Genomic DNA, 113,603 nt, shown 5'->3' with positions numbered 1-113,603 from the left:
ATGACCTGGACAGGGCATGTTCCGAAGGCGGCGGGTTCGACTGGTGGCGGCTGTTTCTGGGGGCCGAGGGGACGCTGGGGCCGATCACGCGGATCCGGGTCAAACTGCGGCGGATCGAGCCGGAAAAGCGGCTGATCGTGGCAGGTTTTGCCACCTTCCGCGATGCGCTGGCTGCGGCGACGCCCCTTCTGGCCGATGATCCGACGGCCATCGAGGTGATGGATGAATGGGTGCAGCGCATCGCGCAAGAGGCGGGGATTCTGGCCGGCCTGCCCCCCGCGCTGCGCCCAGAGGGGCCGGTGGCCTATGTGTTCGTAGAGTTCAACGGCCATGATGCCGCCGGGATCGACGCGCGCGTTGCCACCTGTCTGGACCGGCTGCGCGCCCTGCCGGGGCAGGTCGCGCTGTATCAGGCGCGGGATCTGGCCGAGATCCGGCGGCTCTGGGCGATCCGGTCGGCGGGGGTGGGGCTGCTGGCCAAGGTGGACGGGCCCAGCCGCCCCGTCGCCTTTGTCGAGGATTGCGTGGTGCCGCCGGAAAACCTGCCCGCCTTTGTCGATGACTTTCTGGACGTGCTGCGTGACAACGGGTTGGGCTTTGGCATTTACGGCCATGTCGATGTGGGTTGTCTGCATATCCGCCCGGCGCTGAACATCGACTCGGCCACCGACCGGGCGCGGCTGGTGGCGGTGTCGGATGCGGTTTTTGCCCTGACCCGCAAGCATGGCGGGATCTTCTGGGGCGAACATGGCAAGGGGATGCGCGGCGCCTATCTGCCCGAGTGGATCGGCCCCGCCGCCTATGCCGCGCTGCAAGGGGTCAAGGCTGCCTTCGACCCGGCAGAGCGGTTCAACCCCGGCAAGCTGGTCACGCTGCGCCGGGACCGGATGGGCATAGCGACCACGCCGTTCCGCCCCTTCAACGCGCCTGACGGGGATGCGCTGGACAAGGCGTTCCGCTGTAACGGCAATGCGCAATGTCTCAGCTATCAGGCGGCCACGCCGATGTGCCCGTCGTTCAAGGCGACCGGCGACCTGCGCCAATCGCCCAAGGGCCGGGCCGATGCCTTGCGGGCCTGGAAATCGGGTGGCGCGGTGGCGGAGGCCGATCTGCTGGCCGTGCTGGACAGTTGCCTTGGCTGCAAGGCCTGCGCCAGCACCTGTCCGGTGCAGGTGGACATTCCCTCGATGCGGACCGCATTCTATCAAAGCCATTACAGCCGCCATACCCGCCCGCTGCCGGATCGCCTGACGCTGTTGGCAGAGCGCCACAGCGGGGTGGCACTGCGGGTGGCGGGGCTGGCGCGGCCGCTGTGGCCCCTGCTGCGGCCCATGGCGGAACGGCTGTTGGGCGCGGTCGATCTGCCCGAGAGGCTGGCCCGGCCGGTGCCCCGACACGACAGGATCGCGCTGGCCGATCTGGGCAAGCCCTTGCCCGCCGGCACGGTGCTGCTGTGGCAGGACTGGTTCACAGCGCTGTTCGACGGCCAGGTGGCGCTGGATGCCGTGGCGGGATTGCGCGCGCTTGGCTATCGTCCCCTGGTCGTCGGGATGCACCCGGCAGGCAAGGCGGCGCAGTCACTTGGGGCGCAGGGGGCCTTTGATGCGATGGCGGCGCGGCTGGTGGCGGCGTTGACCCGCGCGGCGGCCAGTCAGGTGCCGATGATCGGGCTGGATCCGGCCTTTGTGATGCACCTGCGCCAGGATTACCCCAAGGCCGGATACGCCCCGCCCGCCCTGATGTTGCCGCAGGAATTTCTGTCCGCCGAACTTGCGGCGGGCAGGCGGTTTCCCTCGGTGGTGCAAGGGGATGGCCCGCAACCGCGGATCCTGTCGCATTGTACCGAGACCACCGCCCTGCCCGAGGCGGGGGCGCAATGGGCGCAGGTCTTTGCCGCGATCGGGCTGAAGGCGGTGCCCGAAGCGACGGGCTGCTGCGGCATGGCGGGGCTCTTTGGCCATCAGGCGCGGCATCAACCCGTCTCGCGCCGGTTGTTCGACATGTCCTGGCGACCCCATGTCGAAGCGGCCGCGCCCGTCGTCGCCACCGGCTTTTCCTGCCGGTGCCAGGCGGAACGGCTGTCCGGCCGGGCGCTGCGCCATCCCCTGGCCCTTGTGGCAGAGGCATTGGGCAACGCCCCTGCCGCCTAGGCCCTGTCGTCAGGTGCGGGTGCATCCGTCGCGGGGGCCAGAACCAGCTCTGCCCCCGCCTGGGCCAAGGCCCGCGCAATGCCGGGCGGTGGCGGCGCATCGGTGACAAGCCGGGTGATCTGCGCCAGGCTGGCGACCGGAAACACCGCCGGTTTCAGCATCTTGGTCCGGTCGGCAAGCACGGTCAGCCTGCGCGCGCGGGCGATCATGGCGATGGCCACCTCGGCCTCGCGTTCGTCGAAATCCAGAACCCCGCTTTCCTGCACACTGCCTACGGTCAGCACGACATGATCCGCCCGGTATCCGCCGATCTGTTGAAGCGTCATGCGGCCGACCAGTTCCATCATTTCGGGCAAAAGCTCTCCGCCCAGCAGGTGGATGCGGTGGCGGTCCGGGTCTTCGCCAAGGATGCGCGCGACCTCCAGCGAATTGGTGATCACGGTCAGATCGCGCCGGGCCGCCAGTGCATGGGCAAAGGCAATGGTCGTGGTGCCCGCGTCGATGAACAGCGATGCGCCGTCCTCGAACAGGGCAGCGGCGGCCTGGGTCAGCGCCTGCTTGCCCGCGCGGTTGTGCAGCAGGCGGGTGCCAAAGGCGTCTTCGCCAGGCGCATCGGCGGGGGCAGGGCAGATCAGTCGCGCCCCGCCATGAAAGCGGCGCAAGCGATTGGCATCCTCCAGATCGACCAGATCCCGCCGGATGGTGGCTTCGGATGTGCCCATGGCGCGGGCCAGAGAGTCCACTGTCTGACGGCCATGATCACGCAGCAGGCGCAAAATCTGTTCCCGGCGATGGTTCGGTTGCATGGGTATCCTGTCTGGACATGACATCGGGGCAGGGTCTGTCAGGGCGGTGGGAAACTCAACCCCCCTGGCCGGTCTTCGGGTGGATCACACCGCGCGCGGGCCGTGCCAGGCGCGGGCCCGTGGGACCGCCTGCGCGAACCGCGCGCGCCAGTCGCTGGCCTGGCCGTCCAGCGGATCGTGCATCGTCTGTTCGGCGGCGCTATCGGGCAGCCGCCAGTCCAGCGCATGGGCGCAAAGCTGCGCGGTGCCCAGGGCCGACACCTCGTCCATCCGGCGGGTGGCCACCTGTCCTCCGGTGGTACTGGCCAGAAACCGGCAGAAATACGGGCTGCGCGACAATCCCCCGTCAATGGCGATGGGATGGGACAGCGCGCCATGACGCCCCAGAAGATCGGTGATATCAGCCGTCAGCAGGGCGACGCCTTCCAGAAGCGCCTGACAGATGTCGCGCCGGGTTGTCGTCGGCCCCATGCCGATCAGCAGCGGGGCGGCCTCGCGGTCCCAATGCGGCGCGGCAAGGCCGGAAAAGGCGGGAACAAACACCAGCCCCCGGCTGATCGCGGGGAGCGCGTCGAATGCGGCGAAATCCTCCAGCCCCGAGGCCAGACCGGCCTGCACCGCCCATTCGACCGCCGATCCCGCGTCATAGACCCCGCCGTCCAGTGCAAAGACCGGACCATCGCCCAGATCCCAGCCAATGGTCGGCAACAGACCGGGCGGCGGATCGGGCCGCCGCCCGGTGACAGCCAGCGCAAAGGCGCCGGTGCCAAAGGTGATCTTGGCCTGTCCGGGAACCCGGCAGCCATGGCCGAACAGCGCCGCCTGCTGGTCGGTGATGCTGGCCAGGACGGGCACGCCGCCGCAGCGCCCGAACGGGCCGACCGTCGGGCGGATGGGCGGCAGGCATTCCGGCGGCACCCCGAACAGCGCGCATAGCTCGTCGTCCCAGATCTGGCGCCCCAGATCCATCAGCCCTGTGCGCGAGGCGGTGCTGGGATCGGTGGCGCAATGGCCGGTCAAGTGGCGCAGAAAGAACGCATCCGTGGTGCCAAGCCGCAGGTGCCCGGCCGCGTGGGCGGCCCGGATCTCCGGCATCTGCATCAGCCAGCCCAGCTTGCTGGCCGAAAAATAGGACTCCAGCGGCAACCCGCTGCGGGACTGCACCCAATCCCCATGGCCCGCCTGGCGGAGTGCCGCGACCTGCGCGTCGGTCCGGCTGTCCTGCCAGACGATCACCGGGGACAGCGGCGCGCCGGTCCGGGCATCCCAGGCCAGACAGCTTTCGCCCTGATTGCAAAGCCCTATGGCGGCCAGCGGCCCGGCGCTGTCGATCAATGCGCGCAGGTTGGCCAACAGCTCGGACGGGTCATGCTCGACCCAGCCGGGATGCGGGTGGTGCTGGCGGTGGCGTGCCGCTCCAAGGATCCGCGCTGTTCCGTCACGTGCCAGCAGCAGCCCGCGGGTGGAGGTGGTGCCCTGATCAAGCGCCAGAATGGGGGTCATCGCGTGGCCTGTTCGGTGATCGAAAGGATGGCCGTTTCCCCGGAGGGAAGCGTGGGGATCCGGGCCGGGGCGATCAGGATCCGCCGTTCGGGCCAGCCGGTCAGGCGGCGCGACCACAGCTCTGCCCCCGTCGCATCGCGCAGCACCAGCCGCCCATGAACGTGCCGGGTGACGCGCAGCTGCAACTGGGGGTGGGCTGCATGTCTGGCGCCCGGTATCACATTCTGGGGCAGGCACAGACGCAGGGGCCCGGTTGTGGCAATGCGCAGGCCGGTGTCGGCAGGGGGCAGGTCGCCCGCCAGATCCCGCAGAATCGCGCGGGCGGTGCGCTGGCCTTCGGCCCAGGCCCAGCCTGCCGTCTCCACGCCGCGCAGCACATTGCCTGCCGCATAGATCCCCGGTTGCGAGCAGCGCCCGAAGCTGTCGATCTCTGGTCCCTGGCTTGCAGGGTCGATGCGCAGCCCGGCCATGCGCGCCAGGCTGGAGTCGGGGGTGAAGGCGCCGGTCAGCAGCAGCCCGTCGCAGTCGATCCGTTGGACGGAGCCATTGGCATGGCGCAGGGCGACGGCCTGCACTTGATCACGCCCGTGAATGTCGATGATCCGGGTGTTGAGGTGGCACGGCACACCCATCAGGCGCGGCAACAGGCCAACAGGCCAGCGCGCAACCGGATGCGCCCCGGCCTCGATCAACGCCAGGGGCCGGATGCCAAGATGGCGCAGCGTCAGCAGGGCCGAGGCCGCGACAAGTTCGCTGCCCAGCACCACGGGGCGCTGAAACGGCACAAGTCCGCCCGAACCGGCGCCCGGCCCATAGGCCAGACCTTGCAGCGCGCCGGTGGTCAGGATCCCGCGCATGGGCCGTTCGCCGGGAAGGAGCCGTGCCGCGCGGCTGGCCTCGCGCAGGCCGGTGGCGAGCAAAAGCCGACGGTAGGCCATGCACCGCACTCCGTCCGGCGTGGCAACGTGGACCCCTGCGGCAGTGATCTGCACGGCGGAATGATTGGCAAGGATCCTGGCGCCCGCGCGTTCCGCGGTTGCCACAAGGCGCGCGGCATAGGCCCGCCCGCCCATGATGCGATGAAACTCGCGCATCCCAAAGGGCGAGTGCCCGCAAAGCCGGGGCATACCCCCGGCCACCGTCGCGCGGTCCAGAACCACGACCGACAGGCCCGCCGCAGCGGCGGTTGCTGCCGCGCCCAGGCCCGCAGGCCCTGCGCCGATGATCAGCAGATCGACGGGGGGCAGGCTATCCATTCCGGCGTTCCCTTGGCAGGGCCAGCGGCGGTGTCAGATGCCCCGCTGTCAGTTCGGCAAGCCGCGCATGGCAACCAAAGCCCTGACACCGGCCCATGGCACAGCGCGTCCGCCGCCGCAGGCCGCCAAAATCGCCGGGGGGCAGGTCTGCATGCAGCGCAGCCTCGATTTCGCGCCGTGTCACCAGTTCGCAATGGCACACGATCTCGCCATAGCCGGGGTGTTGCCAGTCGCGGGGCAGATGCTCGGCCAGATTGGGCATCATGGGCGGGGGCTGCGGCGGCGGGGCGGTGTCGGGCAGGGCGCACAGGTCGAACACATGGGCCGCTATCCCCAGCGCCGCCGTCAACCCGGTGGACCGGATGCCGCCCACAGTGATGAAACCGCGCCCCGGTTCGGCGTGGATGCGGTAATGCTTGGCGTCCGATGCGGGGCGCAACCCGGCATAGACCGCCGTGACAGGCATGTTCTTCAGCGCCGGGATCATGGTTTCGGCGCGCTGCATCAGGGCGGTCAGCGCCTCAGGGTCCACCGTGGCGCGGTCGCGATCCGGCTGATCCTCGGCGGTGGGGCCGACCAGCAGATTGCCAAAGATGGTCCGGGTCAGCACCACGCCCTTGGTTCGGTCGTCGGGGACCGGCAGGACGATGGCACCCAGCAGCGCCGCCGCCGCCTTGTCATAGATGACGAACTGCCCTTTGCGCGGCCTGATGGTGAAATGCGACCGGCCCAGAAACAGTGCCTCTATGTGGTCGCCATGGGTGCCGGCGCAGTTGATCACCAGCCGCGCACCGAACCGGCCGCGCGTGGTGTCGATCAGCCACGCCGCACCGTCAAAGCTGGCGGCCTGCACCGTGGCGCCAAAGCACAGCGTGGCGCCGTGGCGCAGGGCCTCGGTCGCATAGGCCAGGGGGGCCGACCAGGGGTCGATCACTGCCTCGCCAGGGATCAGCAGGCCGGCGTGCACGCTGGCGGCAAGCCGGGGTTCGCGGGCCAGCACCTCGGCGCGGGTCAGCGCGCGGGCATCCGCAACGCCGTTCCGGTGCGCCTGTGCCAGGATGTCGGGCAGGCGGGCCGCCTCGGTCTCGGACCAGGCAAGGACCAGGGCGGTGGTGTCCAGCAGTGGCAGGTTCATCGCATGGCGGATCGTCAGATATTCCTGATAGCCCGCCTGCATGCAGCGCAGCTCCAGACTGTCTGGTGGCGCGTCAAATCCGGTGTGCAGGATTGCGCTGTTGGCCTTGCTGGCGCCCGACAGGATGTCGGCCCCCCGTTCCAGCAGCAGCACCCGCGCCCCGGCACGGGCAAAGCGCCGCGCCATGGCACAGCCCACGACCCCGGCACCGATGATGGCGACATCGTGGACCATGGGGCGGCAACTCCTTGGCGTGGCGCGTCACGTCAGGGTGCGCGCGGTCCGGTGGCGAGTCAATGCGCATATGATCATTGGCGTGAGCATATGCGCAAAATCAGTCAGCCCGCCGCAGGTTTTTCTGGTGCGCGGTCGGGCCAGAACCGGATGCCGGGGCGGGCAGGGCCACCGGCCAGTGCCGCCACCGTGCCATCGGCCCGCCAGCAGGCGGCCCCTTCCATCTGGCCGTCGGGGCGAAACGCGATGGCGTTCATGCCCCCGCCGATATGGGGCATCACCCGCACCTCGTGGCCCATCGCCTCCAGCGCGGATTGTTGGGCGGCATGACCCTGTTCGACCTCGACCTCGGCGCCTTGCGTCCAGATGCGCGGGGCCTCGACCGCCGCCTGCAAGGGCATCCGGTGGTCGATCAGGTTGACGATGGCTTGCAGCGCCGACGGAAAGATCCGTAATCCCCCCGGCAGGCCAAGCGCATAGACCGGCTTGCCATCGCGCAGGATGATCATGGGCGCCATCGAAGTGGGCACCCGCTTGCCCGGCACGACCGACAGCGCCTTGCCGGGATGCGGATCAAAGTTCGACATGTAGTTGTTCGGAAGGATCCCGGTGCCGGGCACGACGTAGCGCGCGCCGAACAGGCCGTTGATGGTATGCGTCGCGCTGACGATATTGCCGTCGCGGTCGGCGATGGTGATATGCGTGGTGTCCTGGCTTTCGCGTCCCGGTGCGGGCGTGGCCGGCCCCCCCGCCCCCGCGCGGATTTGCGCGCGGCAGGCGGCGGCATGGGCGGCGGACATCAGCCGGTCCACCGGAACATCGACAAAGGCCGGATCCCCCGAATATGCCCGCCGGTCGGCAAAGGCGATGCGAATGGTCTCGGCCAGCAGATGCAGCGCGGCAGGCGTGCCAAATCCCAGCCCTGCAATGTCATAGGCCGCCAGCATGTTCAGCATCTGCGGAATATGCACCCCCGACGAGGCAGGCGGTGGCGGTCCCACGATATCGTGCCCGCGATACTGCCCGACCAACGGGGCGCGTTCCACCGGGGCATAGCGGCGCAGATCCTCCAGCGTGATCCAGCCCGATCCCTCGCCAGCCGCCATGCTGGCGACCAGGGCCGCGCCCAGCTCGCCCCCATGCAGGGCTGCCGCGCCCTGTTGCTGGATCAGCCGCAGGCTTTCGGCATAGTCCGCCATCACCAGACGGGCGCCGGTGGCGACATGGGTGTCGCCGGGAAAGAACAGCGCACGGGCGGCAGGATCGGCCATCAGGTCGGCGGCATTCTCGGCAATCGCGCCGGACAGATAGGGCGTGACCTGAAACCCCCGCGCGGCATAGCGGATGGCGGGTTCCACCACATCGGCAAACGGCAGCCTGCCGAACCGCGCGTGCATCGCGCACCATCCGGCCAGGTTGCCCGGCACCGCCACCGAGGACGGCCCCACCAGATTGCGTCGCTCGGCGGCGTCCATATAGGTCGGGCCGCTGTCGGCCACCGGGGTGTAGATGGCGGGGTGCATGTCGGCCCCGGCCTGCGCCAGCGCGTCGAACACCACCGAGGTGCCGTCGGCCATCCGCAGATGCGACAGCCCGCCCCCCGCAATGCCCACCATCATCGGTTCCACCACCGTCAGCGCCAGCAGCGCCGCCACCGCCGCATCCACCGCATTGCCGCCTGCGGCCAGCATCTCGGCTCCCGCCGCAGTGCCCAGGGGATGGTTCGTCACCACCATGCCCCCCGATCCGGTGGCAGAGGTCTTTTCACAGGCAAAGGGCAGATCGGTCATGTCAGGGCTTTCGCGGGCAGGGACAGGTCAGACGGGCCGGATGGCCCGCCTGCGGATGGTGAAGCGTTCAGGCCAGCTTCGCCAGCACCTTTTCGGTGGCGCCCGACAGATCGCCCAGCTTGACACCATCCGTGCGCACGCTGGCCTCGCGACCCTTGCCGCGGTTCTGGGTGGCGATCGCCTTTTCCGCCTCGGCCTTTACCTCGTCGGGCGGCAGGACCACCACACCGCTTTCATCGGCCAGCACGGCCCAACCCGGCATCACGACGGTATTGCCACAGCTGACCGGCACGTTGATCGCCCCGCCGATGTCGTAAAGCCGCGTGGTGATGGGCGAAATGCCCCGGCACCACATGGGGAAGTCCGATGCCTCGATCTCTTCCAGATCGGTGCAGGGGCCATCGACCACGGCGCCGACGGCGCCCGCCGCCTTGGCGCCCACGGTCACGCCACCGCCCCAGCAGGCATAGCGGTCGTCATGCAGCCGGTCGACAATGACGAAATCGCCAGGGCGCAGAAGGCTAAGCAGATGGTGCAGCAGCGTGGAATCCGGCCCCGGAATGGCGATGGTGACGGCCGTGCCCACCACCCGACGGCGCGGGATCAGCGGTTGGATCTGACGGTGCAGAAAGCCGAACTGCCGCCAGTGACCCAGCGTTGCGGTTTCCACCTGCGCCAGCAGATCCAGCTCGTCTTGCGGGATCTGGGCAGGCATCGGATTGATCTTGTAGCTCATGGTCTGTTCCGTTCTGGGATGGGAAAAGGGGGTCAGCGGCTGAACGCCTTGGCAAAGCCGACGCTGCGTTCGACGATCAGCACGATGATCAGCGATATGGAAATCAGCAGAACCGCCAGCACGGCGACCAGCGGATCGGTGCGCTCATCGACATAGCGGAAGATCTCGACCGGCAGGGTAGAGAGGCGCGGGCCGACGATGAACAGCGAGATGACGATCTCGTCAAAGGACAGGATCGCGGCAATGGCGGTCGAGGCGACGATGCCGGGCACCAGTTGCGGCAGCGTCACCTGAACGAAAGTGCGCAAGGGCGTGGCGCCCAGCGTCATCGCGGCATATTCCGCGTCGCGGCCAAGGTTGGACAGCGTGGTTTGCAGGATGCGCACGGTGAAGGGCAGGGTGATCACCAGATGCGCCAGCACCAGCCCATGATAGCTGGCCACCAGCTTGGCGGGGGCAAAGATCATCAGGATGCCCAGACCCAGCACGATGGTCGGCAGGATCAGCGGGGCCAGGATGACGTTGCGCAGGAACTCGCGGCCCGGAAATTCCAGCCGCACCAGCGCATAGGCCGCAGGCAGGCCGAACAGCAGGCTGAGGCCTGCCACGATCACGGCGATGATCGCACTGTTCTGCAACCCGTTCATGAACCGGGCATTGCCCAGCACCTTGCCATACCACTCAAGGCTCCAGCCCGAGGGCGGGAACGACAGATAGCTGTCGGCGCTGAAGGAAATGGCGATGATGATCGCCATCGGGGTGAATATGATGATGAACAGCGCGAACACATAGGCGCGGCCCAGGATCATCAGCAATCGTGTCAGCATGGGAACCTCCTACCGGGCCTTGGTGATGCGCCAGACCAGCACGCCGGTCACAACAAGCGCGGTCAGGAACAGCGACAGCATCAGAAAGGCGAGCGCGGCGGCCGTCGGCCAGTCCAGCGTCATCAGCGCGAGGTCATATACCTCTGTCGCCAACAGGAACACGCGCCCGCCACCCAGCAGCTTGGGGGTGATGAAGGACGACACCGACAGGACGAAACCGATGGTCAGTGCCGCCACGATGGCAGGGGCGCTGAGCGGCAGGGTGATTTTCCAGAACACCGCCGGGGGCGTGGCGCCCAGCGACATCGCCGCCTCGTCCAGCCGCCGGTCCAGCCGGCCAAGCCCTGCCAGGATCGTCAGGAACATATAGGGCATGATGCTTTCGGACAGGCCGATCACGACCCCGGTGTAATTGTTCACGATGCGCAGTGGCCGGTCGATCAGGCCCGACGACATCAGCAGGAAATTCAGGATCCCGCCATCGCCCAGCGTCACCATCCAGCCGAACGACCGCACGACGGTAGAGATCAGCAGCGGCGATGCGGCCAGAACCGTCAGCACCACACGCCAGCGCGATTCCATGCGCGACAGATACAGCGCCATCGGATAGGCCATGCACAAGGCGATCAGCGATGTGGTCAGCGAAAGCTGCACCGTGCGGCCCAGCAGTTGCAGATAATAGGTATCCTGCAAGATCGTCGCATAGGTCGCAAAACTGAACGCAGGTTCGATGGCGCCAAAGTTCGACTTGTTCAGCGACATGCGGAACAGCCAGGCCAGCGGCGCCACGAAGGACAGCGACAGGATCAGCAGAACCGGCGACAGCAACAGCCAGGGCGTCAGCCGGTTTCCGGTGCCGGGGATGGGTTTGATCGTCATGCCGCGAACACCCGCATCGTCTCGGGCCGCCAGGTCAAGCCGACCTCGGCGCCGGGAACCGCCAGCGCATCGCCGGCCCCGCCCGGACGCAGTTCCACCGTGACGGTCTGACCGTCGGGCAGGGCCAGGGCCACCTCGATGATGTTCCCGACAAAGACGCGGCGCTGCACGGTTCCGGCCAGATGACCCGCCGCAGCCTCGCCAAGGGTGATCGCATGGGGGCGGATCGCGGCGACCACGGTGCTGCCGGGCTGGGGTGACACACCCGTGGTTCGGCCGGGCAGGCGACGCCCGTTGCAGACCAGCGCCCCTGTATCATCGACGCTACAGGCCAGTTCGTTCGCACGTCCGATGAAATTGGCGACAAAGCGGCTGGCGGGCTGGTCGTAGATTTCAGTCGGTGTGCCGATCTGTTCCAACTCGCCGACATTCATCACCGCAATCCGGTCGCACATGGTCAGCGCCTCGTGCTGATCATGGGTGACGAACAGCGTGGTGATGCCGGTACGGGTCTGGATATCGCGGATCTCGAAACGCATCTCGTCGCGCAGCCGCGCGTCGAGGTTGGACAGCGGTTCGTCCAGCAACAGGATCTCGGGCTCCACCACGATGGCGCGGGCAATCGCCACGCGCTGTTGCTGCCCCCCGGACAGGGCCGATGGCACACGGTCAGCCATCTGGTCCAGCCGCACGACACGCAGCGCCTCGGCCACGCGGTCGCGGATTTCGGCGCGGGGCACGCGGCGCTGTTTCAGGCCAAAGGCCACGTTCTGCGCCACGGTCATATGCGGAAACAGGGCATAGGACTGGAACACCAGACCCAGATTGCGTTCCCACGGCGGGCGCGCGACGATATCCTGCCCCCCGATCAGGATGCGGCCCGAGGTCGGCGCCATCAGCCCGGCGATCATCCGCAGCGTGGTGGATTTTCCGCAGCCCGATGGGCCGAGCAGGCCCAGAAACTCGCCCTTGCGGATCCCGAAGGACAGCCGGTCCACCGCAGGTCGGGCGCCGCCGTAGTCGAAGGTCAGATCCTCGATGCGGATATGGTGGGCCGCCGCGTCCATGGACGCGGCGGGGACCGGGGCGTTTGCAGCCAGACCCATGGGTTCAGTTGCCTGCCGAAATGATCTGGCGGCGCCAGATCTGCGTCCATTCATTGGTGACGGTCGCGGCCCAGGCCCAATCGACCGGCAGCATCTTGTCGAGATCTCCGGTGATGGTCCGGGCCTTGGCCTCGTCGCTGACCACGGCCTTGGCATTGACCGGGGCGTAGAACATCGCCTCGGTAAAGGCAGCCTGCGCCTCGGCCGACAGGACGTAGTTGATAAAGGCCAGCGCGGCGGCCTCGTTCTTGGCGCCCTTCACCAGGTTGATGGTGTTGATTTGCAGAATGCTGCCTTCGGACGGCACCATCACGCCCAGCTTGCCGCCGGATTCGATGGCATAGGTTTGCGACCGGGCGTTCCAGCCGGTGGCCAGATCCACGGTACCGTTCAGCACCAGCGTGTAGGAATCCGGCTTGGGCTCAAAGGTCTGGACCGATGGCGCCAGTTCGGCCAGCTTGGCCGTGGATTGTGCGATGGACTTCGTATAATCCTCGCCCAGCCAGGCCGAAGTGATGATGGACATGCCGGTTCCCAGGATCGACGGCATCGCGCTGACGGCGGTGCGGCCCGCATAGGCCGGATCCCAGAACGCGCCGATCGAGGTGGGAGGGGTTTTGACGTTTTCGGTGTTGTAGGTCACGACGAGGTTGTCAAAGGTAACAGCCGTGCCATAGCCCTCTGCCACAATCGCCTCGGGCAGCAGATCTGCGATGTTGGGCACGGTTTCCACCGTGATCGGGGCCAGCAATCCTTCGGTATTGCCGATCAGCGATGTGGAGACGTCGAACAGCACGACATCTGCCTGCGGATCGGCCGCCTGCGACCGCAATGCGCCGAGGATCTGCGACGAACCGGGCTGCGAGAAGAAGTTCACCTTGACGTTCGGATAGGCCTTCTGGAACGGCTCGATCACGGCAGCGGTGTATTTTTCCTGGAACATTCCGGCATAGGCCATGAACGTGATCTCGCCCGATACGTCGGTCGATTGGGCCAGCGCCGGACCGGCAAGCAGGGTCGAGGCAAAAAGGGCAGTCAGCAGGCGGGATGTCATGCGTAGGGCTCCTGTCGGATGGATGGACATGTTTGTTCGGCCGCGCGTGGCGGATTGGCGGGGATACTTGCGTATCCCGCGGGAGGTCGAAGGGCCGGGTTCAGGCGAGTCCGGTGAACGGGCCACCACGTTTCGCCGGGGGAATGGGGCGCCTTCCGGCGCACCAAGTCCAATCGAATTTCTTTGGCTCGGCTATCGAAGAAATTTGTCCGGACCGGCGGGCCGCACGGCCCGTGCCGTGTTGTGTCAGTACCCGCGTTCGACGTCGGCCAGATCGGGCACGGTTCCGGTTTCCTCGAAGATGCGGATGTTGCGCGCGATGATCTTGCTGCCCGTCGGCGCGTCGATCATCGAGGCGACATGCGGTGTGACAGTGATCCGCGAATGCGCCCAGAACGGATGTTCCGAGGGCAGGGGCTCGACATGGAACACATCCAGCGTCGCATGGGAGATCTGCCCGGATTCGAGCGCCAGCAGAAGATCGCCGTCAACCAGATGCGGTCCGCGTGCGGCGTTGATGATGCTGGCCCCACGCTTGAGGCGGTTGAAGACATTGGCATCCATGATGCCGCGCGTGCTGTCGGTCAGCGGCAACAGGCAGACGAGGATTTCGGTGCCTTCAAGGAATTCGCCAAAGCCGTCGCTGCCGGAATAGGTGGTCACGCCGGGCACATCCTTGGGCGACCGCGACCAGCCCACGGTCTGGAACCCGATGGTGGACAAGAGTTGCGCGGCAGCGGCGCCCAGATTGCCCAGCCCCATCACGCCGACGCGCCGTTCGGTCGCCGGGGGCACGATGATCGCCTCCCATTTCGACTGCGCCTGACTGGCTTGCAGATCGGGCAGGCGGCGGTGGTGGCGCAGCACATGCAGCGCGACATATTCCTTCATGCGCTGGGTCAGGTCGGTGCCCACGGTGCGGATGATCGGCACATGGCGCGGAACTTCGTGATCGTCGAGCACATGGTCGATCCCGGCGCCGATCGAGACAATGGCCTTGAGGTTGGGGAACTTTGCCATCTGTCCGGTGGCGGGGCGCCAGACGACCGCGTAAGTCACCTTTGCCGGATCCGTGACCTTGTCAAAGGGGGTGATCTCCCAGTCGGGCATCAGATCTCCCAGCATCTTGCACCACCATTCCGTCTTGTCGGCAGCGGGCAGCGAAACGGCGATTGTCATAGAGCGTCCTTGCAATGGTTCGGTGTTCCGGGTGTTTGGCGCGTGCCCAGGCCAGTGGCATCGCCGCCAGTTCCAAGGCATTTCACGGGAACTCTGCGCCGGGGTCAAAGCAAAAAAACTGGTGCGCGCCATAGATAGGTTTTATGGTCGCGCCAATGCGGCGGCGTGGGGCGATAAAGTGAACTTCAAGCAGCTCGAAGCCTTTTACTGGTTGTCCAAACTGCACAGTTTTCAGCGGGTTGCCGACCATATCGGCCTGACACAACCCGCAGTCTCTGCCCGGATCTCGGGGCTGGAGGACAGTTTCGGTGTGCCTTTGATTGATCGGAACGAGGCACTCTTTACCCTGACCGAACAAGGGCAGGAAGTTGCCGAATTCGCCGAGACCTTTCTGAACTTGTCCGAACAGCTTGCCACCCGGATGAAGCATGGACAAAAGCGCCGGCTGTCCATCGGCATGGTGGGCATGGTGACGACAACCTGGGGGCGCACCTTGCGCCGCAAGATCCAGACCGAGCGGCCGGGCGAGTTGGTGGATTTCGTGTCGGGCGGGAATGTGGAGCTGAACCCGCAGATCCGGTCCGGGGCGCTGGATCTGGCCTTTGTGACTGGCGAGGCAGGTTTGCCGCAGGTCGCCAACAGCTTTTCGGTGCATTACAGCGTGGGCTGGGTGGCACGGCCCGATGTGGTGGGCAATATCACCCGCCCGCTGACGCCCGACGAGATCCGGGAATTTCCGCTGGTGCTGTATCCGCGCGGGTCGCCATTGTACCGCCCGGTTGCGGAACTGATCGAGGAAACCCGGCGGCGCCCGAATGCCCGCCATACCGGCAACTCGCTGGGCATGATCTGCGACATGGTCCGCGCGGGCTATGGCGTATCGGCGGTGCCGCTGGTCGCGTTGGAGCGGGAATTGGCGACCGGCCTGCTGGTCGAGGTGCCTGCAACCGTCAAGCTGGCCCCGATGGATGTGCGCTGCGTGCACATCAACAAGGCCCGTCGTGTCCAGGCCGAGGCGATCCTGGCGCTGGCGCGGACAGCGGCCATCGAATGGTGCGCCGCGCATCCGCGCTACATGACATTTTCCGACGGTTGACCGGCGGGCCCTGCGGAGGTGCAGGGCCCGCAGATCCGCCTAGTGCGGAAAGCCCTTGGAGACGTGATCACGGATGAACCCCGCGCCGATTGCCGTTAGCCGTTCGACCAGCGCCTTGCCGGTTTCTGCCGACGAATGGATCGGATCGCCGCCCCAGACCCCATCGGGCGACGCCTCCAGCGCCTCGGTCGGCGCTTGCAGCTTGGCACCGGCATATTTCACCACCGCGTAGCCTGCCGCCTCCAGCCCCATGACCATCTGGTTCTTTGGCGGTGCGCGGCGCAGATCCAGCCGCAGGATCTCGGGGTAATAGTGCAGACCCACCGAGGTCAGCGGGTCGCCGCCATGGCCCGAAACGGCAGCGGCCTTTTCCGGCCCCAGGATGTCCTTGAGCAGTTCATAGCTGATCTGCCACAGGTACATCGAGGCAACGAACATCCCGTTCTGGCGCCGCCATTTCTGGCTGACCTCGTTGATGGCGCCGACATTCCCGCCATGGCCGTTGATCACCAGAAGTTTGGTCAGCCCATGGCGCGACAGACAGCGGAACATGTCATCCAGCACCGCCACCAGCGTGGATTGCGACACGGCGATGCCGCCATGGGTGGACCCGAAATAATCCTCGCCGCCAAAGGGGATGACAGGCGCGACAAAGGTCGGCACACCCTCGGCACGCGCGGCGCGGGCGATGTCCAGTGCCACGCGCTCGGCGGCCAGATAGTCACCCATCGGCGCATGGGTGCCCTGATCCTCCAACGAACCCATGGGCAGCAGGATCACCGCATCCTCGTTGAGGAACTGGCGCGATTCCTCGCTGGTCAGTTCGGCGATCTTCAGTTTTTCGGTCAGCATTGCAGTCAGTCCTTACAAGATGTCGTCACGGATGCAGGCCGTCATGCGCCCCTCGCCGGCCGGACGCAGGTCGGGCACGGCGGTGGCGCAGGCTGGCAAGGCATAGGGGCAGCGGCTGCGGAACACGCAGCCCGATGGCGGGTTGAGAGGCGAGGGGATCTCGCCGGTCAGGCGGATACGGTCGGGTGCCTTGTGCAGGCTCGGCTCTGCCGAGACGAGCGCAGCGGTATAGGGGTGGCGCGGGGCAAAATGCACCTGATCGGCGGGCCCCACCTCCATCACCCGGCCCAGATACAGCACCATCACCCGGTCCGAGATGAACCGCACGACGGACAGGTCATGGCTGATGAACAGCAGCGATACTCCGGTTTTCGCCCGCAGATCGGCCAGCAGGTTCAGCACCTGCGCCTGGATAGAGACATCCAGCGCCGACACCGCCTCGTCCGCCACGATGAACCGGGGCTCCACCGCCAGCGCGCGGGCAATGCCGATCCGCTGGCGTTGGCCGCCGGAAAACTCATGCGGGCGGCGGTCTAGGAATGCGGGGTTCAGCCCCACCATCTGCATCAGTGCCACCAGCCGCGGTTGACGTGCGGCGCCACGGTGCAGGCCATGGGTGTCCAGCGCCTCGGTCAGGGTGGCGCGGATGGTCTTGCGCGGGTCGAGGCTGGCGTAGGGATCCTGAAAGATGATCTGCATGTCCTTGCGCAGGCGGCGCAAATCCTCGGTCGGCAGTCCGGCCAGTTCGCGCCCGTCAAAGCGCATCGCCTGCGACTGCGAGTCGACCAGCCGCAGCACCGCCTTGCCGATGGTGCTTTTGCCTGATCCGCTTTCGCCCACCAGACCCAGCACCTCGCCGGGATACAGGTCAAAGCTGACATCGCGCAGCACCTGCATCATCTGGCGCCCGAACAGGCCGCGCTTGCCGGCAGGATAGTGCTTGTTCAGGCCGCGCACCTCCAGCAGGGGGCGGGTTGGGGTCATGTCGGTCATGCGGCCACCTCCTGGCCTTCGGGTGCGCGGATGCAGCGCACCGCACGTTCGCCGGGCCGCGGCTCCAGGTGAGGGCGGATCGTGGCACAAGCCTCGATGGCAATCGGGCAGCGGTCGCGGAAGGCACAGCCCGAGGGGCGCGCATTGGGCAAGGGCGGCGTGCCGCTGATGGCCTGCAACCTGTCGCCCCGCGCCGAATGCAGGGCCTCGTGCGAGGATGGCATCGATTCCAGCAGCGCCCGCGTATAGGGATGCAGCGGCGCGCGCAGCACCAGATCGGTCGGCCCCTCTTCGACCACCTGGCCGGAATACATCACCGCCACGCGGTCGGCGATGTCGGCGACGATGCCCAGATTGTGGCTGATGAACAGCAGGCTGAGGCCGTCGGCATAATCCCGGCGCAGGTCGCGCAGCAGTTCGATGATTTCCGCCTGGATCGTCACATCCAGCGCCGTTGTCGGCTCGTCCGCGATCAACAGGCGCGGTTCGCAGGACAAGGCCATGGCGATCATGACGCGCTGCCGCATTCCTCCTGACATTTCATGCGGATAGCCGTCGAACCGCCGCGCCGCCTCGTTGATGCCGACACGTTCCAGCAATGTGATCGCCAGCTTGCGCGCGGCCTCTGCCGACATGGGGCGATGCGCCTGGATCGCCTCGACCATCTGGGTGCCGACCTTGTGGACGGGGTTGAGCGATGTCATCGGCTCTTGAAAGATCATCGCCACATCATGGCCGCGGACCTGTTCCAGCTCGCGCGCGGTCAGTGTGGCAAGATCGACCATCTCGCCGCTTTTGCGCCGCAGCCGCAACTGCCCCGAGGATTGGCGGATCCCGCCAGGCAGCAGCCCCATCAGCGCCAACGAGGACAGGGATTTGCCCGACCCGCTTTCGCCCACCAGCGCCGTGCATTCATTGGCCCGCAGCCGCAGCGACACATCCTCGATCAGGGTGACGGGCGCACCGGGCAGGGCCAGATCCAGCCGCAGATCCCGGATTTCGGCCACGGTTTCGGGCGCATCGGCAACGGGGGTGTGTCCGGCGACTGCCGAGGCGATCGGGCGCGATACCGTATCCTTGCCGTCGCCTGCCCCGCCCTTGGGGTCCAGCGTGTCGCGCAGGCGGTCGCAAAAGAAGTTGATGGCATAGATCGTCAGCGTCAGCGCGATACAGGGGATCAGAATGCCCAGCGGATCCTGTTCCATGAACTGGCGGGCGCCGCGGATCATCTGGCCCCAGCTTGGGGCAGGCGGCACCACGCCCAGGCCCAGGAACGACAGGCCGCTTTCGATGGTGATCGCCGCCGCTGCCGTCAGCGAATACTGCACCGATACCGGCCCGGCGATATTGGGCAGGATGGTCCGCAACAGGATCCGCCGCGATGGCGTGCCAAGGGCGCGCGACGCCTCGACAAAATCCAGCGACGAGACGCGCAGCGCCTCGGAAAAGGCGATGCGGGCAAAGCTGGGGAAATACAGCACCGACAGCACCGCCACCAGAGTCACCGCACCGGGCCCGAACAGCGTGACCACCAGCAGAGCCAGCAGGATAGGCGGAAAGCACAGCACGATGTCGGCCATGCGCGTGGTGACAAACTGGAACGGGCCGCGAAAATAGGCGCCGATCAGGCCGAACAACGTGCCGACGATACAGGCGATGCTGGTGGCCACAAAGGCCACCGTCAGCGAAATCTGCCCGCCATACAGCACCCGCGCCAGCCGGTCGCGGCCGAATTCGTCCTGGCCAAGCGGATGCGCCCAACTGGGCGGCGACAACCGCTCGCGCACGGAAATGCGGATCGGGTTGGCATCGGTGATCAGCGGCGCGGCAAAGGGAATGATGATCAGTGCGGCCAGCAGCACACTGGGCACGATCATGCGGCGCGGAAAGGCCGCCGCAAGCCGGCGCCAGCCGGGGCGTTGGGCTTGGGGTGTCATTGCTGGCGGATCCGGGGGTCAAGGAGGGAATAGAGGATCTCGATCGCCAGGTTGATGGCGATAAAGATCGCGGCAACGGTCAGGATCACGGCACGCACCGACGGATAGTCGCGCTGTTCGACCGCCGAGACCAGAAACCCGCTGAGGCCCGGCCAGTTGTAGACAAATTCGACCAGAACCGTGGACCCCAGCAGGATCCCCAGTTGCAGGCCAACCACCGTGATCACCGGCCCCAGGGCATTGCGCAGGATGTGGCGGCGCACGACCAGACGGCGGCGCAACCCCTTGGCGGTCGCGGTGCGCACCCAGTCGTGGCCCCGCATTTCCAGGACGCTGGCGCGGGTCATGCGAAAGATGATGGTGGACAGATGCAGCCCCACCGTCAGCGCAGGCAAGACCAGCATCCGCAGATGCTGTACCGGATCCTGGGCAAAGGGCACATATCCCCCGGCGGGCAGCACGCGCAGGATCTGGGCAAAGAGATAGATGAACAGCGTTCCCACCACAAACCCCGGAACCGAGGTCAGCAGCGCATTCGCCGCCGATGCCACCACATCGAACCGCCCGCCAGCGTGCAGACCGGCATAGGTGCCCGCGGGGATCGCCACGGCCAGCGCGAACAGCGCGCCTGCAACGATCAGTTCCAGCGTGCGCGGCAGGCGCAGGCCGATGTTCTCCGCAATCGACGATCCGTCGATCAGCGAGGTTCCGAAATCGAACCGCAGGCTGGAGGTCAGGAAGTCGACATATTGCTGCCAGACCGGCTGATCCAGCCCCATGCGTTCGCGCACGGCGGCGATCTGTTCCTCGGTTCCGCTGCCGCCACCCGTGGCCAGAAGCAAGGCCGCCGGATCGCCGGGCACGATCACAAGAAGGGAAAAGATGATCGTGCCCACCACCAGCAACATGCCGGCAGCCGCAACCAATCTGCGAAACAGGAACGCCGCCATGCCCGATCCTCAGCCCAGCGTGGTTTCGTCGAGCGAATAGGTCGACGCGCCGTTCAGAAAGCCGGGGAACGAGGCAAAGCCCTGTATCCGGTTCGACATGGCATAGGCCTGCACCCGCCAGTTCAGCGGCACCTGCGGCACCTCCTCGAAATAGACGGTGTTCAGTTCCTGATAGATCGCCGTGCGCTTGTCCGGGTCGGTTTCGGCGCGGCCCTGATCCAGCAGGCTGTCGATCCGGTCACTCTTGAACCCGAAGGATTGCAGATAGGACGGGTTTGCCGAATGCAGCAGCGATGCGATGGAATCGGGGTCGTTGTAATAGCCCGAGGTGCCATGCACGCACAGGTCATAGCGCCCTTCGGTGCCCGCCGTCACGCGCGTCGCCCAGTCGGGCAGATCCAGCGTGGCGTTGATGCCGATCATTGCCAGATAGGCTTGCACCACCGAGGCGGTATCCTGGTGCATCCCGTAGGTGGCGGTTGCCAGCAAACGGCAATCGAAGCCGTTGGGATAGCCGGCCTCGGCCAGCAACGCCTTGGCGCGGTCCGGGTCATAGCTCCATTCGTGTTCGGGATCCGACAGATCGAAGGGCGACCCCTGCGGATTGGGAAAGCTGAACAGCGGCTCGCCCCGCCCGGCAAAGGCCGCATCGACGATGTCCTGCCGTTCGATGGCAAAGCCGACGGCACGGCGCACGCGCGGATCGGCGAACGGCCCTTGGGTCACGTTGAACAGCAAGAACATGTAGGGGCCAAGCGAGGCCGCCATCTTCAGCTTGTCCGACGCATCGACCGTGTCGAACTGCGACCAGGGCAGGTATTCGATGATGTCCACATCGCCCGCCTCCAGCGCCGCATAGCGCAGGTTTTCATCGGCATAGACAATAAAGCGGATCCCTTCGACCTTGGGCGTCCCGGCTTCGACGAAATCGTCGTTGCGCTCCAGTTCGATATAGACGCCGCGCTCCTGGGATTTCATCTTGAACGGGCCGCAACCGATGTAGTCTTCGCCCTGGCTCCCAGACCAGATGATCGGGCAGTTGAAGTTGGCGAACAGATCCAGCATCACCGCGCTGGGGCTGGACAGCGTGACGCGCAGGGTCAGGTCGTCGATCACCTCGATCCCGTTGATCATCGACAGATCGCGGCGCAGGAACGAGGACGAGCCGGGTTCGAGGATCTTTTCCAGCGACCATTTCACATCCCCGGATGTCACCTGTTCGCCATTGTGGAACCGCGCGCCGGGCTTGAGCTTGAACACGATGCTGGTGTCGCTTTCCCAGTCCCAGCTTTCGGCCAGTTCGGGCACCAGTTCCGAGGCGTTGTTATAGCCGGTCAGCCCGCGGTTCAGCATCAGCTTGACGGTGTTCGCCGCCGCGCCGGTGTTGTCCCATGGCTTGATGCTGGGCGGAAAGGTTGACAGGCCAAAGCGCAGCACGGTCGGGCCGGATTGCGCACGCAGCGCGCCGGGCATGGCCATGACGGTAAGGCCCGCGCCGAACCCCATCAGCACGGTGCGGCGGGTCGGTCCTGTGGTCAGAGAATGTCTTGTCATCGGGATCCCTTGTTGGCTGGCGTGAAGGGGCTGTTCGTCGCCTCTTGCTATTGCGCGGATCACACCAACGAGGGGGGGCAGTGTCCAATCGAAAATTCTTGCGCTGGCCATAAAGGGAATTGCACGCCGAAAACGCGCGGGCGGTGATCATATGAGAAGCAATGTGACTGAATGAACGAACCGGGGCGCATCGTACCCCGCGCAAGGCGGGGGACGCGCGCCACGATCGGCCCGTCCGCCCGAATGGGCCGACGACGCGGCGATCTGGAAAATCTCAGGAAGAATGCCTGGCGCGATCCGGGGGGCGTTGCAGGTGCCGCCTTGGCCCGCAGCGCCAGGGGCGTCGAAAATATCCTTGGGGCGCAAGGATATGAGCCGGGGGCCAGTCATGGCCCCCGGCGCGTGTGTTAGTCGGCACGGCCCTTGGCAAGGCTCGCGGGTGTGACCGTCTTGCGCTGCCACAGGAACAGGATCAGCGCCACCGACAGGCCGACAAGATCGGTGATCCAGCCGACAGAGATCATCGACATTGCGGCGCCGATCAGCACGATCCGCAGCACCATCGCCACCGGGCCGAAGAAATAGCCGATCACCCCGGCAGACAGCAGGAACATGCCCAGCAGCGCCGAAACCGTGGCATGGATGATGTCCAGCGCCTCGCCCTGCATCAGCAGTTCGTGCGAGCTGAAGAACATGAAGGGCACGATGAAGGCCGCGAGACCAAGCCGGAACGCCTCGACCGAGGTTTTCATCGGATCCGAGCCCGACAGCGCCGCCCCCGCATAGGCCGCAAGTGCGACGGGTGGGGTGATGGCGGACATGACCGCGTAGTAGAACACGAAGAAATGCGCCACCAGCACCGGCACGCCCAACGAGATCAGGCCGGGTGCCACAACCGCTGCGGCCACCGCATAGGCGGCTGTGGTCGGCATTCCCATGCCCAGCACGATGGAAATGCACATTGCAAAGAACATGGCCAGATACTGGTTCTGATCGGCGATCGTCAGCAGCAGGGTCGAGAACCGCGCACCGACGCCGGTCAGGGCGATGACCCCCACGATGACACCGGCCGCCGCACAGACCGCGACCATCTGGATCGACATTCTGGCGCCCAGTTCCAGCGCGCGGAAGATCTGTCTGGGGCCCATCTTGTGGGGCGTCAGCCAACTGACCATCGCCGCCGCGGCCATGCCCATTGCGCCGGCACGGATCACCGAATACCCGGCAAACAGGGTATAGATCAGGATGATGATCGGCAGGAACAGGTAGATCTGCTTGACCAGCACATCAAAGCGCGGCAGCTCCGACCGGGGCAGGCCCTTCATGTTCAGCTTCAGCGCCTGAAGATCGACCATGAAATACACCGATACGAAGTACAGCAGCGCCGGAATGATCGCCGCGACCACGATGTCGGTGTAGGGAATGCCCGTGACCTCGGCCATGATAAAGGCGCCTGCGCCCATGATCGGCGGCAGGATCTGCCCGCCCGACGAGGCCGTGGCCTCGATAGCGGCAGAGCTTTTCGGCGAATAGCCCACGCGCTTCATCAGGGGAATGGTCAGCGATCCGGTAGAGACGACGTTCCCGGCCGATGTGCCATTGATCATGCCCATCAGGCCGCTGGCAAAGACCGCCACCTTGGCCGGGCCACCCCGTGCCTGACCGGCACAGGCAAAGGCGAAGTTGACGAAATAATCCCCCACCCGCGACGCCTGAAGAAAGGCGGCAAAGACGATGAACAGGATGATATAGGTCGAACTCACCGCGATCGGGTCGCCCAGAACCCCCTGATCGGTAAAGATATAGGTGAAGAACCGTGTCGCCGTATAGCCGCGGTGGTTCAGAAAGCCCGGCAGCCATGGCCCGAGAAAGCTGTAGGCGATGAACACGCCGACGATGATCACCAGCGCCAGGCCCGTCAGGCGCCGGGTCAGCTCCAGAATAAGCATGACGCCGGTGACGGCCGCCCACAGGTCGCCGGGCTGCGCCATTGCCGTGCCTGCCCGCATCCGCAGGCCGCCGACCACGAACAGGATATATCCCAGCACCGCCACCGAGGCGAAACACAGCAGCAGGTCGGCAGGGTAGATCCGGCCCCGATCCCGCGAGGAAAACAGCCAGCCCGCGATGATCGCAGCCGCCGTCCCGCCCGCCAGCGGCAGGCCATAGGTGCGAAAGCCAAAGGCCGGGGGCATGGCAACACCAGCCAGCCACCATGACAGCCAGGCGTAGGCAACGATCACAAAGCCGTAACCGATACCCAGCGCCGCCACGGCCAACAGGGCAAGTTCAAGCGGGCCGTGACGGGTCGCCCCGTCCTGCGCCGTCTTGTCCTGCGTCAGGGCGGAGTAGGTCAGAAACCCGATCACCAGCCCGCCGCAGACATGGAACATGCGGTAGGCCCAGGTTTCCAGCGGATAGAGGACCATCACGGTCAGATGGAAAATGGTGTAGGCGGCGCACAGAACCGCAATCAGCATACCGATCCGGGCGCCGGGGTCGCGCTGGTTCGGGGCCATCGGCTCTTCATCGACGCCTTGCGCGATGACGGGCCCGGTTCCTGCCGCAGGTGCAGCATCAGCAGACATGGATGTTCTCCGTGAGATCGCGCCGCGCAAGGCTTTTCGGGGGCGGCTGCTCCGATCAGGATAGAAAAGGGCCGGGGGCCATCACAGACCCCCGGCCGACAAGCGATCAGCCGCGCAGTTCGGCGGGGATCTGGATGCCTTTTTCGTCGAAATACTTCACCGCACCGGGATGGAACGGCAGGAAGCCGTTCTTGTCGGCATTCTCGGGGATCGTCTCGGCCGCCGTCGCGTGGATTTGCAGCATGGCGGGGTTGTTTTCCATCACCAGCTTGGTGATTTCATAGGCTAGGGACTCCGGCATGTCGGCGTGGGTGATGGCAAAGTTCCACATCGCAACGGTGCCATGCCCTTCGGGGAAGCCCTGATACAGCCCGCCCGGAACCTCGAAGGCCGAAACCTCGGGCATCGCTTCCAGAATCTTGGCGCGCTGTTCTTCGGTAAAGCCGAAGATGTTCACCGGGTTTTCCGCCGCAATCTGGGCGAAAGCCGAAATCGGCACGCCTGCGGCAAAGGCGAAGGCGTCGATCAGCCCATCCTTGACCTGCCCGGTCGCATCATTGGCGCCCGAATAGCTGATCCGGGCCTCGACGCCCAGAACGTTGAAGAACCGGGGCCAGTAGGTGGCAGCGGTGCCGCCGGCGGGGCCGACCGAGACGCGCTTGCCCGCCATGCCGGTCACATCCTCGATCCCCGAAGACTTCAGCGACACTGCCTCGAACGGGGTCTGGTACATCGGGAACAGCGCGCGCAGCGAGGCATGTTCAACGCCGGGTGCCAGTTCGCTCTTGCCCGTCCATGCCTCGTAGGCCGGACCCATGGTCACCAGACCGATCTGGTGATCGCCGGTTTCCACCAGGGTCGCATTCTGAACCGGGCCGCCCGTCACCTCGGCAGATGCGTTGAGGCTCAGCGACTGGGTGATCAGGCCGGCGAGGCCGGTCCCGTAGATGAAGTAGGTGCCACCCTGGCTTGCCGTGCCGATGGTCAGGCTGGAGGGCCAGCCCGCGCGGTCTTGCGCATAGGCGGGCGACAGGCTGAACAAGGCCGCGGCGGTTGCGGCGGCGGTCAGGAAACGCATGAAATCCTCCCCGATTTCCCGAGGGCCGCGCGGATCCCGGACCTGCGCGGCCAGTTGAAGCTGATCCAGCTAGGGGCTGCCATGCCATCTGTGCAACGCCGTCATGCAATCTGTGCGGCGGAAAAGCCCCCTTCTGCCCAAGGAATGGGTGGATATCGTAACATCGGCATTCCTGGGTGGGTGATTTTCCCCCCATACACAGCGGAAACCCGCCTGAAAATCGTGCATCCGATGCTAGGGCCCGGCTTGCCTGTGCCCGAACCGGGAACGGGCTTTGCATATCGACGGGAGGCGCCGGGGGAATCACGCGCCAGCAGCAGACCGGCGGGACTGTTCCGTCGCCGCCCCCAGCCGGGTTGGCCGGGGTGTCGGCCTTGGCCGGCAGCGATCCGGTGATGGCCACGCCGTCGAGGCACGGCCTTGCGATGATCACACATCCATGAAAACGGTTTCGCCATCACCTTGCAGGCGGATGTCGAAGCGATACTGGCCGGGGGCGACTCGGCGGGCCAGCAGGGTTGCCCGACGATCCACCTGTTCGATCAGGTTCATGACCGGATCGGCGCTGTTGTCCTCGTCCTCGAAATACATGCGGGTGTTCAGCCCGACGTTGATACCCCGTGCCACGATCCAGACGTTGACCTGCGGCGCCATCATCCGGCCGTTGCGGCCCATGACGGGACCGGGCTTTACCGTGTCAAAGCGCCAGAGGCCGGTTTCGAAATCGGTGATGATGCGGCCCCAGCCACGAAAGCCCGGCGCCACCTGCGCATGACGCGGATCCTCGGGATGTGGATAGATGCCCTGGGGATCGGCGTGCCAGACCTCCAGCAACACATCCTTGACCGGGGCGCCGGTGCCATCCAGGACCAGCCCCTCGACCGAGATGCGGTTGCCCGGCACATCGGGGGCGGCGATGACCTGCCCCAGTTCCTGCCGGTAAATCTCGAACCCGGCCGCGCCCGGCGCCAACCCGATATGCACATAGGGACCAGCGGTCTGCGACGGCGATTCCTTGAGGTAGTTCAGCGGCTGCGGCATGGCTCAGACCCCTATCCGTCGCATAGTCGCGCCGGAAAGCCGGCGGTCACTTTTCCCGATCATGCTCAGTTCCCCTCCATCCGGTTCTCGAACAGCGTCGAGCGGCGGCCACGCAGCACGATGTCGAACTTGTAGGCCAGGCAATCCAGCGGAATGGCTGCTTTTATGTCCAACGGCGCGATCAACTGGTCGATGGCGCGCGGATCGGGGATCGTCTTGACGATCGGGCATTGCGCGATCAGCGGGTCGCCTTCGAAATACATCTGGGTGATCAGGCGCTGGGAAAAGGCACTGCCGAACACCGACACATGGATATGCGCGGGGCGCCAGTTGTTCACCCAATTGCGCCATGGGTAGGCGCCCGGCTTGATGGTGCGGAAATAGTAATATCCGTCCTGATCCGTCAGCGTGCGCCCGCAGCCGCCGAAATTCGGGTCCAGCGCGCCAAGGTAGGCATCCTTCTTGTGCCGATAGCGCCCCGAGGCATTGGCCTGCCAGATTTCCACCAGCGTTTGCGGCACCGGGCGGGCGTTTTCGTCCAGCACCCGGCCATGCACGATGATCCGCTCCCCCACCGGGTCGCCGGTCTTGGCCCAGTTGCGGATCAGGTCGTTGTCGATCGGGTCGATATCCGTGTGGCCAAAGGTCGGGCCGGTGATTTCCGACATCGACCCCTGCAAGGACAGCATCGCCAGACGGGGGCTGCGCGAGACAGAGGTCTTGTAGTCGGGCGCAAGGGCCGGTGGGTGCCAGGTGCGGTCCCGCTGAAAGAATTCGGCTGGCTTCACGGCTGTTCCTCCTGTGCCATGGCGGCGAATGTGTCCTTGGCGATTTTGATCGCATGGTTGGCGCGGGGCACGCCGGCGTAGATCGCCACATGCAGCAGCGCCTCCAGCACATCGCTTTCGCTGGCGCCGGTGTTGCGGGTGGCGCGGATGTGCATGGCCAGTTCGTGATCGTTCCCCAACCCCGCAAGCAGCGCGATGGTCAGCATCGACCGTTCGCGCAACGAGATGGTGTCGCGCGACCAGACATGGGCCCAGGCGGCATCGGTGATCATGTGCTGAAAGGGGGCGTCAAAGGCGGTCTTGGCGGCCTCGGCCCGGTTCACATGGGCATCGCCCAGCACGCGGCGGCGGGTTTTCATGCCCTGGTCGGTCAGGTCGGTCATCGGACATATGCCTTCGGAAAGGGGGCCACAGGTGCGGTCCGGGTGGCAGGAGGTTCGGCGCAGGACGAATGCCCCCGCCCGTCATGGTGGATCGGGCGCACCACGGGGCGCCACGACCGCAGATCGGCGCCCAGAACCGCCGGGCCATTCACCCTTGTCTGGAGATTGCCGGACGGGCGGCTCTGGTCATGCATGATGTCTCCTCCTGTCCACAACCTACCCGCAACACGCGCGGCGTGAGAATACAAAGATCGCCAAACGTCCTGCGGATATGCGTATGCCCGCCGCCGCACTCAGGCCACGTCGCAGACGGACTGTGCCGAACGTTGCGCCGCCTGAAAAGGCGCCAAACGCCACCGCCCGTGCCTGATCCAAGCGCGGTATCAGAATCTTCGGCAATATGTCATAAATTTGAATCATGGAATGGATACCCAAAGGCTAAACACTCCAACCGAGGGCGACCCATGAAACATATGTTGCTGTCCGTCGCGGTGGTCTTTGCCGCCTCTGCTGTTCATGCCGAATTCAAGCTGGACGATCGTTACACCGACGCCGATGGTGATCTGGTGGCCGACATTCCGACCGACAAAGCGCAGTTGGTGGACCCCGCCCAACTGATTTTTGCCTATACCCCTGTCGAGGATCCAGCGGTCTATGCCGAAGCCTGGTCGGATTTCCTTGCCCATATGGAGACCGTGACCGGCAAGCCGGTCCAGTTCTTCCCGGTGCAATCCAACGCCGCCCAGATCGAGGCGATGCGCGCGGGCCGTCTGCATGTGGCGGGTTTCAACACCGGGTCAAACCCGCTGGCCATCGCCTGCGCGGGGTTCCGTCCCTTTGCCATGATGGCCAAGGAGGACGGATCCTTCGGCTATGAGATGGAGTTCATCACCTATCCCGGCTCTGGCATCGAAAAGGTCGAGGACATCAAGGGCCGCACCATGGCCTTTACCGCCGAAACCTCGAATTCGGGCTTCAAGGCGCCCTCCGCGCTGCTTGCTGCAAGCTACAACATGAAGGCGGGCGAGGATTTCACCCCGGCCTTTTCGGGCGCGCACGACAACTCTATCCTTGGCGTTGCCAACAAGGATTATGACGCCGCCGCCATTGCCAATTCGGTCAAGGCCCGGATGCTCGACCGCAACGTCGTGCGCGAGGATCAACTGGTCACGATCTACAAGTCGCAGACCTTTCCGACCACCGGCTATGGCACGGCGCACAATCTGACGCCGGAATTGCAGGACAAGATCCGCGAGGCGTTCTTCAGCTTTGACTGGGAAGGCTCGTCGCTCAAGGCCGAGTTCGAGAAATCCGGCGAAGCGCAGTTCATTCCGATCACCTTCAAGGAATACTGGTCCGTGGTGCGCGAAATCGACGCTGCGATGGGCGTGCAATACACCTGCAACTGAGTTCGGCACCAACCCTTGTCAGGCGGGGATCCCCCCGCCTGACCTGTTGAAAGGCCCGTCATGCTGCGCATCCAGTCCCTGACCAAGACCTACAAGACCGGCGACAAGGCCCTGGTGGATGTGTCCTTCGACCTGCCCAAGGGGCAGGTCGTCGGGCTGATCGGACCGTCCGGGGCGGGCAAGTCCACCCTGATCCGTTGCATCAACCGTCTGGTGGAACCCACATCCGGCAAGGTCTTGCTGAACGATCTGGACGTGACCAGCCTGGGCACCGGCGAGTTGCGCCGCGCGCGGCGACGGATCGGGATGATCTTTCAGGAATATGCGCTGGTCGAACGGCTGACGGTGATGGAAAACGTGCTGTCCGGGCGGCTGGGCTATGTGCCGTTCTGGCGCTCTTTCACGCGCCGCTTTCCGCCTGCCGATATTGCCCGTGCGTTCCGCCTGCTGGACCGCGTGGGCCTGTCGGCCCATGTGGACAAGCGCGCCGATGCCCTGTCGGGCGGCCAGCGTCAGCGTGTCGGGATCGCCCGCGCGCTGGAACAGGAACCCGAACTTCTGCTGATCGACGAACCGACCGCCAGCCTTGATCCGAAAACCAGCCGCCAGATCATGCGGTTGATCGTCGAGATCTGCCGCGAGGATGGCCTGCCCGCCATCATCAATATCCATGACGTCGTTCTGGCCCAGCAATTTGCCGACCGCATCATCGGGTTGCAGGCGGGCCGCGTGGTGTTCGACGGCGCCCCCGCCGACCTGACCGAAGAAGCGCTGACCCGCATCTATGGCGCCGAGGACTGGACCGCCATGCGCAAGGGCGCCGCCGAAGATGCCGAGGCCGAAACCGAGGCGCGCGCGCACTCCGAAAAGCTGCTGGGCGCGCTATGACCGCCTATCCGACACGATGGACCCGCCCGCCGCAGTTGGTGAAATCGCGTTGGTGGCGGATCATTCTGGCCATCGGCGCGATTGTTTATCTGGTGCTTGCCGTCGGCTCTGTCGATGTGAACTGGACCCGTATCGCCGATGGATGGGAGCGAGGGATGCGGTTCGTGGGCGGGTTCTTGCAACCCGATTTCACCACGCGCTGGAAAGATATCTCCACCGGATTGCTGGAAAGCCTGACGATGACCTTCACCTCCACGGTGGTGGGCATCCTGATTTCGGTCCCGATCGGTGTGGGGGCCGCCCGCAATGTCGCGCCGCGCTGGATCTACGCCATTTGCCGCAGCATCATCGCCGCGTCCCGCGCCTTGCAGGAAATCATCGTGGCGATCTTTTTCGTTGCGCTGTTCGGGTTCGGCGCCTTTGCCGGCTTCCTGACGCTGACCTTTGCCACCATCGGCTTTATCGCCAAGCTGCTTGCCGAGGATATCGAGGATATCGACGAGTCGCAGGCCGAGGCGATCCGCGCCACGGGGGCAAGCTGGCTGCAACTGATCCACTATGCGGTTCAGCCGCAGGTCATGCCGCGGCTGATCGGGTTGAGCCTGTATCGCTTCGACATCAATTTCCGCGAATCGGCCGTCATTGGAATCGTGGGCGCCGGGGGCATCGGCGGCACGCTGAACACGGCGCTGAACCGCTATGAATATGACAGCGCGGGGGCGATCCTGCTGATCATCATCGCCATCGTGATGGTGGCCGAATATGCCTCGGGCCATCTGCGGAGGCTGTTGAAATGAGCGATGCGCAGATCTGGCGGCACCGCACGCCAAAAACGCAGCTTGCGCTGTGGGTGTTCTGGATCCTGCTTGTGGCGCTGTTCGTCTGGTGCTGGAACACGATGACGGCGCGGACCATGTGGTTGTTCGTCTATGACGCGCCCAATGCGGCGGCTGACCTGATCGGCCGCGCGCTGCCGCCGCGCTGGTCCTATATGGAAAAGCTCTGGGTGCCCCTGTGGGACACCATCAACATTGCCACGCTGGGAACGCTGCTTGGCATCGTGCTGGCGGTGCCGCTGGCCTTCATGGCCGCGCACAACACCACACCGTCGCGCCTGGTCCTGCGGCCCTTCGCGCTGTTCTGCATCGTGGCATCGCGGTCGATCAACTCGTTGATCTGGGCGCTGTTGCTGGTGTCGATCCTGGGGCCGGGGTTGCTTGCGGGCATCCTGGCCATCGCTTTCCGTTCGGTCGGGTTCATTGGCAAGCTGCTGTACGAGGCGATCGAGGAAACCGACCAGACCCAGATCGAGGCGATCACCGCCACGGGGGCCAGCCGGGCACAGATCCTGAACTACGGCATTGTCCCCCAGGTCCTGCCAAGCTTTTACGGAATCAGCGTGTTCCGCTGGGACATCAACATCCGCGAAAGTGCGATTCTTGGCCTGGTCGGCGCGGGTGGCATCGGGGCGCAGTTGCAGGCCAGCCTGAACGTGCTGGCCTGGCCGCAGGTGATGCTGATCATTCTGGTGATCCTTGCGACGGTCGTCGTATCGGAATGGGTTTCGGCCAAGGTGCGCCACGCGATCATCTGAGACCCGCCGCATGGCGTGGAAAACCGCAAGTTTGGGGTGCTGGCTCCTGTCGGCACGAACAGGCGGCGTTCGCGGCCACTTTTGCTGTGACTTGACATGCAGGTAAATACCTGCATATTTGAACAACGCAGCGGGTTGATCGACATGGACGATGACAAGGTGTTCAAGGCCCTGGGCGACCGGACCCGCCGCAGATTGCTTGATCTGCTATGCGCACGTAACGGCCAGACCCTGAGCCAGCTTTGCGAAGACCTGGCGATGACCCGGCAATCCGCGACGCAGCATCTGGAAATTCTGGAGGCGGCGAATCTGGTGACCACTGTCCGGCGCGGACGGGAAAAGCTGCATTTCATCAACCCCGTGCCCTTGCACGAGGTTTACGCGAGATGGGTGCACAAATTCGAACAGCGGCACCTCAGCTTGCTGCACGACCTGAAGACGGAACTCGAGGGAGAGTGAACATGACCGCTGAGAGGACGAGCCTTGTCTATGTGACCTATATCCGCGCGACACCGGAAAAGGTGTTCGACGCCATCACAAGACCCGAAATATCAAGACGCTACTGGGGGCATGAAAATGTGTCCGACTGGAAACCGGGGTCGAAATGGGCGCATGTCCGCGCCAACGAGTCGCGCGAGGTGAACCTTGTGGGCAAGGTGATCGAAGTGTCGCCCCCGAACCGTCTTGTCGTCAGCTGGACAAACGCCTCGCAGGAAGCCGATCCCGAAAGCTACAGCCGGGTGACGTTCGACGTGGTGGAATACGACGACATGGTCCGGCTGACCGTGACCCACGACGACCTGATCGCGGGCAGTGGCATGGCAACAGGCGTCAGCAAGGGATGGCCCATCGTCCTGTCCAGCCTGAAGTCCTTGATGGAGACGGGGCAAGGCATCGACATCTTTGCCAAGCCGAAGTCGGCCTGACCCGCGCGGCACCTGGCCGCCAGCGCTCCCCTGCGGCGGACTGTCCAGCGCAGCCGCAGGTCAGTCCGCCCCGACAAAGCGGGCAAGCTTGCCCAGCGTTTGCAACCCCAACTCGGCAGCGCCAAAGCCCCTGGCCGTCTGGAATTCTGCCATCGTGCTGAACACCATGCCCAGGGTGACGGTTGTCGATCCATCGGTGTCGTCGAACGTGGCCCAGGCATCGGCGTGCCTGGCGCCGTTCTCGCCGGCAAGAAGCGTATAGGAAATGCGGCGCTCGGGCTGGACTTCGACATATTTGTGATGGTTCGGGTATACGGTGCCATCCGGCCCGATCATGTCGAACAGCCACTCGCCCCCTGTGCGCAGGTCGATCCGGTCGGTCCGGCACCTGAACCCGTCCGGCCCCCACCATGCAGGCAGGGTCTGCGGGTTCACCCACGCGCCCCAGACCACCGCCCTTGGGGCGCGGATCACGCGCGTCAATACCATGGTGCGTGCCGCTACCTCCGCCAGATTTTGCAGCCCGGCGCCATACCCCTGTTCATAGCCCGCCACCATATTCGTGGCCAGCGACGACACTTGCACGGTCAACACGATGCGGCTGCCGTCGCCATCCTCGCGGATGTCGGCGGTGACAAGCGCGGCACAGTCCGTCTGCCCGTCGCTGGACACCAGTTCGTAGTTCACGCTGCGCGCGTTCGGCTGAAGATGCAGCCAGCCGACCTCTACCCGGACATCCGGGTGCCCGGCGGCCTTGCAGATCGACAGTTCGCGTCCGCCTTCTCGGGTGTCGGCCTCCAGGAATTGCACGGTCACATCCGGCGCGGGCGGCGCCCAGATGGCGCGGGCGGCCGGGGCGGTCCATGCCTGCCACAGGGTTGCGACGGGGGCCGCAACCCGCCGTTCGAAGGTCAGCGTTGCAAACCGCTCCGTCATCTCATCAGCCCCGCGGCATAGGTTTCCAACTGCGTCACCACCGTGCCCCAGCCATCGAAAAAGCCCATGTCCTCGTGCGCCTTGCGCGTTTCGGCGGTTCGGTGGCGGGCTATCGCGGTGTAGGTCGTCCCGCCATCGGGGGTGTCGGACAACAGCAGGATCGCGGTCATGAACGGATCGGCGGCGGGTTTCCAACCTTCGGTATAGGTATCTGTGAACACGAGCTTTTCACCTGGCACCACTTCCAGATAGACGCCCTTGTTGTCCATTGTCGTGCCATCCACCTCGAAACTGGTGTTGAACCGCCCGCCAGCGCGCAGGTCGATCTCGACGGCGGTCACCTTGTGCGGTGCGGGGACAAAGAAATGCGGAATATGCTGGGGCATGGTCCAGCATTCCCAGATCAACTGGCGCGGAACGGCCAGCGTGCGGGTAAAGCTCAGATCGGTGGTCGGATCCAGTTCCAGGTTCATCGCTCGCGGTCCTTCATCAGTTGCAACACATAGTCATCCAGCCGGTCCAGCCGGGCCTCCCAGATGGCGCGCTGGTCATCCAGCCATGTCCGCATCGGACCCAACGCCTGCGGGACAATGGCGCATGTCCGCACCCGCCCATCCTTGGAGGTCGTGATCAGACCGGCCTCCTCCAGCACCGAAAGATGGCGCATCACCGTTGGCAACCGCAGGCCCGTAGGGCTGGCCAGTTCTGTCACGGGCGCAGGGCCTGCCGCCAGACGCGACAGGATCGCGCGACGGGTCGGGTCCGCCAGCGCATGGAACAGCAGGGACAGGTCGGGTTCATGCTTAGCCATATGTCTAACCTTTACCTTCCTGACGTTCGTGTCAAGAAACACTTCGCCACTTGACTAAGTTTTCCGGCCAGCGGGCAGCTCCGGCCCGACGATGGATGCCAAGGTTGGCGTCGGCGCGTCAGGCGGTGCGGGTCAGATAGGCCAGGACGACGTCGGTCGCATGGGCCTTGCGATCATGCAGGAAACCGTCAGAGCCAAGATCAACGTCAAACGTGGCCTGCAAGGTATGTCGGTTGGAAATGTGAATGAAACTGAGCGAAAGGATCGTAAGATACAGGTGCAACGCAGGCGGGCGGTGCGTGAAATCCCCCGAAGCATGACCCCGCACCAGAAGCGTTTCGATACTGTCCAGAAATGGGCGGGCGGTGGAAAAGATGGTCTCTTTGACCTGGGCAGCGGCACGACCAAGGTTGAGATTTTCGTTGAGGATCATCTTGGGAAAACTGGGATTGCGCAGCATGTAGTCAAAGGTGAAATGCGTCAGCGCGATGATCCCGTCGCGCGGCGGCAGATCCCAAAAGCTGGTCTCGCGTTCGCTGCGGCGCAATTCTTCGTAAACCCGTGTCAAAGCAGCCAGATACAGCCCGTCCTTGTTCTCGAAATAATGATACAACATGCGGATGTTGCACCCCGCGGCCTGGACGATGCGCGTCGTGTTCGCACCCGCATAGCCCTGCGCGCAGAACTCCTCGATCGCGGCCGCAAGGATCTGTTCGCGCGTGACCTGGCTGTTCCGGGTCTGCCGTGCCGCTGGTTTCCGCGCTGCCCCGGTGTGTGCTGACATGCCCTGCTCCTTCTTGCTGCGGCAATCTAGTCACATCCCGATGCGGGCCACAAGTAAGTAAGCGTTGACATACTTATCGCATCGTGCTTTTTCGACTCCAGAACGGTCGGAACAGGGCCGGGACCGCAAGACAGGGAGCGAACATGACGATGATGGCTGGATTCCGCGGCCTGATGGCGGCTGCGCTGATGGTCGGGGCAAGCCCCGCGGCGCTGCTGGCACAGCAGATGACCGACACGCGCATTTCGGTGGCGATCACCGAGACGATCGCAGGTTACAACCCCTATGGCGATGCCGTGGTGCTGGTGGGCAGCATCTGGTGCCAGGTCTATGGCTGCCTGATGCGCTATGATTTCGAGACGGGGCGCCCGATCCCCTATCTGGCCGAAAGTGTCGAGCCAGAGACCGACCTGACCTGGATCGTCAAGCTGCGCCCCGACTGGACGCGCCACAACGGCGACCCGGTGCTGGCCGAAGACGTGGTGCATTCCATCGACCGGGTAAAGAACGACCCGGCTTCGGCGCAGGGCTTCATCGTGCAACCCATCCAGGCGGTCGAGGCGGTCGATGACCTGACCGTGCGGATCACCACGAACGAACCCATCGCCACGCTGCGCGACAACCTGACGCTGATCCATATCACCTCGAAGAAGCAATTCGACGAACTGGGCGAGCAAAGCTATCGCAAACCTGTCGGCGCCGGGCCCTACCGACTGGCCGATCTGTCCATCGGCAGCCACATGGTGCTGGAACGGGTGGACGATCACCCGATGATCTCGCCCACCAACCCCAAGCAGATGGTGTTCCGCATCATGGCCGAACCCGAGGCGCGCGTGACCGCGCTGGCCAATGGCGAGGTGCAGATTGCCCAAGGCATCCCGCCGCAACTGGTCGAGCGGGTCGAACGGTTGCCGAATGCCCATGCGGTCTTTGCCAATTCGGTCGAGATGATGTTCCTGGCGATGAACCCCTCGACCGCCCCCTGGGATGTGCCCGAGGCGCGGCAGGCCGTGGCCCATGCCATCAACCGCGAGGCCATCGTGCGTGTGTTGCTGGGCGGGCGGGCGGCCCTGCTGAACGGGCCGGTTGGCCCCGGCCAGTTCGGCTATGACCCCGATTTCCGCACGCCCTATGACTACGACCCAGCCAAGGCCCGTGCGCTGCTGGAAAGCAAGGGGCTGCTGGGGGTCGAGGTTGACTTCTTCACCCCCGTCGGCCGCTATACGCTGGACCGCCAGATTGCCGAGGCCATGGTGCCCATGCTGGAGGAGGCCGGTTTCAAGGTGCGGTTGCAGACGCCGGAATGGGCCTCGCTGTGGTCGAACGTGCAGGCTGGCGGCGTGCCGTTCTATTACATGGGTCGCGGCCAGATGCTCGATCCGTCGCGGGCGCTGCGACAGTATTTCGAAACCGGCGGCTCGCCCCGGCTGGACTATTCGAACCCCCGGCTGGATGCGCTGCTGCGGGCCGAGCGGGGCGAGTTCGACACCGAAAAACGCTATGACCTGATGCGCCAGGCGATTGCCGAGGTGACGCAGGATGCCCCAGCCGCCTTCCTGTGGCTGCATCAGATGGCCTGGGGCGTGGCAGAGGGCGTGGACTATACCCCGCGCCAGGCCGACCGGGTGGATGGCTGGGATATCCACATCCGCTGATCCGTCGCCGGGGGCAGTGCGCCCCCGGCCTTGACCCCCTCCAACCCGACAGGTCTGCCGATGCTGGGCTATACGGTCAGGCGCCTTTTCGGCGTCATCCCGGTTCTGTTTCTGGTCTCATTGCTGGTCTTTGCGCTGATGCAGGCGGCGCCGGGCGATCCGGTCTCGATGCTGATATCCGACGAGGCCAGCGCCGAGGACCGCGCCCGCGCCGCCGAGGCCTGGGGGCTGGATCAGCCTGCGCCGGTGCAATACCTCAACTTTGTGCGCAATGCCCTGGGCGGCGATTTCGGCACTTCGTTCCGCTACCGCGAGCCGGTGATGGCGCTGGTGCTGGACCGGCTGCCGGCCACGCTGGAACTGGCGCTGTATGCAACGCTTCTCGCGGTGCTGGTGGGTATTCCGCTGGGCGTGCTGTCGGCGGCGCGGCCCAACTCGGTGCTGGATTCGGTGGGGTCGGTCGTCGGGTTCTTTGGCATCTCCATGCCGAACTTCTGGCTGGGGATCCTGATGATCCTGATATTCTCGGGCTACATGAACCTGCTGCCGTCCAGCGGGCGGGAACCCTGGGGCATGGGACTGGACCGCATCACCGGCTTTCTGACGCTGGATGCCGTGCTGCAAGGGCGCTGGGATGCGCTGGGGCAGGCGCTGCGGCATCTGGCCATGCCCGCGATCGTGCTGGGCACCTCGATGACCGGCATCATCATGCAGGTCACCCGCGCCTCGATGCTGGAAAACCTGGGCGAGGATTACATCATGACCGCCCGCGCCAAGGGCCTGTCGGGGCGCACCGTGCTGTGGCGCCACGCCTTTCGCAATGCGCTGGTGTCGGTCATCACCATCACCGGGCTGGAGTTCGGCGCCCTGATCAGCGGGGCAATCATTGTCGAGACGGTGTTCTCCTGGCCCGGTATCGGCCTGCTGCTGATCCAGGGCATCACGTTTCGCGACTTTCCGCTGATCGTCGGGCTGGTGCTGATCTACACCACCCTGTTCGTCCTGATGAACCTGCTGATCGACCTCGCCTATTCGCTGGTCGATCCCCGGATACGGATGCGCTGAGCCATGGCCACTCTTGCCCTTGCCCCCCCTTCGGCCCGTGCGCGGTTCGGATTCCTGCTGACGCCCAAGGCGCTGTTCGGCCTGACGGTGCTGAGCGTTCTGGTCATCTGCGGGCTGTTCGCGCCGCTGCTGGCGCCGTTTGACCCGGCCAAGCAGGATCTGATGCGTGCGATGATCGCGCCGCAACCGGGTGGGCCGCATCTGCTGGGCACCGATCATGTCGGGCGTGATCTGCTGTCGCGGCTGATCTACGGGGCGCGGGTGTCCTTGCTGATCGCGGTGGCGGTGGTGCTGTTTTCAGGCGCGTTCGGTGTGGCGCTGGGGGTGGTCTCGGGCTATTTCGGCGGGCGCACCGACAGTGTGATCCAGAAGTTCCTCGAAGTGTTCTGGGCCTTTCCGCCGCTGTTGCTGGCCATCGCCATCGTTGCCTTTCTGGGGCAGGGCCTGGGCATCGTGATCCTGGCGCTGGCCTCGCAACGCTGGATCCCCTATTGCCGCATGTCGCGGGCCGAGGCGATGGCCCTGCGTGACCGCGAATTCGTGGTGGCGGCCCGGTCGCTGGGGGCGGGGCACCTGCGGGTGCTGTGGCACCATATCCTGCCCAATATCCTGCCCTCGACCCTTGTGGTCGGCACCTTTGCCATGGCCACGGCCATCATTTCCGAGGCGGCGCTGTCCTTTTTGGGCCTTGGCGTGCCGCCGACCATTCCCACCTGGGGCGGGATGCTGGCCGATGCGCGGTCCTACATCAGCACATCGTGGTGGATGGCGCTGTTCCCCGGCCTGTGCATCTTTGTCACGCTGCTGGGCATCAACCTGCTGGGCGACGTGCTGCGCGCCCGGTTCGATCCGAAAATCCGCAACCTGTGAAAGGACGTCCCATGCTGGAACGCCGCAACATTACCTCGGCCGATGGCGCGCGCAAGGCGCAGATCGTGGCCAGCGATGACCTGATCTTTCTGTCGGGCATCCACCCCGACACGCTGGACGGCGACATAAAGGCCCAGATGAAAAGTGCCCTGAAAAACGTCGATGCCGCCCTGGCCGAGATGGGCGAGGGTCAGGGGTCGATCTTCATGATCCATATCTGGCTCAAGGACATGCGCTATTTCAGCGCGATGAACGCCGCCTGGAACGACTGGGCCGATGCCGAAAATCCACCCGCCCGCACCTGCGTTTCGGGCGAGCTGTATCGCCCCGACCTGCTGGTGGAACTGGTCGTCACCGCCTGCCGTACCAAGGGGGGCACGGCATGATCCGCAAACTGGGCCGGATCAGCGGGCCGAAATCCCCGTCCATCCATCTGGCGGCGGGATGCGCCAGCATGGTCTCAAGCTGCATGACCGCCAATGACAAGGCCGGGAACCTTGCCGAACAGACGCTGGAGATCCTGAACCGGATCGAGGCGCATGTGGTCGAGCTGGGCTCGTCACGGGACAAGCTGATGATGGTGCAGGTCTGGCTGGCTGACATCCGCGACTATGACGCGTTCTGCACCGTCTGGAACGACTGGTGCCCCGCCGACCATCCCCCCGCGCTGTCGGTGGTCGAGGCTGCCGCCTCGCGCCGCGACTCGCTGGTGGAAATCCGCGCCTACGCGGCGCCCTGACCCGCCATGCCCCGCGACCTTTCCTTGCCAGAGGCCCAAGTGATGACCGAACCCCTGCTGGACATCGACGGGCTGACCGTCAGCTTTCCCGGCGCGCCCCGGCCCGTGGTGCGCGACTTTTCCCTGCGCATCGCGCGGGGGCAGGTGGTGGCGCTGGTGGGCGAAAGCGGGTCGGGCAAATCCGTCACCGTCAAGGCCATCCTGCGGCTGATCGAGTTTCAGGGGGGCCGGATCACCGCCGGGCAGGGGTGGCTGCATGATGGCAAGGGCGGGCGGATCGACCTGTTCGCCTGTTCCGAGCCACAGATGCAGAAGATCCGGGGCAACCGGATTGCCATGATCTTTCAGGAACCGATGACCTCGCTGAACCCGGTGCTGACCGTAGGCTTCCAGTTGCGGGAGGCAGTGCTGCGCCATCAGGACGTGTCGCGCGCCGAAGCGGACCGGATTTGTCTGGAGGCGCTGCAACAGGTACGCCTGTCAGAGCCCGAGCGGCGCCTGACGCAATATCCGCACGAGCTGTCGGGCGGGATGCGCCAGCGGGTGATGATCGCGATGGCGCTGGCCTGCAAGCCCGATCTGCTGATCGCCGATGAACCGACAACGGCGCTGGATGTGACGGTGCAGGCCGAAATCCTGGCCTTGTTGCGCACGATTCAGGCCGAAACCGGCATGGCGGTGCTGATCATTACCCATGATATGGGTGTGGTGGCCGAGATCGCCGCCCATGTGCAGGTGATGCTGCATGGCGATACGATCGAGCATGGCCCGGTGCAGCAGGTGTTCGATCAGCCGCAACAGCCCTACACGCGCAGCTTGCTCGACGCCGCGCCCAAACTGGGCAGCGCCCCACCCCCGCCGCCCCGCCCGCCGGTGGCCATCCCGGCGCTGGAGGTGTGCAACCTTGTGCTGCGCTATCCGGTGCGGCGCGGTCTGTTCGGCACGCACCGCGCCAATGTCCATGCGGTCGAAGATGTCAGCTTTGCCGTGGCGCCGGGCGAGACACTGGCGCTGGTGGGCGAAAGCGGCTGTGGCAAATCCAGCCTTGCGCGCACCATCCTGCGCCTGCAAACCCCGCAATCGGGCGAGATCCGGCTGAATGGGCAGAACATCCTGGGCTTTGACCACACCCGGATGAAAGCCGCCCGGCGCGGCATCCAGATGGTGTTTCAAGACCCCTATGCCAGCCTCAACCCGCGCAAGCGGGTGGCCGAGATCATCGCCGAACCCTTGCAGATCCATGGTGCGGGCAGCGCGGCCGAAATCCGCGAGCGTGTCGCGGCGCTGATCGCCCGCGTCGGCCTGCCGCCAGAGGCGGCGGGGCGGTTCCCACATGAATTTTCCGGCGGCCAGCGGCAGCGCATCTGCATTGCGCGGGCGGTCGCGCTGAACCCCTCGGTCATCATTGCGGACGAACCAGTCTCGGCCCTGGATGTGTCGATCCAGGCGTCGATCCTGGACCTGATCGAGGAAATTCAGGCCGAATTCAACGTGGCGATCCTGTTCATCAGCCATGACATGGCCGTGGTGGAAAAGGTCGCCGACCGGGTTGCGGTGATGTATCAGGGGGAGTTGATCGAGATCGGTCCGCGCGACGCGGTGCTGCGCACGCCCGCCCACGCCTATACCCGCCAGTTGCTGGAGGCCGTGCCGGTGCCGCACCCCAGCCTGCGCCGCGACCGGATGCCCGCCCCGCGCCAGATTGTCAGCCCTATCCATCCCGTCGATGCGCCGCCGCGTGGCTTTGTGATGGAAGAGGTGGGGCCGGGCCATTTCCTGCGTCGCGACAAGGACAGCTGACATGCACGCGCCCGCACTTTCCCGCACTGCCGCACCGGCGGTGGTGGCCCTTGGTCTGTTGTCGCTGATCTGGGGCTACAACTTCGTGGTGATGAAAGAGGTTCTGGCCTATGCCGATCCGCTGGATTTCACTGCGGCGCGCACCTTGCTGGGGGCGCTGGCGCTGTTCGCCTATGCGGCCATCACCCGCCGGGCCATGCCGTTGCCGCCATGGCGGGTGATGCTGCCCGTGGGGCTGTTGCAGACCGCGCTGTTCAGTCTGTTGATCCAATGGGCGCTGGTCGGTGCCGATGCCGGGCGCACGGTGGTCGTTGTCTATTCCATGCCGTTCTGGCTGGCGGGCCTTGCCGCGCTGCTGCTGGGCGAGGCGCTGGGGCGGGCGCGGCTGGTGGCGATGGCCGTTGCGGGGGCCGGGCTGACGATGATCCTGCGGCCATGGGAACCGGGGGCGATTTCGGCCAGCGGGCTGACGCTGGCGCTGCTGGCCGGATTCGTCTGGGCATTGGCGGCGGTGATCCTGCGCCGCGCGCCGCGCGCGCCGGGCCAGACGCTGCTGTCGCTGACCGCCTGGCAACTGCTGTTGGGGGCGGCGGTGTTGTGCGTGGCCGCGATGCTGCGCCCCTCGGCCCCGCCCCGGCCAGAGCCCTATCTTGCATGGGCGCTGTTCTATGGCTCTGTCCTGGCCACGGGCATGGCCTGGGCATTGTGGCTGTACATCCTCGATCATCTGACGGCGGCGGGGGCAGGGTTTTCCACACTGTTGGTCCCTGTCGTGGGGCTGCTGGCCAGTTGGGTGCAACTGGGCGAACGGCCTGACCAGTTTGCAACATTTGGCATCGGGCTGATCCTGGCGGGGTTGCTGGCCTTTGGCCTGGTCGGCTGGCATCGCAGCCGATAGCGACGCGCCACATCGCCTTTGTCAGAACAGGTCGATCTGCCCCGCGATGGTGCCAAGGTCGTCAACTCCGTCAAACCGGATGACCTCTCCTCCATCAAAGACCAGCGCGGCCATGCCGCCACGGGTGGCCGAGAACCGGGCGATGATCTCGTCAACCGTCAGCGTATCGGCCCAGAGCGTGCTCGACAGCCGCAGCCTGTCATTGTCGGCCACGGAAAAGTCGGTGATCAGATCCCTGCCATCCCCGGCCGCAAAGACAAAACGATCCGCCCCGGCCCCGCCTGTCAGCCGGTCCTGTCCCGCCCCGCCCGTCAGCCGGTCATTGCCATTGCCGCCGAACAGCCGGTCGCTGCCGTTGCCGCCAAGCAAGGTGTCGTTCCCGGCCCGCCCGAACAGCCGGTCGGCATCGTTGCGCCCATCCAGCCGGTTGTCGCGCGCGCTGCCGTCCACATGATCCGCACCCATCGCGCCGATGATATGTTCAATTCCGGCGAAGCTGCTTGTGGTGTCAACCTGCTGTGTGCCGACCCGGATCTCGAACCGTTCGGCATCGGCGGTGCCGGGCGCAGGCAGGATCCGATCCAGATCCGCCTGGCTGGCAGCGAACAGCGGTTCGGTCCGCACGACAGTCTCGGGGGTCAGCGACTGGCCATTCCAGACCCTTGCCTCGTGGGTGCCGGTATCGCGCCAGACCGGCGCTTCGGTCGTGATCGAAAGCTCCGCCTGCTCGGTGCGCATGTCGATCACGCTGCTGGCCGCAAGGGCGCCCAGCGACAGGGTATCGTCGCGCCCCGATCCACCCCGGATCGAGGCATTTCCGGTGCCCATGAGGATCAGATCGTTGCCCGACCCCCCATAGGCCGAATCCGCGCCTCCGCCCAGGACAAGCACATCATCGCCACCACGCCCCGCCAGCAGATCGTTGCCGCCGCCAGAGACGAGCATGTTCGCCTTGCCATCCCCGGAAATCTGATCGTTCAGGGCGCCGCCGATCACATTCTCTATGCCGCGCAGCACATTGGTGCCCTGCGCCCCGGTGGCGACACCCAGCCGCAGATCCGCTACAATACCCCCGAAGTTCCTTGCCACGATCGCCCCGCGCGCATCGTCGGGGGCCGCGTTGGCGAAACTGACGGTATCCACCCCCTTGCCGCCGGACAACGTGTCGTTTCCACCCCCGCCGTGCAACAGGTCATCGCCCTTGCCGCCTTCGAGGCTGTCGTTCCCGTCGCCGCCGAACAGTTCGTCATTGCCGCCATTCCCGCGCAATATGTCATTGCCGCCACGCCCGATCAGCCGCTCGCCGATCTTGCTGCCCTGCATGTCATCAATGGCCAGCGCATCGCCGATCACCTGTTCGAACCCGCGGATATCGGCGACAATCCCGTTGATGTCGCCCGGCGTCGCAAGCGTGCCGCGGCGCAGGTCAAGAAAAACCACCGGAGCAAGGCTGGTCCTGGAATGTGCGATTTCCAGACTGTCAAAGCCGCGCCCGCCGCTGACCTCGCCCTTCATCCGGCGGATCTGAACGTAGTCGTCGCCCGCGCCGCCATCGACGATATGCCCCGCACCACTTGCGTTGACATACATCTGGTCATCGCCCAGCCCGCCATAGAGCTGACCGTCCAGGATCAACTCCAGAAAGTCATCGCCCGCGCCACCAAACAGCGTGGCCGAGGACGAGCCGTCATTCGACGCCAGACGCCGCAATACATCGTTTCCAGCGCCACCATGAACGGTCAGGCGTTCACGCCCCATCAGCAGAACCTGATCGGCCTGATCGCCAAGATGGAGCTCCTCGATGCCCGTCATGTTGCCCGAGAACAACCGGCTGACGCCGCTCGCGCCCGGATCGGCGAGATTGACGAGATCCCGCGCCTCCTGGGCATCATAGGCTTCGATCCGTGTGCCAAGCGATCCTTGCAGCCGGACGAACCACCGGGCGTCAATCGCGCGGGTGTCGAGCACGTCATACCCATTCCCGCCATCAAAGCTCATGGTGCCGCTTGATCGGGCGGCCTCTGGTGGCAGGGTGGCATGAAGCGTATCGTCGCCGGTGCCGCCCGCCGTCAACGAGGCGCCGCGCGAATACAGCACATCGTCGCCGCCGCCGCCGTCGATGATCAACTGCGATCCCGCGCCCGGTGTGGCACCCAGCAATGTGTCGCCGCTGTCCGACCCGATGAACATCTCGAATCCCTCCGAGCGGTCCTGTGCCAGAACGGTAAGGCCATCGGCGGCATAGCGTGTGATCACGCCGGTGGCCGCATTGATGCGCAAAGAATCCGTCTGATGCAGCGGGCCCAGAACCCAGCCATTCAGCGGGCGCAGGTCATAGTTGGTCAGTTCGGTCGTATAGGCCAGCCGGTCGAACCCATCACCGCCATGAAACCGCTGCCCCCGCGCCGCGCTGACCGAACCGCCGACGATCACCGCATCATTGCCATCGCCGCCAAACACCGTGTCGGTGCCCGGTCCCGTCACGATGGTATCGTTGCCCGACCCGGCAAAGATCAGGTCATCCCCATCACGTCCGTCGATCCAGTCGCGCCCGCCGCTGGCGATGATCACGTTGTTTTCGGCGCTGCCCAGAAGATCGCTGTCGCGGGTGTCGTCCAGCGTGATGTTCTGGATACCATCCAGCGTGTCGCGGCCATAGCCGTCCCAGGCCCAGCCCGCCGTCAGTTCGACCTGAACGCGCGGATTGCCCGAGCGGTTGTCCTCGGGCAGGTACCAGGTGTTGGTGCCACCGCCGCCATAAACCAGATCCGCGCCATCGCCGCTGGCGATCACATCATTGCCGTCGCCGCCCAGAATGGTATCCGCCAGAGGCGAGCCAAAGATGTTGTCATCCCCGGCCAGCCCGCGGATCTCGACCGCCGTCGCCCTGGCGTAAATCTGGTCGTCGTCGTCGGTGCCCAGCACGATCGGGCCGTTGGGCAAGATGAAATTCGCGCCCAACTCTGACCGCGCGACGGTGATGTCGTTGAAGACAAAGAACTCGAACTCATGTGCCGTTTCACTGCGACCGCTGGAATGGCGCCATGTGACCGCGCCATCCACCACGGGAACCGCGACCGTGAACTCGAACAGGTCCCCCAGCATGACCAGCCGGTCGGTGCCCGCACCACCGAAAAGCGTATCATGCCCGGCGCCCGCGACCATGATATCATCGCCGCTGCCGCCATAGGCCAGATCGTCGCCGCCGCGCGGATCAAGGATGTCGTTCACCCCGTCACGGCCCAGAAGCGTATCGTTGCCATTGGTGCCGATACGCAGGTTGCCCGAGGCCATGCCCCCCAGATCGGGGATCAGGTCATCGGTCAGGTCGCGCAGCAGGTCGTCCACGCCCGTGGTCCAGCCGTCGATGTCCAGAAAACCCTCGATCCGGTCAAAGGCCGCGTCGATACCCGCCGCAAGACCATTGAGGACGGTCGAACTTGGCAGGAACGAGGTCAGTTTCCTGGCTGCCGCATCCAGGATTTTCGTGATCCCAAGCGAATCCAGCAACCAGTCCACCACCGGGCCGACCGTGAACTTGTAGACGAGCCCCGCCGCATCCAGCAGCCGCTCCACCGGCTTGAGAGCCTTGTAGATCGCGTTCAGCGGCGTTGCCAACGGCGCCAGAGTCGCGTTGATCTTGCCAAACAGCGATCCCACCGACACGAGCCCGTTGAACAGGGACGAGGTGAAGTTGTCGCGCAGGTCGTCCAGCGCGCCCTGCAAGGTCTCGTAGGTGCCGTTCACCTCGTTCAGCAGCACGTTCAACGGGGCCGCGACGCCATCCGCAGCCGTACGGAACGGATCCGCCGCCGGTCCGACCAGATCCAGCCCGAAGATCACGGTCCCGACCGTATCTTCATACTCGCCAACCTTCAGCTCGGTCAGCAACACGTCAAGCTGATAGTCCTGAAGCTTGTCCTCGGCCGCTTCGAGTTTTTCGATATAGCCCGACGCCTGGACCTTCTGGTCGATCTCGCGCGCCTTGTTGCGGATTTGTGCAGAGACGCTCTCGACGCTGCTCATCGCCTTGTCGAGCGCCTTGGCAAAGACCTTGAGCGGCCCGACCTTGTCAGCGATTTTCAGGCTGAACCGGGCCGATTTGATCGAGGCAAGAAACTGCGTCGCCTGGTCTTCGATCTGACCGGGCAGTTCCAGCGCCTGACGCGCCGTGGCAACGGCATCTTCGGCATTCGACAGCTCGTTGCGCAGATCGCCCAGGTTGTCACGGGTCCGCCCCAGTTGCAGGTGGAACAGGTCCAGGTCGTCGCCGGGGGCCTCGACCCCACCGGGCGGCGCGGCGCCACCATGATCCGGCGTGCCGGGGGGCGGCATCTGGAAAAGGGCCCCCGCCGGGGTTGCGGAGATTGCGGGGGCGGCGGCGGGCAAGCGCAGATCCGGCGCCGATGTCACCACGCCGTCGGCGGATGGCCCGGACGGGTCGGGGCGGGGCCGTGGGGCGGCGGGGCGGGTTTCGGGGGACAGCGCCAGCAGGTCATCCCAGCCGGTATCCAGCCCGACAGCGGTTTTCCAGCGATCCACCAGCGGTTGTTCGGTGGACAGGGGATCCGGGGGCAGGGGGGCCAGAGACCGCGTCATGACACATCCTCACTTTCCGCAACAGGTCGGGTTCGGCCACGACGGATGCCAGGCGCGGGGCCCTGCGGCTGCAAGGCCAAGGCTCCCTGCCCGGACTGACGTAGCGTAAACCAAGGTATCGTGGCGCTGCGTCCGGCGGTATCAGGTGATCAACCCATTTTGGTGCCGGGGGGACGACGGGGCGAAATGGCAACCGCGATGGAACAACCCGACCGCCGACCGGACAGCAACCGCAGATCCAGCCCATGCTGGCGCACCAGATCATGCACGATCGCCAGGCCAAGCCCGGCCCCTTCGGCCCCTGGCTGATCCAGCCGGGCCAAAGGGGCCAGCAGTCCGGCAAAGTCGGTCGGGGACAGGCCCGGCCCGGTGTCGTGCACCTCCAGCCACAGGCGCCCGGCCCGACGGCGGACGCCAACCAGCACCTTGCCGCCGGGCGTGTATTTGATTGCATTCGACACAAGGTTTCCCGCAATCCGCATGAACGCCAGCGGCGGTAGGTCCACCTGCGCGCTACAGCGGACGTGGCGCAGATCCAGCCTCTTGGCCCGCGCCGCAGCGCCGAACATCTCGGCCACCGCACCCAGGACCAGATCGGCGGAATAGGGCTCTGTCGTGCCCGGATCGTCGGGCTGTGGCGGGTCGGGCGCGTCAAGCTCTGAAAACCGCGCCAGTTCCGTACTGACCAACCCTTCCAGATAGTCGAAGGTGCCGTCAAAATCCTCGCGGACGGAACCGCCCCCGCGGCCATGCAGCAGCCGCTGCACATTCAGCCGCAGCGCGCCAAGCGGGCCGCGCAGGTCGTGAACGGTATCGGCAATCCGCCGCTGGCTTGACTGTGCGAGGGCAACCGCCAGCGCATACCGCTCTTCCAGATCGGCAAGGCGACGGCTGAGATCCAGATTGCGGCGCGTTTCGGAAAACGACGATTCAAGCGCCTGCTGACGCGCCCGCTTCATCTGGTTGAACCTGTCCAGAATCGCCAACCCCATGAAGGCGGCATCGGCCAGCAGCACCACACGCATGGAATCGAACTGCACCTCCTCGGAGATCTCCAGGCCCAGCCAGTGCCGCCCTGTCATGATCGCGCTCGACAGAACCGCGCCGCCCCAGGCCAGAATGTAGAACCGCACCTCGCTGAACCGACTGCGCGCAGCCACCAGCCCCGCCAGGGTGAACAGCAGCGTGCTGAGCAGGGCCAGCAATACCAGCGCCTTCTTGACAGGTTGCGCGTCGATCACGGCGGTGGAGGCCACCAGACCAAGGGTCAGCGCCATCAACGCCAGCAGCACCTTGTCGATGATCGGGTGATGCACGGCGGTTTGCAGGAACTGGCGTGCGAAATTGGCCCCGAAGACGATGATGCCAGCACCGACCAGCACCGACGCATAGGCATTGAACACCGGAAACTCTGGCCAGAGATATTGGAACGCATTGCCATCGGCGTGCATCAGGAACAACAATCCGCTGAGCGCATAACCGGAATAGGCCGCGAAAATGCCCCTCCGGGTGATCGCGCAGGCCAGTGCCGCCGAAATCACCAGAAACAGCATCATCCCGTAGTAGATGAAGTTCTTGGCGGTCTTGCGCGCCGCCAGATGTTCAAAGCTCTGTTCGGTATGCAGCGCGAACGACAGTTCGGACGAACCCCCAGAGGTGTAGCGCAGGATCAGCGTGCCACTGTCCCCCGGTGCCAGATGGAACGGGACGACCACTTCGGGATAGGAAACCTGCCGTGCCGCAAAGGGTGTCGTCCGGTTGTGATGTTCCAGCAACACGGGCGGTTGATCCTGACGCAGCAGCCAGATGTCGAAGTCGGGAAAGAAATTCTCGCGCAGATGCAGCCGCCAATCCGCCTGGACGTCGGTCGAATTCTGCAACGCGATCCGAAGCCACAAGGCATCACGGGTATACCCGAAATCGGCGCTCTGCCCCTCGACCGGCGTGAAGGGCAGCGCCAGCGCCTGGTCCAGCCCCAAGGCCCCCGAGGGATCCCGCAGATAGCTGACATGGCCCGCGAACACCCGATCCGCCGCAACGGGACCGTCAAGGTCCAGCACCTGCCCCGCCGCGCGATCAACCGTGCTTGACAGACTTGCCAGGGCGCAGAGTACAAATGCAACCAGCAACGCCTTGCGCATGGCAGGGTGTTCCATTCCAAAGAGGGCGCAGATGCCCCGGATCCGCGTTCTGCTTGCCGAGGATCATGCCTTCACCTTGTCGGGCATGCAACGATCACTGGCGGACGACCCGCGTTTCGCGGTGGTGGCGACCGCCGTGTCGGGCTTGGCGGCAATCGCGCTGGGGCGTATGCACGAACCCGATGTTGCGCTGATCGACCACGGGCTGCCGGGTGCCAATGGCCTGGAGGTCTTTATCGAACTGCGCCGCTGGGCGCCCCGCACACGTTGCCTGATCGTGACCGGCAATGCCAACCCTGCGACACTGGCACAGTTGCATCAGGCGGGGCTTCCCGGCCTGATGACCAAATCCACCGCCCTGGCAGAGGTTCTGGCAGCAATCACTCGCGTCGCGGCCGGACAGATCGTCCGATCTGCGGATGTACTGGCCGCCATCGCACCGCTGGCAGATCATGGCCACGATCTTTCGCTGCGCGAACGCGAGGTGCTGGCCGGCATTGCCGAAGGGCTGACCAACGCGGGCATTGCAACGAAACTGTCGATCAGCCCCAAGACGGTCGAAAGCCACCGGGCCTCGTTGATGCGCAAGCTGGATGTGAATTCGACCGCATCGCTTGTCGTGCGCGCCGTGCGCCTTGGGCTGCTGGATCTGTGACCCGGCAGGAACATGGGGCCGCCCGCGGCTTGCGCCATGCCACCGATCCGGCAGGTGCCGGCCAGGGACCAGGGGCCGACACGCGCCCCTGATCCCTGACGACCTTCAGAAGAACCCGAGCTTGTTGGGGTTGTAGCTGACCAACATGTTCTTGGTCTGCTGATAATGGTCCAGCATCATCTTGTGGGTTTCGCGCCCGATGCCCGATTGCTTGTAGCCGCCAAAGGCCGCATGGGCCGGGTAGGCGTGATAGTTGTTGACCCAGACCCGGCCCGCCTCGATCGCACGGCCAAAGCGGTAGGCGCGGGTGCCGTCGCGCGTCCAGACACCGGCGCCAAGGCCGTACATCGTGTCATTGGCAATCGCCAGCGCCTCGGCCTCGTCCTTGAAGGTGGTCACGGATACCACGGGGCCAAAGATTTCCTCCTGGAACACGCGCATCTTGTTGTGGCCCTTGAGAATGGTCGGCTGGATGTAATAGCCGCCCGAAATATCCCCGTTGAACCGTGCCGCATCGCCCCCGACCAGCACTTCGGCGCCTTCTTCCACGCCGATGGTGAAATAGGACATGATCTTGTCGAATTGCTGCTTGCTGGCCTGCGCGCCGACCATGGTGGCCATCTCGCGCGGGTCGCCTTGCCGGATCGCTTTCACGCGCGCAATGCAGCGGGCGATGAACTCTTCGTAGATGTCTTCCTGGATCAGCGCGCGGGACGGGCAGGTGCAGACCTCGCCCTGATTGAAGGCGAACAGCACAAACCCCTCGACCGCCTTGTCCAGAAAGGCATCGTCCTGCGCCATCACGTCGGAAAAGAAGATGTTGGGCGACTTGCCCCCCAGTTCCAGCGTGACGGGGATCAGGTTGACGGTCGCCGCCTCCATGATCTTGCGCCCCGTCGCGGTGGATCCGGTAAAGGCGATCTTGGCGATCCGGTTCGAGCGCGCCAGCGCATCGCCTGCCTCGGCCCCCAGACCGTTGACGATGTTCAGCACACCCGGCGGCAGCAGATCGGCGATCAGCTCTGCCAGCACCAGAATGGCGGCCGGGGTCTGTTCGGCAGGCTTCATCACGATGCAGTTGCCCGCCGCCAGCGCCGGGGCCAGTTTCCACGCCGCCATCAGGATCGAGAAGTTCCACGGGATGATCTGGCCCACCACCCCCAGCGGTTCGTGAAAGTGATAGGCCACGGTATCGTGGTCGATCTCGCTCATGGTGCCTTCCTGGCTGCGCAGGACCCCGGCGAAATAGCGGAAATGGTCGATCGACAGCGGGATGTCGGCATTCACCGTTTCACGGATCGGCTTGCCGTTGTCCCAGGTTTCGGCGGTGGCCAGCGTTTCAAGATTGGCCTCCATGACATCCGCGATCTTGAGCAGCAGGTTCGAGCGGTGCGCCGCACTGGTCTTGCCCCAGGCCTCTTTGGCGGCATGGGCGGCATCAAGCGCGGCGTCGATGTCCTCGGGGCCAGAGCGCGCAACCTCGCAAACCACCTCGCCGGTGATCGGGGTGATGTTGTCCATGTAGCGGCCGGCGACGGGGGGCACGAATTTGCCGCCGATGAAATTGTCATAGCGCGCCTTGAAGGGCGAACCGACAAGGTGGGATTTGTGGGTCATCTCGTTCATGGGTGGTTCCTCCGGGTTCGGGCCGCCTCCTCGCGGCCTTGTCCGGATGATCGGCGGCCCGCGCCTGCGGGTCAGCCCTGCCTGCGGGATTGGGCGCCCCGACCTGTCGCAGGATTGCGACAGGTGCGCCCAGGAATCTGCGGTCAGCGGCGGTCGAGCTTGCGGTGCAGGGTCGCGCGGCTAAGGCCAAGCGCCCGCGCAGCGGCCGAGATGTTGCCCCCGGTGCGGGCCAGCGCACGGGCAATCACGCCACGTTCCGCATCGTCGAATCCATCCGGGACCGCCTGTCCCAACACATCGGCCAGCGGGCGGGGGCTGTGGTGCAGATCGCCTGACAGATCCAGATGCAGCCGCGCCGCCCGCGTCGCCCCGATCACCAGATCATCGGCATCCACCGCCAGCACCGCCCCAATCCCGCGTTCGGTCCCCGGCACCAGCACCAGCCAGGCCGTGGGAAAGGTCTGGCTGAACAGATCCGCCTCGACCCGGCGGGCGGCTTCGGTCACGGTGGCACCGATCAGGCCGCCGATGGCCTCTGTCAGATCGGGGCGGGCGGTCGAGACGTCGATCACCGCCAGCAGGTCGCCTTCGGGGCCAAAGACCGGCGCCGAGGAACAGCTCAGCCCGATGTTGCGGGCCAGAAAGTGCTGGTCGCGGTGGATGGTGACGGCGCGGCCTTCGGCCAGGCAGGTGCCGATGCCATTGGTTCCGGCCTGTGCCTCGGACCAGGCGGTGCCGGTCCACAGACCCGCCGCCGCGAAATCGCCGTCATCCCGGCTGTTGCCGCGCCGGTCCAGCGCCACGCCATCGGCATCGGCCAGCACGATGCAGGCGCCCAGGCCCCCGACGGTCTGGAACAGCCGGTCCAGATGCGGCGCCGCCGTGGGCAAAAGCGCGCCCATCCGTTCGCGGGCCAGCGCCAGTTCCGCCGCCGTCATGCGCTGGTCCACCCCCGACGAGGCCGCCGGGTCCAACCGATAGAGCGTGGCCGACCGTGCCCAGGATGCCGCCAGGGAGGAACGTGCCGCCAACCCCGAACGGATGGCGGTTTCGATGCGCGTGACATGCTGGCGGGCGGTTGTGTGCATAGGCGGCCCCATCCGGGGGCCACCGTCTGGCGGGGGCGCCCGTCGCGTTCGGTTGGTCATCGACGTGCCCCGCCCCCCAAGGGCAGGCGTAGGGCAGAGGATGACGGCAACCGCGCCAGCGATCAAGCGCCTTGATGGGGCCGGGGCGGTCAGGCGCCCCCGCCGCCGCCCGGCGCAGGCTTGCCCGCCTCGGCCACCAGGGCCGCCAGCCGGAAAAAGCCATGCACCATCTTGGAAAACGGCATCAACAGGAACAGCACCATGACCGTGGCCAGATGAATGGCCAGCAGCGGCCCCACCAGCCCCGATCCCGTTGCCGCATAAAGCGCAAGCCCCGTCAGCGCGACCGCACCCAGCAACAGGACAAAGGCCATCTCGCCCCCCCAGACCCGCGCGGCGCCAAGCGCCGGATCGGCGCGCAGCTTCAGCCAGGCCAGACCTGCGGCGCCTGCCACCATCATCACGCCCCCCGGCACACCCAGCAGCTTGGGCAGCGACCACAGCGGATAGGGGGCCTCCCAGCCAAGGGCATAGTGCATCACTGTCCCGCTGGCCGTGGCACCGAAGCACAGCAGAAAGCCATACATCATCAACTGGTGGAACACCCGGCGGCGGTTGCTGAAACGGTCGCCCTGTTCGAAATTGCAGCCCTCGCCATGGCCGCCCGACAGGTTCTTCATCCGCGCCGCACTGTCGAAGGCCCGCAGCAGATGGGCCAGCCGCACCCGACCCCCGCCCACCTCGCGCCAGTAATCCCGCACCGACAGCGCGATCAGCGCCAGGGGCAGCACAAAGGCGGGGACAAAGATGGCCACCAGCGTGTTATGCGCCAGATGCGCATAGAACCCCGCCCCCGAGTCAGGGCGCAGTGCCGTCAGCGCCCAGAAGAACCAGGCCAGCGCCACCACCAGCAGCCCCGCCATGGCCACCCCGTGGCTCTGGAACGCCCGCGCAACTGCCTGTGGACGCGCCAGCCGTTCCCAACTGTCCACCCGCACCTCGGCCAGCGCGGCGGGGATGTTCAGCGCGAATTCATGCGGCGCGGTATATTGGCAGGCATAATAGCAGCCGCGGCAGTTGTGGCACAGGTTGGCCAGTTGCGTCAGATCGCCATCGGCAAAGGCCTTTTGCCGGGTCATCGCGGGAAAGACCGCACAGAACCCCTCGCAATAGCGGCAGGCGTTGCAGATCTCGATCTGGCGGCGGGCCTCGTCCATCGGGTCAAGCGCGGCAAGATCGAACGATTTCAGCTCATGCGACATGGGCGGCGGCCTCCTTGCCTGCGATGCGTCCAAAGACAGTGCCGATGGTCATGCCGAACCCGGCCAGATAGCCCTGACCCAGGATGGAGCCTGCCATGATCTCGCCCGCCGCCCAGAGGTTGCGGATGGGGCCTTCGGCGGAATGAACCTGCGCGCGGGCATCGACCTTCAGCCCCAGATAGGTGAAGGTCACGCCGGGGCGCAGTTGGTAGCTATAATAGGGCGGGGTATCCAGCGGCCGGGCCCAGTTGGTCTTGGGGATGGCCAGCCCTTCGGTGGCCAGCCCGTCAAGTTCGGTCGGATGAAAGCGGCCAGGCCGGCAAGCGGCGTTGAAGCTGGCGACAGTGGCCGCCACGCGGGCCGGATCCAGCCCCATGCGGACCGCCAGATCCTCGATCGTATCGGCCTTGATCGGCGGAAAGACCGACGGCATGAACAGGTCGATCGACTTGGCGTCGATCAGCGCATAGCCGACCTGATCGGGCTGCGCCGCGACCAGACGGCCCCAGATCGCATAGCGTTTCGGCCAGGTATCCTCGCCCTCGTTGTAGAACCGTTCGCCCTCGCGGTTCAGCACCACTGAAAAGGGCACACAATCCAGCCGGGTGACGATGCCGCCATCGTATTTCGGCGCGCGCCCGTCGATGGCCACGGCATGGCACTGCGTCGGGTCGCCGACAGAGGCCGCGCCCTGATCCAGCATGTCGCGCAAGACAACGCCCCGGTTGTAGGGCGTGCCCCGGATCAGGAAGTTGCGCGCGGCGGGCCCCCAGGCGCGGGCCAGCCAGTCGATATCGGCCTGAAACCCGCCCGAGGCCAGAACAAATGCGCGCGCCGCCACCGTCACGGGGCGCCCGGCAATCTCTGCCTCCAGATGGGTGATGCGGTCGCCCTCGCGGTGCACATGGGTGACTTGCGCCTCATAGGCGATGTGAACGCCCAGATCGGTGGCGGTGTTGTAATAGGCATTCACCAGCGCCTTGCCGCCCCCCAGAAAGAAGGCATTGGTCCGCCCCAGGCTGAGCGTGCCCGACAGCGACGGCTGGAACCGCACGCCATGCGCCTGCATCCAGGGCAGGCACTCCTCGGATGACCGGATGGCCAGCCGGGCCAGCCCCTCATCGGTCTTGCCCTTGGTCACCAGCATCAGGTCGTGGAAATATTCCTCTTCCTCATAGCTGTCGATCAGCGGCGCCATCGGGCCATGGTGCATACAGCGAAAGTTGCGGGTATGGCGGCTGTTGCCGCCGCGATAGGCGACCGGCGCCCCTTCCAGGATCAGCACGCTGGCGCCCGCTTCGGCAGCGGTGATCGCGGCGCACAGGGCGGCATTGCCGCCGCCCACGACGGCCAGATCAAAGACCTCGGGCCAATTTTTCATACACCATCCTCCATCGGCAGTTCACGGCCCCGCATTCCGCGGATGCGGGCGGACAAGGCGGCCTCGACATGGGCGCGCATGGCGATTTCGGCGGCCAGCCCGTCGCGGGCCTGCAAGGCGGCCAGAACGGCGGCATGTTCGCCTACCGCTGTCTGTGCGCGGCCCGGATCGGACAGCGTGGTCGGGCCAAGGATCAGCAAGGTCTTTTGCAGCGCGCTCATGGCCTTGATCAGAAAGCGGTTGCGCGCGGCCTCGATCAGCGTGCGATGGAACACCCGGTTCAGCTCGCGCGCCTGAGGCCCTGCGGGGGCCTGCCCCAGTTCGGTATTCAGCGCCGCCAGCTCTGCCAGCTCGATGTCCGAGGCCGCCCGCGCGGCCAGCCGTGCCGCCGTGCCCTCCAGCACGATGCGCATCTCGTAGAGTTCGACCACTTCGGCATGATCGAGGCTGCGGATGGTCGCGCCCTGCCGGGGCAGGTGAACGACCAGCCCGTCTGCCTCCAACTGCCGGATCGCTTCGCGCACGGGGGTGCGGCTGATGCCCAGGCGTTCGGCCAGGTCCGTTTCACGCAACCGCGCACCGGGCGCCAGCGCCCCGCTGCGGATATCCTCCAGCAGGCGGCGATAGGCGCCTTGCCCCTGCGGGCCTTCGATTTCGTCAGCCATGAAACGACTCGCTTGCAGTTTCTGTGTTCAGATGTATACAGTTGGATACAATTTAGCGCAAGGACCAGATCGTGCCCCTTTTGCCCGCCCCCCGCAGCCTTGTGCCTGATCAGATGTCGCGCCGGATGGCCACGCTGGCCCTTGCGCTGCTGGGGGCGGGGGTGTTCCACCTGCTGGGCCTGCCGCTGCCCTTCCTGTTCGGTCCGATGGCGGCCTGCCTGATCGCCGCGCTGGCCGGAGCGCCGCTGAAGGGGATGGGCACCATCTCCACCCTTGCGCGCACCATTCTTGGCGTGGCGGTCGGCGCCTCGATCACGCCCGAGGTGGTGGGGCGCATTCCGCAGATGGCGGGCAGCGTTGCGCTGGTGCCGGTCTATGTGGTGATCATCGGGTTGGTGGGCGTGCCGTTCTTTCGCCGTCTGGGCTATGATCCGGTCACGGCCTGGTATGCCGCCATGCCAGGCGGATTGCAGGACATGGTGCTGTTCGGCAAAGAGGCGGGGGGCGATGCGCGGGCGCTGGCGCTGATCCATGCGACGCGGGTGCTGATCATCGTGACGCTGGCACCGATCATCCTGACCGGGCTCTATGGCTCCAGCCTGACAGGTGCGCTGGGGGCGCCGGTGCGCGATCTGCCCGTGATCGAACTGGCGCTGATGGCAGGGGCGGCGGTAATCGGCTGGAAGGTGGCAGAGCGGATCGGCCTGTTCGGCGCCTCGATCCTGGGGCCAATGATCCTGACGGCGGCGCTGTCGCTGGGCGGGCTGATCCACAGCCGCCCCCCGGCCGAGGCGATCCTGCTGGCGCAGTTGTTCATCGGCCTGGGCATCGGGGTGCAATATGTCGGCGTCACCTTGCGCGAATTGCGCAGCTTCATCCTGTCGGGACTGGCCTTCGTGGCGGTTCTGGCGGTGCTGGCCGCAATCTTTACCGAGATCGTGACCTTGACCGGGCTGGCCCAGCCGGTCGAGGGGTTCCTGGCCTTTGCCCCTGGCGGTCAGGCGGAAATGACGGTGCTGGCGCTGGTTGCGGGGGCGGATCTGGGGTTTGTGATCCTGCATCACCTGACCCGGATCGTGGTGGTCATTCTGGGCGCGCCGGTGGCGGCGCGCCTGCTGGGCATCAAGCGCCCGGAGGGGTGACAAGGTGGATCGGCCGACCAGCGGCAAAGGCCGTCACCTGATCAAAGATATCCGCGAATTGCAGATCAATCTCGTCTTCGGTGACAAAGCCCAGATGCGGGGTGGCGATGACGCGGGGGTGGGACAGCAGCGGATCGGCGCTGTCGGTCAGCGGCTCCGCGTCGAACACATCCAGCGCGGCATGGCCGGGCCGCCCGGCCCTGAGCGCCGCCAGCAAGGCCCCCGGCGCGATCAGCCCGGCGCGGGCGGTGTTGACCAGCAGGGCGCGCGGCTGCATCTGTGCCAGATCCTCGGGCGTGATGATCCCCGCAGTTTCAGGTGTCAGGCGCAGGTGCAGGGTCACGATGTCGGATTGCGCGAAAAACGCGGCGCGGCTGTCGGGCACCGTGCCACCTTGGGCCACAGCGCGGGCACGTCCGGCGGCGGAACCCCACCACAGCACCCGCGCCCCGAACGCCTCTGCATAGCCCGCGACCAGCCGTCCGATGCGTCCATGGCCATAGATGCCGATGGTCTTGCCGCGCAGCGTGCGTCCCACGCCTGTCTGCCAGTGCCCGGCGCGCAGGCTGGCCATCTGGCCCGGCAGATCGCGCAAGGCCGCCAGGATCAGCGCCCAGGTCAGTTCGGCAGCGGCGTGGTTCGGCGCCTCGGCGGGTTTGCGCGAGGCAAAGGCCACACCGCGCGCGGCGCAGGCGGCCACATCCACATGCGGCCAGGCCCCGCGCCCGGACACCAGCCGCAAATCGGGCAAGGCGGCCAGCAGATCGGCGGTGATGCGGGTGCGTTCGCGGAACAGGCAGATCGCCTCGGCCCCGTGCAGGCGGCGGGCGAGGTCCGGCCCTTCGGCATGATCAGTCCAGACCGTCACCTCATGCCCCGCCAGCCGCCCGAAGCAGGGCAGATGGCGCAGCGTGTCGGACCAGTCGTCCAGGATGTGAACCCTCATCTTCCGTCCCAGACGGTGGCGGGCACCATGACCGAGCCCTTGGCCAGCAGCCGCGCGGTGCGCAGCAGCCCTGCGGATTTCAGCACAAAGCCATCGGGGCCGTTCTCGTAATCGACCGTCACGTCGATGGCCCCACCCGGATGTTCCAACACCACCAGCGCGGGCGTGCCTTCGGGCAGCGTGGCCAGCCCCTCGGCCACGGTTCCCGGTGTCAGCGCGCAAGAGGCCAGGCATTGCGCGCCCGTCACCGCCATGGTCGGATGGCAATTCCAGGGCATGAAATATCGCGCCGTCAGCGTGCCGCCCTGGCGCGGCGGGGCCAGCAATGCGAATTTCGGCGTCACCGATTTCGACACGTCGCCCATGCCCATGCGGCGCCCGGCCTCTTGCCGGATCGGTTCCATCCGGGCGTAGAAGTCGCGGTTTGCGTCCAGTTCGTCGGCGGTTTCATAGCCTGTCAGACCAAAATCGGCAGCGCGGGCGATGGCGATGGGCATGGCCACATCCATGCAGGTGATCTCGATCCCGTCGATCACATCGCGCAGCCTGCCCGTTGGCAACAGCGCCCCGGTGGCCGATCCGACCACATCCATGAAGTTCAGATAGATCGGCGCCGCCGTGCCGGGCACGCCGTCGATGGCCGCGGTGCCCTCATAGTCCACCTGCCCGCCTGGGGTGCGCACCACCGCCTCGACCCTGGCGCCGGTATTGACCGAATGCACCCGGATGCGCGTGACATCGCCTTGCGGCGCGATCAGGCCCATTTCCACTGCGGCCGGTCCCACCCCCGACAGGATGTTGCCGCAGGTGGGTTTGAAATCGACCAGCCCGTCCTCGACGCTGACCTGCGCAAAGAAATAGTCGATGTCGCTGTCATTGCTGTCAGAGCGCGACAGCATCGCCACCTTGGTGGTCACTGCCGCCCCGCCGCCGATGCCGTCGATGTTCAGCTTGTGCCCTGAGCCGATGGCGGCGATCAGCACACGGGCCAGCGTGTCCCGGTCTTGCGGCAGATCCTCGCGCCGGAAATACGGCCCGCGCGAGGTGCCGCCACGAAAGAAGTGAAAGGGAATGGCGGTCTGGGCCATCGTCGTCTCCTGCGGTGCAAGACAAAGCCCGCGTCCGGGGGGACGCGGGCGAAAAGGCGGTCAGCGGAAGGGCCAGGGCAGGTCGAACATGTCCTGTGCAAACCCGGCGGGAAAGTTCAGCGACAGGGCGTTGGCCAGCACCAGGATCACGCCTGCCGCGCCTGCGGTCATCAGCAGGGTGGCCAGCGGGCTGGCCTTGGCGCGCACCACCAGGAACAGCGGAAAGAACACCAGCAGCGCGGCATAGAACCCGATCAGCGCGGTCAGCCCGACCAGACCGGCAACCCAGCCAAGACCGCCCCACAGGGTGCCGATGCCCGGCTGGCCGACATGTTCGCCCGTCAGCTCGGCGTCAAAGTGCGAATGATGCCCCGTCTTGCCCCGGATCAGCTGCGGCACCAGAATGGCCAGCATCCCCAGCCCGATCACCGACACCGACAGCGGAAAGACCTGTGCAAGAAAATCGTGCTGCACCGCATCCAGCAGCGCGACCAGCAGCACCCCGGCCATGGCAACGGCAAAGGCGATCTGCGGCAGATGCGCGCGAAAGCTGGGCACGTCAGGGGCATCATCGGCATTCGGCACGACATGGCCATGTTCATCCACCCGGTTGCGCAGGCCGAACCAGATCGAGGCCAGGGTCATCAGCCCGATGGCGATCACGCCGGGGCGGGTCACGAACGACCAGCCGTTGAACTGAAGCGCCTGATAGAAATAGGTCTCGGCCTGCGGGGCCAGAACATAGCCGATCAGCAGCGCCGGGCGCGGCCAGCCAAAGCGCTTCATCAGCACGCCCAGCACGCCCAGCCCCAGCAGCGCGACCAGATCGGCCAGCGACCGCGTGGCCTGAAAGGCGGCAAAGCAGATCAGCACGATCATGAAGGGCGCCAGCCGCTGGAACGGGATCTGGGTCAGCCGCGAAATCGGGATGGCCAGCGCCAGACAGATGCCCGCGCCCATCACATTGGCCAGCGCCAGCGACCAGACGACGGAATAGGTGATGTTCAGATCCGCCCCGACCATCGACGGCCCCGGCTGGATGCCCAGCAGCACCATGCCGCCCAGAAACACCGCCATTGCGCCCGACCCCGGAATGCCGAACAGCATGGTGGGCAGCAGCGCCCCGCCCTGCATGGCGTTGTTGGAGCTTTCCGGGGCGATCACGCCGCGGATGTCACCCTTGCCGAACTGCGGATCCTTCTTGGTGGTCTGGACGGCATGGCCATAGGCGATCCAGTCCACGACCGACCCGCCAAGGCCGGGAATCGCCCCGATGATGCAGCCCATGCCCGCGCAGCGCATCGACAGCCAGACATTTGCCCACCAGTCGCGCACCCCCTGGAACCAGCCCGACCCCAATGCATGGCCCGAGGCAATGGCCGAGTTGCGGCGCAACAGATCGGCGATTTCGGGAATGGCAAAGAAGCCAAGGCCGACAATCACCAGCGGAATGCCGTCATACAGATAGTCAAAGCCAAAGATCATGCGGAACTCGCCGGTCGCGGGCGCCCCGCCGATGGATCCGATGATCAGCCCGATACAGCAGGCGGCCAGCCCCTTGGCCAGACTGCGTCCTGCCAGCACCGCCACCATCGACAGGCCGAACAGCGCCAGCATGAACAGTTCTGCCGAGCCGAAGGACAGGATCAGCGGTCGCGCGATGACCACAAAGCCGGTCAGGATGATGGCCCCGAAGATCCCGCCGGCCATGGACGAGATGAAGGCCGCCGACAGCGCCCGTGCCGCCTGTCCCTGCCGCGCCAGCGGAAAGCCGTCCAGCACCGTGGCCTGGCTTGCGGATGACCCCGGAATGCCCATCAGCACCGACGAGAACGTGTCCGAGGTGGGGATCACCGCGACAAGGCCGATCAGCATGGCCAGCGCCGCCGTCTCCTCCATGCCGTACAGGAACGGGATCAGCAGCGACAATCCGGCGATGCCGCCCAGACCGGGGATCACCCCGATGACCAGCCCGACCGACACGCCGATAAGCATGTAGAACAGATGCTGGAAGGTCAGCAGCGCCCCAAGCGCAGCAAAAAGGGTATCGACCACGGCAGCGGCTCCCGTGTTTGTCGCATGTGGCGCGACGGTTCAGATTTTCATGCGAAAGGTGGGGGGCAGGCGTTCTGTGGCGACCGCCTGCCCGGCGTGACGATCAGTTCTCGCCCAGCTTGACCCCGTATTCGGACCCCAGCATGTCCGCCACCTGGCGGCGCAGCTCGGGTGCGATGGTGGTGCCACGTTCGAACAGCGCCTGGGCCAGCGGGCCGGTGACCTGTTCGTAGGTGCCCAGCACCGCCTCGGCATTGGCCTGATAGTCCGGGTCGGATTTCATGTCCTCGAAGGCCTTCTGATAGGCCGCGACGATCTCGTCCGATGTGCCCTTGGGCAGGAAGGTCATTTTCTGCGCCGGGAACCCTGCGGTAAAGAAGGCGGAATAGGCGTCATAGTCCGGGCCAGTCGGCGCCGCGCCGGTCAGCGTCTCGTAGGCTTCGACGAACGACGGCAGGTCGGGGAAGGTCGGGTCACGCACAACCTCGCCGGCCTCGTTCAGCACACCCCAGCTGAACAGCGGGATCGCCTGCCCGGCATCGACCAGCGGCTTGACGCTCTTGATGTAGGCCGACGAGGTTTGATAGTCGATGTTGACCTCGCCCCGCTCAAAGGCCAGCCGCCCGTCGCCACGCCCTTGAAGCCGAAGACGTGCTGCACCTTGAAATCCATCAGCCGGAAGCCCAGCAGCGGCACCAGATCCAGCGAGGTTGCGCCCTGGCTGGCGTAGACGAGTTCCTTGCCCTTGAGCATGGCAATATCGTCCGGTCCCTTCAGGCCCAGCTTTGGCGTGGTATAGACCACCCCGCCAGTCGGACCCGCCATGGCGATCCTCCAGTCCTTGTATTCATAGCGCACGCGCGGATCGCCCAGCAGATAGGGAAACTGCGTCGAGCCCGAGGTGCCAAGGATCATCAGCCCGTCAGGCTTGGCCCGCGCCGCGAACAGGTTGGTGCCCTTGGTCGAACCGCCGCCGGGTTCGTTCACCACCACCACGACGGGATTGCCCGGCAGGTATTTGCTCAGCAGCGGCGCGTTGAACCGCGCCCAGGTGTCCGAGCCACCCCCGGCCGAGAACGGGATGATCCATTCGATCGTCTTGCCCGCAAAGCTGACTTCGGCCGCGGCCGGTCCGGCCAGCCCCAGTGCCAGCGCCCCGGCTGCCAGTCCCAGCGCGCCGCGGCGCGTGAGCGTTGTATTGGTCGTCATGTCGTCCTCCCCTTCATGCCAAACACGCCGTCTCCCTCTACGCGAAGGGCGACTGGCGCCACGCCGGGCTTGATTTCTCCTCCGAAGCCCGGCTTGATCAGCGACACTATGGACTGTTCCTGTCGGGAAGCTGTCCGTCACGGGAATTTTGCACCAATGCGGGTCATCCTTGTCGAGGACAATCACAACCTGGCCAAAGGCATCGAAAATGCCCTGAAGGATCAGGGCCATGCCGTGGACCATCTGGATGATGGCGCCGACGCCGATGTCTTTCTGACCACCGCCACCACCGATGTTGCCATCCTGGATGTGAATCTGCCCCGTCTGTCGGGAATCGAGATCACGCGCCGGATGCGCGCGCGGGGCGATACGACGCCGGTACTGATCCTGACCGCGCGCGGCAAGACCTCCGAGCGGGTCGAGGGGCTGGACGCCGGGGCAGATGATTATCTGGTCAAGCCCTTCGAGATGGAAGAACTGTTCGCGCGGCTGCGGGCGCTGACGCGGCGGCGCCCCGAGGTGGCCCCGTTGCGCGAAACCATCGGGCGGCTGGTCTATGACCGCGAACAGCGCGCCGTTCAACTGGACGGGCGCGACCTGGACCTGCCGCGCCGCGAACTGGCGCTGTTCGAGCTGTTGCTGGCGCATCGCGGGCGACTGATCGAAAAGGACCGGATCGCCGATGCGCTGTATGGCACCGGCGCGGATGTCGAAGGCAACGCCGTGGAACTGCTGATATCCCGCCTGCGCCGCAAGATCGACGGGTCGGACGTGGCGATCCGCACCGCACGCGGCCTGGGCTACATGCTGGACGGCGGTTGATGCCCCGCCGCCGGAGACTGCCCCGCCTGTCACTGCGCGGGCGGCTGTTCGCGCTGCTGATCCTGCCGCTGGTCATAGTGGCCGTTGCCGCCTCTTTTGCGCGGTATCATGCCGCAAACCGCCTGTCACAGGAGTTGTATGACAATACACTTCTGGTCGTCGCCCTGACGATCTCGCGCGATGTGGTGATTTCCGAAGGCGACATGCTGACCGAACAGTTGCTGGAAGATCTGACCAGCGCCCTGGGCGATCCGGTCTATTACCGCATCACCGGGCCGGGCGGCAGCTTTGTCACCGGATATTCCGATCCGCCCGCCTTGCCGGACGGTGCCAGTCTGGCGGGCGGCGAGCCGTTCTTTTTCGACAGCGTCTCGTTGGGGCGCCCCGTCCGGGCCGTGGCGCTGCGCGAGTTCATCAGCGAGCCGCAATTCGGCGGCTGGGTGGTCGTCGAGGTCTGGCAGAATGTCGGTCAAAGGATTGCCCTGTCGCGCGAACTGGTGATCCAGTCCATGCTGTTGCTGGGGTCGGTGCTGCTGACCGCCGTGCTGATCCTGTGGTTCGGCATCCAGCTTGGCCTGAAACCCCTGCTGGATCTGCGCGAGGCCATCGGCCAGCGCAGTGCCGATGACCTGCGCCCGATCCGCCGCTGGGTTCCCCCCGAGCTGCGCCCGCTGGTGCAGACGACAAATTCCCTGTTCGACCGCCTGACACAGGCATTTGCGCTGCGCGACGGCTTCATCTCGGATGCCGCACATCAGATGCGCAATCCAGTGGCCGCGATCCAGAGCCAGGCCGAAGCCGCGATCAGCGCGCCAAACGAACAGGCCCTGCGTGCCCGCGTCGCCGACCTTGCCGAAAGTGCGCGGGCGACAAGCCGCCTCACCTCGCAGCTTCTGTCACTCGAACGGGTGCGCGGCCGCAGCCTCAAGGTGCTGGTCCAGCAGGTCGATCTGGTGGCGCTGGTCCGGAACCGGGTGCGCGCCTTTGCCGAAGCGCAGTTGCGACGCGGGGTTGACGTGGCCTTTTCGGTCATCGGCACGCCAAGACCTGTCGAATGCGACCCGGTCCTGATCGAAGAGCTTGTGGCGAACCTGCTGGACAATGCGGCAAAATATGCGCTGCATCCGGGCGGTCATCTGGATGTGTCTATCACGCTGGACCCGCAGTCGGTCAGCCTTCGGTTCCGCGACGACGGGCCGGGCGTTCCACCCGATCAGTGCGAGCGGATCTTTGACCGCTTTCACCGCCTCGACGAGGACCAGTCCCGAGGCTGCGGCCTGGGCCTGGCCATCGTGACGGATGTGGCCAAGGCCCATGGTGGAACGGCGCGGTGCTATTCCGACGGGGCGGGGCTGGTCTTTGAAGTGACCTTTGCGCGCTGAGGCGGACCGGATCGCCCAGCCGCGGCGCTCAGGGCCCGGCGCAATATACGCTGCGCGCGATCCGCCGTTCGCCGACCTGAACGCCATAGGCGCGAAAGCCCAGGTCATCCCACATCAGGATGCGGTAGCAGGGCGGACCCTCGGTCCACCACGGCGTCGGATCATCCGGTGCCGTGACAAAGCGGTGCGCGCAGGACTGCCCGGCGCTATAGGCAAAACCCTCGGGGCTGGTCCCCGCCAGCGGGACATGGATATGGCCAAAGACCACATGCACCACACCCGGCGCATGGGTGCGCAGCGGGCCGGTGACGGCCGCCATGTCATGCAGGCGGATGGCGTCGAAATGCGCCAGACCATCGGGCACCGGCGGATGGTGAATGAATACCACGACCGGCCCGGCGCCATGCAGCGCGGTTTCCAGCCAGCCCTGACGTGCGGCGCAATACCGTCCGCCGATGGTGTCGGGGTGGTGGCTGTCCAGAAACAGCAGCCGGCCACGGGGCGTATCCAGCCAGGATTGCACAAAGCCGCTGTCATCGGCCGGATGCTCGGGAAACGCCGCGCGAAAGGCGGGGCGCGCATCGTGATTGCCCAGCAGCAGCCGCACGGGGCAGGGCAGCGGCGCTAGGATCTCGCGCAGCAGCGCATAGGCGGCGGGTTCGCCATCGTTGCACAGGTCGCCGGTAACGGTGACCAGATCGGCATCGGCGTGATGGGCAAGAATGTCCTCTACCACCCGCGCCAGTTGAACGGCCGGGTCGATGCCGTGCAGCGTTGCGCGGGGGGGCAGCAGATGGGTATCGGTGATTTGCAGGATCTTCATGGCGGGTTCCTGAAAAGGCATGGGGCGGGGGCACATGGCCCCCGCCCGTCCGGCGCCGGGGCCGGGGTTATTTCATCAGCGCATTGGTCTGTTCGACCATCTGCCTGAGCCCTTCCTCGGGCGTGATCTCGCCGCGCATCACCGTGCCGATGATGTCGCGCTGGGTCCGCCAGATGCGCACCGAATCCCCGCCCGGATAGCCCGCCCAGGGACGCGACCGATCAGCCTGGCGCGCGGCGGTCGCCACGTTGGGGTTTTCCTTGTAGTAGGGGGCCAGGAACTCTTCGCCCGTTGCGCGGATGTTGGTGGGCAAATAGCCGGTGATACGCACCACGATGTTCTGCGCCTCGGGGCCGGTGACGAATTTGGCATATTCCCAGGCTGCCTTCTGCCGCGCCTCGTCCTGGGTCAGCAGCACGATGGCATTGCCGCCGGTCGGCACGCCGCCCGCATCCGCATTGTCCAGCGGGAAGGTGGTGGTTTGCAGCGGGAAGCGGTCGCCCACCAGCCCCTGAATGGTCTGCACATGGGCCGGGGTCGAGAAGATGAAGCCGGTCAGCCCTGCGCCGAACTGCTGGCGCGATTGGTCCCAGTCCAGCATCGCCTGCCCGCCCTCGGTCACGAAGCGGCGGAAATAGGTCAGGGCGTTCAGGCCGATGTCATTGTCAAAGGCCACCTTGCCGGTCGCGGGATCGGTCAGATCGCCGCCCTGTTGATAGACCATCGCCTGCCACAGCCAGTCATCCGGCCAGCCGCCGATGTCATAGGCCATTCCGGCCGCCTCGGGCACGGCCGCCTTGATCCGGGCGGCCAGTTCGATCAGTTCGTTCCAGGTGGTGGGCATGTTGTCGGGATCGCCGCCGCCTTTGCGCACCAGATCGGGGTTGACGTACATGATCGGCGACGAGGCATTGACCGGCAGGCCGTATTGCACCCCGCCGATCACCCCCAGCGCCGCCATCTGGGGCGTGAAGTTGGCGTCCAGAAACGCCTGCCCGCCCTCGGCCTCGATAAAGGGCTTGAGGTCGGTGATCTGTCCGCGCCTGGACAGCGTCCCGGTCAGTTCGGACAACAGGTGATAGCCGGAAAAGAACACATCCGGCGCATCGCCCGTCACCGCGGCGCGCAACACCTGCTGGTGGCCGGCATTGTAGTCAGGGGCAGGCGCCAGAAAGTTGATCTTGATATCGGGGTGGCGCTTCTGGAATTCCTCGGCGATCGGCTGGTGAAAGCGGGTGAAACCCGGCAGATTGTAAAGCACGTTCAACGTGACCTCGGCGGCGGCCACGCCCGGCAGGGCAAGGCCAAGCGCCAGGGTTCCGGCAGCAAGATGGGTGGCAAACGACATTGGGGACTCCGTTCTGTCGGGTTGAGAGGGGGAACCGGGCATCATTTCACCCCGGTCATGGTGATGCCCGCGATGAACTGGCGGCGGGCGAACAGAAAACACAGAACCATGGGCGCCGTGATCATCGCGGCCCCGGCCATCAGCGCGCCGTAGTCCGCGCCCGATTCCGCATCGGCAAAGAACAGCACCCCAAGCGGTGGCGGCGCATAGGCGATGTCGGTCACGACGATCAGCGGCCAGTACAGGTCGTTCCAATGCGCAACGATGGAGAACACCGAAAACGCCGCCAGCGCCGGCAACGAGCCGCGCAGCACCAGGCCCCAGCAGATTTCCATCCAGGAAAACCCGTCAAGCCGCGCCGCCTCGATGATCTCGTCGGGATAGGACCGGAAGGATTGCCGGAACAGGAAGATCGCAAAAACCGACAAGAAGAACGGCGCCATCAGCGCGAAATAGGTGTTCAGCAACCTGGCCGAGGCCAGCCCGACATACAGCGGCAGTGCCAACGCCTGCATCGGCACGCACAGCGCGGCGATCACCAGCGTCAGGAACAGCCGCTGGCCCGGAAACCGCAGCTTGGCCAGGGCAAAGGCGGCCGGAACGGCGGTGGCCACCTGCACCACCAGAATGCCCAGACAGACGATGGCCCCGTTCAGCATCAGCCGCGCCATCGGCACGGCACTCGCCGCCTTGGCGTAGTTCTCGGCCGCGTGGAAATCCTGTGGCACCGGCCAGAGCGAGATGTTGAAAATCTCTGCCGGGGGCCGGATCGAGGTCAGGACCATCCAATAGAACGGCAGCAGCGCAAAGATGGCCCCCAGACCAAGCAGCAGCAGGGGCAGAAGGCGACGGAACACCGGCATCAGTAGTGCACCTTTCGATCCAGATGCAGGGTCTGCCCGATGGACAGCACCAGAACGATGGCCAGAAACAGCAGCGTCAGCGCGGCGGCATAGCCCGTTTCGGCATATTCGAACCCTTCGAGATAGATCGCATACAGCAGCACCTCGGACCCTGACCGTCCCTTGGTCAGGACCGCGACCGTCTCGAACACCTTGAAGGCGGAAATCGAGGTGGTGACGGCCACGAACATCGTGGTCGGCCCCAGCAATGGCCAGGTCACGGTCAGAAACCGATCCAGCGGGCTGCGTGCGCCATCCAGCCGCGCGGCCTCGTACAGATCCTTTGGCACGCCGGTCAGCCCTGCCAGGAACAGCACCATGTTGAAGCCCAGCACCTGCCAGACCCCGATCATCGCCATCGTCGGAATGATCAGCGCCGGATCGGCCAGGAATGACACCGGCTCGAACCCGAACCAGCGGATGGCGGCATTCACCGGCCCCAGCGACGGGTGCAGGACGAATTGCCACACGGTGGCCATGGCCACCAGTGTGGCGGTGACGGGCAGGAAATAGGCGATCTCCCATATTCCGCGCGACCGGGTGCGGGAATGCACAAGCAGCGCAATACCAAGCGCCAGCCCCACCCCCAGCGGTATCACGATGGCCGCATACAGCACCGTATTGCGCAGCGCCCGCAGGAACACCGGATCGCCAAAGGCACGGCGGAAATTCGCTGTCCCGGTGAACTCGGTCGAGAGGGCACCCAGCCGATAGTCGGTCAGGCTGAAGCCGGTCAGCGCGACGAGCGGCAGAATATAGATCGCCAGCAACAGAAGAACCGCCGGTGCGGCAAAGGCAAGCCCGATCACAGCCCGGCTGTGGCCCCGGCGGCGGACGGGGGCAAGACGTTCGGCCAGTGTCATGCCGAAACCCGCGCATCGACATGGCAATCCAGCCGGACACCATCGGCCCCGAACAGATGCGCGCGCTCTGCCACAAAGGCCAGATGCAGCCGCCCGTCGGCATCGGCAGGCAGGCTCGCCCCGGCGGCCAGGCGCAGGGTCAGCGGCCTGTCCGCAAGACCTTCGGGCAGGACAGAGACATAGCGGTCCGCACCATGGTGTTCGGTATGCAGCACGCGGGCGCGGATACCGCCACGGCCAGGGCGCAGATCCTCGGGCCGCACGCCCAGCGTGGCCGCCCCGGTGGCCCCGCGCGGGGCGCTCAGCCCGGTCTCGAGGCCCAGCACCCGCACACGCCCGGCGCTGTCCACTTCGGCGGGCAGCAGGTTGATGGCCGGTGTCCCGATGAACCGCGCCACGGTCAGCGTGGCGGGGCGTTCATACAGTTCGGTCGGTGTGCCCAGTTGTTCGATCTGCCCCGCCTGCATCAGCGCGATGCGGTCGGACATGGTCATCGCCTCGATCTGGTCATGGGTGACATAGACGAATGTCGCCCCCAGCCGCCGATGCAATGCCGCCAGTTCGCTGCGCATATGGGCACGCAGCTTGGCATCCAGATTCGACAGCGGTTCGTCCATCAGAAAAGCCGCCGGATCGCGCACCAGCGCACGGGCCAGCGCCACCCGCTGCCGTTGCCCACCGGATAGCTCGGCCGGCTTGCGGTCGAGCAGATGGCCGATCTGCAGGGTCTCGGCCGCTTCGGCCACCTGCACCCCGATCCGGGCCATGGCCGCCGCACGGCCCGGCACCAGCCGCCCCAGCACCGGCAGCCGCGCCACCTGTGACAATTGCCGCATCCGCAGCGGCGTGGCGATGTTCTGCCGCACGGTCATATGGGGGTAGAGCGCGTAGCTCTGGAACACCATGGCAAGGTTGCGGTCGGCGGGGTCCAGCGCGGTGACATCCTGCCCGCCGATGGTGAAGCGGCCCCGGTCGGGCGTTTCCAGCCCCGCTATGATGCGCAGCAACGTGGATTTGCCGCAGCCCGACATGCCCACCAGCGACAGGAATTCCCCCGGCCGGATCGCCAGGTCGATCGAGCGCAGCACATCCTCTGCGCCAAAGCCCTTGCCGACCCCGGTCAGCTCAAGCGATTGCGGTTCCATCCAACGTCCCCCGGTTCATTGGGGGCTATCTGCCGGTTGGCTGTGTCAGATGCGTGACGCAGATACAAAGTTTGCGTGACAGATCAGATGCCTGCGAAACGCGACACGGCGCAGGTGCGCGCGCCTGCCGCGCCGTGGCTGACCCCTCGTCATGCTGGCGCAGCGACCCCGACCTCGGCCCGCACCGGGTACGACAGGCCAGGCAGGGCGCCCCCGGACGCCTCAGGGAAAGTCGCGCCAATCCGTCGGCAGGCGAAAGGTGGATGCAAAGCCGCTTTCCCCGGCGCGAGTCACGCGCAGGGCGCGGCTGTCAGCTCTGCGCGCGACCCATCCCCGCTCTGTCGCCAGAAGCAGAATCGCGGCGCCCAGGTGTCCGGCGATGTGCGGGCGCCGCTCGCTCCAGTCCAGACAGGTGCGACACAGGGGGCGCCGCGATGGCAGCGCCGCGACCTCGATGCCAAGGGTCGCAAAGAACGCGCCCCCCTCGTCGGTGACCAGACCGGCGCCATCCGACAGGATCACATGCCCCTGCCGCACCAGACTGTCGGCGATGGCCAATGCAAGACGCCCCGCCATATGGTCGTAACAAGTGCGGGCAAGGCGCAGGGCCTCGTCCCTGGGTCCGGTCGGGCGGTGGCGTCGCGGGCCCCCTGACGCCAGCGCCATCAGGGCCTGGATCGCCTGTGCCACCTCGGGACTTGCCAGCCGGTAATAGCGGTGCCGCCCCTGTTTCTCGACCGCCAGCAACGCCGCATCGGTCATCCGTGCCAGATGGCCGCTGGTGGTCTGGGCCGTTACCCCGGCGTGCCAGGCAAGCTCGCCCGCTGTCAGGGCCTGACCGCCCATCAGCGCGGCCAGCATATTGGCCCGCGCCGGATCGCCGATCAGGCGTGCCACCTCTGCAAGAGTCATCCCCGAACCCAAGTTTGCCATGCGCCAAGTCTATCATCCACCGCGCCTGCCGTCAGTGCGCAATGCTTCGGCCATGGCCGAAACATCCGCGCGCGTGCCGATGCTAGGGAAAGGCACCCCGGTTCCGGGGCAATCTGGCACGGAGTCCCCATGATCACCTGTTTCATCCGTTACGAAATCGACCCTTTCAAGCATCAGTGCTTTGATCGCTACGCGCGCACCTGGGGCGAGGCCATACCGCGCTGCGGCGCCGATCTGGTCGGATATTTCGCACCGCATGAAGGATCGAGCACCATCGCCTATGGCATCTATCACATCGAGTCCCTTGCCGCCTATGAAGCCTATCGCGCGCGGCTTGCCGCAGATCCGGCAGGCCGCGAGAATTACGACTTTGCCCGCCGCGAACAGTTTATCCGGCGCGAGGACCGGATGTTTCTGCGGCTCGCCTCTGCCCCGCACAGCGCGCTGGTGCGTCCGTGATCGCCGTCATCTTCGAGGTCTGGCCCGCCGAAGGACAGCGCGACACCTATCTAAGGCTGGCCGCGGCCCTCAAGGCAGAGCTGGCGCAGATCGACGGATTCATTTCGGTCGAACGGTTCGAAAGCCTGAGCGAACCGGGCAAGCTGATGTCGCTGTCCTTCTTTCGTGACGAGGCGGCTGTCGCGGCGTGGCGGAACCGTCCTGCGCATCGGGCAACGCAGGCGCGCGGGCGGGGCGGGGTGTTCCGCGACTATCGGTTGCGGATCGCCCATGTCGTGCGGGACTACGGCATGACAGCGCGCGACGAGACCCCCGCCGACAGCCGGGCAGCGCACCGCACTGGCGCAAGCGCCACGTCCGGCGTGCCCGTGGAACGGCCCCGGTGACGGCCCGGTCCGGGGCCCTCGACCGCGCTGGCGGTGGCGGTGTGGCCCCCGGTCAGACCAGCGCGCCGGTGCCAGAGTCGAAGATCCAGCCGGGGGATCGCACACCCACGATGGGCTTGCGCCGCAAGCGGTAGTATTCGCGGCTGATCGCCATACCGACATCTAGCCCCGACTCCCCGGCATTGCTGGTCGTGCCGCCATGAACCTGATGAAACGTCGCCTCGCCCCGGATACGGATCAGTTGGGTGCCTTCGGCCTCGCAGGCACGCAGGAAGATATCGCAGTTCGCAGCCCCGCCACCGGCGCTGGTGAACCGTTCGTCATACCCCCCGAACTCGTCCCACATGGCGCGGGTCATGAACAGCGCATTGGTTTCCAGCATCCGTTCGCTTTCGCCCGAACGCCAGACCGCCGTAGAGATCTCGAACAGCCGCTCGGGGTTGGCGGGCCAGCCGATCGAGTCAAGCAGCCGGTCCTCGGCCGCCTCGTCATGGCCCTTGAGTGCAAGGGCGATCTGGGTTTCATGGCCGATGTGGTAGTTCGGGGTCGCGACCACCGGGCGCGGGTGCAGACGCGCCGCGGCAATCGAGGCGCTGACCAACCCCGGCGAGGCCATGCGCGCGCCGTCGATCCAGGCGCAGATCAGCGGTGCGCGGGCCAACCGCAGGCCATGGTTCAGCGCCTTGACCGGCGACTTGTCCCCCGGCGGCCAATGGACAACCCGAAGATCCAGGCCAAGATGGGCAAAATCCTCGGCCCGTGGCGGATCGCGCGAGCCATTGTCGATAACGATCACCTCGATCATGCCCGGCGGGCAATCGCGCTGATATTGCGGCGACAGCGACAACAGCGTGCGGGGCAGTGCCCGCGCCATCTCGTAGCAGATGACGACGATACTGGCCTGGGGCGTTGTCAGGCGCGGAGTCTCAGCGGACAAGTCCGGCCCCCTGAAGCGCCTTGACCAGCCCGTCGATCGAAGGGTCTTCGAACACCATCGTCGGATCGATGCGGATCGAGAATTCTTCCTCCATCACACCAGCCATGATCACGGCCTCGACCGAATCGAGACCATAGCTGTCAAAGGGAACAGCGGTCGAAACGGTGTCAGCCTCCAGGTCGAGCACCGCACTGATGTAGGATTTCAGCCAGGCACGCAGGGTTTCCGCATCGGTCAAAGGGGTCGTCATGAGATCCGCCGTTGGTCAGAGAGGTTGCATATGCAGGTCAAGTCGCGCGAGTCGGCGCCAGGATGGCGCCGGGGGCCATTGCGGCACCGGATTGATCAGCCGGGGCCGCACGGTATCGAGGAGGGAGTCGATGAAGATCCTGGTCTCCAGCCGCGCCAGCCCGGCCCCCAGGCAGGACCGCCCGCCAAGCCCGTAGGCCAGATGCGGCGGACCCCGCCGGTCCAGCCGGAAGCTGCCCGGATCGTCATAGACGGCGGGATCGTGATTGCCCATTTCCAGCAACGGCGACAGCAGCTCGGTTCCGCTGAACTCCACCCCGCCGATGACCGTTCCGGGCGGCACCTTGCGCACCGATGTCGTGTGCATCGGCGTGGCAACCCGCGTCACCTCTTCGACAAAGGGAACGATCAGGCTGCGGTCGGCGGCCAGCCGGTCGTAAAGGCCGGGCACACTGCACACCATGAACAGCCCCGAGGCCAGCAGCGCCGTCGTCGTCTCGATCCCGGCGGCGGCAAGAAAGAAGATCAGGGCGGTCAGATCGGCCTCTGACAGGCCGAACTCCGCCCGGTTCAGGTCCAGCACACGGGCCAGGCGCCCATCGCCACTGCGGTCGGCATCAAGGATATCAAGGTGGATCAGCTCCAGCACCTCGCGCGCGTGGACTTCGATGGCGGCCATATCGCGTGCCATGATGCCGAATTGCCCGAACTGGCAGGTGCGCAGCATTTCCGCCGTATGGGCCGCAACCGCCGCCGCCGCACCTGGCGACAGGCCAAGGGCCGTCAGGATGATCTCGACCGGCAGCAGGTCGCACAAGGCGGCGACCGCATCAACCTCGCCAGGCCCGATGGTGCGCCTGATCGCGGCGCGGATCATCGGGCGCATCGCGGCTTCTGAAAGATCGGCGCGCAGAATGGCCAGCACACGTTGCAGAAAGGCACGGCCCTGCGTGTGATAGGGCGGGCTGCGGAACACCAATACCCCCGAGGCCAGCGTCACCAGACTGGCCAGATCCATGCCGGTCCCTTTGGCGACCCGCGCGATCTTGGTATAGGCATCGGGGCTGACATCGTTGGAACAGCGCAACAGCAGTTGCAAGTCGGCGTGGCGTGTGACCAGCCAGGCGCCATCTGCCTGGCTCCATCTGGGCGGGCCATGCCGGGACAGCAAGTCAAATCCCGCCGCGGACCTGAGACTCTCGCTCATGCGCTCTCTCCGTTCCGAGTGGTGGCCAGCCGGCCTTCCAGATAGGCATCACGGCAGGCAGCGCGGCGGATCTTTCCGTTGGCCGCGCGCGGGATGGCGCCTGCCCGGACAAACAGCACCCGATGCGGCAGAATGCCATGCACCTCGCCGATACGGGCGGCAATGGCGGCAGCGGCCTGGGGTGCGCCCGCGGCGCGCGGCCCTTCGCAGATGACGATCAGATGCTCGCCTTGCGGCTGTGCCACGGCAAACGCCGCCGCCGCCGCGACCTGTGCGGCGGTATCGCTCAGGGCGGTGGCTTCGACATCTTCGGCATGGATCTTGGCGCCGCGCAGGATGATCAGATCGCGGCTGCGGCCCAGCACATGCAGATCCCCCGCTATCTGCGTGCCGATATCGCCCGTCCGCAGATAGCGCCGGCCCTCGTGCCACACCTCGCGTGCGGGATCGGGCAGGGCGGCGCCGGTGGCGGCATCCCAGAATCCTGGGCTGACATGGGGACCGGCAATCGCAATCTCGCCAGATGCGCCGTCAGGCAGCATGGCATCGCCCGGATCCAGAATCGCGATCCGGCCATCCAGCACCGGCCCGCCGCAGGACACCGATGGCGTGGCCAACTGGCGGATGCGCAGGCCGCTGCCGCGCGGCTGGCCAGTGGCGAACAGCGTGGCTTCGGCCATTCCGTAGCAGGGCAGAAAGGCGCGGGCATCGAATCCCGCGCCCGAAAACCGGCTGGCAAACCCGCTCAGCGCCGCAGGGCGGATCGGCTCGGACCCACAATAGGCGACGGTCCAGCCCGACAGATCCAGCCCGGACAGCGCCGCATCGGAAATCTGGCGCGCGCAGAGTTCGAAGGCAAAGGTCGGCCCCCCGCTGGTGGTGGCGCCCAGGCGGCTGATAGCCTGCAACCAGCGCACGGGCCGTTGCAGGAACGACAGCGGCGACATCGAATGGCAGCACCCGCCGATATACAGCGCCTGAAGGATCGACCCGCACAGCCCCATATCGTGATGCAGTGGCAGCCAGTTCACCCCGACCTGCCCAGGCTGGTGGCCAAAGGCGGCGGCGATCATCGCCTCGTTCGCCATGATGTTGCGATGTGTGATCACGATGCCGCGCGGGCTGCCCAGCGAACCGGAGGTATATTGCACAAAGGCAATATCATCCGGCACGGGCCGCACCGGCAGCGCAGAGGGCGCACCGGCCAGCGCCTCGGCCGGGGATATCCGCAGGCAGGTGGGCGGCAGCGCCTCGGCCAGGGCAGGGGGCAGGGGACCGGGCGGCAGAACCACGGCCTCGGGGCGGAAATCCCGGATCATCGAGACGGCGCGATCCACCCCCCTCCGGCTTTCGGGGCCGGGGGCAGGGGCGGCCACGGCACCGGCATACAGGCACCCCAGCAACACGCGCACGAAATCCAGCCCTGACGGCAGGCAGATCATCACCGGGCGCCCCCGCAATCCGGCCGCCGTCAGACAGCCCGCCACCGCGCGTGCCTGACGGTCCAGCGCAGCATAGCTGGACTGATCGGCAATCTCCTCGCCCCAGTCCAGATGTGTCAGGGCAACCCGGTCCCCCTGTGCCTGCCCGCGCCAGATCATCAGATCAACGAGCGTCGGCAGGCTGCGCGGATCCTGCACCCCGGTCATCTGGGCGGTTCCTGCGGGGCCGGATCAGGGCGGGTGCAGAAGGGGGCAAGCAACCCGCCCGGATCCCGCCCCGCACCAAAACCTGCGGCAAGAAAAGCGCGCAGGAAGTCGGCCCTCTCGGCCTGGCGCCGCTCTGGATGGTCCAGCGCCTGGCGCACGGCGGCCCAGTGCTGCTCCAGACGGTCAAAGGCCGCTTGCGGGATCCGGCATGACCCCGCCGAACCCTCGAAAGGCAAGGGCTGCGCGATCACCGCGGCCCAACTGCGGCGCAGGTCATCACTCTGACCGATCTGCGCAAGGAACCCGCCGAATTTGCGATGGGCCGGGCGCGCAACCAGAACACCGGGCAGACCATAGGCCGCCGCAGTGACATATCCATGCAGCGAGGCGCCGGTATACCCTTCGGCATGGGCAATCGCGGCGGCGATCTCGACCGGGCCTTCGGGGTCGTCCAGCAGCACACAGGGCACCGTCAACAAGGCCGCCAGATCGCGCGCCGCGTCGGCGTCGCCCAGCGTCGGACCGATGGCGATCAGCACCGGCACAAGACCATGCATATGCGCCATGGCGTCGATCCAGCCCGCAAGCGCCGATGCGGGGGTTTCGCCAAGCGAACGGTCGCGCAGGTGAATCGCCCAGAACCGGGACCCCGGCGGGGCGGATTTCCGGGCAAGCAGCCGGGCAAAGGCCGGGGCAAGCATCGCCCCGGGCCACATCGCCGCCAGATCAATGGCCGTATCGGGGGGCACCGCGATCTCGGCCCCTTCGGCGGCCGGGCCCAGCAGCTCGACACTGGCCTCATCACGCAGGCTGACCGGATCGCTGGCGCGGAAGGCTGCGGCCAGCAGTTGATGCCAGCGCCGGGTCAACACATAGGGCACGCCCGGCGCATTCCACGCCACCGGCACATCGCGCAGGGCCGCCACAAGCATCGGCCCCAGCCAGATCCCCGGCGCCGCCCAGTCGAAGGCCGGCACATGTTGTGCCGCTGGCGGCAAGCGCAGCAACGCGCCCGCCGAAACATTGCCATAAACGATATTGCCGCCGCCGATCAGCAGGCCGTCCACCCGGACGTCAGGGTCGAACAGGCGGCCCAGTGGGGTGCAGGGCGCGACGCCCATCCAGCCACAATCGCCGCCAAAAGGGGTGGTCGGGCGGATCCGGTAGCCATGGCGTTCCAACCGATGACCGGCAAGCAGGGGAAACAGCGCATCGCCGTAATTGCGGATGTCCAGCGCACCCGAGATCCAGATCTGGCGTGGGGTGTCGGCAGCCGTCATCCCGGCCTCCGTGCAAAACCGCCAAAGGCCCAGGCCGGACCGGCACCATCCAGGCCAAAGCGCAGATATTCCGCCAACAGGGACCGCTGCGCCGGTCTGCGCTGCGGATCATCGACCTTCAGGCAATGTGCAACCCCTGACCAATGGGCCGCAATGGCCTGATGAACGGCATCGGGGATGATCGTTCCCGCCGGGGCTGCGAGACTGCGCGCCAGCGCGCTCAGCCCGGATGGCCAGTCGCGGACCATATCCTGCGGCCGTCCGAGCTGGCCGACGAGGCCGCCGAACTTGCGGTGAGCCGGGCGCGCGACCATCACTCCGGGCACATCATAGGCACAGGCGGTGACATAGCCGTGCATCGAGGCCCCCACATATCCCGCGCTGCCCGCGATGGCTGCCGCCGTCTCGCGCAGGCTGGCAGGCGCATCGAGGCGAATATGCGGCCCGGTGAACCCGTCACAGATCATACCGGCCAGGGCTCGGCCGCGGCAACGGGAAGAGAGCCGTCAAGCGCCCGGCCCCGGACATGGATCGCCAGGGTGCGCGTTCCGGGCGCAAAGCCGTGGCGGGCCAGAATGGCGCGATGAGCCGCCAGTAGCGGCGCGCGCGGCCAGACCCGTGCCAGACCCAGCACCGTATCGGGCACCACCGGAACCGGGCCAAAGCCCGTCGCCTCCAGAAATCCGACACTGCCCGGATCGCGGACGCTGACCCGGCTGGCCGACCGCAGCACCGATGCCACCAGCGCCCGGCGACGCGCCCCGCCAAACGGAAATGGTACACCCGGCGCATTCCAGATCACCGGCAGGTCGCGCATCGCGCCGGCAAGGGATGCCCCCAGCCACAGACCGGCATAGGCCCACCGGCTTGCACCTGCCGCGACATATTCCGCCAGCACGACCGCATCGACGGTGTGGATGATGTTGCCGCCCCCGATCAGGATGCCACAGCCCGGCACCTCGCCCTCCAGCAGATCGGCCAGGCTGATCGGCCGCGGCGCATCCGACAGCGCCGCCACCACGCCCGATGTGGGCGATGCCGGCTGCACCGCAATGCCGTGCAGTCCCAGTTCATGCCCCGCGACCAGCGGGAACAGCAGGTCGCCGTAATTGTCGACGTCGAACGTACCGACGATGAAGGCAGGGGCGCGGCAGGTCATCGCGGAGCATCCAGCACATACCAGCGCTGTGGGCCGAACTGTGACCGATAGGTCGGTTCGATCAGCGTCACGGATCGACGCCCCGCATCGCGGCACATCTGCAAAAAGGCATCATGCGTGGACCAGAACGACTCCTGATCGTCGGCGGCGGACCAGTAATTCCCCGTCTCGCGGCACAGGGCACCCTCCAGGCCGTCCAGTCGCACGGGACGCAACCGATCACAGGCGATGGCCGCTGGATCGGCCGCGTCAAAGACTTCGGTGTCGATGACTGTCGGCCTGCCTGCGGTCTGCACCAGCAGATCCCGCTGGGCCGCAAGCGGCAGGTGATAGGTCAGCCCGATGGCCGGCACGATAGCGAAGGGCGTTGTATCGAATGCGCGGACATCGGCCTGCACCCACGCGATACCATCATCGACCGCCGGTCGCGGCTGTGCCTGCGCCACGCCAAGCGCCTGCGCCGCGCTCCAGCGCGGCCGGGCATCGACTGCGGTCACACGAAATCCGTGGCGGCGGGCGAGGGTCGCGAACATGCCATGACCGGCGCCCAGATCAACCGCGCACTCCCCTTGCGGGGCTGGCCATACCTGTCGAAGCAGCGCGGCAAAGCTGCGCAGCCGCATCGAGGTGGCCAGCGTCGGGCCGGGAGCTGTGGCCGTGCGGGGGAACGCGGGGCCAGGCAGGACATGGATCTGCATCGGTCAGGCAATCCTTGCAATGGCTTCGGACAACAAGGCGTCGAACCGGCCACTCAGCACCGCCGGAAGCATGGTGTTATGCGTGGCCAATCCCCCCGGCTGGATCAGGCAACGGACCTGCGGCAGCCCTGCAAGCCGCCGCTGATGCAGCAGATCGTTGCCATGCCCCTCGCCCGCGACATGCCAGACGGGCAGGTCCGGACACGCGGCCAGCGCGGGCAACACATCGCGCTGTGCAAGCGGTATGCGCGCCAGATAGGCCAGCCCGCCATGCTGCGCCTCCTCGGCAGGCCGTTCCTGCGCCGAATGCATGATGGTCTGTCCCGAATAGGCGATGATGCCCGCAGCCCCCAGCGCCGGGCCGTGCAGCATCGCAGCAAATCCGCCCGAACTGGTGCCAAGGGTGATCAGGGGCGCACCGCCCAGATCATCGGCCAGCCCCCGGACCAGCGCGATCAGCCCTGCCGCAGACCCGCCGATCTCGGGCGCGGGAACCAGAAATTCCGCATGCAGAATGTCATGCAGATAGATCACATGGGCCGGATGCCGCGACAGCAACGCATCGACATAATCCAGCGGCAGGGTGCCCAACTTACCGTAGATACCTAGAAAGACGACGATGGTAGCCTTGGCGCCAGCGGTGCGCACCATCTGCACGGCCGCGCGCAGGTCGGCGCCGGCCTCGACACCGGACAGGACGTCCATGGCCAGATCGGTCTTGCGGACATGCAGCGCGGCCTTGGCCAATCCCAAGGCCGCCGTGACCGGCAGCGGTTCGACCGCACGTGCCGCGTTGATGATGTCGACAGCGCGGGCAAATTCCTCTGCCGTGGCAGGCAAATCGGCCATATGCCGGATCAACCCTTCATCCAGCGGCCAACGCTCCAGCCCAGCAAGGGTGCACCGGACCGCAAGTTCACTGCAGCGGGCACCGAACAGAATCTTGGCCTCCTGCAATACCCAGGCGGGATTGTCCGGCTCTTGTGCTTGCCACAGGATCACGCGGCGCAGTGCCGCTTCGACCTGTCCAAGCTGTATAAGCGCCTTCAACAGTTGCGATTTCTGAAGAACCGTCAGCGCGCCCTCGCGCTCCAACGCGCACAGCCGTTCGATGGCCATCGGATACTGCCCGGCGCGGACCTCTGCGGCGGCCATGCGCGACCGTTCGGCCGCCGACGAAGGCCGGATGGATTCCAGCCGCGCGGTGAAGGTGCGCAGGTCGTCCTCGGTGCAGCCATATGTCAGGGCGGCGATCAGGGCCACGCGCTGCTCCGGTGCGAAGGATCCGGCCCAGATGGTATCGGCAAAGATATCGCGCGCCTCGGACACCCTGCCCTGCTGGATCAGCGCGCGACACAGGATCGGCAAATGGCCCACAGGCCCGTCGGGCGCAGCCGCCATCAAGGACCGTCACTCTGCCTCGGCCTCGGCGGTCCGTCCCTCGGCCAGCAGAAGCCTTGCCCGCGCCATGCGGACGACCGGAAGGTTCTGCCAGGCCCGGTCTGCCGGATCGTCCAGCGCAGCGCGCGCCTGGGCAAGCTGTCCTGCGGCCAATGCCGTTCGCACACCATGCAGATAGTGCTGCAAGGGTCCGACCACTGGCGCAGCGCCGGGTTCGCGGACAGTCACCAGCGTTTCGGGCTCGGCCATTGCGCTCTCCGGTGCCATGCGTCAGCTTTTGCAAGCTGCAACTGTTGGCCATAGACCCCAGAGCAATTTCAAGGCGAAACCCGCCGGGCGCGCACGAAACCATGAAATTCACGCCCGGTTTGCCACCCAGTTCGGCACAGCACCAAAGAGTGTGCCGAAACGGAAATCGCAGCGCGTATCACCGGCGCGCGCCTCGGGCATCGTTATGCCTCGCACACCAATCGCAGCTTTGCGCCCGGTCATGGACCGGGGCGGTGGGCGATGGGCCGTTGATACAAAGCGGAACGCCCAGGGATATCCCCGAACCCTTCAGACCCGCACGCAACCGCGGCAAAGGCAGCCGGTCCGGTGCGGATCAGCCCTCGTCGTGGCGCCCAAGCAGACGGATCAGCATCCGTCGTTGCTGATCCTGCGCCCCGAAAAAGACCGCCAGCACCCTGACGACACCTGCCGCATCATCGACGGTGAACCAGAATGTCGCCTTGCCAAGTGCCAGATGCCGCAGGCCCGGCAACATATCGTCCCGCCGGCTGCCGCGATGTGGCGCGGTCGCAATGCGATGCGACTCCTGCAGGATGGCAAGCAACCGCTGGCCGCCCCGCTCTGTCGCCTCTGCCGGGCTGTCGCCAAAGGCGATGTAGCTGTCGATCAGATGATCAAGGATCAGGGCAAAGTCGTGTTCTGCCGCCGCAGCAAATTCGACACGCCATGTCATTCCGCAGCGGTGTCGCGGTGCCGGGCTGCGGCCAGGGCGCCGATGCGTTGGCGCATCTCATCGGCAGAGACGAACGGACCGCCGACCCTTGCCTCCAGCAATGCCGTCAGAGCGGCCCGTTCCAGCCGTTCATCCTCGGATTTCTGGCGCAGCAGATCCAGCCCGTGCTGCACAACGGCACTGACCGACGCAAAACGCCCGTCCTGCACCTGCGCGCGGGCAAAGGCGTGGTGTTCGTCGCTCAGCGAGATCGAGGATTTGACGGTCATGCAGACGCTCCCTTCGGGCTCATGGTATGACTGGGTGGTATATCCGTCAAGCGCATCCGGAAAAGTTGACGGCCGCTCAGCCCGATTTCGGTGGGCAGGGCGCGCAACCCGACTGTTCGAGGCGTCACTGTTTGGGCGCGACGGCCCCAATACGTTTCGACCCCGGCCAGACGCGCGAAACCACGCGGAATGCAATTTAATACATCTCACATAATCGGTCGTTTGAAAACGGATGCAATAGGCCGTGCCGCAACATCGCATGTACAATTTTCGTTTCTTTTCAATGGGTCAACCTAGCCCGACAGCTATGGCGACCCATCTTGCGCGCCTTGTCGCAAGGACTACAGAAACCTTCGGAAATGGTTCTCTTGTAATTCGCGAAATAACCAGATATTGCACACATAGACCCTTGAATGCCTTCACTGCATGAATATTCCGAAGGACTCCTGCCCATGCGACCAAGGCCAAGCGCGCAATCCTGCCCGCCAGAGCGGCACAGGCGACGTACAACAGGGACGGGGGCCAATCCTCTTGCGGTCATTGACCATCGTGGGCGCATGACCTAGCCTTGGCCTGCTCACAGACGGAGATTTATGCACAACAGACGGAGATTTATGCACAGAGGTTTCGATTGAACCGCAGAGAGCGGCATCGCTCGGCAAGCTGCTTGCCGATCCTTTTTGTATGATTCCCGTGGAGTTCTCATGGAGAACCAAGACGTAGCGATCCGGCCCATTGATGTGGCAACGGATATCCAAAAACTGTCAGAGATCTGGTTTCACGCGTCCCTCAAGGCGCATCCGTTCATTGGCGAGCCGAGGCTCGTGGAACAACGCCAGTTGATAGAACAGGAGTACCTGCCGAAAGCCGAAACCTGGGTTGCCTGCTGGAGGGGCGAACCCCTCGGCTTCATCAGCCTGATGAACAGGTTCATCGGCGGCCTCTTCATCGCGCCAGACCATCAGGGGCTGGGCATCGGACGCAAGCTCATCGCACATGCCCTGACGCTCAAGGGTGAACTTGCGCTGGAGGTCTACACCCAGAACGAACAGGCTGTGCGTTTCTACGCCGCTCTCGGCTTCATAGAGCGGTCGCGCCGCAACGTGGACGATTTCGGCTTTCCCTACCCGAATGCAGCGTTGCAGTTGAAAGCCTGAGCGGCGGGCCGGGCGGGGTTTTCCTGCCCGGCCATGGCCGTCACATCAGTTGCCGCGCACCGCATCGGGACGGGAAATCGCATCTTCGACCTGCTCTGCCAGCGCCATGGCCGCGCGCGCACCATCAAGACGAAGAACGGGCGAAGTTTGCGCCTTGAGCCATCGCTCATGCTGCACAAGGCTGCGCCCGCCGAACAGGGGGGCATCATAGCGCGACGCCCAGTCACGAAACGCCAGATGCGCCTGATGCATATCTCCACCCGGCAGAATCCGCCCTCCATGTCGGCGCGCTTCGCGCTGGTCCAGACGTTCGAGGCGGATTGGCGCCGCCGTATAGAGAAAGGCGATCAGATCCACATTCTGGATCAGGGCGTCGCCCCATCCGATGAACGAGCCGGTCAGAACCCAGCCCTCTGCCATCTGCTGACGCTCCCTGATCAGTCGGATGCGGTCTTCGGGATCGCGTTTCTCGCTGAATGGCGGATCTGTTGGCATCCAGTAGAAATCATCGACGTCAATCTGCGGCACATTGAGCCGCCTGGACAACACCGCACCCAGCGTCGATACGCCCGAGCAGGACGCGCCTAGCAGATAGAGTTTGGGAGTCACAATCATGCGTTGCACCAAGGAAAGGTGACAGTTTACCGAGGGTCAGGGCGGCATGAAAGCCCGTAAACCCACCCTGTCCCGTCAACCTGTCACGACGCCATCCCCCACCACGATCTGCCGACGGCAAGAGGCTGCGATCTTTTCGTCATGCGTGGAGATCAGAAAGGTCGTGCCCTCGTCCCGGTTGATCTCGGCAATCAGTTCCATCACCTGCATGGCAGAGGCGCGGTCCAGATTGCCGGTCGGCTCATCCGCCAGCACCAGTTCGGGGCGGTTCATCAGCGCCCGCGCCACGGCCACGCGCTGTTTCTGTCCACCTGACAGATTGGCCGAAGGAAAGTCGATCCGCGCGCCCAGCCCCATGCGCGTCAGCAACTCGCGCCCCCGCGCGCGGGCGGCGGGGGTTTCGCGCCCTTCGCGCACCGCCGTGGGAAAGACCACATTCTCCAGCGCCGTGAAATCCGGCAGCAGGTTGTGGAACTGGAACACAAAGCCGATGTGCAGGTTGCGGAATGTCGTCAGCGCCGTGTCATCGGCCGCCACCAGATCCTGCCCCAGCATGACATGGCTGCCCGATGTCGGTTTCATCAGCGTGCCAAGGATGGTCAGCAACGTGCTTTTGCCCGACCCGGACGGGCCAAGCAGCGCCGCCATTTCGCCTGCCTGCAATGTCAGGGACAGGCCGCGCAGCACATGGGTCGCGGCCTCGCCCTGGCCAAAGGTCTTGACCAGATCCTGCACCTGCACCAACGCACTCATTGCCCGATCGCCGTGACAGGATCGACCCTTGCCGCCGCCCGCGCCGGCAGGATCGAGGCCAGGACCGCCCCGATCACCGTCAGGGTGATCGCCAGCCCGTAAGACCCCTGGGTGATGTCCATCGGCAGGGTGCCGACCCGGAAGTCGTCACGCGGCGGAAACGGCAGCAGTGCAAGATACCCAAGCACCGCACCCGCGACGCCGCCCATCAACCCGACCAAAGCGCCCTGGGTCACAAAGACAAAGATCACGAATCCGCGCCCCGCTCCCATCGCCCGCATGATCCCGATTTCCGGGCGGCGGCGATAGGTGGACAGCAACAGCGCCGAGGCAACCCCGATCACGATGGTGATCAGGGCAAAGCCCTTCAGGAAATACCCGGTCTGCGCCTGTGCGTTCAACGCCTCCATCAACTGCTCTGCTCCATCGGTCCAGGGCACGGCATCAAGGCCGGTCAAGGCGCGGATGCGCAGCGCGGTGGCATCGGCGGCGTTCAGATCGGCCAGTTTGATTTCAATCCGCGTCACCCCCTGGGGCAGCGCGAACAACGTGCGCGCGGTGGGCAGCGCGACAAAGGCGGTGCTGGCGTCGATCATGCCGTTGCCGGTGTCGAAGATCCCGCTCAGCGTCAGCACCATCGACACCCCGCCCGAGGATTGCAGCCGCACCGTCTGGCCCAACCGCAGCGACAGGTCATCCGTCAACCGCCGGCCCAGCACCACCGTCCCCGATCCCAGCCGCGCCGCGCCTTCGACGATATAGCCGTCCAGATTCAGGATCGCGGATTCCCGCCCCGGTTCCAGCCCGGTCACAGACACCTGCGCCACCTGCGCACCGCGCATCAGGAACCCCGCACCGCCAACCTGCGGCGAGACAGCCGTCACGCCGGGAACGGCTTCGATCAGGGGCACAAAGGTCGCGGCTTCGGCCAGGGTCGCGGTGCGCGCGCGGCCCCGCTCGGTCACGGCCAGAATATGACCATCCGCTGCGATCAGAATGGCAGGGTCGCGGTCCTCGGCCTTGATCGTCACATGGCTGATATCACCCACCGTGCGCGCCAGGATGAACTCGGCCAATCCCCCGATCAGCGCCGACATGAAGATAAAGATGAAAACCCCCACCGCCACGCCGGACACCAGCAGCGCGGTCTGCGCCTTGTTGGCGGAAAGATAGCGCAGGGCGATTTTCAGCGCATACAGCATCAGGGCTGCCCCACCCGAACGGCCTGCCCGGCGCGAATGCCCGTTGCGTCAGCGATCACGATATCGCCCGGCGCCAGCCCATCGGTCACGATCAACCGCGCGGCGGGCCAGTCGATGACTGTCACCGCGCGGCTTTCGGCGACCCCTGCCGCAACAACGAAAACCGTCGCTTCGGCCTGTCCTCTGACGACGGCGCTACGCGGTACCGTAAGCGCGGCGGCCCGCTGATCCACAATGATATTCGCGGTCACGGTCAGGCCGACGGGCGCGGTCACATCGGCGGAAAACCCAAGCTGCACCGACAGCCCCCCGGTTGCCGCATCGACACGCTGCGACACGAACCGCACCTGTCCATCCCGCGCGACCGCCTCGCCCGCCAGTTGCAGAACGGCCGGCAATCCGGGGCGGATCTGGGTGGCATAGGCCTCGTCCACATCGGTTTCGACGACAAGGCGGCTCAGATCTGCAAGCGTCAGCAGCACGACCGGCGGATCGACGATCTGGCCGGGGTCCACGTTCAACGCCAGAACCGTGCCCGAGATCGGGGCGCGAATTGTGAAATGGCCAAGCTGGATCTGCGCCTGATCGACCAGCGCGCGGGCCCGCGCGACATCTTGCGCCGCGGATTGCGCCGCGCTGGTCGCGCTGTCGAGGGCGGTACGCGCGACATTCGCCCCCAGCGCCTCGGTCCGCGCCAGCGTCGCAGCCGCCTGCGCCTGCGCGACGAGGGCGGCATCCAGCCCCGCGATCGCCTGCCGCAAGACGGCCTGCTGCGCGGCAGGGTCGATCCGCGCCAGTTCATCCCCGGCGCGCACGATGTCACCTTCGGCCACCGCCACGGCGACAAGCGGGCCATTGACCAGCGCGCGCACATCCACGGACCCAAGCGCGGCAACTCGCCCGTTCACCGCCAGAACCCGCGTCACCGGGGCAAGCCGCGCAACCTCGGTCGCGACAACCGCCGGGCCGCCGCCCCAAGGCTGCCAATAGACCAAAAGCCCCGCCACACCGGCCAGAACAGCCCCGGCCACCCAAAGCCAGACGCGCCGTCCATGCGTGGCTGCTTCGGTCGGCGCGGCGGGCCGCACCACGGGAAGGCGGCGCTCGTCATCCTTGCGCGGGCCAACGGCATCAGGCGAGGCAAGATCCGCCCGCCGCTCTTTCCCTGAATCGGTCATGTCAACCTCCAAGCCCGCGAACAGTCCGAAGGGGCGAACAGACTGACGATCCTATGCGATGCAGACTATGCTGGCAAAACCTGACATGTCTTGATCTGAATCAGGGACGGTGCAGATAGCCGGAAAGCCTTGCATAAGACGCAGGCTGGCATGGCGCGCGGTCGCGGGCGGCGGCCTACGCCGCCGGGCCCGACAGGATCATGTCGGCCGCCTTTTCCGCCACCATGATCACCGGCGCATTGGTGTTGCCCGATGTCAGCGTCGGAAAGACCGAAGCATCCACCACCCGCAGCCCGCCCACGCCATGCACACGCAACCGGCTGTCCACCACGTCACAGGCCGGATCAGGCCCCATGCGGCACGTGCCGACCGGGTGAAACACCGTGCCCGCCCGCGCACGGCAATCCGCGAACAGCGCCGCGTCCCCCTGCACCCCGGCGCCGGGCCGCAATTCCTCTGCGATGATCGCTGCCAATGCCGGGGCCGCGGCCAGACGCCGCAACAGGCGGGCCGCGTCGAGCAGATCCTTCCGGTCTGACTCGGTGGCCAGATAGTTGGGCTGAATCTCGGGCGGTTGCGCAGGATCGGCCGAGCGGATCGCCAGATGGCCACGGCTGGTCGGGCGGGTCGGCTGGGCGCTCAGCAGAAAGCCGGGAAAGGGATCGGGGCTCATCAGCGGCCGCTTGCCGGGCGGGGCCTTGGTATAGCTGAGGGGCGAAAAGAACAGCTGCATGTTCGCCCGCCCGCCCGCCGGACGGGTGGACACGAACCCGCCCGCCTGATTGACCCCCATCGCCAGCGGGCCGCGCCGCGCCAGCACATAGCGCAACCCCTGCGCCAGCTTGCCATGCCAGGGCCGCAGTTGTTCGTTCAGCGACGGCAGGCGCGAGCGATACAGGTGGTCGATGCACAGATGATCCTGAAGATTGCGGCCCACCCCCTCCAGCGCATGGCGCACAGGAATGCCCAGCCCGCGCAACAGGCCCGCCGGGCCGACGCCCGACAACTGCAACAGTTGCGGTGAATTGACGGCGCCCGCTGACAGGATCACTTCGCGCCGGGCGCGGGCTTGCACCTGCTGCCCGCGATGGCGATACACAACGCCGATGGCGCGGCTGCCCTCGAACAGCACCCGCATGGCAAGCGCATTCGGCCGCAGATGCAGGTTGGCGCGGTGTCGCGCCGGACGGATATAGGCCCGCGCCGCCGACATGCGCAGCCCGTCCTTGACGGTGATCTGATAGGCGCCCACGCCCTCTTGCCGCGCGCCGTTGAAATCGGGGTTGTGCGGCCAGCCCAGCTCTTGCCCTGCGGCAATGAAATGCCGGCACAGCGGATGAATGCCGGATGTCGTCGTGGTCACATGCAGCGGCCCGCTGTCGCCGCGAAAGGCACTGCCCCCGGCATCGTTGGTTTCCATCTTGCGAAACCAGGGCAGCACATCGTCCCAGCCCCAGCCGGGATTGCCCATGGCCTTCCAGTCCTCGAAATCCTCGGGCTGGCCACGGACATAGACCATGGCATTGATCGCACTGGACCCGCCCATCACCTTGCCACGCGGCCAATAGGACGGGCGGCCGTCCAGTTCGGGATTGGGTTCGGTCATGTACATCCAGTTGACCGAAGCGCGATAGAATGTCTTGCCATAGCCGATCGGCATCCAGATCCAGGGGCTGAGGTCGCTGCCCCCCGCCTCGATCAGCAGGACGCTGTGACGGCCATCCTCGGTCAGGCGATTGGCCAGCACACAGCCCGCCGACCCGGCGCCGACGACGATGAAGTCATACTCTGCCATGATGGGTCAGCCAGCGTCGGGGGTGATCAGGAACAGCTTGCGCAGATGGGTCAGGATTTCCCATTCGCCGGTCCAGCCTTGCGGCAGCACCAGCAGATCGCCCGGCCCGATATCGCGCGCGTGGCTGCCATCGGCGTTGCGCACCACGGCGCGGCCCGACAGGATATGGCAATGCTCGCCCGCCGCCGTGCGGTCGGCGGTGAACCGGCCGGGTGTGCATTCCCATACCCCCACCTTGACCCGCCCGTCCGCCGATGCCCACAGCAAGGCCGACGCCTCTTGCTGGCCGGGGGTCAGAGTTGTGGGCTTGGCGGCAAAGGCGCCCACCGGCTGGTGCGCAAGATCGGCAAAGATATTCAGCGAGATCATCGAAAGCTCCGGGGTTCAGCCCTTGTCGGCGGGTTTGCGCGGTTGGCCAAAGATCTGCACCAACAGCATCATCAGCGTGGTCAGCAGGATCATCAGCGTCGAGATGGCGGCAATCGTCGGGTCGATCTGGTCGCGTAGCGCGTTGAACATGTTGCGCGTCAACAGCGGGTTGTCCCCGCCCGACAGGAACATCGCCACCACCACCTCGTCGAACGAGGTCAGAAAAGCCAGCAGCGCGCTGGTGACAACGGCAAAGCGGATCTGCGGCAGGGTGATGGTCAGGAAAGCCTTCCAGCGCGGCGCCCCCAGACTGCGGGCCGCCACTTCCAGGCTGGTATCGAACCCCTTCAGCGCCGATCCGGTCACGATCACCACCAGGGGCAGCGCCAGCACCGTATGCGCCAGCACCAGCCCGGTCAGCGAATACAGCATGTTGAGCCGGGCATAGGCATAAAACGCGCCAATCGCCACCAGAACCACGGGCACCATCATGGGCGTCAGCAGGAACAGAAACGCCGCCTGCACAAGCCGCACCCGCGAGGCATGAAGCCCATAGGCCGCCAACACCCCGACCGGCGTCGCCACCAGCATCGTCAGGACCGCCACCTTGAACGAGGTGCGCGTCGCCTGCATCCACTCGGCCGATCCGAAATAGTGCCGATACCAGCGCAACGACCAGGTTTCCGGCGGAAACTCCAGATACTGGCTGTCGGAAAACGACATCGGAATCACGATCAGCGTCGGCGCCACCAGCAACACCATGATGACCACCGAAAAGACATACAGCCACAACCGCTGACCATGGGTGATCTGGGTTTCGGTGGCGGGGGCAGAGAACCAGCGCAGCATCTCAGTGCCCCCCGCCTGCAATGTGGTCCAGCCGCAGAAAGCGCGAGGCGATCCACAGGATTGCCACCGTCAGCACCAGCAGCACCACGCCAAGCGCACTGGCCGCGCCCCAGTTCACGAACAGCTCGATATTCGACACGATCTGCATCGACACCAGGATCACCCGCCCGCCCCCCAGCACGGCCGGGGTGACAAAGAAGCCCAGACACAGGATGAATACCATCAGCGCCCCGGCAAACAGCCCTGGCGTGGACAGCGGAAAGAACACGGTCCAGAACGCGCGGCGCGGCGTGGCCCCCAGATTGGCCGCTGCCTTGAGGTAGTCGGGGCCGATGGCCTTCATCGCGCCATAGGTCGGCAGGATCAGAAAGGGCAGCATGATGTGCACCATGCCCACCAGCGTGCCGGTCATGTTGTGCACCAGCTTCAACGGCGCATCCCACAGGCCAAGCGCCATGCCCCATTCGTTGACCAGCCCCTGCCGCTGCAACAGCACCAGCCAGGCATAGGTCCGCACCAGCAGCGAGGTCCAGAATGGCAGCAGAACCGCCAACATGCACAGGCTGGCCAACCGGGGCGGCAACTGCGCCATGAAATAGGCCAGCGGATAGCCGATCACGATGCACAGCGCCGTCGTCAGGAAACTGACCTGAAAGGTCGTGACGAAAATGCGCGAATAGGACCGGCTGTTGATCATGCGCCGGTAGTTTTCCAACGAGAAATTGCCATCCGCGCCGATGAACGACACATAGAACAGCCATCCCACCGGGATCACCAGCACCACCAGGATCAGCAGCATCGCCGGAGATCCCAGACCGAACAGCCGCAGCCGCTCCATCCGGTCATCGCGCCGCAATCCGGCGGCATTTTCCCCCTTTGCCTGCATCTCAGACCTCGCCTGCATCAATGATCACGGCGTCTTCCGGCGCCACGCTCAGGGTGATTGGCGCACCGGGGGCCGGCATCGCGGCCAGGGCGGCCCCGCTCATGGGGCGGCGCAGGGTGATCTCGGTGCCATCGGCCAGCACTGCCTGCACCAGATAGCTGTCGCCCTGGTACACGACCTCGCGGGCCACTGCGGAAAAGGTGTTGGCGCCCTCGACCGGGGCTGTGGTCAGCGCGATGCGTTCGGGGCGCATCATCAGCAGCAGCCCGGCGGCATCGGGTGCGGGGCGGCTGTGGCGCAGGGCCATATCGCCATAGACCACCCTGTCGCCCCGCCGCGTCACCGGCAGAAAGGTGGATTCACCAATGAAGTCGGCCACAAAGCGGTTGGCGGGATGTTCATACAGATCCAGCGGGGTCGCCAGTTGCATGATCCGGCCATGGTTCACCACGGCGATCCGATCCGACATTGTCAGCGCCTCGCGCTGGTCATGGGTGACATAGACCGTGGTCATCCCGAGCTTTTCATGCAGGCGGCGCAACTCGATCTGCATCTGGTCGCGCAGCTTCTTGTCCAGCGCCGACAGGGGCTCGTCCATCAGCAGGATACGCGGTTCGAACACGATGGCACGGGCCACGGCCACCCGCTGCCGCTGCCCCCCCGACAACTGGTCGATCCGCCGGTCGCCGAACCCGTCCAGTTGCACCGTCTGCAAGGCGCGGTCGACCCGGTCGGCAATCTCGGTCCGGGGCACCTTGCGCAGCCGCAGCGGATAGCCGACGTTTCCGGCCACGGTCATATGGGGAAACAGCGCATAGCTCTGGAATGTCATGCCGACATCGCGCAGATGCGGCGGCGTGCGGATCACCTCGTGATCACCGAATTTCAGGCTGCCGCTGTCCGGGCGGGTGAACCCGGCCAGAACCATCAGCAGCGTCGATTTCCCCGACCCCGAGGGACCAAGAAGGGTCAGGAACTCGCCGCTCTTCACATGCAGCGACACGTTGTCCAGCGCATGGACCCGGCCGTAGGTCTTGGTCACATTGGCCACCGTGATCGGCAGCGCCGCAATATTCGCCATCGTCAAGTGGCCCCCATCCAGCAAAAAGCCCGACGGACCCGCGGTCCGCCGGGATCATGGTCAGACCCGCCTATTCGGTCAGCATTTCCTGATACATCTCGGCCGCGACCGTTTCCCACTTGGCATACCATTCCAGCGAGATCGGCAGTTGTTTCGCCGCATTCTCGGGCGACGAGGGCAGCATCGCAGCCGTGGCCGCATCAATCTCTCCGGTTTCGTAGGCTTTCTTGTTGGTGGGGCCATAGGTGATGTATTTGGGCAGGTCGTCCTGGTATTCCGGCTTCGAGATCTCGGCCAGGAATGCCATGGCATTGTCCCGGTTGGGGGCGCCTTTGGGAATGGCAAAGCAGTCATAGTCCAACAGCGCCTGGTTGAAGCTGTAGGCAACCTTGCCCCCGTCCGCGGCGGCCGTGTCGAACCGGCCATTCCAGCCGGTGGTCATGTCAACCTCGCCATCCTTCATCAACTGGGCGTGTTGTGCGCCCGAGCTCCAGAACACCTCGATATGCGGGCGCAATTCGCGGATCTTGTCGATGGCGCGCTGGATGCCCTCTTCGGAATCCAGCACCTTGTAGACATCGGCGGGGGCCACGCCATCGGCCATCAGCGCCGGTTCCAGCGCCCCGGCCACGCCGCCGCGATAGGCCCGGCTGCCAGGGAATTTCTCGGTGTCCCAGAAATCGGCCCAGCTTTGCGGGCCGTTGTCGCCATAGGTATCGGTGTTCCAGGCATAGACGGTCGAGAACACATCCCCGCCCAGGCAATAGTCGGTGTACAGGCCGGGGTAGAAATCCGACACGTCAATCACACTGTAATCGAGCTTTTCCAGCAAGCCCTCTGCCCCCGCCCGCGCTGCAGAGCCGGACCCCGAGGCGACGATATCCAGCGTCACCTTGCCGGTCTGGACCTGAAGGCGCACATCGGCCATGCCGCCATAGGTTTCCTGCTTGACGTCGAACCCGGCAGCGGCGGCAGGTTCGAACAGCGCCTTGCTCTGCGCCTCCTGATACGACCCGCCCCAGGAGGCAATGGTCACTTTCCTGCCCTCGGCCAGGGCCGTGGTCGCCAGCAGCGACGCCGCAAGCGTCAGAACACCTGTCTGTTTCATAGGCCGTCTCCCTGTTGATGGGCCGTGCCGCCTGCGACCCGGCCGATTGTTATATCGTTCTGCGGCACCGTCCCGCTGGTCGGGACCGCCACGCGCCGGGCTACGAGGCCCGGAGCGCCCGTTCACACGCGCGCCGGTCCTGCCAGCGGTAATAGGACACCACGGCCGGCAGGAACCACGGCCGCCCGGTGTACAGCGGGCGGCTGGGGTGGGGCAGACCGTCCAGGGCGGTCTGCCCTTCAGGCATTCCCAGCACCTTCTGGCCCAGCCGCATTCCCAGATAGCTGGCCATCGACACCCCGGACCCACAGTAGCCAAGCGCGTAATGCACACCGTCATGCACGCCGGTATGGGCCAGTTCGTCAAAGGTATAGGCGACGATCCCGCTCCAGGAATGGGTGATGGCCCGGCCCGCCAGTTGCGGGAAAATCCGCACCATGTTCTGTTGCAGCAACGGCCCGCTTTGCGCTGTATCCGTCTCGCGCGCCGACACGCGGCCACCGAACAGGATGCGCCGCCGATCCGGCGAGGCGCGGTAGTAATACAGCACCTTGCAGGTATCGCTGGCAATGCGGTCGGTCGGGAACAGTTCGTCCACCAGGCTTTCGGGCAGTTCCTCGGTGGCAATGATGTAGCTGCCGATCGGAATGACCCTGCGTTGCAGCCAGGGCATCAGCGACCCGGTGTAGCCATTGGTCGCCACGATGACATCGCGCGCGGCGACAACCCCCAGGGACGTGTGGACACGGAACCCCTGCGCGGTCCGCTCGATCCGTCCGGCGGCGCAATGCGGCACGATCTGCGCCCCCGCCGCCAGCGCGCACCTCAGCAGGCCGCGATGGTATTTGGCCGGATGCAGCGAACAATGCTTGCTGAAGACAACCCCGCCGAAATAGCTGTCGCTGCCCAGTTCCCGGCGCTGTTCGCTGCGCGGCACGGCAAAGGACTCGATCCCCTCTTCCCGCCGCATCCGGTCGGCGTCGCGCACCAGGGTTTCGTACTCGGCAGGCGTATGGGCGGCGTGAAATCGCCCGGCGTGGCGAAAATCGCAGTCGATCCCCTCGGACCGGGTGAAGTCGGCGATCCAGCGCAGCGCCTGTTCCCCTTCGCCCCGGATGGCACGGGCGCGCTCTGCCCCGAAACGGGCCGTCAACCGGGCCAGCGAGGGTTTGATGCTGGTGCTGATCTGGCCGCCGTTGCGGGTGCTGCATCCGAAACCGGCATCGCCCGCGTCCAGCACCACGGTGGACCGGCCACCCCGTGCCGTGACCAGCGCGGCGTTCAGCCCGGTGTACCCGGACCCGACGATCACCACATCGGCCTGCGCCGGGGGCCGGTCGGCCATGGCCGGGGCGGGGCCAAGGGCCTCGTGCCAGAACGGGGTCTGCTTGATGCCCGGCAAGGATGTGCCAACCATCTGGTCCTCCATCAACGTGGCAGGCGCCGGGGATGCCATGCGCTTGCGTGATTGAACGCTATGCCAATATTGGCACCCGATTCATATCCAATATGACAAATCTACCAGACCAATTCCTGGCGCAGCGCCGGAAGGTCGCGGATCAGGTCAACCCCGGCCCGGATCTCTTCGGGTGTGGCACTGCCAAAGCCGAACACCAGCCCTGATTGCGCGATGGGCTCCAGACAATAGCGGCTCAGCGGGGCCAGCGTGACGCCCCGTTCGGCGGCCTGGGCCACCACCTCGCGCTCGTCGATGCCGGGGGCTAGGAAGGCGGGGGTGTGAAAACCGCTCGTGGTGTCCTGCAACCGGATCGTGTCCGGCAGGGTCCGCGCCGCCTCGATCAGCGCGGCATAGCGCGCCTTGTACAGCCGCCGCATCAGCCGGATATGGGCGGCGAAATGCCCCTCGTCCATGAAATCGGCAACGATCGCCTGCGTGGCGGTCGGCGGGCCGCTGACCCAGGATTCAAAGGCCGCGTCAAAGGTGGCCACCATCCGCTCCGGCACCAGCAGGAACCCCAGCCGCAACGCGGGAAACAGCGTCTTGGAAAAGGTGCCGACATACAGCACCCGGCCACTGGCATCTATCCCGCGCAACGCGGGCTGGGGCGCGCTGCCATAATGGAACTCGCCGTCATAGTCGTCTTCAATGATCAAGGCCTGCGCCTCGTCCGCCGCTTTCAGCAGATCCAGCCGCCGTTGCAGCGACATCACATGGCCCAGCGGTTGCTGGTGCGACGGCGTGACAAAGGCCAGCCGGAAATGCGGCGCGCGGGCCAGCCCCTCGGCCACCACGATCCCCTGGGCATCCACCGGCACCGGCACCAGCTCTGCCCCTTCGGACAACAGCGCATTGCGCGCGCCCGAGGCGCCGGGGTTTTCCATCCAGACCCGGTCGCCCGGATTCAGGAACAACTGGGCAATCAGCGAAAACGCATGTTGCGCACCCGAGGTGACAAAGATCTGCCCCGCATGGCACTTGATCCCCTTGAGCGCGTTCAGATGGGCGGCAATGGCATGACGCAGGGCCTCCAGCCCCTTGGGCTGGCCATAGCCCATGATGTGACCGCGATCCCCGCGCAGATGCCGGGCCGAAATGCGCGCCCAATGCCCCATGGGAAAGGCATCGAAGGCAGGCAAGGCCGAAACAAACGCCCCCGCCCGATGCGGCAACCACGTGCGTTTGGCATACGCCTTTTCGGCATGGTTGATCGCATAGGACAAGCGCGGACGCGGGCCGGGGGCCGGGGGGGCGCTGGCTTGCGCGGTGGGATGGTCCAGCGTCTCGCTGACATAGGTGCCCGCACCGACACGCGACACCAGCATCCCCTCGGCCATCAGCCGGTCCATCGCGTCAATCACCGTGGTGCGCGACACCCCGGCCTCGCGCGCCAGGATCCGCGTGGCAGGCAACCGTTCCCCCGGCCGCAAACTGCCCGACAGGATCAGGTCGCGCAGCGCCATATACAACTGCACGCCCACGCTCTTTTTCGATCCCCGGTCCAGCCGGATCGCACCAAGCACTGCCCCCGCCGCCTGTTTCATCGCATCACCGCCTGAAATTGGTCTGGTCAAGTCGCCAGAATGGATATGTCTGGGCAGCCAATCTTTGGGCAGTTTCACCCCAGGTCCAGCAGAAAATCAATGGCGCCCCCATGCGACTCGAGAAAATCGAAACCTTTTCGACAGACCACATCAGCTTTGTCCGCGTCACCGCAGAGGGGGGGGCGCAGGGCTGGGGTCAGGTGGCGCCCTACAATGCCGACATCACCGCCCAGGTGCTGCACCGTCAGGTGGCCCCGCATGTGCTGGGGCAGGATTGCACCGATGTGGATGCCATGCTGGATCTGGTCCGCGACCGCGAACACAAGTTCCCCGGCGCCTATCTGCGCCGCGCCATGGGCGGGGTGGATACCGCGATCTGGGACATGCGCGGCAAACTGGCGGGCCAGCCGGTCTGCGCCCTGATCGGCGGCACCCCCGGCAGGATGCGCGCCTATGCCAGTTCGATGAAACGCGACATCACCCCGGCGGACGAGGCGCAGCGGTTCCTGCGCCTGCGCGACGCCCACGGGTTCGATGCCTTCAAGTTCCGCATCGGCGCCGAGGTGGGCCGCAATCAGGATGAATGGCCGGGCCGCACCGAAGACATCGTGCCGACCATCCGCAAGGCCCTGGGCGATGACGCCGCGCTGCTGGTGGATGCCAATTCCTGCTATTCCCCCGACAAGGCGATCGAAGTGGGGCGCCTGCTACAGGATCACGGCATTTCGCATTACGAGGAACCCTGCCCCTATTGGGAATTCGCCCAGACCAAGGACGTCACCGATGCCCTGGACATCGACGTGACCGGGGGCGAGCAGGATTGCATGATGGCCAACTGGCGCGGCATGATAGACGGGCGGATCGTCGACGTGCTGCAACCCGACATCTGCTATCTGGGCGGCATCGCGCGCACCCTGCGCGTCTGCCGCATGGCCGAGGCGGCGGGCCTGCCGGTCACACCCCATGCGGCGAATATGTCGATGGTGACGATCTTTACCATGCATCTGCTGCGCGCGATCCCGAATGCGGGCAAGTATCTGGAATTTTCCATCGAAGGGCTGGACTATTACCCGTGGCAGGACGGGCTGTTCCTGAACGATCCCTTCACGATCACCGATGGCCAGGCCACCGTCACCGACGCCCCCGGCTGGGGGGTCGAGATCAACCCGGACTGGCTGGCGAAATCGCGCTGGCAGGTCAGCCACCTGGACTGACCGGCCAGCGCACTGAACCGGCCCATGCGGGGTTCGCGGGCCTTCCGGTCATGAATCGACACGCGGCGCACATGGGCGGCGCGCACCATCCTGACGGTTCGCCACCGCAGGATCATTGACGGCACATGCCCACCTGCTACCTCTGGGACATGACCCAGCCCGTCCTGCCCAACGCCCTTGCCCGCCGCCTGTTCCTGCACCGCCACGCCCTGGCCGAGGCGCCGACCGGCCCGGCCGCTGGCGAGGATCTGGCCGCGCTGATCCGGCGCATCGGCTTTGTCCAGGTCGACAGCATCACCACCGTTGAACGGGCGCATCACATGATCCTGTTCAGCCGCCGCCAGACCTATCGCCCGCCCGCGCTGAAACGGCTGCTCGAACGCGACCGGGCGCTGTGGGAACACTGGACGCATGACGCCTCGGTCCTGCCGGTCGAGACCTTTCCCTATTGGAAACACCGCTTTGCCCGCGACAGCGCCCGCCTGCACGCCAACTGGCGCCGCTGGTTCCGCGATGGGTACGAGGCGCAGTTCGACACGATCCTCAACCGCATTGCGACCGACGGGCCTGTCACCTCGTCCGACGTGGGCGAAGGCGAGGCGCGCGGCAAGGGCGGCTGGTGGGACTGGCACCCCTCCAAGACCGCGCTGGAATGGCTGTGGCGCACAGGGCAGCTTGCGATCACCCGGCGCGATGGCTTCCAGAAGGTCTATGACCTCACCGAACGTGTGCTGCCCGACAGGCTGCTGCGCACAGAAGTGCCGTTCGAGGCCAAGGTGGATTGGGCCTGTTCCACGGCGCTGGACCATCTGGGCTTTGCCACCGCCTCGGAACTTCAGGCCTATTGGAACGCGATCCCGCCCGATGCGGTGAAACCCTGGGTCGCCGCCGCAGTGGCGCGGGGCGAGGTTCTGGAAATCGCGGTCCAGGGCGCCGACGGCACCTTGCGCAAGGCATTCGCGCGGCCCGATGTGCGTGATGCCGCAGAGTCCGCCCCCACGCCCACCAGCCGGCTGCGCCTCCTGTCGCCCTTTGACCCCGCGCTGCGGGACCGCAAGCGCACGGAATTCCTGTTCGGGTTCTATTACCGGATCGAGGTTTTCGTCCCCGAGGCGCGTCGCCGCTGGGGATACTACGTCTTTCCGGCGCTCGAAGGCGACCGGCTGGTCGGCCGGGTGGACGCCAAGGCCCATCGCACCGAAAACACCCTGCGCGTGCGCGCCTACTGGCCCGAGGCGGGCCAGCGCCTTACACGCGCACGGGGCGAAAAGCTGGATGCCGAACTCCACCGCCTTGCCCGCTTTGCCGGTTGCGAGCGGGTCGAATATCTCCCCGGCTGGCAGCGCGACCACCTGCACGCCTGATCGCCGCGCGGCGGTGTCAGGCCGGGCCGGGGTCGCGCCCGACAATACGGACCGGCCGCGATTGCACCAGACAGCGCGGCGGATCGGCGCAGGCTCGGACCCGCCGCCGCCCGCTAGTCACTGGCCAGAATCCTGCGCGCATTATCCGCGCTGACGTCACCGCTTGCCACAAGCGCACGGGCCACGCGATCAATGTTGCCACCGCTGGCGCCTGCCGCAATGGCGATATTGCGGGCATGAAGCGCCATATGGCCCCGCTGGATCCCTTCGGTCGCCAGCGCGCGGATCGCGGCCATGTTCTGCGCCAGACCAACGGCGGCCACCACCTCGGCCAACTCGCCTGCGCTTTGCACCTTCAACAGCCGCAGCGCGGCGCGTGCGGCGGGGTGGGTCTTGGTGGCACCGCCCACCAGCCCCAGCGCCATCGGCAGCTCGATACTGCCGACCAGCTTGCCGCTGCCCGACATTTCCCACCGCGTCAACGAGGTATAACGCCCGCCCCGCGCGGCATAGCTGTGCGCACCCGCCTCGATCGCGCGCCAATCGTTGCCGGTGGCCACCACCACCGGATCAATGCCGTTCATGATGCCCTTGTTATGGGTCGCGGCACGATAAGGATCGACAATGGCCAGCGCACAGGCCTCGACGATACCCCGGCACATGTCGGGGCCACTGACGCTTGCCGTGGCCAGCGTGGCCGGGTCCAGTTCGGCCCGCGCGCGGACGATGCGCAGATCCGCCAGGTTGGACAGGATGCGCAACCGCACCTGCCCGCCGGTGATGCGTTCGACATCGGGGGCCAGCATCTCGGCCATGGTGTTCACGGTATTGGCGCCCATCGCGTCGCGCACATCCACCAGAATATGCAGCACCAGCATGGCGCCCACCGGCGTCTCCTCAAAGATATGCACCTCGATGTCATGGCACCCGCCGCCCAGCCCGATCAGCACCTTGTCGCGCGAATTCGCCTTGGCGATCAGGGCATCCCGGTTCTCGAACAGCCGTTGACGGGCGCCGAACGGATCGGTCAGGCCCAGAACCTGGATCTGCGCGCGCATCACCGGCCGGTCGGCACGGGCATGAAAGCCGCCATCCTGCGCCACCAGCTTGGCCATATACGAGGCGGCAGCCACGACCGAGGGTTCCTCGACCGCCATCGGCACCAGATACTCCTTGCCGTTGACGACGAAATTTGTGGCCACACCCAGCGGCAATTCGAACTTGCCGATGACATTCTCGATCATCCCGTCGGCCAGCGTCAGCGGCAGAACATCCGCCCCGGCCAGAATTGCATCGTCCTGCGGGTCCAGCGAGGCCGCGGCACAGACGGCGGCCCGCCGTCCGGCGGGGTCCATGCTGCGCATGTTGGTGATCCGCGAGCGCACGGGCTCGTCCTTGGCTTTTGCGTCCATCGCCTCCTCCTTCGGTCAAGGGGGTGATACCGGATGGGGTTTGCGCGATTAAGGCACAGTTGCCATTTGCTTTTGCCTTTTGTACCCAACACAGTTGTGGAACAGTTTCAGACGGATCGGACCAGATGAACAAGGTGAACAAGATTGTCGAGCTGCTGGCCGCCGATATTGCCACCGGCGTTCTGGCGCCGGGGCATCGGCTGGCCTCGATCCGCCGCGCGGCCGAAGACTTCGCCGTCTCCAAGAACACCATCGTCGAGGCGTATGACCGGCTGACCTCGCGCGGGGTGGTGCGGGCGGTGCATGGCTCGGGCTTCTATGTGGCCGAACAGGCGGCGCAGGGCGACCGCCCCCCCGCCCAGCCCGCGCATATGACCGAAGCCTTCGATCAGGTCTCGTTGCTGAATGCGCAACTGAACCAGGATCTTCAGGTCCGCATCGGCGATGGCCGCCCGCCGCTGTCCTGGATGCAGGATGCGCTGCCGCAGAAATTCTCGGGCAATATCCTGCAACGGTTCGAAGGCGACCAGACCGCCTATGGCAGCGCCTGGGGCAACCTGCCGCTGCGCGAGATCATCGTGCAGAAATACCGCCGCGCCGGGATGCAGATCACCGCCGATCAGGTGGTGACGACCTTTGGCGCCAATCATGCGCTGGACCTGATCATCCGCCGCTATCTGGAGCCGGGCGATACGGTTCTGGTGGACGAACCGGGATATTACCCCTTGTTTGCCAAGCTGAAACTGGCCAGAATCACCTGTATCGGCGTGACGCGCACCCCCAGCGGCCCCGATCTGGACCAGTTGCGCACCCTGGCGCGGCTGTACCGGCCCAAGGTGTTCTTCACCCAGTCGCGCTGCCAGAACCCTACCGGGTCGGCGATGGATCTGCCCACCGCCCATGCCGTGTTGCAGATCGCCATGCTGCATGGCCTGCGGATCGTCGACAACGACCCCTTTGTCGATCTGCCCGACCAGCCCGGCACGCCGCTGGCGCTGATGGACCAGTTCGACACCGTGATCGCGATTTCCAGCTATTCGAAACTGCTCTCGGCCAGTTTCCGGGTGGGCTATGTCATCGCCACGCCGCAGATCGCCCGCGAGGTTGCCGAGCTGAAGCTGATCACCGTCGTCAACAGCTCGCGCTTTTCAGAGATGCTGACGAGCGAGATGGTGACGAACCGCCGCTATCAGCGCCATCTGAAGAAAACCGCCCAGCGGCTCCGGGAACGGCGCGACGATTTCCGCGCCCGGATCGAGGCGATGGGGCTCAGCGTGTTCGACCCGGACAGCGGTGGGTATTATACCTTTCTTCAACTGCCCCCTGGGGCGGACGAAACCCGGATCGCCCGAAACGCCCTGTCCAAAGGCATCTTTCTGGCGCCGGGAAAGTTCTTTCACGTCAACCAGGAAAGCCGCCTTCCGGCATTTCGCATCAATCTGACACGGTCCGATGACGCCCGCTTCTACAGCTTTCTTCGCAAGGAAGTTGCCAGCCTGGGCCGATAGCGGGACCACCTTCTGGCATCATCTCAATATAAGCCATTGATTTATAATATTAACCCGTGGACCAATCCCACAGGAACCGACCAAGGCGGTGGTCACTGGCCCTGTCTCCACAACGGGAGTGTATAGGTATTTCAGCGGGTACAGTTTATAGAACTAGGGGCATACTGTACCTGTATGTGTGCCAGCCCGCCGCTTAGGACCAGACGAGGGAGGAGATCCGATGGACACGAACAGGCCCGGCCCGCCGGACGATGACAGACTTGCCCAGCGGCGCGGCCCGCTTGCGGGTGTCGTGGTGCTGGACATCACGCGGGTCGTCGCGGGGCCCTATTGCGCCATGCTGCTGGCAGACATGGGCGCCACGGTGCTCAAGGTCGAAAACCCCTCGGATCCCGATTATGCCCGCGGCTTTCCGCCCTTTGCCGGAACGGCTCGCAAAAGCGCGTTCTTCACTCAGTTCAACCGCAACAAGCAGGGCATCACCCTGGACCTGAAAACCGACGAAGGGCGCGCGCTGTTGCGGGCACTGGTCCGCAAGGCCCATGTCCTGATCGAGAATTTCCGCCCCGGCACGATGGAAAAACTGGGCGTCGGCTATGACGAGCTGGCCCGCGAAAACCCCGCGCTGGTCTATACCGCCATCAGCGGATTTGGCCGCACCGGCCCCAATTCCTCGCGCCCGGCCTATGACAACACCGGGCAGGCGGCCGGGGGGCTGTGGTCGATGAACGGCTATGCCGACCGGCCGCCTGTCCGGGTGGGCACCATCATCGGCGATCTGTCCGCCTCGCTTTATGCCGCGCTTGGCACGCTGGCCGCGCTGCGCGAGGCGGAACGCACCGGACGGGGGCAGGTCGTCGATGTCTCGCAACAGGACTCGGTGCTCAGCATGACCGAGAATGCCGTCGTCCGCTATACGCTGGAACAGGATGTGGCGGGGCCCCTGGGCAACGATCACCCCTTTGTGCGGCCCTATGGCCAGTTCCCCTGCAAGGATGGCCATGTCTTTTTCGGCGGCTATACCGATAAATTCTGGCGCCTCTCCTGTCAGATCTTCGGCACCCCGCATCTGGCCGACGACCCAGAGATCGACACGATGGACAAGCGGTTTTCCGACGCGGTCTATACCCGCCGCATCCTGCCCATTCTGGACCAGTGGTTCCTGCCCCATACCAAGGCAGAGCTGGAACAGATGGCAGGCGACCGGGTGCCGCTGACCGCCGTCAAGACCATCGCCGAGGTGGTCGAAGACCCCCATATCGCCGCGCGGCAGATGATCGTGGACGTGCCGGTGGATGACCGCATGGTCCGCATGTTCGGAAATCCGGTCAAGCTGTCGGGGCTTGGCCTGCCGCAGATGGGGGCGGCGCCGGATACCGGGGCCGACAATGCCGCCGTCTATGGCGCGCTGCTGGGGCTGGACCGGGCCGAGGTGGACCGCCTGCGCGCGGCGGGGGTGCTGTAAGATGGTCCGCTATGACACACAAGGCGCGGTCGCCCTCATCACGCTGGACCGGCCCGACAAGCTGAACGCCATGTCGCTGGCAATGTATGACGCACTTGGCGCCGCCTATATCCGCGCGCGGGATGATGAGGCGGTGCGCGCCATCGTGCTGACCGGCGCGGGGGAGCGGGCATTTTCGGTTGGCGCCGATCTGACGGAATCCATTCCCGCACTGGCCGAGGACAGGTTCGACATCAGCGCCTGGGATCCCGCCCATGCCAAGGGGATCGCGCTCTACAAGCCGGTCATCGCGGCGGTCCGGGGCGCCTGTATCGGCGGCGGGATGGAATTCATGCTGTCCACCGATATCCGTGTGGTGGCCGAGGATGCGCTGTTCCAACTGCCCGAACCGCGCCACGGCTTTGTGCCCGCCGGGGGCACGCTGGTGCGGCTGGTGCGGCAGGCCGGATACGCCCATGCCATGCAGATCATGCTGCTGGCCGAACGCCTAACCGCAGCCGACCTTTACCGCATGGGCATCGTGAACGAGGTGCTGCCCGCCGATCAGGTGCTGCCCCGCGCGATGGCGATGGCCCAAGGCATCGCCTCGCTGGGTGCCATCGCCGTGCAAACCATCAAGGAGGCCGCGCTGACCCTGCACTCCGAACCGCTGGACCTGGCCTTTGCCCGCGAGGCGGTGCTGGGCCAACGCGCCTTTACCTGTGACGATGCCAAGGCCGGGCTGCAACGCTTCGTCGAACGCGGCCGCGCGAAAAAGGACACCGCGCAGCCCGCCGACAGACGCGCGGACCGCAACAGCGGATAATCCGCGCCCGACCCTGGGCCGATCGCCATTCGGGGCCTGCTTGTCCCGAACGGCCCTGGCAACCGCACCGAAACCCACCATCCACGCCGCCGCGCCCATGGGGCGGCGCCTGCAGAGTTGTGCCTGTGGGAAACCGCAAAGGGGACCATCCATGACCATCATCGCAGGGATTACAACCTGCTTTTCCTGGCTTGCCGCCGTTCTCATGCTGTTTCAGGTCAGCCTGGACATCCTGGGCAAGTTCCTGCTGGGAAAACCCGTTCCCGGCACGGCAGAGGTTGTCGCATCCTATTACATGATCGCGCTCGTCTTCATGGCCATGCCGCTGGTGGAAAAGCGCGGCGACAGCATTGCGGTCGATCTGGTCTATGACCGTTTGGGTCGCTGGCCAAAGCTGGCCAGCCGCGTGATCGCGCTGATCTTTACGCTGGCGTTCTATCTGGTCTTTGCCTGGACCACGCTGGAGGCCGCGCTGAAGGCGATGGCGGTGCGCGAGATTATCCTGGGCAGTCTGGTGTTCGAGGTCTGGCCCGCGCGGTTCTTCCTGCCCACAGGCTGCGTGCTGGCCGCCGTTGTTGTGGTTCTGCGCGAAATCCAGACCGGCCTTGGCGCAAAGGAGGCCGCGCATGGACCGCGTTGAGATCGGATTCCTTGGCGTTGCCGTCACCATTGTCCTGATCCTGATCCGGGTGCCGGTGGGTGTGGTTCTGGCAACGGTCGGTTTTATCGGCATCACCCTGTTGTCCAGCCTGCGGGCCTCGTGGTCCATCGCGTCGCATGTGCCGTTCGAACTGATTGGCGACTGGAACCTCAGCGCGGTGCCGATGTTCCTGCTGATGGGCTATATTGCGTCCGAGGCCGGGTTGACCAAGGGGCTGTTCCAGGCCGCGCGGATCTTCATGGGCCGGGTGCCGGGGGGGTTGGCGTCATCAACCGTTGTCGCCTCGGCGCTGTTTTCCGCGGCGTCGGGGTCGTCGGTCGCAACGGCGGCGTCATTTTCGCGGATCGCCATCCCCGAGATGCTGGCCGCGCGCTATGACCGGGGGCTGGCCTGTGGCTGTGTCGCAGCATCGGGCACGCTGGGCGCACTGATCCCGCCCAGCATCCTGTTCATCCTGTTCGGCATCTTTGCCGAAGTGTCCATCGGCAAGCTGTTTCTGGCTGGCATCCTGCCGGGGCTGCTGTCGGCGGCGGTGTTCATCCTGCTGATCACGGTGCGGGTGCTGTGGACCCCCGCCCTTGCCCCGCGCATCACGATGAATGTGACCCGCGCCGAAAAGCTGGCGGCGCTGCGGGACATCTGGCCGCTGCCGCTGTTGATCCTGCTGGTGATCGGCAGCATCTTTCTGGGCATCGTCACCCCGACCGAGGCCGGGGCGCTGGGGGCGCTGATTGCGCTGATGATCGCGCTGCTGCGGGGCGGCCTGACCTTTGGCATCTTTTCCAGGGCGGTGCTCGACACCATCGCGGGCACGGCCAGCATCTTTGTCGTCATTGTCGGCGCGTCGATCTTTGCCCGGTTTGTCGCCCTCAGCGGCATGGCGGGGGCGCTGACGGACCTGATGGGATTTGCCCTCGAACGGCCCGTGCTGCTGATCGTGCTGACCAGCCTGATCTACATCTTTCTGGGCATGTTCCTGGAAAGCGTGTCGCTGATGCTGCTGACGCTGCCGCTGTTGCTGCCGCTGTATCAGGTGGCCGGGATCGACCTGATCTGGTTCGGGGTGATCTGCGTCAAGCTGCTGGAAATCGGGCTGGTCACGCCGCCGGTCGGGCTGAACGTCTATGTCATCAAGGGCGCCCTGGGCGACCGGGTGGCCCTGGGCGAGATCTTTCGCGGCACCGCCTGGTTCCTGGCGGCCGATCTGGTGACGCTGGCGCTGCTGATCGCCTTTCCGGTGATCAGCCTGTGGCTGCCCATGCTCTCGAACTGACCCATCCAACGGAGGAGTGACGATGAAAACGATACGATCGCTTGCAGGCGGCCTTGCGCTGTCGGCCCTGGCCATCGGGCCGGGGGCCGCCGAAACCTATACCGCGTCCACCTGGTTTGCCCCTACCCATCTGCTGTCGCATTTCCCTTATATGGAATGGCACGAGGCGGTGGCCAAGGAGACCGGGGGCCGGGTGGAATTTGAAATCTACAATGGCGGCACGCTGTTGCCGCCCAAGGCCACCATGGCCGGGGTGGCCGACGGGGTGGCGCAGGTGGGCATCGTCTATCCCGGCTATCAGCCGGCGGAACTGCCGTTGAACAACCTGCTGATCGACGCGTCCTTTGTGTCGGACAACCATTATGCCGCAGCCTTTGCCTATACCGAAATGATCATGACCAATCCGCAGGTGCATGGCGAATGGTCGGCGAACGGCGTGGTGGTCGGGCCGGGCTTTGCCACGGCGATCTACAATTTCGTCTGCGCCAAGCCGGTCTATTCGCTGGCGCAGGCCGCCGGGAAAAAGTTCCGCACTGCGGGCGCCGCACAGGTGGATTTCGTCGAAAGCATCGGCGGCATCGCCGTCAGCGTGCCGTTCTCGGACGTCTATACCGGAATGCAGCGCGGATCGCTGGACTGCGCCATGGTCGATCCGACCACGCTGACCGTGGGGCCAAAGCTGGCCGAAGTGACGACAGACGTCACCCAGATCCCGGTGGGCATCATCATCGGCGCAAGCTGGGTGTACAACAAGCCGTTCTGGCGCGGCCTGCCGGTCGAGGATCGCCGCATCTTGATGGAGCAGATGGTCCTGGCGCTGGCCCGCATGGAAATCGGCTATGAGGTGCAGGGCAATGAAGGTCTGGACGGCTCGCGTGCCAGCGGCGTCAAGATCGCCCCGCCCGAGGCCGATCTGGCTGCGGCGCTGGACAGGTTCAACGCCGACTTTCTGGGCCAGTTGCCAAAGCTCGCGGCAGAGCGGTTCCGCATCGACGGCCCTGACGTGATCCTTCAGGATTTTCTGGCACGGCAGGATGCCTGGAAGGCGCGGCTGGCCGAGATCGACATTCAGGACGAGGCCGCAATCCTGGCGCTGCTGAACACCCATATCTTTGCCGGTATCGATGTGGACAGCTACGGTATGCAGGACTGACACCCCCGCTGCGCAGTTCGCCGCCCGCCGGGTGCCGGGCTGCGCATCCCCCCGGCCCTGCCTAGGCCAGACGCGCCGCCCAGACCCGATAGCGGCCCTGTCCGGTCAATTCCCGGATCAGGCCGCGCCCGGCCAGAATGTCAAGGTTGCGCTGGACGGCGGCCCGCGAGGCGCCGGTCTCGGCCTCTGCCATCGGCGCCGAGACGCTGGGCCAATCGCCCAACAGCCGCACCAGCCGCGGCGGGGTGCGCCCGCTCAGATCCGCGACCCCTTCGGCGGCCCGTCGCTGCCAGACGGCCAGACGCTCCAGATGCATCAGGGCCGCCAGCACCGCCTGATGCGCCCCGGCGATCCAGGCCGCCAGCCGCCGCTCGGCCGCGCCCTGCGCGCTCAGCGCGCCAAATCCCGCAAGCGTCAGCGGCAGGAAGGCGCCCGCGCCGCCCATGCTGCCCGCCAGACGCGCGCCCAGCACCGCCGCCTCGACATCGCGCGCCGGGCCTGCATCGCTTTGCCGCCACAGATGGAACAGCACGGCGCCCTGCACCACCGGATGCAGCGGCGCCAGATCGTCCAGCACGTCGCAGGCATCGGCCAGCCGTTCGGGCAGCGGCGCCCCGTCGGTCAGGCCCAGCAGCGCGGCCAGCGCCTCGGCCCGTCGGGGGGCCAGGGGCGCCGGGCCGCCGGTCAGCCGCCGCACCGCCCAGGCCCCCCGCCCCAGCGCCTGCGAATCCTCGCCCGTCGCACCGATCTGCATCGACAGCCACAGCGCCAGCCGGTCCACCGACAGCCGGTCGCCGGTCCACCAGCCCAGGCTGGCCACCTCCTGCAAGGCGATCCGGCGCCGGGCGCCCTCGCCCGCACCGCGCAGCCGCTCTTCCAGCCGCCCGAAGTCATAGGCCAGTGCAGCCAGATCCGGCGCCAGCGCCCCTTCGGCAGCGCGCCATTCCCCGTGGGGAAACAGCGCCACCCGCTCGGCACGGGGCAAGGGGGAAACCTCTGGCTCGGGCGTGTCATCGGCGGGCAGAAACCACAGATCCGCCTCGTCCGAAACGTCCGGATCATCATCCCAAGGATTGCGAGAAGGTGCCATGCTGCGCATCATCCCTTGAATTTGCGCAGTATGCAACCCGATTGCACCGTCAAGACGCACATCCCGCCCTTGACCCCGACCCCTGCCTGACCCAAGGTCGGCCCGCAACCACAGGAGCCCCCCATGCGCGACGTATTCATCTGCGACTACATCCGGACCCCGATCGGTCGGTTTGGCGGGACGCTGTCGACGGTTCGGACGGATGATCTTGCGGCGGTGCCGCTGCGGGCGTTGATGGCGCGCAATCCGGGGGTGGATTGGGCGGCGGTGGAGGATGCGGTCTTTGGCTGTGCGAACCAGGCGGGCGAGGACAACCGCAACGTCGCGCGCATGGCCTTGCTGCTGGCCGGGCTGCCCATCGCCATTCCCGGCACCACGATCAACCGGCTGTGCGGCTCGGGGATGGATGCCATCCTGGCCGCCGCCCGCGCCATCAAGGCCGGCGAGGCCGAGCTGATGATCGCCGGCGGCGTCGAATCCATGTCCCGCGCCCCCTTTGTCATGCCCAAGGCCGACAGCGCCTTTTCCCGCCATGCCGAGATCCACGACACCACCATCGGCTGGCGCTTCGTCAACCCGCTGATGAAGGCGCAATACGGCATCGACTCGATGCCCGAGACAGGCGAAAATGTCGCCGAGGACTATCGGATCAGCCGCGCCGATCAGGATGCCTTTGCCCTGCGCAGCCAGGACAAGGCCTCGGCGGCCCAGGCCAATGGCCGCCTCGACCGCGAGATCACCCCGGTCGAGATCCCCCAGCGCAAGGGCGATCCGCTGGTGGTCGCGCGCGACGAACACCCCCGCGCCACCACGATCGAGGCGCTGGCCCGGCTCGGCACCCCCTTTCGCAAGGGCGGCACGGTCACGGCCGGCAATGCCTCGGGCGTCAATGATGGCGCGGCGGCCCTGATCCTGGCCAGCGCCGAGGCGGCGGCACGGCACGGCCTGACCCCCATCGCCCGCGTGCTGGGCGGGGCGGCGGCCGGGGTGGAGCCGCGCATCATGGGCATCGGCCCGGCCCCCGCCAGCCAGAAGCTGATGGCGCGGCTGGGCCTGACCCAGGCCGATTTCGACGTGATCGAGCTGAACGAGGCCTTTGCCAGCCAGGGCCTGGCCAGCCTGCGCCTGCTGGGCATCGCCGACGATGACCCGCGGGTGAACCCCAACGGCGGCGCCATCGCGCTGGGGCATCCGCTGGGCATGTCGGGCGCCCGCATCACCGGCACCGCCGCGCTGCAACTGGCGCTGACCGGCGGCAAACGCGCCCTGGCCACCATGTGCATCGGCGTCGGCCAGGGCATCGCCATCGCCGTCGAACGGGTCTGACCCCCCCTCCCCGCCGCACCCCCGGCGGGGAGCCACCAACCAGCGCAAAAGACCAAGAACCGCGCCCCCGGCGCATCGACCGGGCGCAGGGGGCAACGCCTCAGGCCCGCGTCAGCGCCCCCGCAAGCCCGCCAAAGCCCCGCGCGTCAGCGGGGGCGGTCCCAAGACCAGCATCCGGGGCCAGCCGCAGATCCGGAAAGTCGCGGGCCACCAGATCCGGCAGCGGCACCCCGCTGCCGACCGCTTCGGCGCACAACGCCTTGATCCGGTCCTGCGCATCGGGGCGTGGCATGTGACGCGCCAGCGCGAAGGTGAACCCCTCGGCCTGGATCAGGCCCAGATCACCGGCCAGCCCGCGCGCCATTGCCGCCTGATCGGGCGCGATCCGCGTTGCGAGATCCGCGGCAAGGGCCAGCGCCCGGCCTGTCGAGATGCACAGTTGTGGCAGTGTCAGCCACTCGACGAACCAGGCCGCGCCATCGCGTTGCTGCCGGTGCAAGCCCGCGCCCTGAACCGCGCCGGCCAGCGCGCCCGACTGCCGCGCCAGCGCCACCAGCACCGACGGACCCACCGGATTTTGTTTTTGCGGCATGGTGGACGATGCACCCGCCCCGGAAATCGTCACTTCGGCGATGCCCGTTTGCGACAGCAGGATCAGATCTTCGCCCATCTTGCCCAAGGTCGCACACAGCCCGGCCATCCAGGCGGCAAAGGCACCGATCCGGTCGCGTTCCGAATGCCAGGCGGCACCGGGATCGGCCAGCCCAAGGGCCTGCGCCAGACCGGCACGCACTGCGGGGCCTTGGGGCCCCATTGCCGACAGCGTACCCGCCGCGCCGCCCAGCGACACGAGTGCAAGATCCGGCGCAAGTGCCGCAAGGCGGGCGCGATGGCGCAGCACCGGATGCCCCCAACCCGCGACCACCGCGCCAAAGCTGGTAGGCGTGGCCGCCTGCCCATAGGTGCGCGCCGCCATGGGCAGATCGGCATGGGCCACCGCCAGCAGTCCAAGCGTATGGATCAGCCCGTCCAGCCGGTCTTGCCAGATCGCCACCACGCGCCGCAGCCGCAAGGCCAGGGCGGTATCCATGATGTCCTGGCTCGTCGCGCCCCAATGCACATATTGCGCATGATCGGGCGCCTCCATCGCCTTGCGGAAGGCCGCGACGAGCGCGGGCACCGGGACGCCATTAACAGCCGTCGCGGCGGCCAGCCCGGCCGGGTCAATCAGCACTTCGCGGCTGGCCCGGTCGATAAAGGCGGCGGCAGCCTGGGGGATCAGGCCCAGATCCCCCTGAACCCGCGCCAAGGCCCCCTCGACAAGCAGCATGGCACGAATCTCGGCACTGTCGGAAAACAGGGCCGCCGTCTGGTCATCGCCAAGAAGCGGACGGTAAAGCGCACTGTCGGCGGGGGAAGCGGGCATCGCAAAGACCTCGGCTTGGGGCAGGTCCGGGCAGGATAGGCGGTTGGCGGGGTGCAGAAAAGCCGACTTCGGACCAAAGGCGTTCCGGCTCGCGGCAGATGCCCGGGGCCGCCCCGGCCGCCTCGCCCTGCTCTGGACGCTGGCGCGAATGTGGGCCACTCTTGCCTTGGGGGATCGGATGGGCAGCATTCCGCAGTATTACCTGTATGGCGATCCGGGCGCGGATGTGGACCGTGATCTGTTGCATATAGAACCGATCCGGGATCGCAGCGGCCCGAATGACTGGCGGATACGGCCCCATGCGCATCCCGATCATGTGCAGGTCATGCTGGTGATCTCCGGCGGCGGCACGATACGGATGGAGGATCGGGCGCTGCCTGTGCCTGCGCCCGGCATTCTGGTGATCCCGGCGGGGATCGTGCACCAGATCGACTTTGACCCCGGCACCGAAGGCCATGTCGTCACAGCCGCGCTTGAGTGCCTGCACAATGCCGCCTCCCACGACCCGGCCCTGATGCGCGCGGCGGGCCGGGCCGCGGCCTATCCCTTGGCCGCCGAAGCGGTGGATGTTCCCGCAACCTTCGAGGACTTTCGCGCCTTGCAGCGCGAATTCGTCTGGGCCGCGCCGGGGCGCCGGGCGGCGATCATCGCGCATTTCACCGGCATTCTGGTGCTGCTGATGCGGCTGTCGCAGTCCCATATGGTTCCGCCCATCGGCGCGGCGGACCATGCCCTGCTGATGCGCTATCGCGCGGCCGTCGAGGCGCATTTCAGAACCCGGCGCGCGCCGGGGTTCTATGCCGGATTGCTGGCGGTTACCCCGGCACGGCTGAATGCCGCCTGCAAGGCCAGGGCCGGATGCGCCGCGCGCGACATCATTCAGGACCGGCTGGTGGTCGAGGCCAAACGCCATCTGTTGTATACGGAAAGCAGCGTGGCGCAGGTGGCGCATCTGACAGGCTTTGACGATGCGGCCTATTTCAACCGATTCTTTACGCGGCGCGTCGGCTGTTCCCCCGGCGCGTTCCGGCGGCAAGCCGGGAAAAGCTGAAAATCAGTCCAATCTTTCCGATGCTTCGTCCATTTCCCCGCGCAGCGCGCCCCGGCACACTGCCCGACAGGGAGGACGGACATGCGCCATCAGGTCTGCATCATCGGGGGTGGCCCGGCGGGGTTGCTGCTGTCGTTGTTGTTGCATCGCGCGGGGATCGACGCCGTGGTGCTGGAACGCAAGCCGCGCGACTATGTGCTGGCACGTATCCGGGCGGGCGTGCTGGAACAGGGGCTATGCGATCTGTTGCGGCAAGCGGGCATCGGTGCGCGCCTGGATGCCGAAGGCCATGTGCACGAAGGCACGGTGATCGCCGCGCATGGCCACAGCCTGCGGATCGACTTTCGTGCACTGACCGGCAAGACCGTCACCGTCTATGGCCAGACCGAAGTGACGCGCGATCTGTATGCGGAACTGGACCGCATCGGCGCCCCGGTGATCCACGAGGCCGAAAACGTCACACTCCACGGTGCCGATACCGATGCACCCCATGTCACCTTTGCGCACGGCGGGCGCGGGCAGCGGGTCGATTGCGATCATATTGTGGGTTGCGACGGGTTTCACGGGGTCAGCCGACGCACCATTCCTGCCAGCGTCCGGCGCGAGCATGAACATGTCTATCCCTTTGGCTGGCTTGGCATCCTGTCGGAAACGGCCCCGGTCCATCCTGAACTGGTCTATGCGGGCCATGCGCGCGGCTTTGCGCTGTGTTCCATGCGCAACCCGCATCTGAGCCGCCATTATCTGCAAGTGCCGCTGACCGACCGGCCCGAGGATTGGTCCGATGCCGCCTTCTGGGACGAACTGCGGCGCCGTCTGCCTGCGGATCTGGCGGAAACATTGCAGACCGGCCCCAGCATAGAGAAATCGGTCGCGCCGCTGCGCAGCTTCATTTCCGAACCGATGCGGTGGGGGCGGCTGTTCCTGGCAGGGGATGCCGCGCATATCGTTCCTCCGACCGGGGCCAAGGGGCTGAACCTGGCGGCATCGGATGTGGCCTACCTGTCGCGCGCGCTGATCGCGCATCATCAGGGGGATGACAGTCTGCTGGACAGCTATTCCGCCACCGCACTTGCGCGGGTCTGGAAAGCCTCGCGGTTCTCGTGGTCGATGACGCGGCTGCTGCACGCGTTCCCCGACGAAGGGACGTTTCTGGCGCGGATGCAGGCGGCCGAAATCGACTGGCTGGCAGGGTCGCGGGCGGCACAGACGGCGCTTGCCGAGAACTATGTCGGGCTACCGCTGTAGCGCCGGGCGGTGATTTTGCACATGCCGCATCAGGTGCGCCCCAAGGCCGGACACCCCGCCCTGCCAAGGCGCGGCAGAGATATGACATGATCTCACGTGCTGTTGAAGCGCGCTTGCGAAACGCCCTGTGTCAGCCGTATATCTCTTGCCTGAGTCGTGCCGCGTCGTGCACTGGCAAGTGCTGGGTTTTACGTCCTAAATGACCATCGCCTTACCTGCGATCACCCGCCTGTCCCGCCGCAAGCTGCTTGCGACCGCTGCTGCCCTGGCGGCTGTCGCACCTGTTCGCCTGCTCGCGCAAGACGGCGGTGCGCCTCCTGCCGCACCGCAGCAATTTTCGTTCGACCTGCTGACCGAAGACATGCGCGAGCGGTCGCGGAACCCCTATCAACCCGCGCCCGATGCCGAGGGGTTGCTGGCCGATCTGGACTACGACGATTACCGCCTTGTCCGTTTCCGACCCGACAGGATGCGCTGGCAGGCCGACAAGTCGGGCTGGGCGCTGGCGGCATTCCCCATGGGCTGGCTGTTCAAGGAAGCCGTGGTCCTGTACGAAATCGTCGGCACAGAGGCGCGCGAACTGCGGTTCAGCACCGAAGACTTCGAATATCTCAACGATCTGGCCAACCGTATACCGCCCATGGCGGAGTTGCCGGGCGTCGCCGGGTTTCGTCTGCATCACCCGCTGAACCGCCCGGATGTGCTGGACGAAGTGGTTGCATTCATCGGTGCCAGCTATTTCCGGGCGCTTGGGCGTGGATCGGCCTATGGCGCCTCGGCCCGCGGGCTGGCGCTGAACACCGCAACCCCCAAGGGCGAGGAGTTTCCGCGCTTTTCCAGGTTCTATATCGAACGCTCCGACACATCGGACCGCATCACCGTCTATGCCGCGCTTCAAAGCCCCAGCGTCACCGGCGCCTACCGTTTCGTGGTGATCCTCGGCGCGGATACCGTGATGGAGGTGACGGCGCGGCTGTTCTTCCGCACCGATGTGCAGGAACTGGGCATTGCGCCACTGACCTCGATGTTCATGTTCTCGGAAAAGAACCGCGCCCGGTTCGACGATTTCCGCCCGAATGTGCATGACAGCGACGGGCTGCGCATCGAACGCTCGGATGGCCAGGTGATCTGGCGCCCGCTGAACAACCCGCCCCGGCTGTCGGGCAGCTATTTCCCCGAAGAGGCGCCGCGCCGGTTCGGCTTGCACCAGCGCGACCGCCGGTTTGAAAGCTATCAGGATACCGAAGCGCATTACCATATGCGCCCCTCGGTCGAGGTGGAACCGATCGGAGACTGGGGCAAAGGCTTCGTGCGGCTGGTCGAGATCCCTTCGGAGTCCGAGGCGAACGACAATATCGTGGCCTATTGGGTGCCAGAGGCCCCGGTCCGGGCAGGCGATGCGCGCGAATACGCCTACCGGCTGCACTGGGGGGATCTGCGTCTTGATCCCACCGCCCGACTTGCCCATGTCGATGAGACCCGCGCAGGCCATGGTGGCGTGGCGGGTGGCCCCGCGCCAGACAACGAACGCAAGTTCGTCGTCGATTTTCGCGGAGGCTTTCTGGACACGCTGGGCGCCGAAGCGCAA

Annotated in this window: 105 protein-coding genes (2 of these 105 only partly in view); 34 read left to right on the top strand and 71 right to left on the bottom strand. The window is 65.9% G+C overall.

Annotated features, from left to right (window positions below):
• On the top strand, window positions 1-2,150 hold the 3' portion of the coding sequence (locus BW970_RS09715) for an FAD-binding and (Fe-S)-binding domain-containing protein (protein ID WP_083701202.1). 667 nt of this gene lie to the left of the window's left edge; only the last 2,150 of its 2,817 coding nucleotides appear in the window; the start codon falls outside the window, past its left edge; it ends in the stop codon at window positions 2,148-2,150.
• On the opposite strand, the gene BW970_RS09710 is transcribed toward BW970_RS09715, so the two are convergent.
• The 11 genes from BW970_RS09710 to BW970_RS09660 form a co-directional block, all read right to left on the bottom strand.
• Window positions 2,147-2,956: a DeoR/GlpR family DNA-binding transcription regulator gene (locus BW970_RS09710; RefSeq protein WP_076530629.1), complete on the bottom strand. Its 810-nt coding sequence runs from the start codon at window positions 2,954-2,956 to the stop codon at window positions 2,147-2,149. The two genes, BW970_RS09715 and BW970_RS09710, sit on opposite strands and share 4 nt — an antisense overlap.
• Window positions 2,957-3,040: 84 nt before the next feature.
• Entirely contained in the window at window positions 3,041-4,459 is a 1,419-nt protein-coding gene (locus BW970_RS09705) for an FGGY family carbohydrate kinase (protein ID WP_076530627.1), read from the bottom strand.
• Window positions 4,456-5,715, bottom strand: coding sequence for an NAD(P)/FAD-dependent oxidoreductase (locus tag BW970_RS09700; protein ID WP_076530625.1), 1,260 nt, complete (start codon window positions 5,713-5,715; stop codon window positions 4,456-4,458). Before BW970_RS09700 ends, BW970_RS09705 begins: the two co-directional genes overlap by 4 nt.
• Entirely contained in the window at window positions 5,708-7,084 is a 1,377-nt protein-coding gene (locus BW970_RS09695; protein WP_076530623.1) for an NAD(P)/FAD-dependent oxidoreductase, read from the bottom strand. Before BW970_RS09695 ends, BW970_RS09700 begins: the two co-directional genes overlap by 8 nt.
• A 104-nt stretch (window positions 7,085-7,188) precedes the next feature.
• A complete protein-coding gene (gene ggt / locus BW970_RS09690) occupies window positions 7,189-8,874 on the bottom strand; it encodes a gamma-glutamyltransferase (RefSeq protein WP_076530621.1) in 1,686 nt (561 codons plus the stop codon).
• 67 nt (window positions 8,875-8,941) lie between these two features.
• The gene (locus tag BW970_RS09685; protein ID WP_076530619.1) at window positions 8,942-9,610 is read right to left on the bottom strand and encodes an RraA family protein; all 669 of its coding nucleotides are present in this window, start codon (window positions 9,608-9,610) and stop codon (window positions 8,942-8,944) included.
• Between the two features lie 32 nt (window positions 9,611-9,642).
• Window positions 9,643-10,437, bottom strand: coding sequence for an ABC transporter permease (locus BW970_RS09680; protein WP_076530617.1), 795 nt, complete (start codon window positions 10,435-10,437; stop codon window positions 9,643-9,645).
• A gap of 9 nt (window positions 10,438-10,446) precedes the next feature.
• Entirely contained in the window at window positions 10,447-11,316 is an 870-nt protein-coding gene (locus tag BW970_RS09675; protein ID WP_076530615.1) for an ABC transporter permease, read from the bottom strand.
• Window positions 11,313-12,422 carry an ABC transporter ATP-binding protein gene (locus BW970_RS09670; protein ID WP_076530613.1) on the bottom strand — a complete coding sequence of 370 codons (1,110 nt, stop codon included), beginning with the start codon at window positions 12,420-12,422 and terminating at the stop codon, window positions 11,313-11,315. The genes BW970_RS09675 and BW970_RS09670 overlap by 4 nt, the downstream gene beginning before the upstream one ends.
• Window positions 12,423-12,426: 4 nt before the next feature.
• Window positions 12,427-13,476 (bottom strand): ABC transporter substrate-binding protein, encoded by a 1,050-nt coding sequence (locus BW970_RS09665; RefSeq protein ID WP_076530611.1) that lies wholly within the window; start codon window positions 13,474-13,476, stop codon window positions 12,427-12,429.
• Window positions 13,477-13,722: 246 nt separating this feature from the next.
• Window positions 13,723-14,655: a 2-hydroxyacid dehydrogenase gene (locus tag BW970_RS09660; RefSeq protein ID WP_076530609.1), complete on the bottom strand. Its 933-nt coding sequence runs from the start codon at window positions 14,653-14,655 to the stop codon at window positions 13,723-13,725.
• A gap of 178 nt (window positions 14,656-14,833) precedes the next feature.
• Between BW970_RS09660 and BW970_RS09655 the strand changes: the two genes are divergently transcribed.
• Entirely contained in the window at window positions 14,834-15,751 is a 918-nt protein-coding gene (locus tag BW970_RS09655) for a LysR family transcriptional regulator (protein ID WP_076530607.1), read from the top strand.
• A 39-nt stretch (window positions 15,752-15,790) separates the two neighbouring features.
• Here the strand turns inward: BW970_RS09655 and BW970_RS09650 are convergent, their stop codons facing one another.
• The 11 genes from BW970_RS09650 to BW970_RS09600 form a co-directional block, all read right to left on the bottom strand.
• Window positions 15,791-16,603 carry a creatininase family protein gene (locus BW970_RS09650; protein WP_076530605.1) on the bottom strand — a complete coding sequence of 271 codons (813 nt, stop codon included), beginning with the start codon at window positions 16,601-16,603 and terminating at the stop codon, window positions 15,791-15,793.
• 12 nt (window positions 16,604-16,615) lie between these two features.
• Window positions 16,616-17,596, bottom strand: a complete 981-nt coding sequence (locus BW970_RS09645) for an ABC transporter ATP-binding protein (protein WP_200799282.1) — start codon at window positions 17,594-17,596, stop codon at window positions 16,616-16,618.
• On the bottom strand, window positions 17,593-19,533 hold the full coding sequence (locus BW970_RS09640; protein WP_076530603.1) for a dipeptide/oligopeptide/nickel ABC transporter permease/ATP-binding protein: 1,941 nt from the start codon (window positions 19,531-19,533) through the stop codon (window positions 17,593-17,595). Before BW970_RS09640 ends, BW970_RS09645 begins: the two co-directional genes overlap by 4 nt.
• Window positions 19,530-20,483, bottom strand: coding sequence for an ABC transporter permease (locus BW970_RS09635; protein WP_076530601.1), 954 nt, complete (start codon window positions 20,481-20,483; stop codon window positions 19,530-19,532). Before BW970_RS09635 ends, BW970_RS09640 begins: the two co-directional genes overlap by 4 nt.
• 9 nt (window positions 20,484-20,492) lie before the next feature.
• Window positions 20,493-22,037, bottom strand: coding sequence for an ABC transporter substrate-binding protein (locus BW970_RS09630; protein ID WP_076530599.1), 1,545 nt, complete (start codon window positions 22,035-22,037; stop codon window positions 20,493-20,495).
• A 407-nt stretch (window positions 22,038-22,444) separates the two neighbouring features.
• A complete protein-coding gene (locus tag BW970_RS09625) occupies window positions 22,445-24,625 on the bottom strand; it encodes a TRAP transporter permease (protein WP_076530597.1) in 2,181 nt (726 codons plus the stop codon).
• A gap of 106 nt (window positions 24,626-24,731) precedes the next feature.
• The gene (locus tag BW970_RS09620; RefSeq protein ID WP_076530595.1) at window positions 24,732-25,703 is read right to left on the bottom strand and encodes a TAXI family TRAP transporter solute-binding subunit; all 972 of its coding nucleotides are present in this window, start codon (window positions 25,701-25,703) and stop codon (window positions 24,732-24,734) included.
• 429 nt (window positions 25,704-26,132) lie between these two features.
• Complete coding sequence (pcaG, locus tag BW970_RS09615; RefSeq protein ID WP_076530593.1) at window positions 26,133-26,744, bottom strand: protocatechuate 3,4-dioxygenase subunit alpha; 612 nt, start codon at window positions 26,742-26,744, stop codon at window positions 26,133-26,135.
• 65 nt (window positions 26,745-26,809) lie between these two features.
• The gene (gene pcaH, locus BW970_RS09610) at window positions 26,810-27,532 is read right to left on the bottom strand and encodes a protocatechuate 3,4-dioxygenase subunit beta (protein ID WP_076530591.1); all 723 of its coding nucleotides are present in this window, start codon (window positions 27,530-27,532) and stop codon (window positions 26,810-26,812) included.
• A complete protein-coding gene (gene pcaC, locus BW970_RS09605) occupies window positions 27,529-27,915 on the bottom strand; it encodes a 4-carboxymuconolactone decarboxylase (protein WP_076530589.1) in 387 nt (128 codons plus the stop codon). Before pcaC ends, pcaH begins: the two co-directional genes overlap by 4 nt.
• Window positions 27,912-28,109, bottom strand: coding sequence for a hypothetical protein (locus BW970_RS09600; protein ID WP_076530587.1), 198 nt, complete (start codon window positions 28,107-28,109; stop codon window positions 27,912-27,914). The genes pcaC and BW970_RS09600 overlap by 4 nt, the downstream gene beginning before the upstream one ends.
• A 279-nt stretch (window positions 28,110-28,388) precedes the next feature.
• Between BW970_RS09600 and phnD the strand changes: the two genes are divergently transcribed.
• From phnD to BW970_RS09570, 6 genes are all read left to right on the top strand, one after another.
• Complete coding sequence (gene phnD / locus BW970_RS09595; protein ID WP_229740491.1) at window positions 28,389-29,324, top strand: phosphate/phosphite/phosphonate ABC transporter substrate-binding protein; 936 nt, start codon at window positions 28,389-28,391, stop codon at window positions 29,322-29,324.
• 60 nt (window positions 29,325-29,384) lie between these two features.
• The gene (phnC, locus tag BW970_RS09590) at window positions 29,385-30,212 is read left to right on the top strand and encodes a phosphonate ABC transporter ATP-binding protein (RefSeq protein WP_076530583.1); all 828 of its coding nucleotides are present in this window, start codon (window positions 29,385-29,387) and stop codon (window positions 30,210-30,212) included.
• The gene (gene phnE / locus BW970_RS09585) at window positions 30,209-31,009 is read left to right on the top strand and encodes a phosphonate ABC transporter, permease protein PhnE (RefSeq protein ID WP_076530581.1); all 801 of its coding nucleotides are present in this window, start codon (window positions 30,209-30,211) and stop codon (window positions 31,007-31,009) included. Before phnC ends, phnE (BW970_RS09585) begins: the two co-directional genes overlap by 4 nt.
• The gene (gene phnE / locus BW970_RS09580; protein WP_076530579.1) at window positions 31,006-31,806 is read left to right on the top strand and encodes a phosphonate ABC transporter, permease protein PhnE; all 801 of its coding nucleotides are present in this window, start codon (window positions 31,006-31,008) and stop codon (window positions 31,804-31,806) included. The genes phnE (BW970_RS09585) and phnE (BW970_RS09580) overlap by 4 nt, the downstream gene beginning before the upstream one ends.
• Before the next feature lie 144 nt (window positions 31,807-31,950).
• A complete protein-coding gene (locus BW970_RS09575) occupies window positions 31,951-32,265 on the top strand; it encodes an ArsR/SmtB family transcription factor (protein WP_076531085.1) in 315 nt (104 codons plus the stop codon).
• A 2-nt stretch (window positions 32,266-32,267) separates the two neighbouring features.
• Window positions 32,268-32,732, top strand: coding sequence for an SRPBCC family protein (locus tag BW970_RS09570; RefSeq protein ID WP_076530577.1), 465 nt, complete (start codon window positions 32,268-32,270; stop codon window positions 32,730-32,732).
• 60 nt (window positions 32,733-32,792) lie between these two features.
• On the opposite strand, the gene BW970_RS09565 is transcribed toward BW970_RS09570, so the two are convergent.
• The 4 genes from BW970_RS09565 to BW970_RS09550 all read right to left on the bottom strand — a co-directional run bounded on the left by BW970_RS09565 (window position 32,793) and on the right by BW970_RS09550 (window position 35,263).
• Window positions 32,793-33,668 carry an SRPBCC domain-containing protein gene (locus BW970_RS09565; RefSeq protein ID WP_076530575.1) on the bottom strand — a complete coding sequence of 292 codons (876 nt, stop codon included), beginning with the start codon at window positions 33,666-33,668 and terminating at the stop codon, window positions 32,793-32,795.
• Window positions 33,665-34,135 carry an SRPBCC family protein gene (locus BW970_RS09560; RefSeq protein WP_076531082.1) on the bottom strand — a complete coding sequence of 157 codons (471 nt, stop codon included), beginning with the start codon at window positions 34,133-34,135 and terminating at the stop codon, window positions 33,665-33,667. Before BW970_RS09560 ends, BW970_RS09565 begins: the two co-directional genes overlap by 4 nt.
• A 2-nt stretch (window positions 34,136-34,137) precedes the next feature.
• Window positions 34,138-34,479, bottom strand: coding sequence for an ArsR/SmtB family transcription factor (locus BW970_RS09555; RefSeq protein WP_076530573.1), 342 nt, complete (start codon window positions 34,477-34,479; stop codon window positions 34,138-34,140).
• A gap of 118 nt (window positions 34,480-34,597) precedes the next feature.
• A complete protein-coding gene (locus BW970_RS09550; RefSeq protein WP_076530571.1) occupies window positions 34,598-35,263 on the bottom strand; it encodes a TetR/AcrR family transcriptional regulator in 666 nt (221 codons plus the stop codon).
• 143 nt (window positions 35,264-35,406) lie between these two features.
• Here BW970_RS09550 and BW970_RS09545 point away from each other — a divergent pair, with 143 nt between their 5' ends.
• From BW970_RS09545 to BW970_RS09515, 7 genes are read left to right on the top strand one after another with little or no spacing between them, the layout of a single operon-like run.
• On the top strand, window positions 35,407-36,918 hold the full coding sequence (locus BW970_RS09545; RefSeq protein ID WP_229740483.1) for an ABC transporter substrate-binding protein: 1,512 nt from the start codon (window positions 35,407-35,409) through the stop codon (window positions 36,916-36,918).
• A 60-nt stretch (window positions 36,919-36,978) separates the two neighbouring features.
• Entirely contained in the window at window positions 36,979-37,983 is a 1,005-nt protein-coding gene (locus BW970_RS09540) for an ABC transporter permease (protein WP_076530569.1), read from the top strand.
• A gap of 3 nt (window positions 37,984-37,986) precedes the next feature.
• Window positions 37,987-38,853: an ABC transporter permease gene (locus BW970_RS09535; RefSeq protein ID WP_083701201.1), complete on the top strand. Its 867-nt coding sequence runs from the start codon at window positions 37,987-37,989 to the stop codon at window positions 38,851-38,853.
• A gap of 11 nt (window positions 38,854-38,864) precedes the next feature.
• Entirely contained in the window at window positions 38,865-39,239 is a 375-nt protein-coding gene (locus BW970_RS09530; RefSeq protein WP_076530567.1) for a RidA family protein, read from the top strand.
• Window positions 39,236-39,592 carry a Rid family hydrolase gene (locus tag BW970_RS09525; protein WP_076530564.1) on the top strand — a complete coding sequence of 119 codons (357 nt, stop codon included), beginning with the start codon at window positions 39,236-39,238 and terminating at the stop codon, window positions 39,590-39,592. Before BW970_RS09530 ends, BW970_RS09525 begins: the two co-directional genes overlap by 4 nt.
• Window positions 39,593-39,634: 42 nt before the next feature.
• Window positions 39,635-41,392 carry an ABC transporter ATP-binding protein gene (locus BW970_RS09520; RefSeq protein WP_076530562.1) on the top strand — a complete coding sequence of 586 codons (1,758 nt, stop codon included), beginning with the start codon at window positions 39,635-39,637 and terminating at the stop codon, window positions 41,390-41,392.
• A 1-nt stretch (window position 41,393) separates the two neighbouring features.
• Complete coding sequence (locus BW970_RS09515) at window positions 41,394-42,290, top strand: DMT family transporter (protein WP_144038924.1); 897 nt, start codon at window positions 41,394-41,396, stop codon at window positions 42,288-42,290.
• A 21-nt stretch (window positions 42,291-42,311) separates the two neighbouring features.
• On the opposite strand, the gene BW970_RS09510 is transcribed toward BW970_RS09515, so the two are convergent.
• Both BW970_RS09510 and BW970_RS09505 read right to left on the bottom strand, forming a co-directional pair.
• The gene (locus BW970_RS09510) at window positions 42,312-46,889 is read right to left on the bottom strand and encodes a calcium-binding protein (protein WP_076530561.1); all 4,578 of its coding nucleotides are present in this window, start codon (window positions 46,887-46,889) and stop codon (window positions 42,312-42,314) included.
• 149 nt (window positions 46,890-47,038) lie between these two features.
• Window positions 47,039-48,949, bottom strand: a complete 1,911-nt coding sequence (locus BW970_RS09505) for a sensor histidine kinase (protein WP_159441426.1) — start codon at window positions 48,947-48,949, stop codon at window positions 47,039-47,041.
• A gap of 112 nt (window positions 48,950-49,061) precedes the next feature.
• On the opposite strand from BW970_RS09505, the gene BW970_RS20540 reads away from it, so the two are divergent.
• Window positions 49,062-49,685: a LuxR C-terminal-related transcriptional regulator gene (locus BW970_RS20540; protein WP_076530557.1), complete on the top strand. Its 624-nt coding sequence runs from the start codon at window positions 49,062-49,064 to the stop codon at window positions 49,683-49,685.
• A 105-nt stretch (window positions 49,686-49,790) separates the two neighbouring features.
• Here BW970_RS20540 and exaC read toward each other — a convergent pair whose 3' ends face one another.
• From exaC to BW970_RS09475, 5 genes are all read right to left on the bottom strand, one after another.
• The gene (gene exaC / locus BW970_RS09495) at window positions 49,791-51,311 is read right to left on the bottom strand and encodes an acetaldehyde dehydrogenase ExaC (protein WP_076530555.1); all 1,521 of its coding nucleotides are present in this window, start codon (window positions 51,309-51,311) and stop codon (window positions 49,791-49,793) included.
• A 143-nt stretch (window positions 51,312-51,454) separates the two neighbouring features.
• Window positions 51,455-52,399: a helix-turn-helix domain-containing protein gene (locus BW970_RS09490; protein ID WP_083701198.1), complete on the bottom strand. Its 945-nt coding sequence runs from the start codon at window positions 52,397-52,399 to the stop codon at window positions 51,455-51,457.
• A gap of 149 nt (window positions 52,400-52,548) precedes the next feature.
• Window positions 52,549-53,661, bottom strand: coding sequence for a tricarballylate utilization 4Fe-4S protein TcuB (tcuB, locus tag BW970_RS09485; protein WP_076530551.1), 1,113 nt, complete (start codon window positions 53,659-53,661; stop codon window positions 52,549-52,551).
• Window positions 53,651-55,042 (bottom strand): FAD-dependent tricarballylate dehydrogenase TcuA, encoded by a 1,392-nt coding sequence (gene tcuA, locus BW970_RS09480; RefSeq protein ID WP_076530549.1) that lies wholly within the window; start codon window positions 55,040-55,042, stop codon window positions 53,651-53,653. Before tcuA ends, tcuB begins: the two co-directional genes overlap by 11 nt.
• Complete coding sequence (locus BW970_RS09475) at window positions 55,039-55,707, bottom strand: GntR family transcriptional regulator (RefSeq protein WP_076530547.1); 669 nt, start codon at window positions 55,705-55,707, stop codon at window positions 55,039-55,041. Before BW970_RS09475 ends, tcuA begins: the two co-directional genes overlap by 4 nt.
• Before the next feature lie 113 nt (window positions 55,708-55,820).
• Between BW970_RS09475 and BW970_RS09470 the strand changes: the two genes are divergently transcribed.
• Window positions 55,821-56,849 carry an AbrB family transcriptional regulator gene (locus BW970_RS09470; RefSeq protein WP_076531072.1) on the top strand — a complete coding sequence of 343 codons (1,029 nt, stop codon included), beginning with the start codon at window positions 55,821-55,823 and terminating at the stop codon, window positions 56,847-56,849.
• On the opposite strand, the gene BW970_RS09465 is transcribed toward BW970_RS09470, so the two are convergent.
• The 5 genes from BW970_RS09465 to BW970_RS21080 all read right to left on the bottom strand — a co-directional run bounded on the left by BW970_RS09465 (window position 56,830) and on the right by BW970_RS21080 (window position 62,147).
• Window positions 56,830-57,795 (bottom strand): D-2-hydroxyacid dehydrogenase family protein, encoded by a 966-nt coding sequence (locus tag BW970_RS09465; protein WP_076530545.1) that lies wholly within the window; start codon window positions 57,793-57,795, stop codon window positions 56,830-56,832. The two genes, BW970_RS09470 and BW970_RS09465, sit on opposite strands and share 20 nt — an antisense overlap.
• Window positions 57,792-58,883 (bottom strand): 4-oxalomesaconate tautomerase, encoded by a 1,092-nt coding sequence (locus tag BW970_RS09460; RefSeq protein WP_076530543.1) that lies wholly within the window; start codon window positions 58,881-58,883, stop codon window positions 57,792-57,794. Before BW970_RS09460 ends, BW970_RS09465 begins: the two co-directional genes overlap by 4 nt.
• A gap of 60 nt (window positions 58,884-58,943) precedes the next feature.
• On the bottom strand, window positions 58,944-60,878 hold the full coding sequence (locus tag BW970_RS09455) for a tripartite tricarboxylate transporter permease (protein WP_076531069.1): 1,935 nt from the start codon (window positions 60,876-60,878) through the stop codon (window positions 58,944-58,946).
• 163 nt (window positions 60,879-61,041) lie between these two features.
• Complete coding sequence (locus tag BW970_RS21085; protein ID WP_229740482.1) at window positions 61,042-61,443, bottom strand: hypothetical protein; 402 nt, start codon at window positions 61,441-61,443, stop codon at window positions 61,042-61,044.
• Window positions 61,437-62,147, bottom strand: coding sequence for a type 2 periplasmic-binding domain-containing protein (locus BW970_RS21080; protein ID WP_229740481.1), 711 nt, complete (start codon window positions 62,145-62,147; stop codon window positions 61,437-61,439). Before BW970_RS21080 ends, BW970_RS21085 begins: the two co-directional genes overlap by 7 nt.
• Before the next feature lie 156 nt (window positions 62,148-62,303).
• On the opposite strand from BW970_RS21080, the gene BW970_RS09445 reads away from it, so the two are divergent.
• Both BW970_RS09445 and BW970_RS09440 read left to right on the top strand, forming a co-directional pair.
• Complete coding sequence (locus BW970_RS09445; protein ID WP_076530540.1) at window positions 62,304-62,969, top strand: response regulator transcription factor; 666 nt, start codon at window positions 62,304-62,306, stop codon at window positions 62,967-62,969.
• Complete coding sequence (locus BW970_RS09440) at window positions 62,969-64,351, top strand: sensor histidine kinase (protein WP_076530539.1); 1,383 nt, start codon at window positions 62,969-62,971, stop codon at window positions 64,349-64,351. Before BW970_RS09445 ends, BW970_RS09440 begins: the two co-directional genes overlap by 1 nt.
• Window positions 64,352-64,379: 28 nt before the next feature.
• On the opposite strand, the gene BW970_RS09435 is transcribed toward BW970_RS09440, so the two are convergent.
• The 6 genes from BW970_RS09435 to BW970_RS09410 form a co-directional block, all read right to left on the bottom strand.
• On the bottom strand, window positions 64,380-65,174 hold the full coding sequence (locus BW970_RS09435; protein WP_076530537.1) for a phosphodiesterase: 795 nt from the start codon (window positions 65,172-65,174) through the stop codon (window positions 64,380-64,382).
• 67 nt (window positions 65,175-65,241) lie between these two features.
• The gene (locus tag BW970_RS09430) at window positions 65,242-66,522 is read right to left on the bottom strand and encodes an ABC transporter substrate-binding protein (RefSeq protein ID WP_076530535.1); all 1,281 of its coding nucleotides are present in this window, start codon (window positions 66,520-66,522) and stop codon (window positions 65,242-65,244) included.
• A 41-nt stretch (window positions 66,523-66,563) separates the two neighbouring features.
• Window positions 66,564-67,385 carry a carbohydrate ABC transporter permease gene (locus BW970_RS09425; RefSeq protein ID WP_076530533.1) on the bottom strand — a complete coding sequence of 274 codons (822 nt, stop codon included), beginning with the start codon at window positions 67,383-67,385 and terminating at the stop codon, window positions 66,564-66,566.
• Window positions 67,385-68,287, bottom strand: coding sequence for a carbohydrate ABC transporter permease (locus BW970_RS09420; RefSeq protein ID WP_076530531.1), 903 nt, complete (start codon window positions 68,285-68,287; stop codon window positions 67,385-67,387). The genes BW970_RS09425 and BW970_RS09420 overlap by 1 nt, the downstream gene beginning before the upstream one ends.
• The gene (locus BW970_RS09415) at window positions 68,284-69,432 is read right to left on the bottom strand and encodes an ABC transporter ATP-binding protein (RefSeq protein ID WP_076530529.1); all 1,149 of its coding nucleotides are present in this window, start codon (window positions 69,430-69,432) and stop codon (window positions 68,284-68,286) included. Before BW970_RS09415 ends, BW970_RS09420 begins: the two co-directional genes overlap by 4 nt.
• 222 nt (window positions 69,433-69,654) lie before the next feature.
• Window positions 69,655-70,344, bottom strand: coding sequence for an ArsR/SmtB family transcription factor (locus BW970_RS09410; protein WP_229740480.1), 690 nt, complete (start codon window positions 70,342-70,344; stop codon window positions 69,655-69,657).
• 150 nt (window positions 70,345-70,494) lie between these two features.
• On the opposite strand from BW970_RS09410, the gene BW970_RS09405 reads away from it, so the two are divergent.
• Together BW970_RS09405 and BW970_RS09400 are read left to right on the top strand one after the other, a co-directional pair.
• Window positions 70,495-70,824: an NIPSNAP family protein gene (locus BW970_RS09405; protein ID WP_076530526.1), complete on the top strand. Its 330-nt coding sequence runs from the start codon at window positions 70,495-70,497 to the stop codon at window positions 70,822-70,824.
• The gene (locus BW970_RS09400; protein ID WP_076530524.1) at window positions 70,821-71,210 is read left to right on the top strand and encodes an antibiotic biosynthesis monooxygenase family protein; all 390 of its coding nucleotides are present in this window, start codon (window positions 70,821-70,823) and stop codon (window positions 71,208-71,210) included. The genes BW970_RS09405 and BW970_RS09400 overlap by 4 nt, the downstream gene beginning before the upstream one ends.
• A 52-nt stretch (window positions 71,211-71,262) precedes the next feature.
• Here the strand turns inward: BW970_RS09400 and BW970_RS09395 are convergent, their stop codons facing one another.
• From BW970_RS09395 to BW970_RS09340, 12 genes are all read right to left on the bottom strand, one after another.
• Window positions 71,263-72,147 (bottom strand): glycosyltransferase family 2 protein, encoded by an 885-nt coding sequence (locus BW970_RS09395; protein ID WP_076530522.1) that lies wholly within the window; start codon window positions 72,145-72,147, stop codon window positions 71,263-71,265.
• Entirely contained in the window at window positions 72,137-72,397 is a 261-nt protein-coding gene (locus BW970_RS09390; protein ID WP_076530520.1) for an acyl carrier protein, read from the bottom strand. The genes BW970_RS09395 and BW970_RS09390 overlap by 11 nt, the downstream gene beginning before the upstream one ends.
• A 15-nt stretch (window positions 72,398-72,412) precedes the next feature.
• Entirely contained in the window at window positions 72,413-73,603 is a 1,191-nt protein-coding gene (locus tag BW970_RS09385) for a cytochrome P450 (RefSeq protein ID WP_076530518.1), read from the bottom strand.
• Window positions 73,600-75,252: an AMP-binding protein gene (locus BW970_RS09380; RefSeq protein WP_076530516.1), complete on the bottom strand. Its 1,653-nt coding sequence runs from the start codon at window positions 75,250-75,252 to the stop codon at window positions 73,600-73,602. The genes BW970_RS09385 and BW970_RS09380 overlap by 4 nt, the downstream gene beginning before the upstream one ends.
• Entirely contained in the window at window positions 75,249-76,532 is a 1,284-nt protein-coding gene (locus tag BW970_RS09375; RefSeq protein ID WP_076530514.1) for a polysaccharide pyruvyl transferase family protein, read from the bottom strand. The genes BW970_RS09380 and BW970_RS09375 overlap by 4 nt, the downstream gene beginning before the upstream one ends.
• The gene (locus BW970_RS09370; protein WP_076530512.1) at window positions 76,529-76,999 is read right to left on the bottom strand and encodes a hypothetical protein; all 471 of its coding nucleotides are present in this window, start codon (window positions 76,997-76,999) and stop codon (window positions 76,529-76,531) included. Before BW970_RS09370 ends, BW970_RS09375 begins: the two co-directional genes overlap by 4 nt.
• On the bottom strand, window positions 76,996-77,691 hold the full coding sequence (locus BW970_RS09365) for a polysaccharide pyruvyl transferase family protein (protein ID WP_076530510.1): 696 nt from the start codon (window positions 77,689-77,691) through the stop codon (window positions 76,996-76,998). The genes BW970_RS09370 and BW970_RS09365 overlap by 4 nt, the downstream gene beginning before the upstream one ends.
• Window positions 77,688-78,389, bottom strand: a complete 702-nt coding sequence (locus BW970_RS09360; RefSeq protein WP_076530508.1) for a class I SAM-dependent methyltransferase — start codon at window positions 78,387-78,389, stop codon at window positions 77,688-77,690. The genes BW970_RS09365 and BW970_RS09360 overlap by 4 nt, the downstream gene beginning before the upstream one ends.
• A gap of 3 nt (window positions 78,390-78,392) precedes the next feature.
• A complete protein-coding gene (locus BW970_RS09355; RefSeq protein WP_076530506.1) occupies window positions 78,393-79,790 on the bottom strand; it encodes a hypothetical protein in 1,398 nt (465 codons plus the stop codon).
• A 9-nt stretch (window positions 79,791-79,799) separates the two neighbouring features.
• Entirely contained in the window at window positions 79,800-80,039 is a 240-nt protein-coding gene (locus BW970_RS09350) for a hypothetical protein (protein WP_076530504.1), read from the bottom strand.
• Between the two features lie 355 nt (window positions 80,040-80,394).
• Complete coding sequence (locus tag BW970_RS09345; RefSeq protein ID WP_076530502.1) at window positions 80,395-80,754, bottom strand: type II toxin-antitoxin system RelE/ParE family toxin; 360 nt, start codon at window positions 80,752-80,754, stop codon at window positions 80,395-80,397.
• Window positions 80,751-81,023 carry a ribbon-helix-helix domain-containing protein gene (locus BW970_RS09340; protein WP_076530500.1) on the bottom strand — a complete coding sequence of 91 codons (273 nt, stop codon included), beginning with the start codon at window positions 81,021-81,023 and terminating at the stop codon, window positions 80,751-80,753. The genes BW970_RS09345 and BW970_RS09340 overlap by 4 nt, the downstream gene beginning before the upstream one ends.
• Window positions 81,024-81,727: 704 nt before the next feature.
• On the opposite strand from BW970_RS09340, the gene BW970_RS09335 reads away from it, so the two are divergent.
• Window positions 81,728-82,180: a GNAT family N-acetyltransferase gene (locus BW970_RS09335; RefSeq protein ID WP_076530498.1), complete on the top strand. Its 453-nt coding sequence runs from the start codon at window positions 81,728-81,730 to the stop codon at window positions 82,178-82,180.
• A gap of 45 nt (window positions 82,181-82,225) precedes the next feature.
• Here BW970_RS09335 and BW970_RS09330 read toward each other — a convergent pair whose 3' ends face one another.
• The 12 genes from BW970_RS09330 to pdxR form a co-directional block, all read right to left on the bottom strand.
• Complete coding sequence (locus tag BW970_RS09330; RefSeq protein ID WP_076530496.1) at window positions 82,226-82,795, bottom strand: P-loop NTPase family protein; 570 nt, start codon at window positions 82,793-82,795, stop codon at window positions 82,226-82,228.
• A gap of 75 nt (window positions 82,796-82,870) precedes the next feature.
• Entirely contained in the window at window positions 82,871-83,548 is a 678-nt protein-coding gene (locus tag BW970_RS09325; protein WP_076530494.1) for an ABC transporter ATP-binding protein, read from the bottom strand.
• A complete protein-coding gene (locus BW970_RS09320) occupies window positions 83,545-84,750 on the bottom strand; it encodes an ABC transporter permease (protein WP_076530492.1) in 1,206 nt (401 codons plus the stop codon). Before BW970_RS09320 ends, BW970_RS09325 begins: the two co-directional genes overlap by 4 nt.
• Window positions 84,750-85,928, bottom strand: coding sequence for an efflux RND transporter periplasmic adaptor subunit (locus tag BW970_RS09315; protein WP_083701197.1), 1,179 nt, complete (start codon window positions 85,926-85,928; stop codon window positions 84,750-84,752). Before BW970_RS09315 ends, BW970_RS09320 begins: the two co-directional genes overlap by 1 nt.
• Before the next feature lie 175 nt (window positions 85,929-86,103).
• Window positions 86,104-87,723, bottom strand: a complete 1,620-nt coding sequence (locus tag BW970_RS09310; RefSeq protein WP_076530490.1) for a GMC family oxidoreductase — start codon at window positions 87,721-87,723, stop codon at window positions 86,104-86,106.
• 6 nt (window positions 87,724-87,729) lie between these two features.
• Window positions 87,730-88,092, bottom strand: a complete 363-nt coding sequence (locus BW970_RS09305) for a cupin domain-containing protein (protein ID WP_076530488.1) — start codon at window positions 88,090-88,092, stop codon at window positions 87,730-87,732.
• Window positions 88,093-88,107: 15 nt separating this feature from the next.
• Window positions 88,108-88,941 (bottom strand): ABC transporter permease, encoded by an 834-nt coding sequence (locus BW970_RS09300; RefSeq protein WP_076530486.1) that lies wholly within the window; start codon window positions 88,939-88,941, stop codon window positions 88,108-88,110.
• Window position 88,942: 1 nt separating this feature from the next.
• Window positions 88,943-89,827 (bottom strand): ABC transporter permease, encoded by an 885-nt coding sequence (locus BW970_RS09295; RefSeq protein WP_076530484.1) that lies wholly within the window; start codon window positions 89,825-89,827, stop codon window positions 88,943-88,945.
• Window position 89,828: 1 nt separating this feature from the next.
• Window positions 89,829-90,908 carry an ABC transporter ATP-binding protein gene (locus BW970_RS09290; RefSeq protein WP_076530482.1) on the bottom strand — a complete coding sequence of 360 codons (1,080 nt, stop codon included), beginning with the start codon at window positions 90,906-90,908 and terminating at the stop codon, window positions 89,829-89,831.
• 70 nt (window positions 90,909-90,978) lie between these two features.
• Window positions 90,979-92,016 (bottom strand): ABC transporter substrate-binding protein, encoded by a 1,038-nt coding sequence (locus tag BW970_RS09285; protein WP_076530480.1) that lies wholly within the window; start codon window positions 92,014-92,016, stop codon window positions 90,979-90,981.
• Window positions 92,017-92,116: 100 nt separating this feature from the next.
• Window positions 92,117-93,433, bottom strand: a complete 1,317-nt coding sequence (locus BW970_RS09280; RefSeq protein ID WP_076531062.1) for an NAD(P)/FAD-dependent oxidoreductase — start codon at window positions 93,431-93,433, stop codon at window positions 92,117-92,119.
• Window positions 93,434-93,534: 101 nt separating this feature from the next.
• Window positions 93,535-95,019: a MocR-like pyridoxine biosynthesis transcription factor PdxR gene (gene pdxR / locus BW970_RS09275; protein WP_076530477.1), complete on the bottom strand. Its 1,485-nt coding sequence runs from the start codon at window positions 95,017-95,019 to the stop codon at window positions 93,535-93,537.
• A 110-nt stretch (window positions 95,020-95,129) separates the two neighbouring features.
• Between pdxR and BW970_RS09270 the strand changes: the two genes are divergently transcribed.
• Both BW970_RS09270 and BW970_RS09265 read left to right on the top strand, forming a co-directional pair.
• Window positions 95,130-96,233 carry a mandelate racemase/muconate lactonizing enzyme family protein gene (locus BW970_RS09270; protein WP_076530475.1) on the top strand — a complete coding sequence of 368 codons (1,104 nt, stop codon included), beginning with the start codon at window positions 95,130-95,132 and terminating at the stop codon, window positions 96,231-96,233.
• A gap of 125 nt (window positions 96,234-96,358) precedes the next feature.
• On the top strand, window positions 96,359-97,597 hold the full coding sequence (locus tag BW970_RS09265) for a winged helix-turn-helix domain-containing protein (protein WP_229740479.1): 1,239 nt from the start codon (window positions 96,359-96,361) through the stop codon (window positions 97,595-97,597).
• 113 nt (window positions 97,598-97,710) lie between these two features.
• Here the strand turns inward: BW970_RS09265 and BW970_RS09260 are convergent, their stop codons facing one another.
• Complete coding sequence (locus BW970_RS09260; protein ID WP_076530473.1) at window positions 97,711-99,009, bottom strand: hydroxymethylglutaryl-CoA reductase, degradative; 1,299 nt, start codon at window positions 99,007-99,009, stop codon at window positions 97,711-97,713.
• A 125-nt stretch (window positions 99,010-99,134) separates the two neighbouring features.
• On the opposite strand from BW970_RS09260, the gene BW970_RS09255 reads away from it, so the two are divergent.
• The 6 genes from BW970_RS09255 to BW970_RS09230 all read left to right on the top strand — a co-directional run bounded on the left by BW970_RS09255 (window position 99,135) and on the right by BW970_RS09230 (window position 105,874).
• Complete coding sequence (locus BW970_RS09255; RefSeq protein WP_076530471.1) at window positions 99,135-100,517, top strand: aminotransferase-like domain-containing protein; 1,383 nt, start codon at window positions 99,135-99,137, stop codon at window positions 100,515-100,517.
• 220 nt (window positions 100,518-100,737) lie between these two features.
• The gene (locus BW970_RS09250; RefSeq protein WP_076530469.1) at window positions 100,738-101,982 is read left to right on the top strand and encodes a CaiB/BaiF CoA transferase family protein; all 1,245 of its coding nucleotides are present in this window, start codon (window positions 100,738-100,740) and stop codon (window positions 101,980-101,982) included.
• A gap of 1 nt (window position 101,983) precedes the next feature.
• Window positions 101,984-102,787, top strand: coding sequence for an enoyl-CoA hydratase/isomerase family protein (locus tag BW970_RS09245; protein ID WP_076530467.1), 804 nt, complete (start codon window positions 101,984-101,986; stop codon window positions 102,785-102,787).
• Between the two features lie 151 nt (window positions 102,788-102,938).
• Window positions 102,939-103,427 carry a TRAP transporter small permease gene (locus BW970_RS09240; RefSeq protein WP_076530466.1) on the top strand — a complete coding sequence of 163 codons (489 nt, stop codon included), beginning with the start codon at window positions 102,939-102,941 and terminating at the stop codon, window positions 103,425-103,427.
• Window positions 103,414-104,721 (top strand): TRAP transporter large permease, encoded by a 1,308-nt coding sequence (locus BW970_RS09235; protein WP_076530464.1) that lies wholly within the window; start codon window positions 103,414-103,416, stop codon window positions 104,719-104,721. Before BW970_RS09240 ends, BW970_RS09235 begins: the two co-directional genes overlap by 14 nt.
• 22 nt (window positions 104,722-104,743) lie before the next feature.
• The gene (locus BW970_RS09230; RefSeq protein WP_076530462.1) at window positions 104,744-105,874 is read left to right on the top strand and encodes a C4-dicarboxylate TRAP transporter substrate-binding protein; all 1,131 of its coding nucleotides are present in this window, start codon (window positions 104,744-104,746) and stop codon (window positions 105,872-105,874) included.
• Between the two features lie 61 nt (window positions 105,875-105,935).
• On the opposite strand, the gene BW970_RS09225 is transcribed toward BW970_RS09230, so the two are convergent.
• A complete protein-coding gene (locus BW970_RS09225) occupies window positions 105,936-106,964 on the bottom strand; it encodes a helix-turn-helix domain-containing protein (RefSeq protein ID WP_229740478.1) in 1,029 nt (342 codons plus the stop codon).
• 123 nt (window positions 106,965-107,087) lie between these two features.
• Here BW970_RS09225 and pcaF point away from each other — a divergent pair, with 123 nt between their 5' ends.
• Window positions 107,088-108,290 carry a 3-oxoadipyl-CoA thiolase gene (pcaF, locus tag BW970_RS09220; protein WP_076530458.1) on the top strand — a complete coding sequence of 401 codons (1,203 nt, stop codon included), beginning with the start codon at window positions 107,088-107,090 and terminating at the stop codon, window positions 108,288-108,290.
• Between the two features lie 100 nt (window positions 108,291-108,390).
• On the opposite strand, the gene BW970_RS09215 is transcribed toward pcaF, so the two are convergent.
• Window positions 108,391-109,716, bottom strand: coding sequence for a lyase family protein (locus BW970_RS09215; protein ID WP_076530456.1), 1,326 nt, complete (start codon window positions 109,714-109,716; stop codon window positions 108,391-108,393).
• Window positions 109,717-109,894: 178 nt separating this feature from the next.
• Between BW970_RS09215 and BW970_RS09210 the strand changes: the two genes are divergently transcribed.
• From BW970_RS09210 to BW970_RS09200, 3 genes are all read left to right on the top strand, one after another.
• Window positions 109,895-110,767 (top strand): helix-turn-helix domain-containing protein, encoded by an 873-nt coding sequence (locus BW970_RS09210; RefSeq protein ID WP_083701195.1) that lies wholly within the window; start codon window positions 109,895-109,897, stop codon window positions 110,765-110,767.
• 81 nt (window positions 110,768-110,848) lie between these two features.
• Window positions 110,849-112,015 (top strand): 4-hydroxybenzoate 3-monooxygenase, encoded by a 1,167-nt coding sequence (gene pobA / locus BW970_RS09205; RefSeq protein ID WP_076530454.1) that lies wholly within the window; start codon window positions 110,849-110,851, stop codon window positions 112,013-112,015.
• Window positions 112,016-112,214: 199 nt separating this feature from the next.
• A protein-coding gene (locus BW970_RS09200; protein WP_083701194.1) for an OpgD/OpgG family glucan biosynthesis protein crosses the window boundary here: on the top strand, window positions 112,215-113,603 show its 5' portion. It continues 198 nt past the right edge of the window; only the first 1,389 of its 1,587 coding nucleotides appear in the window; the start codon lies at window positions 112,215-112,217; the stop codon falls past the right edge of the window.

The sequence above is a fragment of the Gemmobacter megaterium genome, assembly GCF_900156815.1.
Classification (GTDB): domain Bacteria; phylum Pseudomonadota; class Alphaproteobacteria; order Rhodobacterales; family Rhodobacteraceae; genus Wagnerdoeblera; species Wagnerdoeblera megaterium.
The sequence above is the reverse complement of the archived record's forward strand: the minus strand, read 5'-3'. Positions and strand labels throughout refer to the sequence as shown.

Excerpts from the sequence above, each read along its gene's own strand:
- BW970_RS09710 (WP_076530629.1), bottom strand. The coding sequence starts at position 2,956 with ATGCAACCGAACCATCGCCGGGAACAGATTTTGCGCCTGCTGCGTGAT.
- BW970_RS09705 (WP_076530627.1), bottom strand. The coding sequence starts at position 4,459 with ATGACCCCCATTCTGGCGCTTGATCAGGGCACCACCTCCACCCGCGGG.
- BW970_RS09700 (WP_076530625.1), bottom strand. The coding sequence starts at position 5,715 with ATGGATAGCCTGCCCCCCGTCGATCTGCTGATCATCGGCGCAGGGCCT.
- BW970_RS09695 (WP_076530623.1), bottom strand. The coding sequence starts at position 7,084 with ATGGTCCACGATGTCGCCATCATCGGTGCCGGGGTCGTGGGCTGTGCC.
- ggt (WP_076530621.1), bottom strand. The coding sequence starts at position 8,874 with ATGACCGATCTGCCCTTTGCCTGTGAAAAGACCTCTGCCACCGGATCG.
- BW970_RS09685 (WP_076530619.1), bottom strand. The coding sequence starts at position 9,610 with ATGAGCTACAAGATCAATCCGATGCCTGCCCAGATCCCGCAAGACGAG.
- BW970_RS09680 (WP_076530617.1), bottom strand. The coding sequence starts at position 10,437 with ATGCTGACACGATTGCTGATGATCCTGGGCCGCGCCTATGTGTTCGCG.
- BW970_RS09675 (WP_076530615.1), bottom strand. The coding sequence starts at position 11,316 with ATGACGATCAAACCCATCCCCGGCACCGGAAACCGGCTGACGCCCTGG.
- BW970_RS09670 (WP_076530613.1), bottom strand. The coding sequence starts at position 12,422 with ATGGGTCTGGCTGCAAACGCCCCGGTCCCCGCCGCGTCCATGGACGCG.
- BW970_RS09665 (WP_076530611.1), bottom strand. The coding sequence starts at position 13,476 with ATGACATCCCGCCTGCTGACTGCCCTTTTTGCCTCGACCCTGCTTGCC.
- BW970_RS09660 (WP_076530609.1), bottom strand. The coding sequence starts at position 14,655 with ATGACAATCGCCGTTTCGCTGCCCGCTGCCGACAAGACGGAATGGTGG.
- BW970_RS09650 (WP_076530605.1), bottom strand. The coding sequence starts at position 16,603 with ATGCTGACCGAAAAACTGAAGATCGCCGAACTGACCAGCGAGGAATCG.
- BW970_RS09645 (WP_200799282.1), bottom strand. The coding sequence starts at position 17,596 with ATGACCGACATGACCCCAACCCGCCCCCTGCTGGAGGTGCGCGGCCTG.
- BW970_RS09640 (WP_076530603.1), bottom strand. The coding sequence starts at position 19,533 with ATGACACCCCAAGCCCAACGCCCCGGCTGGCGCCGGCTTGCGGCGGCC.
- BW970_RS09635 (WP_076530601.1), bottom strand. The coding sequence starts at position 20,483 with ATGGCGGCGTTCCTGTTTCGCAGATTGGTTGCGGCTGCCGGCATGTTG.
- BW970_RS09630 (WP_076530599.1), bottom strand. The coding sequence starts at position 22,037 with ATGACAAGACATTCTCTGACCACAGGACCGACCCGCCGCACCGTGCTG.
- BW970_RS09625 (WP_076530597.1), bottom strand. The coding sequence starts at position 24,625 with ATGTCTGCTGATGCTGCACCTGCGGCAGGAACCGGGCCCGTCATCGCG.
- BW970_RS09620 (WP_076530595.1), bottom strand. The coding sequence starts at position 25,703 with ATGCGTTTCCTGACCGCCGCCGCAACCGCCGCGGCCTTGTTCAGCCTG.
- pcaG (WP_076530593.1), bottom strand. The coding sequence starts at position 26,744 with ATGCCGCAGCCGCTGAACTACCTCAAGGAATCGCCGTCGCAGACCGCT.
- pcaC (WP_076530589.1), bottom strand. The coding sequence starts at position 27,915 with ATGACCGACCTGACCGACCAGGGCATGAAAACCCGCCGCCGCGTGCTG.
- BW970_RS09600 (WP_076530587.1), bottom strand. The coding sequence starts at position 28,109 with ATGCATGACCAGAGCCGCCCGTCCGGCAATCTCCAGACAAGGGTGAAT.
- phnD (WP_229740491.1), top strand. The coding sequence starts at position 28,389 with ATGTTGCTGTCCGTCGCGGTGGTCTTTGCCGCCTCTGCTGTTCATGCC.
- phnC (WP_076530583.1), top strand. The coding sequence starts at position 29,385 with ATGCTGCGCATCCAGTCCCTGACCAAGACCTACAAGACCGGCGACAAG.
- phnE (WP_076530581.1), top strand. The coding sequence starts at position 30,209 with ATGACCGCCTATCCGACACGATGGACCCGCCCGCCGCAGTTGGTGAAA.
- phnE (WP_076530579.1), top strand. The coding sequence starts at position 31,006 with ATGAGCGATGCGCAGATCTGGCGGCACCGCACGCCAAAAACGCAGCTT.
- BW970_RS09575 (WP_076531085.1), top strand. The coding sequence starts at position 31,951 with ATGGACGATGACAAGGTGTTCAAGGCCCTGGGCGACCGGACCCGCCGC.
- BW970_RS09570 (WP_076530577.1), top strand. The coding sequence starts at position 32,268 with ATGACCGCTGAGAGGACGAGCCTTGTCTATGTGACCTATATCCGCGCG.
- BW970_RS09565 (WP_076530575.1), bottom strand. The coding sequence starts at position 33,668 with ATGACGGAGCGGTTTGCAACGCTGACCTTCGAACGGCGGGTTGCGGCC.
- BW970_RS09555 (WP_076530573.1), bottom strand. The coding sequence starts at position 34,479 with ATGGCTAAGCATGAACCCGACCTGTCCCTGCTGTTCCATGCGCTGGCG.
- BW970_RS09550 (WP_076530571.1), bottom strand. The coding sequence starts at position 35,263 with ATGTCAGCACACACCGGGGCAGCGCGGAAACCAGCGGCACGGCAGACC.
- BW970_RS09545 (WP_229740483.1), top strand. The coding sequence starts at position 35,407 with ATGACGATGATGGCTGGATTCCGCGGCCTGATGGCGGCTGCGCTGATG.
- BW970_RS09540 (WP_076530569.1), top strand. The coding sequence starts at position 36,979 with ATGCTGGGCTATACGGTCAGGCGCCTTTTCGGCGTCATCCCGGTTCTG.
- BW970_RS09535 (WP_083701201.1), top strand. The coding sequence starts at position 37,987 with ATGGCCACTCTTGCCCTTGCCCCCCCTTCGGCCCGTGCGCGGTTCGGA.
- BW970_RS09530 (WP_076530567.1), top strand. The coding sequence starts at position 38,865 with ATGCTGGAACGCCGCAACATTACCTCGGCCGATGGCGCGCGCAAGGCG.
- BW970_RS09525 (WP_076530564.1), top strand. The coding sequence starts at position 39,236 with ATGATCCGCAAACTGGGCCGGATCAGCGGGCCGAAATCCCCGTCCATC.
- BW970_RS09520 (WP_076530562.1), top strand. The coding sequence starts at position 39,635 with ATGACCGAACCCCTGCTGGACATCGACGGGCTGACCGTCAGCTTTCCC.
- BW970_RS09515 (WP_144038924.1), top strand. The coding sequence starts at position 41,394 with ATGCACGCGCCCGCACTTTCCCGCACTGCCGCACCGGCGGTGGTGGCC.
- BW970_RS09510 (WP_076530561.1), bottom strand. The coding sequence starts at position 46,889 with ATGACGCGGTCTCTGGCCCCCCTGCCCCCGGATCCCCTGTCCACCGAA.
- BW970_RS20540 (WP_076530557.1), top strand. The coding sequence starts at position 49,062 with ATGCCCCGGATCCGCGTTCTGCTTGCCGAGGATCATGCCTTCACCTTG.
- exaC (WP_076530555.1), bottom strand. The coding sequence starts at position 51,311 with ATGAACGAGATGACCCACAAATCCCACCTTGTCGGTTCGCCCTTCAAG.
- BW970_RS09490 (WP_083701198.1), bottom strand. The coding sequence starts at position 52,399 with ATGCACACAACCGCCCGCCAGCATGTCACGCGCATCGAAACCGCCATC.
- tcuB (WP_076530551.1), bottom strand. The coding sequence starts at position 53,661 with ATGTCGCATGAGCTGAAATCGTTCGATCTTGCCGCGCTTGACCCGATG.
- tcuA (WP_076530549.1), bottom strand. The coding sequence starts at position 55,042 with ATGAAAAATTGGCCCGAGGTCTTTGATCTGGCCGTCGTGGGCGGCGGC.
- BW970_RS09475 (WP_076530547.1), bottom strand. The coding sequence starts at position 55,707 with ATGGCTGACGAAATCGAAGGCCCGCAGGGGCAAGGCGCCTATCGCCGC.
- BW970_RS09470 (WP_076531072.1), top strand. The coding sequence starts at position 55,821 with ATGTCGCGCCGGATGGCCACGCTGGCCCTTGCGCTGCTGGGGGCGGGG.
- BW970_RS09465 (WP_076530545.1), bottom strand. The coding sequence starts at position 57,795 with ATGAGGGTTCACATCCTGGACGACTGGTCCGACACGCTGCGCCATCTG.
- BW970_RS09460 (WP_076530543.1), bottom strand. The coding sequence starts at position 58,883 with ATGGCCCAGACCGCCATTCCCTTTCACTTCTTTCGTGGCGGCACCTCG.
- BW970_RS09455 (WP_076531069.1), bottom strand. The coding sequence starts at position 60,878 with ATGCTTATCGGCGTGTCGGTCGGGCTGGTCATCGGGGTGATCCCCGGT.
- BW970_RS21080 (WP_229740481.1), bottom strand. The coding sequence starts at position 62,147 with ATGACGACCAATACAACGCTCACGCGCCGCGGCGCGCTGGGACTGGCA.
- BW970_RS09445 (WP_076530540.1), top strand. The coding sequence starts at position 62,304 with ATGCGGGTCATCCTTGTCGAGGACAATCACAACCTGGCCAAAGGCATC.
- BW970_RS09440 (WP_076530539.1), top strand. The coding sequence starts at position 62,969 with ATGCCCCGCCGCCGGAGACTGCCCCGCCTGTCACTGCGCGGGCGGCTG.
- BW970_RS09435 (WP_076530537.1), bottom strand. The coding sequence starts at position 65,174 with ATGAAGATCCTGCAAATCACCGATACCCATCTGCTGCCCCCCCGCGCA.
- BW970_RS09430 (WP_076530535.1), bottom strand. The coding sequence starts at position 66,522 with ATGTCGTTTGCCACCCATCTTGCTGCCGGAACCCTGGCGCTTGGCCTT.
- BW970_RS09425 (WP_076530533.1), bottom strand. The coding sequence starts at position 67,385 with ATGCCGGTGTTCCGTCGCCTTCTGCCCCTGCTGCTGCTTGGTCTGGGG.
- BW970_RS09420 (WP_076530531.1), bottom strand. The coding sequence starts at position 68,287 with ATGACACTGGCCGAACGTCTTGCCCCCGTCCGCCGCCGGGGCCACAGC.
- BW970_RS09415 (WP_076530529.1), bottom strand. The coding sequence starts at position 69,432 with ATGGAACCGCAATCGCTTGAGCTGACCGGGGTCGGCAAGGGCTTTGGC.
- BW970_RS09410 (WP_229740480.1), bottom strand. The coding sequence starts at position 70,344 with ATGACTCTTGCAGAGGTGGCACGCCTGATCGGCGATCCGGCGCGGGCC.
- BW970_RS09405 (WP_076530526.1), top strand. The coding sequence starts at position 70,495 with ATGATCACCTGTTTCATCCGTTACGAAATCGACCCTTTCAAGCATCAG.
- BW970_RS09390 (WP_076530520.1), bottom strand. The coding sequence starts at position 72,397 with ATGACGACCCCTTTGACCGATGCGGAAACCCTGCGTGCCTGGCTGAAA.
- BW970_RS09385 (WP_076530518.1), bottom strand. The coding sequence starts at position 73,603 with ATGAGCGAGAGTCTCAGGTCCGCGGCGGGATTTGACTTGCTGTCCCGG.
- BW970_RS09380 (WP_076530516.1), bottom strand. The coding sequence starts at position 75,252 with ATGACCGGGGTGCAGGATCCGCGCAGCCTGCCGACGCTCGTTGATCTG.
- BW970_RS09375 (WP_076530514.1), bottom strand. The coding sequence starts at position 76,532 with ATGACGGCTGCCGACACCCCACGCCAGATCTGGATCTCGGGTGCGCTG.
- BW970_RS09370 (WP_076530512.1), bottom strand. The coding sequence starts at position 76,999 with ATGATCTGTGACGGGTTCACCGGGCCGCATATTCGCCTCGATGCGCCT.
- BW970_RS09365 (WP_076530510.1), bottom strand. The coding sequence starts at position 77,691 with ATGACCTGCCGCGCCCCTGCCTTCATCGTCGGTACGTTCGACGTCGAC.
- BW970_RS09360 (WP_076530508.1), bottom strand. The coding sequence starts at position 78,389 with ATGCAGATCCATGTCCTGCCTGGCCCCGCGTTCCCCCGCACGGCCACA.
- BW970_RS09355 (WP_076530506.1), bottom strand. The coding sequence starts at position 79,790 with ATGGCGGCTGCGCCCGACGGGCCTGTGGGCCATTTGCCGATCCTGTGT.
- BW970_RS09350 (WP_076530504.1), bottom strand. The coding sequence starts at position 80,039 with ATGGCCGAGCCCGAAACGCTGGTGACTGTCCGCGAACCCGGCGCTGCG.
- BW970_RS09345 (WP_076530502.1), bottom strand. The coding sequence starts at position 80,754 with ATGACATGGCGTGTCGAATTTGCTGCGGCGGCAGAACACGACTTTGCC.
- BW970_RS09340 (WP_076530500.1), bottom strand. The coding sequence starts at position 81,023 with ATGACCGTCAAATCCTCGATCTCGCTGAGCGACGAACACCACGCCTTT.
- BW970_RS09335 (WP_076530498.1), top strand. The coding sequence starts at position 81,728 with ATGGAGAACCAAGACGTAGCGATCCGGCCCATTGATGTGGCAACGGAT.
- BW970_RS09330 (WP_076530496.1), bottom strand. The coding sequence starts at position 82,795 with ATGATTGTGACTCCCAAACTCTATCTGCTAGGCGCGTCCTGCTCGGGC.
- BW970_RS09325 (WP_076530494.1), bottom strand. The coding sequence starts at position 83,548 with ATGAGTGCGTTGGTGCAGGTGCAGGATCTGGTCAAGACCTTTGGCCAG.
- BW970_RS09320 (WP_076530492.1), bottom strand. The coding sequence starts at position 84,750 with ATGCTGTATGCGCTGAAAATCGCCCTGCGCTATCTTTCCGCCAACAAG.
- BW970_RS09315 (WP_083701197.1), bottom strand. The coding sequence starts at position 85,928 with ATGACCGATTCAGGGAAAGAGCGGCGGGCGGATCTTGCCTCGCCTGAT.
- BW970_RS09310 (WP_076530490.1), bottom strand. The coding sequence starts at position 87,723 with ATGGCAGAGTATGACTTCATCGTCGTCGGCGCCGGGTCGGCGGGCTGT.
- BW970_RS09305 (WP_076530488.1), bottom strand. The coding sequence starts at position 88,092 with ATGATCTCGCTGAATATCTTTGCCGATCTTGCGCACCAGCCGGTGGGC.
- BW970_RS09300 (WP_076530486.1), bottom strand. The coding sequence starts at position 88,941 with ATGCTGCGCTGGTTCTCTGCCCCCGCCACCGAAACCCAGATCACCCAT.
- BW970_RS09295 (WP_076530484.1), bottom strand. The coding sequence starts at position 89,827 with ATGCAGGCAAAGGGGGAAAATGCCGCCGGATTGCGGCGCGATGACCGG.
- BW970_RS09290 (WP_076530482.1), bottom strand. The coding sequence starts at position 90,908 with ATGGCGAATATTGCGGCGCTGCCGATCACGGTGGCCAATGTGACCAAG.
- BW970_RS09285 (WP_076530480.1), bottom strand. The coding sequence starts at position 92,016 with ATGAAACAGACAGGTGTTCTGACGCTTGCGGCGTCGCTGCTGGCGACC.
- BW970_RS09280 (WP_076531062.1), bottom strand. The coding sequence starts at position 93,433 with ATGGTTGGCACATCCTTGCCGGGCATCAAGCAGACCCCGTTCTGGCAC.
- pdxR (WP_076530477.1), bottom strand. The coding sequence starts at position 95,019 with ATGAAACAGGCGGCGGGGGCAGTGCTTGGTGCGATCCGGCTGGACCGG.
- BW970_RS09270 (WP_076530475.1), top strand. The coding sequence starts at position 95,130 with ATGCGACTCGAGAAAATCGAAACCTTTTCGACAGACCACATCAGCTTT.
- BW970_RS09265 (WP_229740479.1), top strand. The coding sequence starts at position 96,359 with ATGCCCACCTGCTACCTCTGGGACATGACCCAGCCCGTCCTGCCCAAC.
- BW970_RS09260 (WP_076530473.1), bottom strand. The coding sequence starts at position 99,009 with ATGGACGCAAAAGCCAAGGACGAGCCCGTGCGCTCGCGGATCACCAAC.
- BW970_RS09255 (WP_076530471.1), top strand. The coding sequence starts at position 99,135 with ATGAACAAGGTGAACAAGATTGTCGAGCTGCTGGCCGCCGATATTGCC.
- BW970_RS09250 (WP_076530469.1), top strand. The coding sequence starts at position 100,738 with ATGGACACGAACAGGCCCGGCCCGCCGGACGATGACAGACTTGCCCAG.
- BW970_RS09245 (WP_076530467.1), top strand. The coding sequence starts at position 101,984 with ATGGTCCGCTATGACACACAAGGCGCGGTCGCCCTCATCACGCTGGAC.
- BW970_RS09240 (WP_076530466.1), top strand. The coding sequence starts at position 102,939 with ATGACCATCATCGCAGGGATTACAACCTGCTTTTCCTGGCTTGCCGCC.
- BW970_RS09235 (WP_076530464.1), top strand. The coding sequence starts at position 103,414 with ATGGACCGCGTTGAGATCGGATTCCTTGGCGTTGCCGTCACCATTGTC.
- BW970_RS09230 (WP_076530462.1), top strand. The coding sequence starts at position 104,744 with ATGAAAACGATACGATCGCTTGCAGGCGGCCTTGCGCTGTCGGCCCTG.
- BW970_RS09225 (WP_229740478.1), bottom strand. The coding sequence starts at position 106,964 with ATGGCACCTTCTCGCAATCCTTGGGATGATGATCCGGACGTTTCGGAC.
- pcaF (WP_076530458.1), top strand. The coding sequence starts at position 107,088 with ATGCGCGACGTATTCATCTGCGACTACATCCGGACCCCGATCGGTCGG.
- BW970_RS09215 (WP_076530456.1), bottom strand. The coding sequence starts at position 109,716 with ATGCCCGCTTCCCCCGCCGACAGTGCGCTTTACCGTCCGCTTCTTGGC.
- BW970_RS09210 (WP_083701195.1), top strand. The coding sequence starts at position 109,895 with ATGGGCAGCATTCCGCAGTATTACCTGTATGGCGATCCGGGCGCGGAT.
- pobA (WP_076530454.1), top strand. The coding sequence starts at position 110,849 with ATGCGCCATCAGGTCTGCATCATCGGGGGTGGCCCGGCGGGGTTGCTG.